General features: G+C 66.0%; 85 protein-coding genes and 2 pseudogenes. 14 read left to right on the top strand and 73 right to left on the bottom strand.

Annotated elements, in window-relative coordinates:
• Together BM436_RS28785 and BM436_RS37270 are read left to right on the top strand one after the other, a co-directional pair.
• Positions 1–120: NAD(P)(+) transhydrogenase (Re/Si-specific) subunit beta (locus tag BM436_RS28785; protein ID WP_143133343.1), on the top strand; the 120-nt coding region annotated here is incomplete at its 5' end.
• A gap of 23 nt (positions 121–143) precedes the next feature.
• Positions 144–320, top strand: coding sequence for a hypothetical protein (locus BM436_RS37270; protein ID WP_177307580.1), 177 nt, complete (start codon positions 144–146; stop codon positions 318–320).
• Positions 321–532: 212 nt separating this feature from the next.
• Here BM436_RS37270 and BM436_RS28780 read toward each other — a convergent pair whose 3' ends face one another.
• From BM436_RS28780 to BM436_RS28725, 12 genes are all read right to left on the bottom strand, one after another.
• Entirely contained in the window at positions 533–2,464 is a 1,932-nt protein-coding gene (locus BM436_RS28780; RefSeq protein WP_093559258.1) for a flavin-containing monooxygenase, read from the bottom strand.
• 122 nt (positions 2,465–2,586) lie between these two features.
• On the bottom strand, positions 2,587–3,054 hold the full coding sequence (locus tag BM436_RS28775) for a nuclear transport factor 2 family protein (protein WP_093559256.1): 468 nt from the start codon (positions 3,052–3,054) through the stop codon (positions 2,587–2,589).
• Complete coding sequence (locus BM436_RS28770; RefSeq protein ID WP_093559254.1) at positions 3,048–4,085, bottom strand: alpha/beta hydrolase; 1,038 nt, start codon at positions 4,083–4,085, stop codon at positions 3,048–3,050. The genes BM436_RS28775 and BM436_RS28770 overlap by 7 nt, the downstream gene beginning before the upstream one ends.
• Positions 4,086–4,095: 10 nt before the next feature.
• Positions 4,096–4,302 carry a hypothetical protein gene (locus tag BM436_RS28765; protein WP_143133342.1) on the bottom strand — a complete coding sequence of 69 codons (207 nt, stop codon included), beginning with the start codon at positions 4,300–4,302 and terminating at the stop codon, positions 4,096–4,098.
• Between the two features lie 30 nt (positions 4,303–4,332).
• Complete coding sequence (locus BM436_RS28760) at positions 4,333–5,517, bottom strand: acetyl-CoA C-acyltransferase family protein (RefSeq protein WP_093559250.1); 1,185 nt, start codon at positions 5,515–5,517, stop codon at positions 4,333–4,335.
• A gap of 128 nt (positions 5,518–5,645) precedes the next feature.
• Positions 5,646–6,440, bottom strand: a complete 795-nt coding sequence (locus tag BM436_RS28755) for an enoyl-CoA hydratase/isomerase family protein (protein ID WP_218164948.1) — start codon at positions 6,438–6,440, stop codon at positions 5,646–5,648.
• A 16-nt stretch (positions 6,441–6,456) separates the two neighbouring features.
• Entirely contained in the window at positions 6,457–7,716 is a 1,260-nt protein-coding gene (locus tag BM436_RS28750; RefSeq protein WP_093559248.1) for an acyl-CoA dehydrogenase family protein, read from the bottom strand.
• On the bottom strand, positions 7,713–8,777 hold the full coding sequence (locus BM436_RS28745; RefSeq protein ID WP_093559246.1) for a phosphotransferase family protein: 1,065 nt from the start codon (positions 8,775–8,777) through the stop codon (positions 7,713–7,715). The genes BM436_RS28750 and BM436_RS28745 overlap by 4 nt, the downstream gene beginning before the upstream one ends.
• A gap of 20 nt (positions 8,778–8,797) precedes the next feature.
• A complete protein-coding gene (gene lpdA / locus BM436_RS28740) occupies positions 8,798–10,189 on the bottom strand; it encodes a dihydrolipoyl dehydrogenase (protein ID WP_093559244.1) in 1,392 nt (463 codons plus the stop codon).
• 29 nt (positions 10,190–10,218) lie between these two features.
• A complete protein-coding gene (locus tag BM436_RS28735; protein ID WP_177307578.1) occupies positions 10,219–11,526 on the bottom strand; it encodes a dihydrolipoamide acetyltransferase family protein in 1,308 nt (435 codons plus the stop codon).
• 26 nt (positions 11,527–11,552) lie between these two features.
• Positions 11,553–12,557: an alpha-ketoacid dehydrogenase subunit beta gene (locus BM436_RS28730; RefSeq protein WP_093559240.1), complete on the bottom strand. Its 1,005-nt coding sequence runs from the start codon at positions 12,555–12,557 to the stop codon at positions 11,553–11,555.
• On the bottom strand, positions 12,554–13,564 hold the full coding sequence (locus tag BM436_RS28725; protein WP_093559238.1) for a thiamine pyrophosphate-dependent dehydrogenase E1 component subunit alpha: 1,011 nt from the start codon (positions 13,562–13,564) through the stop codon (positions 12,554–12,556). Before BM436_RS28725 ends, BM436_RS28730 begins: the two co-directional genes overlap by 4 nt.
• Positions 13,565–13,752: 188 nt before the next feature.
• Between BM436_RS28725 and BM436_RS28720 the strand changes: the two genes are divergently transcribed.
• On the top strand, positions 13,753–14,394 hold the full coding sequence (locus BM436_RS28720; protein ID WP_093559236.1) for a TetR/AcrR family transcriptional regulator: 642 nt from the start codon (positions 13,753–13,755) through the stop codon (positions 14,392–14,394).
• Between the two features lie 2 nt (positions 14,395–14,396).
• Here the strand turns inward: BM436_RS28720 and BM436_RS28715 are convergent, their stop codons facing one another.
• The 19 genes from BM436_RS28715 to BM436_RS28625 form a co-directional block, all read right to left on the bottom strand.
• Entirely contained in the window at positions 14,397–15,635 is a 1,239-nt protein-coding gene (locus tag BM436_RS28715; protein WP_177307576.1) for an MFS transporter, read from the bottom strand.
• A 19-nt stretch (positions 15,636–15,654) separates the two neighbouring features.
• The gene (locus tag BM436_RS28710) at positions 15,655–16,677 is read right to left on the bottom strand and encodes a zinc-dependent alcohol dehydrogenase (protein ID WP_093559232.1); all 1,023 of its coding nucleotides are present in this window, start codon (positions 16,675–16,677) and stop codon (positions 15,655–15,657) included.
• 92 nt (positions 16,678–16,769) lie between these two features.
• Positions 16,770–19,121 (bottom strand): TonB-dependent receptor, encoded by a 2,352-nt coding sequence (locus BM436_RS28705; protein WP_143133341.1) that lies wholly within the window; start codon positions 19,119–19,121, stop codon positions 16,770–16,772.
• Positions 19,122–19,274: 153 nt separating this feature from the next.
• The gene (locus BM436_RS28700) at positions 19,275–19,733 is read right to left on the bottom strand and encodes a MaoC family dehydratase (RefSeq protein ID WP_093559228.1); all 459 of its coding nucleotides are present in this window, start codon (positions 19,731–19,733) and stop codon (positions 19,275–19,277) included.
• 24 nt (positions 19,734–19,757) lie between these two features.
• The gene (locus tag BM436_RS28695) at positions 19,758–20,546 is read right to left on the bottom strand and encodes an SDR family oxidoreductase (RefSeq protein ID WP_093559226.1); all 789 of its coding nucleotides are present in this window, start codon (positions 20,544–20,546) and stop codon (positions 19,758–19,760) included.
• Positions 20,543–21,763 (bottom strand): acyl-CoA dehydrogenase family protein, encoded by a 1,221-nt coding sequence (locus tag BM436_RS28690; RefSeq protein ID WP_093559224.1) that lies wholly within the window; start codon positions 21,761–21,763, stop codon positions 20,543–20,545. The genes BM436_RS28695 and BM436_RS28690 overlap by 4 nt, the downstream gene beginning before the upstream one ends.
• Positions 21,756–22,943 carry an acyl-CoA dehydrogenase family protein gene (locus BM436_RS28685; RefSeq protein WP_093559222.1) on the bottom strand — a complete coding sequence of 396 codons (1,188 nt, stop codon included), beginning with the start codon at positions 22,941–22,943 and terminating at the stop codon, positions 21,756–21,758. Before BM436_RS28685 ends, BM436_RS28690 begins: the two co-directional genes overlap by 8 nt.
• Positions 22,940–23,818 carry an SDR family oxidoreductase gene (locus BM436_RS28680; RefSeq protein WP_093559220.1) on the bottom strand — a complete coding sequence of 293 codons (879 nt, stop codon included), beginning with the start codon at positions 23,816–23,818 and terminating at the stop codon, positions 22,940–22,942. The genes BM436_RS28685 and BM436_RS28680 overlap by 4 nt, the downstream gene beginning before the upstream one ends.
• 21 nt (positions 23,819–23,839) lie before the next feature.
• Positions 23,840–24,991 carry an acetyl-CoA C-acetyltransferase gene (locus BM436_RS28675; protein ID WP_093559218.1) on the bottom strand — a complete coding sequence of 384 codons (1,152 nt, stop codon included), beginning with the start codon at positions 24,989–24,991 and terminating at the stop codon, positions 23,840–23,842.
• A 17-nt stretch (positions 24,992–25,008) separates the two neighbouring features.
• Positions 25,009–26,082, bottom strand: coding sequence for an acyl-CoA dehydrogenase family protein (locus tag BM436_RS28670; protein WP_093559217.1), 1,074 nt, complete (start codon positions 26,080–26,082; stop codon positions 25,009–25,011).
• 8 nt (positions 26,083–26,090) lie between these two features.
• Positions 26,091–27,257, bottom strand: a complete 1,167-nt coding sequence (locus tag BM436_RS28665) for an acyl-CoA dehydrogenase (RefSeq protein ID WP_093559215.1) — start codon at positions 27,255–27,257, stop codon at positions 26,091–26,093.
• 11 nt (positions 27,258–27,268) lie between these two features.
• Positions 27,269–28,054: an enoyl-CoA hydratase family protein gene (locus BM436_RS28660; RefSeq protein ID WP_093559269.1), complete on the bottom strand. Its 786-nt coding sequence runs from the start codon at positions 28,052–28,054 to the stop codon at positions 27,269–27,271.
• Positions 28,055–28,099: 45 nt separating this feature from the next.
• Positions 28,100–28,954, bottom strand: a complete 855-nt coding sequence (locus tag BM436_RS28655) for an enoyl-CoA hydratase (protein ID WP_093559213.1) — start codon at positions 28,952–28,954, stop codon at positions 28,100–28,102.
• 147 nt (positions 28,955–29,101) lie between these two features.
• The gene (locus BM436_RS28650) at positions 29,102–29,992 is read right to left on the bottom strand and encodes an SDR family NAD(P)-dependent oxidoreductase (RefSeq protein WP_177307574.1); all 891 of its coding nucleotides are present in this window, start codon (positions 29,990–29,992) and stop codon (positions 29,102–29,104) included.
• Positions 29,993–30,045: 53 nt separating this feature from the next.
• A complete protein-coding gene (locus BM436_RS28645) occupies positions 30,046–30,507 on the bottom strand; it encodes a MaoC family dehydratase (RefSeq protein WP_093559209.1) in 462 nt (153 codons plus the stop codon).
• A gap of 11 nt (positions 30,508–30,518) precedes the next feature.
• Positions 30,519–31,607 carry an FAS1-like dehydratase domain-containing protein gene (locus tag BM436_RS28640; protein WP_093559207.1) on the bottom strand — a complete coding sequence of 363 codons (1,089 nt, stop codon included), beginning with the start codon at positions 31,605–31,607 and terminating at the stop codon, positions 30,519–30,521.
• The gene (locus BM436_RS28635) at positions 31,604–32,806 is read right to left on the bottom strand and encodes an acetyl-CoA C-acyltransferase (RefSeq protein WP_093559205.1); all 1,203 of its coding nucleotides are present in this window, start codon (positions 32,804–32,806) and stop codon (positions 31,604–31,606) included. The genes BM436_RS28640 and BM436_RS28635 overlap by 4 nt, the downstream gene beginning before the upstream one ends.
• 38 nt (positions 32,807–32,844) lie before the next feature.
• The gene (locus BM436_RS28630; RefSeq protein WP_229490821.1) at positions 32,845–34,047 is read right to left on the bottom strand and encodes a helix-turn-helix transcriptional regulator; all 1,203 of its coding nucleotides are present in this window, start codon (positions 34,045–34,047) and stop codon (positions 32,845–32,847) included.
• Between the two features lie 4 nt (positions 34,048–34,051).
• Complete coding sequence (locus BM436_RS28625) at positions 34,052–35,122, bottom strand: 3-ketosteroid-9-alpha-monooxygenase, oxygenase component (protein WP_093559203.1); 1,071 nt, start codon at positions 35,120–35,122, stop codon at positions 34,052–34,054.
• A 216-nt stretch (positions 35,123–35,338) separates the two neighbouring features.
• Between BM436_RS28625 and BM436_RS28620 the strand changes: the two genes are divergently transcribed.
• Complete coding sequence (locus BM436_RS28620; protein ID WP_093559201.1) at positions 35,339–36,334, top strand: flavin reductase; 996 nt, start codon at positions 35,339–35,341, stop codon at positions 36,332–36,334.
• Between the two features lie 137 nt (positions 36,335–36,471).
• Here the strand turns inward: BM436_RS28620 and BM436_RS28615 are convergent, their stop codons facing one another.
• The 21 genes from BM436_RS28615 to BM436_RS28515 all read right to left on the bottom strand — a co-directional run bounded on the left by BM436_RS28615 (position 36,472) and on the right by BM436_RS28515 (position 58,292).
• Complete coding sequence (locus BM436_RS28615; protein WP_093559199.1) at positions 36,472–36,924, bottom strand: nuclear transport factor 2 family protein; 453 nt, start codon at positions 36,922–36,924, stop codon at positions 36,472–36,474.
• Complete coding sequence (locus BM436_RS28610) at positions 36,911–37,384, bottom strand: nuclear transport factor 2 family protein (RefSeq protein ID WP_093559198.1); 474 nt, start codon at positions 37,382–37,384, stop codon at positions 36,911–36,913. The genes BM436_RS28615 and BM436_RS28610 overlap by 14 nt, the downstream gene beginning before the upstream one ends.
• A gap of 32 nt (positions 37,385–37,416) precedes the next feature.
• A complete protein-coding gene (locus BM436_RS28605) occupies positions 37,417–39,558 on the bottom strand; it encodes an oxidoreductase (RefSeq protein ID WP_093559196.1) in 2,142 nt (713 codons plus the stop codon).
• 30 nt (positions 39,559–39,588) lie between these two features.
• Positions 39,589–40,341, bottom strand: coding sequence for an SDR family NAD(P)-dependent oxidoreductase (locus BM436_RS28600; protein WP_093559194.1), 753 nt, complete (start codon positions 40,339–40,341; stop codon positions 39,589–39,591).
• Positions 40,342–40,351: 10 nt separating this feature from the next.
• Complete coding sequence (locus BM436_RS28595; RefSeq protein ID WP_093559192.1) at positions 40,352–41,176, bottom strand: CoA-transferase subunit beta; 825 nt, start codon at positions 41,174–41,176, stop codon at positions 40,352–40,354.
• A gap of 12 nt (positions 41,177–41,188) precedes the next feature.
• Positions 41,189–42,067 carry a CoA transferase subunit A gene (locus BM436_RS28590; protein ID WP_093559190.1) on the bottom strand — a complete coding sequence of 293 codons (879 nt, stop codon included), beginning with the start codon at positions 42,065–42,067 and terminating at the stop codon, positions 41,189–41,191.
• 10 nt (positions 42,068–42,077) lie between these two features.
• Entirely contained in the window at positions 42,078–42,983 is a 906-nt protein-coding gene (locus BM436_RS28585; RefSeq protein ID WP_093559188.1) for a VOC family protein, read from the bottom strand.
• A gap of 101 nt (positions 42,984–43,084) precedes the next feature.
• Positions 43,085–43,477, bottom strand: coding sequence for a nuclear transport factor 2 family protein (locus BM436_RS28580; protein ID WP_177307572.1), 393 nt, complete (start codon positions 43,475–43,477; stop codon positions 43,085–43,087).
• Positions 43,478–43,511: 34 nt separating this feature from the next.
• The gene (locus tag BM436_RS28575; RefSeq protein ID WP_093559184.1) at positions 43,512–44,264 is read right to left on the bottom strand and encodes an SDR family NAD(P)-dependent oxidoreductase; all 753 of its coding nucleotides are present in this window, start codon (positions 44,262–44,264) and stop codon (positions 43,512–43,514) included.
• Positions 44,261–45,499, bottom strand: a complete 1,239-nt coding sequence (locus BM436_RS28570) for an MFS transporter (RefSeq protein WP_093559182.1) — start codon at positions 45,497–45,499, stop codon at positions 44,261–44,263. Before BM436_RS28570 ends, BM436_RS28575 begins: the two co-directional genes overlap by 4 nt.
• Positions 45,496–46,401, bottom strand: coding sequence for a VOC family protein (locus BM436_RS28565; RefSeq protein WP_093559180.1), 906 nt, complete (start codon positions 46,399–46,401; stop codon positions 45,496–45,498). The genes BM436_RS28570 and BM436_RS28565 overlap by 4 nt, the downstream gene beginning before the upstream one ends.
• 28 nt (positions 46,402–46,429) lie before the next feature.
• Positions 46,430–48,004 (bottom strand): FadD3 family acyl-CoA ligase, encoded by a 1,575-nt coding sequence (locus BM436_RS28560; RefSeq protein WP_307666350.1) that lies wholly within the window; start codon positions 48,002–48,004, stop codon positions 46,430–46,432.
• A 31-nt stretch (positions 48,005–48,035) separates the two neighbouring features.
• Entirely contained in the window at positions 48,036–49,064 is a 1,029-nt protein-coding gene (locus BM436_RS28555) for a ferredoxin--NADP reductase (RefSeq protein WP_093559176.1), read from the bottom strand.
• Between the two features lie 10 nt (positions 49,065–49,074).
• A complete protein-coding gene (locus BM436_RS28550; RefSeq protein ID WP_093559174.1) occupies positions 49,075–49,830 on the bottom strand; it encodes an SDR family oxidoreductase in 756 nt (251 codons plus the stop codon).
• 40 nt (positions 49,831–49,870) lie between these two features.
• Positions 49,871–50,728, bottom strand: coding sequence for an SDR family NAD(P)-dependent oxidoreductase (locus BM436_RS28545; RefSeq protein WP_093559172.1), 858 nt, complete (start codon positions 50,726–50,728; stop codon positions 49,871–49,873).
• A complete protein-coding gene (locus BM436_RS28540) occupies positions 50,715–52,430 on the bottom strand; it encodes an FAD-dependent oxidoreductase (RefSeq protein WP_093559265.1) in 1,716 nt (571 codons plus the stop codon). The genes BM436_RS28545 and BM436_RS28540 overlap by 14 nt, the downstream gene beginning before the upstream one ends.
• Positions 52,431–52,470: 40 nt before the next feature.
• Positions 52,471–53,667: a flavin-dependent monooxygenase gene (locus BM436_RS28535; protein WP_093559264.1), complete on the bottom strand. Its 1,197-nt coding sequence runs from the start codon at positions 53,665–53,667 to the stop codon at positions 52,471–52,473.
• Between the two features lie 295 nt (positions 53,668–53,962).
• The gene (locus tag BM436_RS28530) at positions 53,963–55,216 is read right to left on the bottom strand and encodes a lipase family protein (RefSeq protein ID WP_093559170.1); all 1,254 of its coding nucleotides are present in this window, start codon (positions 55,214–55,216) and stop codon (positions 53,963–53,965) included.
• Positions 55,213–55,674, bottom strand: a complete 462-nt coding sequence (locus tag BM436_RS28525) for a cache domain-containing protein (RefSeq protein ID WP_229490819.1) — start codon at positions 55,672–55,674, stop codon at positions 55,213–55,215. Before BM436_RS28525 ends, BM436_RS28530 begins: the two co-directional genes overlap by 4 nt.
• 13 nt (positions 55,675–55,687) lie before the next feature.
• Positions 55,688–57,265, bottom strand: a complete 1,578-nt coding sequence (locus tag BM436_RS28520; RefSeq protein ID WP_229490817.1) for a class I adenylate-forming enzyme family protein — start codon at positions 57,263–57,265, stop codon at positions 55,688–55,690.
• 88 nt (positions 57,266–57,353) lie between these two features.
• Complete coding sequence (locus tag BM436_RS28515; RefSeq protein WP_177307570.1) at positions 57,354–58,292, bottom strand: helix-turn-helix domain-containing protein; 939 nt, start codon at positions 58,290–58,292, stop codon at positions 57,354–57,356.
• Between the two features lie 268 nt (positions 58,293–58,560).
• Between BM436_RS28515 and BM436_RS28510 the strand changes: the two genes are divergently transcribed.
• From BM436_RS28510 to BM436_RS28495, 4 genes are read left to right on the top strand one after another with little or no spacing between them, the layout of a single operon-like run.
• Entirely contained in the window at positions 58,561–60,414 is a 1,854-nt protein-coding gene (locus BM436_RS28510; RefSeq protein ID WP_093559164.1) for a DUF1302 domain-containing protein, read from the top strand.
• A gap of 21 nt (positions 60,415–60,435) precedes the next feature.
• Complete coding sequence (locus BM436_RS28505) at positions 60,436–61,797, top strand: DUF1329 domain-containing protein (protein ID WP_093559162.1); 1,362 nt, start codon at positions 60,436–60,438, stop codon at positions 61,795–61,797.
• A gap of 24 nt (positions 61,798–61,821) precedes the next feature.
• Complete coding sequence (locus BM436_RS28500; RefSeq protein ID WP_143133340.1) at positions 61,822–62,976, top strand: WD40/YVTN/BNR-like repeat-containing protein; 1,155 nt, start codon at positions 61,822–61,824, stop codon at positions 62,974–62,976.
• Entirely contained in the window at positions 62,973–65,360 is a 2,388-nt protein-coding gene (locus BM436_RS28495; RefSeq protein ID WP_093559158.1) for an efflux RND transporter permease subunit, read from the top strand. The genes BM436_RS28500 and BM436_RS28495 overlap by 4 nt, the downstream gene beginning before the upstream one ends.
• 84 nt (positions 65,361–65,444) lie before the next feature.
• Here BM436_RS28495 and BM436_RS28490 read toward each other — a convergent pair whose 3' ends face one another.
• From BM436_RS28490 to BM436_RS38085, 20 genes and pseudogenes are all read right to left on the bottom strand, one after another.
• The gene (locus tag BM436_RS28490) at positions 65,445–66,872 is read right to left on the bottom strand and encodes an aldehyde dehydrogenase family protein (RefSeq protein ID WP_093559156.1); all 1,428 of its coding nucleotides are present in this window, start codon (positions 66,870–66,872) and stop codon (positions 65,445–65,447) included.
• A gap of 43 nt (positions 66,873–66,915) precedes the next feature.
• Complete coding sequence (locus tag BM436_RS28485) at positions 66,916–68,553, bottom strand: GMC family oxidoreductase (protein WP_093559154.1); 1,638 nt, start codon at positions 68,551–68,553, stop codon at positions 66,916–66,918.
• A 266-nt stretch (positions 68,554–68,819) separates the two neighbouring features.
• A pseudogene (locus tag BM436_RS28480) lies at positions 68,820–68,966 on the bottom strand (biotin carboxylase N-terminal domain-containing protein); the annotation flags it as partial.
• Positions 68,967–69,013: 47 nt separating this feature from the next.
• The gene (gene bioB / locus BM436_RS28475) at positions 69,014–70,036 is read right to left on the bottom strand and encodes a biotin synthase BioB (protein ID WP_093559152.1); all 1,023 of its coding nucleotides are present in this window, start codon (positions 70,034–70,036) and stop codon (positions 69,014–69,016) included.
• Positions 70,037–70,105: 69 nt separating this feature from the next.
• Positions 70,106–70,753 carry a carbonate dehydratase gene (can, locus tag BM436_RS28470; protein WP_093559150.1) on the bottom strand — a complete coding sequence of 216 codons (648 nt, stop codon included), beginning with the start codon at positions 70,751–70,753 and terminating at the stop codon, positions 70,106–70,108.
• 340 nt (positions 70,754–71,093) lie between these two features.
• Positions 71,094–72,302 carry a porin gene (locus BM436_RS28465; RefSeq protein WP_229490815.1) on the bottom strand — a complete coding sequence of 403 codons (1,209 nt, stop codon included), beginning with the start codon at positions 72,300–72,302 and terminating at the stop codon, positions 71,094–71,096.
• Between the two features lie 371 nt (positions 72,303–72,673).
• Positions 72,674–72,841, bottom strand: a complete 168-nt coding sequence (locus BM436_RS37265; protein WP_177307568.1) for a hypothetical protein — start codon at positions 72,839–72,841, stop codon at positions 72,674–72,676.
• 115 nt (positions 72,842–72,956) lie between these two features.
• Entirely contained in the window at positions 72,957–73,781 is an 825-nt protein-coding gene (locus BM436_RS28460) for an SDR family oxidoreductase (RefSeq protein ID WP_093559148.1), read from the bottom strand.
• Positions 73,782–73,817: 36 nt separating this feature from the next.
• Positions 73,818–75,614, bottom strand: a complete 1,797-nt coding sequence (locus tag BM436_RS28455; RefSeq protein WP_093559146.1) for an acyclic terpene utilization AtuA family protein — start codon at positions 75,612–75,614, stop codon at positions 73,818–73,820.
• 10 nt (positions 75,615–75,624) lie between these two features.
• On the bottom strand, positions 75,625–76,401 hold the full coding sequence (locus BM436_RS28450) for an enoyl-CoA hydratase/isomerase family protein (RefSeq protein WP_093559144.1): 777 nt from the start codon (positions 76,399–76,401) through the stop codon (positions 75,625–75,627).
• Between the two features lie 33 nt (positions 76,402–76,434).
• Positions 76,435–78,432 carry an acetyl/propionyl/methylcrotonyl-CoA carboxylase subunit alpha gene (locus BM436_RS28445; protein WP_093559142.1) on the bottom strand — a complete coding sequence of 666 codons (1,998 nt, stop codon included), beginning with the start codon at positions 78,430–78,432 and terminating at the stop codon, positions 76,435–76,437.
• Positions 78,433–78,473: 41 nt separating this feature from the next.
• A complete protein-coding gene (locus BM436_RS28440; protein WP_093559140.1) occupies positions 78,474–80,096 on the bottom strand; it encodes an acyl-CoA carboxylase subunit beta in 1,623 nt (540 codons plus the stop codon).
• 147 nt (positions 80,097–80,243) lie between these two features.
• Positions 80,244–81,116 carry a phosphatidylglycerol lysyltransferase domain-containing protein gene (locus BM436_RS28435; RefSeq protein ID WP_177307566.1) on the bottom strand — a complete coding sequence of 291 codons (873 nt, stop codon included), beginning with the start codon at positions 81,114–81,116 and terminating at the stop codon, positions 80,244–80,246.
• 11 nt (positions 81,117–81,127) lie between these two features.
• On the bottom strand, positions 81,128–81,952 hold the full coding sequence (locus tag BM436_RS28430) for a TIGR03084 family metal-binding protein (RefSeq protein ID WP_093559136.1): 825 nt from the start codon (positions 81,950–81,952) through the stop codon (positions 81,128–81,130).
• 83 nt (positions 81,953–82,035) lie between these two features.
• Positions 82,036–83,607 carry a long-chain-fatty-acid--CoA ligase gene (locus BM436_RS28425; protein WP_177307564.1) on the bottom strand — a complete coding sequence of 524 codons (1,572 nt, stop codon included), beginning with the start codon at positions 83,605–83,607 and terminating at the stop codon, positions 82,036–82,038.
• Positions 83,608–83,627: 20 nt separating this feature from the next.
• Complete coding sequence (locus tag BM436_RS28420) at positions 83,628–84,812, bottom strand: acetyl-CoA C-acyltransferase (RefSeq protein ID WP_093559132.1); 1,185 nt, start codon at positions 84,810–84,812, stop codon at positions 83,628–83,630.
• Positions 84,813–84,936: 124 nt separating this feature from the next.
• Positions 84,937–85,584, bottom strand: coding sequence for a TetR/AcrR family transcriptional regulator (locus tag BM436_RS28415; protein ID WP_093559130.1), 648 nt, complete (start codon positions 85,582–85,584; stop codon positions 84,937–84,939).
• 2 nt (positions 85,585–85,586) lie between these two features.
• Positions 85,587–86,426, bottom strand: coding sequence for a helix-turn-helix transcriptional regulator (locus BM436_RS28410; protein WP_093559128.1), 840 nt, complete (start codon positions 86,424–86,426; stop codon positions 85,587–85,589).
• 175 nt (positions 86,427–86,601) lie between these two features.
• Complete coding sequence (locus tag BM436_RS28405; RefSeq protein WP_229490813.1) at positions 86,602–88,218, bottom strand: class I adenylate-forming enzyme family protein; 1,617 nt, start codon at positions 88,216–88,218, stop codon at positions 86,602–86,604.
• Positions 88,219–88,282: 64 nt separating this feature from the next.
• Positions 88,283–88,468, bottom strand: a pseudogene (locus BM436_RS38085) (hydroxymethylglutaryl-CoA lyase); the annotation flags it as partial.
• 390 nt (positions 88,469–88,858) lie between these two features.
• On the opposite strand from BM436_RS38085, the gene BM436_RS28395 reads away from it, so the two are divergent.
• Complete coding sequence (locus BM436_RS28395) at positions 88,859–90,889, top strand: NADPH-dependent 2,4-dienoyl-CoA reductase (protein WP_093559124.1); 2,031 nt, start codon at positions 88,859–88,861, stop codon at positions 90,887–90,889.
• 181 nt (positions 90,890–91,070) lie between these two features.
• Here BM436_RS28395 and BM436_RS28390 read toward each other — a convergent pair whose 3' ends face one another.
• Entirely contained in the window at positions 91,071–91,631 is a 561-nt protein-coding gene (locus BM436_RS28390) for a DUF2889 domain-containing protein (protein ID WP_177307562.1), read from the bottom strand.
• 388 nt (positions 91,632–92,019) lie between these two features.
• Between BM436_RS28390 and BM436_RS38075 the strand changes: the two genes are divergently transcribed.
• The 5 genes from BM436_RS38075 to BM436_RS28365 form a co-directional block, all read left to right on the top strand.
• Entirely contained in the window at positions 92,020–92,274 is a 255-nt protein-coding gene (locus BM436_RS38075; RefSeq protein ID WP_229490811.1) for a beta-L-arabinofuranosidase domain-containing protein, read from the top strand.
• A 221-nt stretch (positions 92,275–92,495) separates the two neighbouring features.
• Entirely contained in the window at positions 92,496–93,053 is a 558-nt protein-coding gene (locus BM436_RS28380; protein WP_093559118.1) for a TonB-dependent receptor, read from the top strand.
• Positions 93,054–93,163: 110 nt separating this feature from the next.
• Positions 93,164–95,647, top strand: coding sequence for a cellulose binding domain-containing protein (locus BM436_RS28375; RefSeq protein ID WP_177307560.1), 2,484 nt, complete (start codon positions 93,164–93,166; stop codon positions 95,645–95,647).
• A 22-nt stretch (positions 95,648–95,669) separates the two neighbouring features.
• Complete coding sequence (locus BM436_RS28370) at positions 95,670–96,263, top strand: hypothetical protein (RefSeq protein WP_093559114.1); 594 nt, start codon at positions 95,670–95,672, stop codon at positions 96,261–96,263.
• Between the two features lie 120 nt (positions 96,264–96,383).
• A partial coding sequence (locus BM436_RS28365) for a family 43 glycosylhydrolase (protein ID WP_143133339.1) occupies positions 96,384–96,772 on the top strand: 389 nt, incomplete at its 3' end.

The following is a 96,772-nucleotide window of genomic DNA, read 5'->3' as shown; positions in this document are numbered from 1 at the left end:
CGCTCCATGGCCTCGGGTTACGCCGGCCTGGACAACGACCTGTTCTACCAGTCCAACACCATGATGGTGTTCGGCGACGCGAAGAAGGTCATTGAGGACATGGTCAAGGCAGTCGACTAAACAGGCAAGCGGGAGAAGTCATCATGCAAACGTCTAAACACCCGAGCAAGGAACAAGTAAGAGCCTGGCTGCGCGAGCGCAGGATACATCCCGCGCCGCTCCCCGACCTTGCACTGATACGGCTCCAGCTCGGCTGGTCGAACTCACCCGCGGACATCACCACGCCCGCCTCCGCGCACACCAATCGCGGCGTTTCGTAACCCCACTGCCGCCGGCCATAAAAGGACCGGCGGTAGCTGCCCACATCCCGTCGCCCCCGCTCACCTCCTATGCCGCGTGGCTGCCCCACACCTCGCCGCCTCCCGAAAAACACCTTGCGCTTGGCAGCGCATTCCCCGGACACGCAAAAAAACCTCCAACGGTGATCGCCACCATTGGAGGTTGTCGCACGCCGACGCGCGGCGGGCTTCTTTCAACTCATGGAGTAGTCGGCCAGGTCCGGATTGCGGGTCCAGGTCCAGTAGTCGACCAGCCGCCATGGCGAGGTGTTGACCACGCGTCCCGCGCTATTCTTGTACCAGCTGTCGACGCCCTCGTACGACCACACCATGCCCGCCAGTTCGTCCGCCAGCCTGGTGTTGTACGCGTGATAGACCTCCGGCTTGCAGTCCAATGCCTTTTTCCCCTGCTCCAGCAGCGCCTTGATGCAGCCCACAGTGTAGCGCACCTGGCATTCGGAATTGAAGATGATGCTGCCGCCGTGGGCCAGGTTGGTCCCCGGTCCATACATGCAGAACAGGTTGGGGAATCCCGGGACGGTGATGCCCAGATAAGCGCGCGGTTCGTCCTGCCAAACATCGTTCAGCGTGACACCGCCTCGTCCTGTAATAGTCATCGGCCACAGAAACTTGTTCGCATGGAAACCGGTGGCGAAGACGATCGCGTCCACGTCGTATTGCGTGCCGCCGCAGACCACGCCCGAGGCATTGATTTCGGAGATGCCATCGGTCACCAGTTCGACATTGTCGCGCTGCAGCGTCTTGAGCCAGCTGCCATTGTCCTGCAGCATGCGCTTGACCATCACCGGATAAGTGGGAACGACCTTCTCCAGCAACGCGGCATCGTCGCCCACCTGCCGCTTGATGTAATCGGTCAGCGTCTCGCGCATGACGTCGTTGTGGGCGTTGACGGCGCGCCGCGGATGGGGCCAGGAAGGGTCCATCTTCAGCTTGGGCAGGATGCCGTCCGTGCCGGGCCAGAACAACAGGAAGCGATACCAGCGGGCGTAGAACGGCACGTGTTTGAGCAGCCACTTCTTGCTCTCGCTGACCAGCGCGTGGTAATTCGGATTGGGCAGCATCCAGACCGGCGAGCGCTGCAGCACGAACAACCGCGACGCCTCCTTGGCCACCTCCGGCACCAACTGGAAGGCGCTGGCGCCGGTGCCGATCACCGCGACGCGCTTGCCCTTCAGCGAGCGCTCCGGCTTCCACTCGGCCGAATGCATGATGGCGCCCTTGAACAGCTCCAAGCCCTTGATCTCGGGTATGCGCGGCCGGTTCAACTGGCCGACGGCGCTGATCACGGCGTTGGCGCCGCGGCGCTCCTCGCCGCCCTGGCGCCGCAATGTGACCTGCCATTGCGCGCTGTCCTCGTCGTAGGCGGCGGAGGTGACTTCGGTGTTGAACTGAATACATCCCCGGATGCCGTGCTTGTCGGCGAAGCGGTTGAAGTAGGCGAACAATTCGTCGCGTCCCGAGTAGAACTGGGTCCAGTCGTGACTGGGCTCGAACGAATAAGAGTAGAAGTGGCTGGCGATATCGACGCGGCAGCCGGGATAGCGGTTCTCGTGCCAGGTACCGCCGACGCAGGCGCCTTTCTCGATGATCGTGAACGGCACGCCAAGTTCCTTCAGCCGCACGCCGGCCAGCAGGCCGGACATGCCGGCGCCGATGATGAGCACCTTGAAATCCTCGCGCGCCGATTCGGACACCGGGCGCTCGAAGCGGCTGGCGCGGCTGTCCCCTCCGTCCAGGCCCATCTCCTCCATCATCATCGGCACGTACTCGGCCGCGACGTGCTCGCCCACCATGAAGCTCATCATCCTGTGCACCGTCTCTGCCGACGGGGGTGGCGGAAGCTGGTGGCCGCCGTCGCGGTAGCGCTTCAGGGCTTGCAGCGCCAGGGCGCGCACTTCCGCCTTTTCCGCGTCGCCGAGATAGCCCTGCACTTCGCCGATCAGCGGCGTGCGGGGCTTGATCGCGCCCTCCAGGATCGTGGTGTCGCCTGTCAGGTGAACCAGTGTCATCATCAGCGTTGGCACGCTGGCGGCCTCCAGCATGTTGGCGATGAAGGTATCGTCCTCCACTATTTTCTGCTCGGCGATCGTAGTGCTCGCGCTCATGGGTTTCCTCTTGGTCTGGGTTGAGGCCCTTGCTGCTAAAGGGGCCGTTCACCGACCATAGTGAACCCGTGGCGCGTTTTACACATCATCCAATTGGATGTAAAACGGCGATTCACCGCGCCTCAATTGGCGCGGGATGGCCTTACCACGCCTGGGTCCCTGCCGTGGCAACGCAGGTCGCCGATCAAGTCGTTGCCCATGTGGCGCTCGACGATCTTCCACCGCCCGTCCACCTTCGCCAGGCGGTCCAGGTAGTCGCCACCGATGATGGCTTGCAAAGGCTGGGTGGCGGCTTGCTGGAAGACCATCACATAGGATTGCGCGATCGCGCGCTCCGGCCCGTCTGGCCGGATGATCAGGTTCGCCAGCATATGCCGCGTGCGCGGCGTGCCGTCCTCGTAGACCAGTACCCAGTCGCGGAACGCGCTGGCCACCGCCACCGCGTCCTTGCTGGCCATCAGCGAACCGCCGCTATAGACATCGGCTTCGCCCAGCAATTGTCCGACCGCGTCGAAACGGCCGCCGTCCAACGCGTAAGGATAGCTGTGCAGCAGGTTTTGTATGGCGAAGTAGTCGTCCGCATTCAACATTTGTTCTCCAATGGGATGTCGGCACATGGGCGCGCACGGACTGGTTCGGCGCGCAACATACGGCGCAGATAGCTGTCGCGGTCTTCGATGAAGCGCCGGGCGGCCGCGGTTCCACCCGCGATCGAGTCGAAGCCGTGGTAGGCGCCCGCGTAGACACGCAGTTCGGTGGCCACGCCCGCATGCAGCAGACGCCGGGCGTAGGCGATGTCCTCGTCGAGGAACAAGTCGCATGCGCCGACGGCGATATACGCCGGCGGCAAGCCGGCCAGCCGCTCCGCCCTCGCCGCCGCCGCGTAGCCGGAGGTTTCGGCGGCGCCGGCGCGGCCGGACAGTAGCGCGTTCCAGCCGGTATGGTTGTTCTCGCGCGTCCATACCACCGTGTCGGGACAATCGGGACCCGCCGGGGCGGTGTTGCGGTCGTCCAGCATCGGATAGAGCAGCAGCTGGCACGCCAGCCGCACCTCGGCGCGGTCCCGCGCCAGCAGGGCCAGGCAGGCGGCCAGCCCGCCACCGGCGCTGGCGCCGCCCACGGCGATGCGTTCCGGATCCAGGCCCAGTCCCGCCGCCTGCCCCGCCAGCCAGCGCAACGCGGCGTAACAATCCTCCAACGGCGCCGGATGCGGATGCTCCGGCGCCAGCCGGTAGTCGACGGCGGCCACCGCGCAGGGCACCTGTTCCGCCAGCGCCCGCAACAGGCCGTCGTCCTGGGCCGCGTCGCCCAGCACAAAGCCGCCGCCGTGCACCCACAGCAGCACCGGCAACGGCGCACTGGTCGCCGTCGGCCGGTACAGCCGCACGGGCACGCCGGGCGCGCCGTCCGCACCGGGCGCGACCCACTCCGTCACGGTCAACGCCGCCGGGCCCGGCCTGGCGGCGGCGCCCCTCGAGGCTTCAGTGGCCGCGGCCACCATTTGCAGCATGCCCGCCCGCAGCGCCGGCAGGTCCGACAGGTCGAGCGCCCCGCCGACCTGCAGCTGGAAGGCGCGCAGCGCAGGCGCCAGCTCGGGATCGATGTTCGCGTAATCGTCCATTGCCCTCCCCTCAGCCGCCGGCGGTGGGCATGAACGCCCACACCCGCTCGCTCACGCAGGCCAGGCAGCGCCTGGACAGTCCATCCGCGCAAGCCTTCGCGGGGGCGAAGAACTCCGGGTCGGCGGGCCAGCATTCGCCGCACGACATGCAACGTTTCAGTTCGCCGATTTCAGACGGCACCCGCGCGCGCGGGTTTTCGGTCATGGTATTCGCCATGGTTTCGCTCCAATTCAACGCCACGGGCGTTCACAGACGTTCAAAGATGGCGGCGATGCCTTGCCCGCCGCCGATACACATCGTCACCAGCGCATAGCGCCCGCCGGTGCGATGCAGTTCCGCGATCGCCTTGACCGCGATGATGGCGCCAGTGGCGCCCACGGGGTGCCCCAGCGAGATGCCCGAGCCGTTCGGATTCACCTTGGCGGGATCGAGTTCCAGCTCGCGGGCGACGGCGCAGGCCTGCGCCGCGAAAGCCTCGTTCGATTCGATCACATCCAGGTCGCCCACCGACAGGCCGGTACGCCGCAGCGCCAGGCGCGTGGCCGGCACCGGTCCCATACCCATCAACATCGGGTCGACGCCGGCATGGGCGTAGCCAACCAGTCTCGCCAGTGGCTTCAGGTCGAGCGCGCGGGCATGCTCCGCCTCCATCATGAGCAAGGCGGCGGCGCCGTCGTTGATGCCGGAGGCATTGCCCGCCGTGACCGATCCATCCTTCATGAAGGCCGGCCGCATTGCCGCCAGCGACTCCGGGCTGGTATCGGGGCGCACATGTTCGTCCCGCTCGAAGACACGCGTCGCCTTGCGGTCGGGCACCTCGATCGGCACGATCTGATCCTTGAAATAGCCGGCCGCCACCGCGCGCGCAGCGCGGCGCTGGCTTTCCAGCGCCAGTTCGTCCTGCATCAGGCGCGTGATGCCGTAACGCTGCGCGATATTTTCCGCCGTGATACCCATGTGCACGCGCTTCCACGGATCGTGCAGGATGCCGCTCATGTAGTCGGTCACGGCGCCGTCGCCCATGCGCGCGCCCCAGCGCGCCGACGGCAGCAGGTATGGCGCCCGGCTCATGGACTCCGCGCCCGCGCCGATCGCGACGTCGGTGTCGCCCAGCAGGATGGCCTGCGCGGCCGATATCACGCCCTGCAGCCCCGAGCCGCACAGGCGGCTGACGTTGAACGCCGGGGTGCCCTGCGGGATGCCGGCGTCGATCGCCGCCACCCGGCTCAGGTAGGCGTCCGCCGGTTCGGTGGGAATCACATTGCCCATCACCACATGGCCGACCGCGTCGGCCGAAACGCCCGAGCGGGCCAGCACGCCGGTCACGACGGCAGTCGCCAACCGGGACAAGGCCACGTCCTTCAACGCGCCGCCGAACGAGCCGATCGCCGTCCTGGCGCTGCCCACGACCACCACTTCACGGTGCTTCATTGCCTGCTCCTGTTCTGTCTAGCGTCGCCGGACCGGTTGATCCGCGATCACAGGCTCCAGCATCGCACCCCCGGCGGCGGCCGGCATCGTCTTTTTGGATGAAATACCGCCTCCGACAGCAACCTCCGTCAGCGGCCGGTGAATTCGGCGCCGCGGCGGGCATAGAAGGCCGCCACGCCCTCGGCGAAATCGCCGGTGCGGGTGCAGGCGCAAAACGCGGCGCGCTCCGCCTCGAGCTGTTCCGCCAGACCGCGCGTATGCGACTCGTGCAGCAGACGCTTGGTGGCGCCCAGCGCGGCGGTGGCCCCCGAGGCCAAGCGCCGCGCCAGGCAATCCGTTTCCTCGTCCAGCCTGCCCGCCGCCACCACGCGGTTGACCAGGCCCAGCGCGCCCGCCTCCGCCGCCTCCACGGTGCCCGTCAACAACGCGATCTCCATCGCCTTGCGCAGGCCGACGATACGCGGCAGGTACCACGATCCCGACACGTCGGGACTGGCGCCGATGCGGGCGTACGCCAGATTGAAGGACACGTTGTCGGCCGCCACGGCCAGGTCGCAGGCCAGCGCCAGGCTCACGCCGGCGCCCGCCACCGGACCGCGCAGGCTGGCGATGACGGGAACCGGCAATTGCGTCAGCGCCAGCACCGCCTCGTTCAACGGCCGGATCAGGCGCTCCGCGCTCCGCTCCGCTTGTGCGGGGTCGGCCTGGAAACACGCGAGGTTGCCGCCGGCCATGAAGGCCTTGCCCGCGCCCTTGAGCACGACCACCCGCACGGCGGGATCGCCGGCCACGGCCTTGATCGCGGCCAGCAAAGCCTCGGCCATCTCGACGTCGACGGCGTTCAGCACGGCGGGGCGGTTGAGCACGATGCGGGCGATCGCGCCTTCCCGCTCCAGTAACACAGCTTGGTCTTGCATGGTCATGGCTATCCTCTCCGATTCAAGCATCGATTGCCGGCGGCGTGAAATACGGCGCCAGGCTGGCGGCGGCCTCCCTGGCGCGCCGCAACTCGTGTTTCGCGACCACCCGCAGGTGAACCTCGTCCGGGCCGTCGATGAAGCGCAGCGCGCGGCCCCAGCTCCACAGGAATGCCAGCGGCGTGTCGTCGGTCAGGCCCATCGCGCCGAAAACCTGCATGGCGCGGTCCAGCACCCGGGTCTGCAGGCGCGCGGCCACCACCTTGATCGCCGAGACATCGACCCGCGCCGCCTGGTTGCCGGCGCCGTCGATCAGCGCCGCCGCGCGCAGCACGAACAGGCGCGCCTGGTCGATCTCCAGCCGCGACTCGGCGATCCAGTCCTGCACGTTGGCGTAGTCCGCCAAGTGCTTGCCGAACGCGCGCCGCTCCAGCGCGCGGGCGCACATCAGGTCCAGCGCGAGTTCGCACTGGCCGATGGTGCGCATGCAATGGTGGATGCGGCCCGGTCCCAGGCGGGCCTGCGCCAGTGCGAAGCCCGCGCCCTCCTCCCCCAGCAGGTTGGCGGCGGGCACACGCACGCCCCGGAACTCCACTTCGCAGTGCCCGTCGGTCGCGTAGTGGTGCATGATCGGCACATTGCGCACGATGCGCACGCCCGGCGTGTCGAGCGGTACGATCACCATCGAGTGGCGGCGGTGCGCCGGCGCCTCGGCGCCCTGGTCGGACACGCCCATCACGATGGCGAAGCGGCAGCGCGGATGCAGCGCGCCGGTGGTGAACCATTTGCGTCCATCGATCACATAGTCCCCGCCGTCGCGGCGTATGCTGGTCCGGATGTTGGTCGCGTCGGACGACGCCACGTCCGGTTCGGTCATCGCGAAGCAGGAGCGGATCTCCCCCTCCAGCAGCGGCTTCAGCCATTGATCGTACTGCTCCGGGGTGGCGAACAAATGCAGCATCTCCATGTTGCCGGTGTCGGGCGCGTTGCAATTGAAAACCTCGGACGACCAGGGCAGGCGGCCCATGATCTCGGCCAATGGCGCATACGCCAGGTTGGCGAGGCGCGTGCCCGGCTCGTGTGGACGCAGGGCCGGCAGAAACAGGTTCCACAGGCCTTCCGCGCGGGCCAGCGACTTGAGACTGTCCAGTAGTTCGATCGGGTGGCGCCCGGCGGCGCTTTCCCTGTGCCAGGCCTGGTTGGCGGGCAGCAGATGGCGCTCGCTGAAATCACGCATGCGCGCGCGCCATTGCTCCACTTCGGGTGTGTAGTCGAAATTCATGGATTCCTTCCGGCGGACGAAGCCGCGTTGTCTTGATCACTGGCGTTGTCTATCACTTCGATCGCGCGTCGCGCGAACGCAACGCCCAGCTTGCCCACTTCCGCGCCATCCTCGGAGGCGGCCAGCCCCGCCCTCGCGCGTGCCGCGATGCCCTCGAAGATCACCGCCAGCCGGAACAAGGCGAAGGCGGTATGGAAGGCAGTGGCGCGCTCGCCATGGCCGGCTTGGCTGTAATACCGGGACAGGTATTCCTCTTCGGCCGGTATCCCCAGCGCCGTCAAGTCCGCGCCGCGCATGCCCATGTACTCCCCGGGCAGCAAGCGCCAAGCCAGGGCGCTGTAAGCGACGTCGGCCAGCGGATGGCCCAGCGTCGACAACTCCCAGTCCAGCACGCCGACCACCCGCGGTTCGGTCGGATGGAACATCAGGTTGCCGATCCGAAAATCCCCATGGCTGATCGCGCTCAGTTCGGACCCGGGCACGTGCGCGGGCAGCCATTCGAGCAGACGCGCCAGTTCCGGCACGTCGCGCGTTTTCGCGCTCTCCCATTGGCGCGACCAGCGCGCCAGTTGGCGCGTGAAATAATCACCACGCTTGCCATAGTCCGCCAGCCCCACGGCGGCCGGATCGACACGGTGCAGGGCCGCCAGCGTGTCGGCCATCGCCAGGTACATCGCGCGGCGCTCCGCCGGCGCGACGCCGGGCAGCGCGCAGTCGGCGAAGACCCGCCCCTCGATGCGCTCCATCAGATAAAACGGCGTGCCGATCACGGCCGCGTCGGCGCAGTAAAGGATGGTGTCCGGGACTGGCACCGCGCCGCCGCGCAGCGCCGACATGACGCGGTATTCGCGGTCGATCGCGTGCGCCGACGGCAGCACATTGAGCGGCTGCTTGCGCAGCACCATGCGGCGATTGTCGTAAGTGATGAAGAAGGTGGGATTGGACTGCCCGCCCGCGATGCGTTCGGCCGCCATCTGCCCGGCCAGGCCGGGCAAGGCGATGCGTAAGTGGCGGTCCAACGCCGCCACGTTCAGGCCGGGGGCCTGCTCTGTCGCTTGCATGAAGTTCTCCGGTCCAGGGATTACAGGTGTATCGCTTCGCCCATGGCGGCGGCCGCCGCTTCCATTAGCGCTTCGCTCATGGTGGGATGCGGATGCACCGCCTTCATGAGTTCGTCGGCGGTGCTTTCCAGCTTGCGTGCCATCACCGCCTCGGCGATCAGTTCGGTGACGTTGGCGCCCACCATGTGCGCCCCCAGCAATAGTCCGTGCCGCGCTTCGAACACCAGCTTGACGAAACCCTCGGGATGGCCCGCCGCCTGCGCCTTGCCCGACGCGCTGAACGGGAAGGTACCGGTTTTGACCTCGTAGCCGTCCGCGCGCGCCGCCTGTTCGGTGTAGCCCACCGAAGCGAGCTCGGGCTGGGTGTAGGTGCAACTGGGAATGTTCAGGTAGTCGAGCGGCTCGGCGTCCAGGCCGGCGATACGCTCTACGCAGATCACGCCCTCGGCGCTGGCGACATGGGCCAGCGCGGCGCCCGGTATGCAGTCGCCGATCGCGTAATAGCCGGGCACACTGGTTTGATACCACCGGTCAACCGTGATGCGGCCACCGGCCGTGGCGATGCCGACCTCCTCCAGCCCCAGTCGCTCCAGGTTGGCGGTGACGCCAGCCGCCGACAGCACGATGTCGCATTCCAGCTCGCGCGCGCCGCCGGGCGTGGCGACCCGCACGGTGCAGCCGTCGGGCCGCTTGTCGACCTGTTCAACCGTCGCCCCGGTCAACACCTCGACGCCACGCCTGGCGAAGGCGCGCTGCAGTTGAGCGGACACTTCGGGCTCCTCCAGCGGCACGATGCGCGCCTGGGTTTCGACCAGGGTCACCCGGGTACCCAGGCTGGCGTAGATGCTGGCGAACTCGGCGCCGATGGCGCCGGCGCCGACGATCACCATGCTGGCCGGCTGGCTGGTCAGCGACATCGCCTCCCGGCAGCCTATCACCCGCTGGCCGTCCCGCGGCAGCGCGGCCAGCTCGCGCGGGCGGGCTCCGACCGCGATGATTACATGGCGCGACCGCAGCGTGTCGAGCGCACCCTCGGCGGAGCGCACGTCCACCCGCCCTCCGGTGCGCAGCGTGGCGTGGCCTTGGATGACGTCGATGCCATTCTTCTTCATCAGGTAGCGCACGCCCTTGCTCATGCCGGCCGCCACGTCGCGGCTGCGCTTGACCATGGCCGCCAGGTCGGGTCGGGCCCGGCCCTCCAGCACGATGCCGTAATCGGCCGCGTGCTGCAGGTACTCGAACACCTGCGCGCTCTTGAGCAGCGCCTTGGTCGGGATGCAGCCCCAGTTCAGGCACACCCCGCCCAGTTCGGCGCGCTCGACCAAGGCCGTCCTCAGTCCCAGTTGGGACGCGCGGATGGCGGCGACATAGCCGCCCGGCCCGCTGCCGATGATGATCAGATCGTAAGTCATGGCGTTTCCATTCAGTGGGTCCATGCCGCTCACCAGTCGAACACCATGGTTTCCAGGCGGTTCTTGAAGTCGCCTAGATAGCGCACCACGGCCCCGCCGTCGAGCGGACGATGGTCGAAGGTCAACGATGGCCGCAGCACTGGACGCGCCTCGATCCGGTGACCGCCGGCGCCGTCGGGCACGGCCAGCGGCGCATGCAGCACGGCTGGGAACCCCAGCAACGCGACCTGGGGCGCGTTCAGGATTGCCTCGGCGCGCAGCACCGGGCCGATCGAGCCCGGGTTGGAAATCGTGAAGGTGCCACCCTCCAGATCCGCCGGCGTCAGCTTGCCGTCGCGCGCCAGCGCGGCGACCCGCTTGATCGCGGCGTCGAATTCGGACACGCTCAGGCGGTCGGCGTGGCGTATCACCGGCACCACCAGGCCATCCTCGGTGTCGACGGCGATGCCGAGGTGGATCTCCTGCCACACCATCAGCCCGGCCTCGGTGTAGGTCGCGTTCAGCTCGGGATGGCTCTTCAGCGCGGCGCAGGCGGCGCGCGCCAGGAAGGCCAGCACCGACACCGCCGGTGCGCCGCTGGCGGTGCGCAGCCCGTTGTAGGCCTTGCGGGCCTCCAGCACACGCGTCATGTCGACCTGCACGTCGGCCGTCAGGTGCGGCACTGTGCGCGCGGTCTCCGCCAGCCGGCGGGCGATGACCTTGCGCCGGGGCGAATGGGGCTTGAGGCGATACGGCACCTGCTCGTAGCCGCTTGCCATCCCGGTGGGCGCGGCGCCGTCGGTCGCGGCGGCCGGTGCGGCAATCGGCGTCACGGCGGCCACCCGCGCCTGGGCCGCGCGCAGCACGTCGTCCCCGGTGACCCGGCCGCTGGCCGAGGCCAGCGAGGCCGGTTCGATGCCGTGCTCCTTGCCGAGACGGCGCGCGTACGGCGAAATGCGGACGCGGGACGCTTTATCCGCGTCCGCCGGGTTCAAGGGCGCCAGCACGGAAGGATGGCCCGGCGCGCCCCCTGTGCCGGGGCTGGCCACCGGTTCGCCGCCAGCCAGCCCGAGGGCGGCGTCGACCTGCGCGGCGCTCATCGGCGCGGCCGCGAGGTAGGCGATCAGGTCTCCAACCTTCAAATCGCTGTCCGCCTCGGCTAGCTGGCGCACCAGCACCCCGCTGGCGGGCGCGTTGATTTCCATCACGGTCTTGTCGGTTTCGATCTGGCATAGCACATGCTCCGGCGAGACCGGCGCGCCCACCTCGGTGTTCCATTCCAGTATGCGTACGTTCTCAACCGATCCCATGTAGGGAATGCGGACTTCGGTGAGCAGGTTTGCTGTGTTGTCGTTCACGGTATTCTCCTTGGCGGCGAGGGGCATCAGATGGCCGCCAGTTGGCGCGCCGCCAGTTCGATGTCGGCGCAGGAAGGAATGCACATCGCCTCCAGCCGCGCCGTCTGCGGCCTTATCGTGTCCTTGCCGGCGACGCGGAACACCGGCGCCTCCAGGTCGAAGAAGGCTTCCTCCTGGATGCGCGCCGCGATCTCGGCGCCCGCGCCGGCGGTGCGCACCGCCTCGTGCACCACCATCGCCCGGTGCGTCTTGCGCACGGAGCGCATCACGGTGTCCCAGTCGAGCGGCACCAGCGTGCGCAGGTCGATCACCTCCAGGTCGATGCCTGAGGCGGCCAGCGTCTCGGCCGCGTCCAGGCAGGGCTGGACCATGGAACCGTAAGTGATGACGCTGACGCCGCGGCCGGCGCGCCGCACGGCCGCCTGGCCGAACGGGATCACCAGCTCGGGGTCGGTCGGCACCGCGCCGCGCGCGAAGGAAAGCGTGTTAATGCTGTGGAACAGCACGGGATTGGGATCGCGGATGGCGGTCTTCAGCAAGCCCTTGGCGTCGGCCGGGGTGGACGGGATCACCACTTTCAGGCCCGGGAAATGCATGCCGAGCACCTCCAGGCTGCTGGAGTGTTCCGGCCCCGCGCCGCCCATCGAGCCGAACGGCATGATGACCACCGCCGACAGCGCGAATTTGCCGCCGTGCATATAGCGCCATTTCGCCAGTTTCTGGTAGATCTCGTCGCCCGCGATCAGCGCGAAATCGCCGAAGCCCATGTTGACGATGGGCTTCATGCCGGCGATCGCCGCGCCGGCGGTGCAGCCGGCCATGAACGCCTCGTTGATCGTGGTGTTGCGCACCCGCTCGGTGCCGAATTCGTCGGACAGGCCGCGCTCGGCGGCGAACTGGCCGCCGCCGGCCGCCATTTGCCCCATCATGAACACGGAATCGTCGCGCCGCATTTCTTCCGCGATCGCGTGCCCGATGGCCGAGCTGTAGGTCATGATCCTGGTGTCGGCGGGGTTGGTGACGGTGCTCATGCGTAGATATCCTTCCAGATGATCGATGGGTCGGCCTCGGGGGCGGCCAGGGCCGCCTGGTAGGCAAGGTGGATGGTCCGCTCGGCCTCGGCCGCCAGCCGCCCGGCGACATCGGCCGGCAGGCGCGCGCGCAGCAGTTCAAGGGGATCGCGGTAGCCGGCGATGTCGGCGTCGTCCGGAGCGCGGTACTGCTGGGGGTCGCCCTCCCAGTGCCCGCGGCGGCGCACCACCTTGGCCTCGATCAGGGTCGGCCCCAAGCCCGCGCGCGCCCGTTCGACCGCCCGCTCCGTGACGCGGTAGACCGCGTCGGCGTCCTGGCCGTCGACAATCACCCCCGGGATGCCGTAGCCGGCCGCGTAGTCGGCGATGTTTTCGGTCGGGCTGATCTCGGACAGGCGCATCGACACGACCAGACCGTTGTTTTCGCAGAAGTAGATCAGCGGCAGTTTCCAGGCCGCCGCCTGCACCATGGTTTCATGGAAGGTGCCGCGCGCGGCGGTGCCGTCGCCGAAGTTGGCGATGGCGACCTGGCCCGTGCCGCGCAGCCTGGCCGCCAGCGCGGCGCCCGCGGCCACATGGAACACGCTGCCCAGTGTGGCGCCCTCGCCCATCACGCCGATGGCGGGATCGGACCAGTGCGGCACGCCGGCGCCCTTGCCGCCGGTGGAACCGCTGACCTTGCCCAGCAGGTCGCCCAGGATGCCGTCCGCCGCCATGCCCTTGCCCAGCGCCCAGGCCGAGCCCCGGCCCTGGTAGAAGACGTAGTCGTCGGTGCGCAGGGCGGCGGTGGCGCCGATCGGCGCGGCCTCCTGGCCCTCGCCCGGATGCCACCAGCCATCGAAGCGGTGTTCCTTGGTGTGGGTGGCCATCACAATGTCGATATTGCGCGCCAGCGCCATGCGGAAATACATCGATTCCAGCAACGGCGTCGGCAAAGGCTTCGGCGCTTGCGCCTGCACATGCGGCGCGCCCTTGCGGGTCCGCGCCGACAGCGTGGTTGTATTCATCGTCTCGCTCCAATTTTCTGTTTTTATCGCGCCGTGCGCCACGGCAGGCATTGCCGCGGAGTCGCGCAACGTGAATTCATCTTAGTTTGATCAAGTGATCAAGTCAAATGATTTAATCCAATGATTCAAACTATCGCGCGCCAGCCGTGTAAAATGCGGACTGCAATCAATGAGAAAAAAGGGCGGGCATGGCGCGGGAAATCAATTCGGTCGAGGGCGAAGCCACACGGGCGCTGCTGATGGACACGGCGGAGCGGCTGTTCGCCGTCAACGGCGTCAACAGCACTTCCATCCGCTCGATCAACGACGCGGCGGGCCAGGGGGCGGCCTCGGTGCACTATCACTTCGGGTCGAAAGGGGCATTGCTGGAGGCGATACTGATGCGGCGTGGCGGCGCCATGATGGCGGCCATCACCGAGCGGGCCGACCTGCTGCTTGCCCGCACCGCACCGCCCAGCGTGCGCGAACTGGTCACCACGCTGTTCGAGCCGCACGCGAACCTGATCCGCGACGATCCGGTCGGCGGCGGCTATTGGGAGCAGATCATCAGTCAGCTCAGCCTGAGCGAGGATCCCTTGCTGAACCAGCTGTCGGCGCAGGTGACGCACAAGCTCGACGCACTGCTGGAGCGGACCTGCCCGGGCGTCGAACCGGGCTTGCGCAAGCAGCGCTGGCAGATCGCGGTGCTGACGCTGATCAACCTGCTGGGCATACACGGCAGCCGCAGCAGCGCGGCGACGCCGGACGCGTCGCCGTCCGGCTTCATGGCCGATGTGGAGGAATTCGTGATCGCCGGCCTGGAAGGCGCCATGCGCGCCGCCCGGGCCTGACGTCAAGGCCGCGGCGCGGCCGCTTGGCGGACGCCGCGCGCCAGCACCCAGGCCGCGCCCAGCGCCAGCGCCGCCGCGATCACCAGGAAGGCCTGGTGGATACCCAGGCCGGTGCGCAGCGGAGTCACCACCAGCGGGTTGACGAAATCGCCCAGGAACACGGCCGAATACATGAAACCGGCCGCGCGGCCCCGCACCGCCGGCGCCGCGCGTTCCAGCAGCAGATTGGCCAGGTAGGGGCCGATGCAACCGCCGCCGGCGCCCGCGAGCACGCCGCCGGCCATGGTCCAGCCTATCGAGTGGGTGGCGCCGATCACGCCATAGCCGGCCGCCATCAGCGCCAGGCAGCCGAAGAAGGTCCAGCGCCCGCCCAGCCGCGCGTGCAGCGCGCCGAACGAGGCCGAACCGGCGATGGTCGCCACCGAGCCGGACGCCATCACCCATGACATCACTTGCGGACTGGTGACGCCGTCGACCGCGAGCAGGAAGGAGAGCTGGACGGCGCTCATGAACACGGCCAGGTAGACCACCACGATCAGCAGGTACACCGGCCACAGCGACAGGATGGAACCGCCGGCCGCCTCCATCGCCGCGGCCGGCGCCTTGCGCGCCGTCCCCGAGGGCAGCGCGCAAGCGGCGGCCAGCAGGATCAGCACGCCAAAGGCGTACATCCCGAACGGGGCGCGCCAGCCGTGGGATTCGCCGATGGCGCCCGCCATCAGCAGGGACAACAGGCCGAAGGCGGCGCCGCCGGCGTTCTGGTAGCCCAGGATGCGGCCCCGCGTCTCGCTGTCGAAATAATCGCCGATCAGCGCCAGTGTCGAGGTTGCCACGCCGGCGGCGCACAGTCCCAGCACCAGGCGCGAGGCCAGCAACACTGTCGCATCGGTGAGCAGATAGCCTGCACAGCCGGCCGCGCTGTAGAGCGCGAGCGCGGCGAACAGCGTGCGCCTGCGGCCCCAGCGCTCCACCAGCCAGCCGGTGACGGGACCGCCGATGATGATGCCGACGCTGGGCATGGTCATCACCAGTTGCGCCACCAGTGCGCCGTCGCGGCCCTGGCTGAAATAGCCGGCCAGGCCGGGCAGCACCGGGCCGAGGGCGGTAAACAGCAGCGCCATGCAGGGTGCGCTGGACACCAGCACCGCCATCAGCAGCCAGCGGCGCCAGCCGGAGCCGGCCGATGGCCGGGCGCTGACCTCCGCCGCCGGCACGGCCAGTTTCACGGTCGATTTATTCATGGGATGTTTTCCTCGCTGTTCAGGCGGCATTGGGGTGCAGCAGAACCTTGATGGCCTGGCCCCCGCCCTGGGTTTCAAAGGCCTGGCCCACCTGCTCCAGCGGGTAGCGATGGGAAATCAGCGCGCGGCGGTCCACCTTGCCCGACGCCATCAGTTCCAGCGCCTGCGCCAGCTCGCCCGCCGCGTAGCCGTTCGATCCCAGTATGGCGATCTGTTTCTGTATGACCGGCATGAAATCGATGTCGAGCTTGTCCTCGTAGGCGCCGAAGCAGATCACCCTGCCCCCGGAAGGCCGCAGCATGTACAGCGCCAGTTGCAGCGGCGCGGGGCCTTTCATGTGCTTCAGGTAGCCGGCGCAGTCGATCACCACGGCGACGTCGGGGGAGTCCGGTGAGCCGTAGCCCGAGCGCGTGCCGCAAATGGCGGCAACCGCGGCCAAGGCGTCGCCGTCGGCGGGGTTCACCGCGTGGCTGGCCCCGGCCGCCAGCGCCATGGCGAGGCGGGACGCCGAGACATCGATCGCGATCACGTGGCCGGCCCCGATCCCGAGCGCCCTGAGCGCCTGCAACACGCCCAGGCCGATGATGCCCACCCCGAACACCACAACGTTCTCGCCCGGCTGGATGGCCGCCAGCCGCAGCATCTGCAACCCGTCGGCCAGCGGCTCGGTGGTGGCTGCCTCGTCGAACGACACGCCGTCCGGCATGCGCACCAGCTGGAACGGGTTGACCGGCACGGGCACGTACTGCGCCATGCCACCCATGCCCACGCCGACGACGCGCTCGCCCACCCGGTAGTCGCCGGCCTCCGAGCCGACGGCGGTGACAACGCCGGCGAACTCATGTCCGGGAATCTCCTCGCCGGCGCCGGTGCGGCGCACCAATAGCTCGCGGTGCGCGCCGGTGCGGTACATATGCATGTCGCTGCCGCAAATACCGCAGGCCTCGACCCGTACCACCACCTCGCCCGGCCCCGCCCGCGGCTGCTCGACGCTATCGCTCGGCGCGATGCGCCCCGGCGCATGGAACACTGCTGCCTTCATATTCCTCTTCTCCACTCTAAATATGGCCCAGCACGGCATTAGCATACCGAGAAACGGCGGCGCCGCCCAGCACCGCCGTGGGGGCAAGCGGGTCAGAAGCTGACCGCGAAGTCCACGCCGAAGGTGCGCGGCGCCTGGAAGATGCCGGACACGGTGTCACCCCCCAGCGAGTACATATAGGAGGACTTGTTCTGGTCCAGCAGATTGCGGCCCCAGAACGACAGCTTGCCGGTGCCGCTGGCCACGCTGATGTTGGAGAACGACAGGCGCGCGTTGAGCTGCTTGGCCGCCGGTATCACCGCGCGCGCGTCGAGCGCCGCGTTCAGGTTGCCGGTGCAGATGTTCCTCGCCGCGTCCATGCCCGCCGGGCAGGACAGGCGGTTGCTTTCGGCCATATAGGTGCCGTCCACGCGCAAGGTCGGCAGCACTTCGTTGAAAATGCGCGCGAACTTGTACTCGGCGCCGAAGGAGGCGGTCTGCTTCGGCTGGAAGGTGCGGTACTGGCCGCTGTTGCTGACGCTGCTGATACCGAGCGAGCCGTTCAGCGTGAGCGCGTCGGACGGCTTGTACATCAGTTCCAGCTCCAGGCCGGTGGTCTTGGCGGTGCCGTCGTTGGTCATGCTGTAGCCGGCCCCGCTGAAACCCTCGAACTGCAGATTCTTGCGGCGCATCTCGAACACCGCCAGGTTGCTGCGCAGGCGGTTGTCCAGCATGGTCGACTTGATACCGGCCTCGAGCGAGGTGACGGTTTCGGGCAGGAAGCTGATGCCCATCAGGATGCCGCCGGACACGTAGCCGGTCGAGTACTTGGCGTAGGCGCTGGTGTCCTTGCCGAACTTGAAGGTGGCCGAGACGTCGTAGTCGGTGTGGCTGCCCTCGTAGACGAAATCCTGATTGAGGAAGCCCGGCAGGATCACCGTGCTGCCGAACGCCAGGCGGCCCGCGTTGTCCACATGTTCACTGCGCTTGTCGCGCGTGTGGCGCAAGCCGCCGCTGAGCACCCAGGCGCCACCGAACTCCCACGACGCGTGGGCATAGGCCGCCGACGACTTGTTGACGGCGCTGTCCTTCTGCCCCACCAGGTAATCGGTGTCGGGGTTGATGGTGTACGCCACGCCGGGCTTGATGCCGGGGAAGCCCAGCGCGGCCAGCATGACCGGATTGTCGTTGCTGGCCGATTCATCGAAGTAGAACAGGCCGGCGATCCAGTCCAGCGGACCGCTCTTGCCCAGCAGTTGCAGCTCGTGCGAACTCTGGTGCTGGCGCTCCTTGCGCAGCGCCAGCATGGGCGCGCCGAACGTGGTGCCGTCGGTCCACAGACCGGCCCCGAACACGGCGTTCATGCCGTAATCGATGTGGTACTCGCGGTAGGCGCCGATGTACTTGGCCGAGATCTGGTCGTTGATGGCGTAGTTGGCTTTGAACGCGTGGCCCTGCACCTCCATGCCGGCCGGGCTTTCGAAGGTGGCGGGCAGGCTGCGCATGTAGCCGAAGCCGACCGGCACCGACACAGCCGCGAAGCCGGTGCTGACGCCAGCGTCCAGGTTCAGGATCTGGCGGTAGTCGATGGTCTGGGTGCTGCGGCTGTAGTCGAACTTGTAGTCCAGCACCAGCTTGTCGACGCCCTTGTATTGCAGCGACAACAGGGCCGCGTCGGCGTCGTTGGCCGGCGCGTTGCGGCTGGTGGTGAAGTCGCCCCAGCCGGCGACCTTGAAGGTCTGGATGGGCGCCGTGTTGGTCACATAGCCGTCGCTCTCGCGGTGGGACACGGTCAGCCTGGCGGCCAGGCCAGCCACGGACGGGAAGTCGATGCCCACCTTCTGGTGACGGCCCTTGTATTTGCTGAAGCCGACTTCGGCGTTGATGCCGGTGACGCCGGTCGGATCGGCGGTGATCAGGTTGATCGCCCCGCCGGTCGAATTGCGGCCGAACAGCGTGCCCTGCGGTCCGCGCATCACCTCGATCTGCGCCAGGTCGGCGATCTCGAAGGCCGACGCGGCCACGCGGCCGAGGTAGACGCCGTCGACATAGGCGCCGATGCCGGAGTCGACCTGCACGTTCAGCGAGCCGTTGGCGATGCCGCGCACATGGAACTCCGGCGCCAGCGCGCCGCCCTGCTGCGAGACCTGCACGTTGGGCACGTTCTGGCCGACGTCGGTGATGGTCTCGATCTTCATGTTCTCGATTTCCTTGGCCGAGATCGCGGTGATCGCGGTCGGCACATCCTGCATGCGCTCCTTCTTGCGGCGCGCCGTCACCACCACGGTCTCGATACCGCCGGCCTTGGCCGCCGGCTGTTCCGCCGCCGGCGCGGCCAGCGCTGGCGCCTCGGCGGCGACCACCTCCTGCGCCTGGGCCTGGGCGGATGCGCAGGCCAGCAGGCCCGGGGCGCTGAACGCCAGCAGGATGCTGCGGCTTAAAATACGTCGTTGAAATGCGTGCATGGTTGTCTCCATTTGGTTTTAGTGTAATACGCGGTAAGACATCGACTCGGTCTCTGCTACTTTTTGTTCTGAAGCCAGTGTCTTCCTCAACCACGTTTTTCGGCATCGTCCAAATGGATTAACGGCACATCGCATCGCGCCTTCCGCCACACTTCAATGAAAATAATAGCGGCTGATGGTATCGACCACGCAGCCCGGCCGGGTGTTACCCTCGATTTCGATGGTCATGCGGATGGTCGCCTGCACACCGCCGTCGACCGGTTCCGCCTTCGTCAACTCGCCGCGTCCCCGGATGCGCGAGCCGACCGGCACCGGCGCCGGGAAGCGAACGCGCTCGCAGCCATAGTTCACCCCCATGCGCAGGTTCTCGATGTGGACGATCCGGGGCATGAAATAGCTGGCCAACGCCAGGGTCAGATAGCCGTGCGCGATGCAGGCGCCGAATGGCCCTTCGCGCGCGCGTTCGGGATCGACGTGTATCCATTGCTGGTCGCCGACCGCGTCGGCGAACAGTTGGATGCGCTCCTGGGTCACGGTCAGCCAGTCGCTCTCCCCCAGCTGCTGGCCGACGGCGGCGGCGATCTGTTCGACCGATTCAAACGTGATGGGCATAAGTGCTCCTGATATGGTTGAACGTCATGCGCGCTGGCTGCTGGCGGAGATCACCTCGCCCACCATGTAGGAGGCATAATCGCTGGCCAGGAACACCATGATGTTGGCCATTTCCCACACCTCGGCCGGACGGCCGAACGCCTCTTGCGCGGCCAGCCTGGCCAGCAAGTCCTCCGACGCGGTCTTCTTCAGGTAGGCGTGCATCGCGATGCTGGGCGCCAGCGCGTTGATGCGCACGCCGTACTCGGCCGCCTCCAGCGCGCTGCAACGCGTCAGCGCCATCACCCCGGCCTTGGCCGCGGCGTAGTGGGCCTGTTCCTTCTGCGCGCGCCAACCCAGCACAGAGGCGTTGTTGATGATGGCGCCGCGCCCGCGCGCCTGCATCGCCGGCAGCATCGCGCGCGTCATGCGGAAGGTGCCGGTCAGCGAGACGTCGATCACGCGCAGCCACTCGTCGTCGCTCATTTCGGTCACGCGCTTCTGGCCGCCAAGGCCGGCATTGTTGAACAACACGTCGGTGCCACCCAGGCGCTCCTCGGCCGCGTTCACCAACGCCCGCACCTGGTCCTCCTGGGTGACGTCGCACAGCTGGCCATACACTTCCCGCAGGCCGGTGTCCTGGCGCAGGCGCGCGACGGCCTCCTCCAGCCGGCGCGGATGCACGTCGGAGATCATCAGCGCGCGGCAGCCCTCCTCCGCGCAACGCTGGGCGGCCGAATAGCCGATGCCGCCACCGGCGGCGGCCGTGACCAGCACCGATTTGCCCTTCAACAGGGCGTGGCCGGGAACGTATTCCGGGATCGAGATACTCATGGTGCCGCCTTTTCTTGTGTTTGCGGGCGCGCTTCCCTGGGCATGCCCAGCGCGCGCTCGGCGATGATGTTGAGCTGGATTTCATTGGTGCCGGCGACGATGGTGTCGGAGCGGCTGAACAGGAACACCTGCTGCAAGCGGGTGCGGGAGAAATCGTCGATCAGGATGTCGCCATCGGCGCCCATCGCGTCCATCGCCAGTTTGCCCAGGTCCCGGTGCCAGTTGGACCAGTAGTACTTGATGATGTAGGCCTCGCGCGACAGGCTGCCGTCGTCGCCGCCCGACAGCGTGCGCAGGGTGTTGTAGTGCATCACCTTCAAGCCCATCCAGGCCTGGCCGATGCGCGCCCGGATGGCCGGATCGCGGTCGCTGCCGCTTTCACGCGCGGCCTTGCAGATCAACGCCAGTTGGTGTTCGAAGTGGGTCTGCATGCCGATCCAGGACAGGCCGCGCTCGAAACCCAGCAGCGCCATGGCCACCTTCCAGCCCTGCCCCGGCGCGCCGACCACGTTCTGCGCGCCAGTGCGTGCGCCGTCGAAGAACACCTCGTTGAATTCACAGCTGCCGGTGATCTGGCGGATCGGCCGCACCTCCACGCCCGGCTGCGCCAGCGGCACCAGCAGGAAGATCAAGCCGGCGTGGCCGCGCGATCCCGGCTCGCAGCGGGCCACCACGAAGATCCATTGCGACTCGTGCGCCAGCGAGGTCCAGACCTTCTGGCCATCGATGATCCATTCGCCGCTGGCCGGATCCCGCCGCGCGCGGGTCTGCACGTTGGCGAGGTCGGACCCCGCGCCGGGCTCCGAGTAGCCCTGGCACCAGTACTCGGTGCCGGCCACGATGCCGGGCAGGAAACGCCGCTTCTGCTCCTCGCTGCCGTATGCGATCAAGGTCGGACCGAGCAGGGTTTCGCCCAGGTGCCCCATGTGGCCAGGACCGCCCGCGCGCGCATACTCCTCGTGGAAGATGATCTGGCGCGCCACCGACAGGCCGCGTCCACCGTATTGTTCCGGCCAGCCGACGCAGTTCCAGCCGTCGCGCGCCAGCAGTTGCGCCCACTCCTTGCGCAATTCCGGGTAGGCGTCCTCGTCGCCCGCGCCGCCCCGGTGGCGCAGGCAGGCGAACTTGCCGGTCAGGTGGGTCGCCATCCACTGCGCCACCTCGGCGCGGAACGCTTGATCCGGGGACGAAACGTCAATATGGGGTTCGTTATGCATGCTGCTCCTCCATGTTGCGGGCGCCATGATCGGCGCCGTGGTCAAGCAAGGCGGCGGCCGCGCGTTCGCGCATGCCGTCGATGCTGCCCAGCCATTGGCTGCCGGCCTGGGCCCGTTTGAAGTACAACTGCGGGTCGTACTCCCAGGTGAAACCGACGCCGCCATGCAGCTGGATCGCCTCCTGCGCGCAGAAATAGAACGCCTCGGAGGCGAACGCCTTGACGCAGGCCGCCTCCAGCAGCAAGGCGCCGGTGTCGGCCCCCGCGCTGGCCACCCGGGCCGCGCCATACACGGCGGAACGGGCGGCCTCGATGCGCACCATCATTTCGGCGCAGCGGTGCTTGACCGCCTGGAATGAATTGACCGTGCGGCCGAACTGGACCCGCTCGGCCGTGTACGTCAGCGTCAGGTCGAGGCATTGCTGGGCCCCGCCCAGCTGTTCGGCGGCCAGCGCGATGGCCGCCAGCGCGGCCGCGCGCGCCAGCCCGACCGCCACGGCCGGGCCGCGCGCCAGCAGGGCGTCGGCGGGCACCGCGGCCCCTTCCACGCGTATTTCAGCCACCCGGCGGGTGCGATCGATATTGGCGTGCTCGCGCCGCCGCACGCCGGCCGTGTCCCCGTCCAGCGCGAACAGCGCCAGTTCGCCATCTAGCCAAGCCGGAACCAGCAACAATTGCGCGTGAGCGCCGTCCGGCACGTGACGGAACGCGCCGTCCAGCACAAAGCCGCCATCGCGCGCCGTGGCGCGGCAGCTGAGCGCCTCCGGCTTCCACTCCACGCCGCGATCGGCCAGCGCCAGCGTGGCGGTCAAGCCGCCGTCCGCGATGGCCGGCAGGTAGCGCGCCTGTCCCGCCTCGCCACCGGCCTCCAGCAGGGCGCTGGCGGCCAGGCAGACGGTGGCCAGATAGGGCGAGCACAACAACCGCTGCCCCATGCGCTCCATCAGCAGGGTCAGCTCGATCCAGGACAGTCCCAGGCCACCGTGGCGCTCGGGGATGGCTGTTGCGCACCAGCCCAGTTCGGCGCCGATGCGCCGCCACAGCGCCGGGTCGTAGCCGAGCTCCGATTCCATCGCCCGCCGCACCGCCTCCGAGCTGCAGTTCTCGGCCAGGAAGGCCTCGGCCGATTCGCGGATCATCTGCTGGTCCGCGTCCAATGCGAAGTCCGCCAGCGTCTTCATGTGCCGTATACCTTCTGCGGCGCCACGCCCTGCTCGATCAGGCCATCGACGACTTGGCCCAGTTCGGCGGGCTGCCAGCGCCCGCCCTTGTCCACGCCCGGCATGGTGCGCCAGCCGTCGGCCAGCGACAGCTTGCCGCCCGATGCCTCGAACACGCGGCCGCTGACGTGGCCCGATTGCGCGCTGCCCAGCCAGACCACCAGCGGCGCCACATTGGCCGGGTCCCAGAAATCGAAGCTGCCGTCCTCCGGCTTTTTCACCATGTCCGGCATGGCGCTCTCCGTCATCGCGGTGCGGGCGGCCGGCGCGATGGCGTTGGCCGTGACGCCGTAGCGCGCCAATTCGGCGGCCTGCACCAGCGTCAGCGCGCAGATGCCCGCCTTCGCCGTGGCGTAATTGGCCTGGCCCACCGAGCCTTGCAGCCCGGCGCCGGAGCTGGTGTTGATGATGCGCGCCCGCGGCGCGGCGCCCGCCTTGGACTGTTCGCGCCAGCGCCTGGCCAGCAGGTTGGCCAGGACGAAGTGGCCGCGCAGGTGCACCGCCATCACCTCGTCCCATTCCTGTTCGCTCATGTTGACGAACAGGCGGTCGCGCAGGTTGCCGGCGTTGTTGACCAGCACATGCACGTCGCCGAAGCGCGCCACGGCCGCGTCGACAATGCGCTGCGCGGTGACCGCGCGGGTGATGTCGTCGGCATTGGCCAGCGCCTGGCCGCCCTGGCCGGCGATCTCGGCCACCACCGCCTCGGCGGCCTCGGCCCGGATGTCGTTCACCACCACGTTGGCGCCCTCGGCGGCGAAGGCCAGCGCGTAGGCGCGCCCCAGGCCGCCGCCGGCGCCGGTGATGATGACGGTGCGTTGTTCACAGATTCCCATATTGCTATCCTCTCGTCGGTGTTACAGTCGTTCGATGATGGTGACGTTGGCCTGGCCGCCGCCCTCGCACATGGTCTGCAGGCCGTAGCGGCCACCGGTGCGTTCCAGCTCGTGCAGCAGGGTCGTCATCAGGCGCGCGCCGGAGGCGCCCAGCGGGTGGCCCAGTGCGATCGCGCCGCCGTTGACGTTGGTGCGCGCGTGCGGGTAGTCCAGCTCCTTGAGCCAGGCCATGGCCACCGAGGCGAACGCCTCGTTGATCTCCACCAGGTCGATGTCGTTCAGGCTCATGCCGGCCTTTTTCAGCGCGGCGCGGGTGGCCGGGATCGGCGCCGTCAGGTGCCAGATCGGATCGTCGGCCAGCACGCTCATATGGTGGATGCGGGCGCGCGGCGTCAGACCGTAGCGCTTGAGCGCCGCCTCGGACACGATCAGCAGCGCGGCCGCGCTGTCGCTGGTCTGGCTCGACACGGCCGCCGTAATGGCCGGATAGGCAGGCATCACCGGCTCCAGCGTGGCCATCTTTTCAAGCGAGCTCTGGCGTGGCGTCTCGTCCCGCGCGAACCCGCCGATCGGCACGATCTCGCGCTCGAAGCGGCCCTCGGCGACCGCGCGCAGCGCGCGCTCGTGGCTCTCAAGGGAAAAACGCTCCATCGCCTCGCGCGACAGTCCCCATTTGTCGGCGATGATCTGGGCCGCGTAGAACTGGTTCACCGGCTGGTCGCCGAAGCGCGCCCTCCATCCGGCGCTGCCGGAAAACGGGTCGGTATAGCCCAGCGGCTCGGCCGCCGTCATCGCGTAGGCGATCGGCACGCAGCTCATGTTCTGCACGCCGCCGGCGATCACCACGTCCTGGGTGCCGCTCATGACGGCCTGCGCGGCGAAATGCAGCGCCTGCTGCGACGAGCCGCAGGCGCGGTCGATCACCGTGCCGGGCACGTGCATCGGCAGGCCGGCCGCCAGCCACGAGGTGCGGCTGATCACGCCCGCATTGGGGCCGACCGCGTCGACGCAGCCGAAGATGACGTCGTCGTACTCCCCCGCCGGCACACCGTTGCGTTCGACCAGCGCCTTGAGCACGTGCGCGCCCAGGTCCGCCGGGTGGGTCGCCGCCAGCGCGCCGCGGCGGCGCCCGGTCGGGGTGCGCAGCGCGTCTACAATATAAGCTTCAGCCATGTTTGTTCCTTGGTTGTTCAGTCATTCGTTGGAGAGGGGTCGAAGGTGGCGCCGGGCCCCAGCGGGGTCTTCCCGCCCAGCACCAGTTCCGCCACGCGCTGCTTGTGGAAGCCGCGGTCGCCCCAGCTGGGATCGAGCACCCAGGCGCGCTTCATAAACATCTGCAAATCCATTTCCCAGGTGTAGCCCATCGCCCCGTGCACCTGGATCGCCTTGCGCGCGGCCAGCCAGGCCGCCTCGCCGGCGGCCAGCTTGGCGTGCGAAACGAAGGCGTCGCTCAGCGGATGCGCGTGGGCCAAGGCGTGCGCGGCCCGGAAGGCGACCGGGCGGGCGAATTCGGCCTTCACGGCGACGTCGGCCAGATGGTGCTTGACCGCCTGGAAGGAGCCGATCGGCTTGCCGAACTGCTTGCGCTGCGCGCTGTAGTCGATCGCCAGGTCCAGCATGCGCTGGGTCAGTCCCAGCATCTGGGCGGCGGCCGCCAACGCGCCGCGGTTCAGGGCCTGCGCCCACAGCGCCGTCCCGCTGGCGGCGTCCGCGACGCGGGTCGCGGCCGACGGCTCCCACTCGACGCGGTAAAGGCGCCGGGCGGGATCGATGCTGGGGTTGAGCGTCAGCCGCACCGCCGCCGCCGGCACCGCGTGCACCTCGCCGGCGTGCGGCAGCAGCAGCATGTCGGCCACGTGCGCGTCGGCCACCAGCGGCTCGACCGGGTGGCCGACCGCGATGCGCACGCTGCCGTCGACCACGCCGGGCAGCCAAGCCGCGCGCGCCGGCGCGTCTTCCGGCAAGGCGTTCAGCAGGCCGACGGCGACATAGGCGGTGGCCAGCAGCGAGTCCGGCACGGCGTAATAGCCGAGGTCCTGCGCCAGCAGCACCCAGTCGACGTCGCCGCAGCCCAAGCCGCCGTACTGCTCCGGCACCGACAGGCCGGTCAGCCCCTGCTCGGCGAACTTGGACCACATGGCCGGGCAGCGGCCGCTGTCGGTTTCCCACAATTCGCGCGCCAGTTCCGGCGTGGTCTCGTTCATCAGGTAATTGCACATCGCCTGCCGGAATTCGCGCTGGTCTGGTGTGAAAGTGAAGTCCATGGCTGTCCTCAGGAGCGTGGCATGCCGAGCATGCGCTCGGCGATGATGTTGCGCTGCACCTCGTTGGTGCCAGCGTAGATGGGGCCCGCCTGGGCGAACAGGAACCCGTCCAGCCAGGCGCCGACGCCGGCCGCCTCCGGCGCGTGCGGCAGCAATTCGGCGCGCGCGCCCAGGATGTGCATCGCGGTCTCGTGCATGTTCTGGTCCAGTTCGGACCAGAAGATCTTGTTGGTGCTCGACTCCGGGCCGATCTTCCTGCCCTTCTTCAGCAGGCCGGCGGTGCGGTAGGTGGCCAGCGTGTAGGCCTCGGCGTCCATCCAGGCGCGCAGCACCGCGTCGCGCAGCGCCGGGTCGCGGTCGGCCGTGGCGCGGTTGCGCTGGTAGAGTTCGACCAGCGCCTGGGCCGTGGCCTGGAAGCGCGCCGGCGAGCGCAGCATCAGGCCGCGCTCGAAGCCGGCGGTCGCCATCGCCACGTTCCAGCCATCGCCCTCCTCGCTGATGCGGTGATCGACCGGCACCCGCACGTCGTCGAAAAAGATCTCGGCGAAGCCGGGCAGGCCGTTGAGCTGGCGGATCGGCTTGACGGTCACGCCGGCCGCATCCAGCGGCACCAGCAGGAAGGTCAAGCCGTGGTGGCGCTGCGACGCGGCGTCGCTGCGGAACAGGCCGAAGGTCCAGTCGGCCCAGGCGGCGCGCGTCGACCATGTCTTCTGGCCGTTGATGACGTAGTGCTCGCCCTCGCGCCGGGCGGTGCAGCGGATCGCCGCCATGTCCGATCCCGCGTTCGGCTCGGACCAGCCCTGCGCCCAGATGTCGTCGCCGCTGGCGATGCGCGGCAGGAAGCGCCGCTTCTGCTCGGGCGTTCCGTATTCCATCAGGGTCGGCCCCAGCAGGAAGACACCGTTCTGGTTCACGCGCAGCGGCGCGCCGGCGCGCCAGTACTCCTCCTCGAAGATCAGCCACTCGATCAGGTCGCATCCGCGCCCGCCCAGCTCGACCGGCCAGGTCACCATGCTCCAGCGGCCCGAATACAGCGCGCGCTCCCATGCGCGGTGCTGCTTGAAGCCCTCCGGCGTGTCGAAACTGGCCAGCGGCCGGGAAGGCGCATTGGCGGCCAGCCAGGTGCGGATTTCCGCGCGGAAGGCTTGCTGCCGCGCCGTGTATTGCAGATCCATGGGCTCCTCGCTTAGGACGTGAATTGGGGGGCGCGCTTTTGCGCGAACGCGTGCCGGGATTCGCCCGAGTCGGCGCTCAGGTAGGCTTCCAGCGTGAAGCCCTGCTCCCAGCGGTATTTATCCTCGAGGTCGCCGTCCTCGACGCCGTTCAGCGATTCCTTGGCCAGCGCCACCATGCGTGCGCTCTTGGCGGCGATGGTGCGCGCGATCGCCAGGGCGGTGTCGCGCAGCGCCTCGCGCGGCACGACACGCTCGACCGAGCCCAGACGGTAGGCCTCGTGCGCGGTGATCGGCTCGCCGGTGAAGTACATGTGGCGCACCTTTTGCACCGGGAACAATCGCTGCAAGTGGGCGCCGCCGCCCATCGCGCCGCGGTCGATCTCGGGCACGCCGAAGGTCGCGCACTCGGCCGCGATGACGATGTCGGCCGCGCCGCAGATGCCGATGCCGCCGCCCAGCACAAAACCGTGCACGGCCGCAATGACCGGCACCCGGTTGCGGTGGATGGCGCGGAAGGTCTCGTAATTGCCGCGGTTCACGGCCGCGATCATTTCCGGCCGCGCGGCCAGTTCCTTGATGTCGACGCCGGCGCAAAAGCCGCGGCCCTCGGCGCGCAGGACCACGACCTTGACGGCGTCGTCGCGCCCGAGCGCATCGAGTTCGGCCGCCAGCGCGAACCAGCCTGCGCTGTCGAGCGCGTTGACCGGGGGATGGCGGATCACCAGCTCGGCGACGCCGTCGTTGATGGTGGTGTGAAATGGCGTGGCTGCCGCGGGTGTAGCCAGGGATGTGGACATTGCGTTGCTCCGGTTGCCGGTCATTGGTTGATGGGGCGCGATGGCTTAGCCATCCTGGCGCTGCGACTTCGCCATCGACTTGGCGTCATAGCCGCCCAGCTTGTTGCCGGACACCAGTTCGTTGTGGGTGTGCGCGAAGTGGTGCCAGGCGAAGGCGGCGTCCATCGCCGACCGCTTGCCACCCAGATCCTCGGCGTGATTGATCGCCTGCTTGCTGAGCATCAGTCCCACCCGCGGCATGCGGGCGACGCGCGTCGCCAGTTCGCGGCTCTCGGCGTCGAGCCGGTCGCGCGCCACCACCCGGTTGACCATGCCCACGTCGTAGGCGCGCGCCGCCGGCATGCGCTCGCCGAGGAACAGGAATTCCTTGGCGATGCGCGGCGCCATTTCAAACGGATGCGCGAAGTATTCGACGCCCGGTATGCCCATGCGCACCACGGGATCGGAAAAGAAGGCGTCTTCCGAGGCGACGATCAGATCGCACACCCAAGCCAGCATCAGCCCGCCGGCGACGCACGCGCCCTGCACCACGGCGATGGTCGGTTTGGGCAGGTCGCGCCAGCGCCGGCACATGCCCAGGTAGACTTCCTGTTCGCGGGCATACAGCATTTCGCCGCCGGGCTTGCCGACGTGGTCGTACCACAGCGAGGCGCGCTCGAAAGTGCGGTCGATATCGCGGCCGGGGGTGCCGATGTCGTGGCCGGCGGAGAAATGCTTGCCGCCGCCGCGCAGCAGGATCACCTTGACCTCGTCGTCGTTGACGGCGCGCTGGAAGCAACGGTCCAGCGCATAGGTCATGCGCGAATTCTGCGCGTTGTGGTACTCGGGCCGGTTCATGGTGATCGTGGCGATACCTTCGCTCGCCTCGTACAGCACGACCTCGTCTTCTTGCTCCTGCATGGTCACCGCCTTGTTGTGGGTTGGGTCCCGGCTGGCGCCAGGGACTATTCAGCATGGAACCATTGTCACGCCGAGCGTCGATTCATTGCATCGTCCAATAGGATTAAAAACCGCACGGTCACGCGACGTGGTACCGGGCGGCGTACCTCAGGGTGCGGGGACACCCAGCGTGGGATCGGTCAAGTCGGCGCCCAGTTGGCGCGCGCGGTACGCCACCTCCTCCATCGCACCGCCTGCCACCACCAGGCCATCGGTGGCGCAAATGGCGTCGAAATTGTCGAGATAGTCGGCGATGCCGGCCGCACCTTCCGGCACGTAGCCGGGGGTGAAGCCGAGCACCACGCGCGCCGCGATCCCGCCGCCGGCCGAGAACAACTCGCCGCTGCACGGCGCATCGCGCGAGGCCAGGGCCCCCACGAATGGCGCCACCAGGGCTGGATCGAAACGCTCGACCAGGAAGCGCCTGAAGGCCGGATCGGGGATGCCCTCGGTCATCGCCGTCCACGCCACCGGACAGACCGCGTTGACCTTGATACCATGCGGCGCGCCGTCGAACGCCAAGGCCCGCGTCAACCCGACCACGGCGGCCTTGCTGGCTTGGTAGGCGTAGCATCCCGGCAGGCCTAGAATCGAACCCGATGCCGTGTTGACCACGCGGCCGTAGCGCTGCCGCTTGAAAACCGGCCAGGCCGCGCGCAGCACGGCGGCCGAGGCCAGGAAATTGACGTCAACCAGCCGTTGCAGGCGCCCGGGCGGCATCTCGTCGACGCCGCCGCCATCGGTGGCGCCGGCATTGTTGATAACGATATCCACCCGTCCCCAGGCGTCCATGGCGGACATCACGATCTCGGTCGCATCGCGCGTGGCGTCGTGCAGGTCCGGCACCGCCATGCCACCGAGCGCGTGGATTTCCGCCGCCACCGCGGGCGCGCCCGATGGCGCGCCATCGAGCGCGGGACCATTGACGACCACCCGCGCCCCTTCGGCCGCCAGCAGCAGCGCGTACGCTCTGCCCAGCCCCGTGCCCGCTCCGGTCACGATCGCGACCTGCCCCTCAAACCGCCCTGTTTTGTGGCCCATTTCCTCTCCTTTCAGTCCGCATGCGCGCCGCGGCACGCCACCATGCCGTAGCCCTCCATCGTCATCACCAATTCGTCGCGTTGGTTGTGCATTTCCCAGCGCGTCAGCAGCAGCCCGACGCCTGGGCGGCTCTTGAGCAAACGCGCCTGCATCACGGTCGAGCGCAGCCGCAGGTGGTCGCCCGGGCGTGCGGGGGCGCGCCAGCGTATGGTTTCGACGCCGGGCGATCCCATGCCCGCCGTGGCCAGCAGATCGCCGTCGCACAACATCCGCATGGCGAACGCGCACACATGCCAGCCGCTGGCGATCAGACCGCCGAATTGCGACGCCCGCGCCGCGCCGTCGTCGATATGGAAAGGCTGCGGATCGTAGCGCCGCGCGAAGTCCAAGACATCTTCCCGTTCCAGCGTGCGCGGCGCGAAGTCGCGCACGCTGCCGACCGGGAAGTCTTCCCAGTAGTGGAGGTAAGCCATGCGTGGCTCCGTCAGACCAGGCGCAGACGCGCCACCGCGTCCACGTGGGTGCCGCGCGCGTTGATACCGCGCAGGCCGAGCTCGACGCGGCCGGCGGCGTCCACCGCGCGCACCGAGCCGGACATCGTCATCAGGTCGCCGGCGAAATTGGGCGTGCCCAGCTTGAACGAGACCGATTCGAGGATCGCGCCATCGCCCGCCCATTCGTACACATGGCGCTCGATGCACGCGTTGGTGGTCAGGATGTTCATGAAGATGGTCGGCATGCCCAGCAGTTGCGCGGCCGCCACGTCGTGATGCACCGGATGGAAGTCGCGCGTGGCGATGGCGCCGGCGATGATGCCGGTCAGCGTGACCGGTATCGGCAGTTCCGGCAACGCGTCGCCAACGCGCGGTGGCGCGGAGCGCGACATGGCGGGCGGCGGCGCGGAGCGCGACGTGGCGGGCGGCGCCGCCCGCGCCGCCACGCGCGCGGCCAGCGGTGCGACAGCGGGCGCCCGCCGTCCCGTCCCTTCCGGCGCGGCGCCCCTGGCCTGCCGCTCGTCCCCCGTCGCCGCTTGCCCGGCCGCCGCCGGCTGATAAACCAGTTGACGGAAACGCATCGTCCCCACGGTCTCGCCGTCCTGGTCGCGCATGTCCAGCGCCAGCGTGACGAAATAGCCCGGACCGAGCGCCGTGACCTTGAGGGCGCTGATCGCGGCGAGCGTCGTGACGCAGTGCAGGCGGTCGCCCGGCCGCAGATAGCGCCGGTACTCCTGCTCCGAATTCACGCCCACGGACGAGGTGTAGCCAGCGCGCGCCAGCAACGCCATCAGTTCTTCCGGCCCCTGCTCGGCGGAATCCGGCGCGGGATGCCCCTCCAGACCCGGCATCAGCCAAACCTGCAGCATGGTCGGCGGCGCCACCAGGCCGCCATGGCGCCGCGCCGCCGGTGAATCCGGATCGAGATAGGCGGGATGGCGGTTGCCGGTGGCGGCGCACCAGTGCCGTATCATCGGCCGGTTGACCTCGTCCCACGCGTACACGGGGCCATACTCGCGGCCCACCATGCCCAGCAGGCGACGCTCGAACTCCGCCGCCGGCGCCGTGCCCGTGCTCACAGGACCTCGAACAAGGCGGCGGCGCCCATGCCGCCGCCGACGCACATCGACACCACGACATAGCGCACGCCCTGGCGCCGCCCTTCGATCAACGCGTGCCCGGCCAGCCGCGCGCCCGACATGCCGAAGGGATGGCCGATCGCGATCGCGCCGCCGTTGACGTTCAAGCGCTGGTCCGGAATGCCCAGCTGGTCGCGGCAGTACAGCACTTGGCAGGCGAACGCCTCGTTGATCTCCCACAGGCCGATGTCGGCCACGGTCAGGCCGTGCCGCCGCAGCAACTTGGGAATCGCGAACACCGGGCCAATGCCCATCTCGTCGGCGTCGCAGCCGGCCACCGCCATGCCGCGATAGACGCCCAGCGGCGCGAGACCGCGCCGGCTGGCCTGCTCTCCGCTCATCAGCAGCATGGCCGAGGCGCCATCGGACAGCTGAGAGGCGTTGCCGGCCGTGATGAACTCGCCGCTTGGAATCGTCTGGCCGTCCTTCCACACCGGCTTGAGCTTGGCCAGGCTGTCGGCCGTGGTGTCGGGCCGGTTGCCCTCGTCCTGGCGCAGCGTGACCTGCTCGCTGCCGGCAGGCGCGCCCTCCTTGTCGAACAACAGCTTACTGGTGGCGAGCGGCACGATTTCCGCGTCGAAACGCCCGGCTTGCTGGGCCGCCGCGAGACGCCGCTGGCTTTGCAGCGCGTAGGCGTCCTGCGCCTGGCGTGAAATGCCGTAGCGGCGCGAGACCACTTCAGCCGTCTCGATCATCGGCATGTAGGCGGCGGGGACGCGCTCAAGCACGGCACGCGACTGGGCGCGGTGCGCGTTCTTGTATTTGTTCTGGGTCAGCGAGACCGACTCGACGCCGCCCGCGATGGCCAGCTCATACTCGCCGCACATGATGGACTTGGCGGCCGACGCGATCGTCATCAGGCCCGAGGCGCACATACGGTCCACGGTCATGCCCGCGACCGACTGGGGCAAGCCGCCGGCCAGCGCGCACAGGCGTCCGAGGTTGTAGCCCTGGGTGCCCTGCTGCGCGGCGGCGCCGATCAGCACGTCGTCGATCTCGTCCGGCGCGACGCCGGTGCGCTCGATCAGGCTGCGCACCACATGGCCGCCCAGCAGCGGGGCCTCGGTGTCGTTGAAGGCGCCGCGGTAGGCTTTGCCTATGGGCGTGCGCGCGGTGGCGACGATGACAGCTTCTTTCATGAATAACTCCGTTCGGTTGGGGGGTGTCCGGTCACGGCTCAGTGGAGCGAAATGACACTGTTGAGCAACACGTGCACCAGCGCGGTCTGGCGCGTGACGCCGGTCTTGGAAAATATGGAGCGCAGTTGCGCGCGCGCCGTGTTCTTGCGGATATCGAGTTCGTCGGCCGCCTCGTCCAGCGCCAGCCCGTTGGCCAGCAGCAGCGCCAGCGCCGCCTCCGCCGGCGTCAGGTCGAACAGCCGGCGCATCAACTCGGCCGACGCTTGCGACTTGCGCTCCGGGTCGCGCACGAAGACCACGGCGACCGGCCCCTGGTTGCCCTCGGACCATTCCCCCGGAGGCAGCCTTCGCACCAGCACGCCAAGCCGCGCGCGTCCGGACGGGCGGGTCAGCGAGATCGCGTCCGGCACCTGTTTGGTCTTCGCGGGCGGTTCGAGCGCCTGCTTGAGCAGCCTCTGCAGTTCGCGGTTCTGGGTGCCGTAGTTGGCGTACATCGCGCCGCGCGCCAGTTCGATGCCGTCGCGCTCGGCGAAAATCTCGTCCGCGACACGGTTGGTCTTGATGATCGCGCCGGCCTTGTCGAGCAACACGGTCCCCACCAGCAGGCTGTTGACGGTGGTGGCGTACAGCTCGCGCTCCGACGTGATCAGGTCGAGCCGCGCGTGCATCCGCACCGAACGGCGCAGATGCGGCAGCAGCAACCGGCACAGCGCCTTGTCGGCCGGGGAGAACTGGCTGCCCGACGGTGGCCGGCACACGCGGAAACGGCATTCCACGCCCTCGGCGGTGCGGATGTCGGCGCCGGCCATGTAGCGGATGTCGTGCGGCCGCACGAATTGATGGTAGAACTCGCTGGTCATCCAGGGCTCCTCGCCGATCGCGTCGTCCACCGTCAGCACCACGCCGTCGGGCAGATTGGCGAAAGGGTCCATCGCGAAGGCGTAGTAGCTCAGAAACGGGTCGGGCGCCAGCACCGCGCCATTGTGCCCGGACAGCACAATCAGGCCCAACTGGCTGGGCGAGGCCGGGCGCAGCGTGAGCGTCACCCAGTTGGCGTCGAGCATGGCGCGCACCATGTTCAATGCGCTGGTCCACGGCACCGTCTCCAGCGCCCCCTCGTAGATCAAGCCCACCAGGGTGTCCAGGCGATCAAAGGCCTCGGCCCCGCCCGCGTGCGCGGCGGCCAGCCCCATCACGTCCGCGGCGGGCGGTGTTTGTTCCGGCGAGCCTGGCGCCTGCATGGACTCAGTCCTCGAAGACGTGATGGGCGGGCGGCGCGTCGCAGCGCTTGACCGTCTCGAACAGGCGGCGCTCGCGCTGCTCGGGCGCCACCTCCGCCACGTCCTGGTAGAACTGGGCGTACCACTGGCGCAACTGGTAGATGGGGCCGTCGTTCTCGCACAGGATGGGATTGTCGATGCGGACCTTGCTGTCCCATATGACCTGGTCCTGCGCGAAGGCGTCGAACACCGCTTTCGAATAGGCTTGCGCAATGTTGTCGTTCTGCTCCTCGTCCAGTCCCGGCAGCTTCTTGACCATCACGCCGAAGCACTGGTGGAAGCTGTGCAGGTCCTTCGGCACGTGGGTGTTGAGCAGGATCGATTCGATGGTCTGCCCATCCTGCTGCGCCACCATGTGCGTGATGTGATACGCCGGGCCGAAGTAGGTGTTGTAGGTGCTCAGCCCGCCTTCGGTCAAGGTGGCGCTGCCGCCCTTGGTGATCTGGCTCGCCTTGTGGCCTTCGAACAGGTTGGCGAAATAGTCGTTGGGCGCGCTGTGCACGGGTCCGAAATGCGCCTCGTCGGCCAGGTTGTCCACCAGCTCGCGGCAGTTGGTGTTGAACAGCCAGCGGTTCGTCACCCACGGCGTCCAGTCGCCACTGAAGCAGGCGTCAATGCGGGGGATCGCGACCTCCGGCGGCGGCGGGTTGCCTTCCGGGTCGTTGTAGATGAACAGCAGATTGTTTTCCTCGCAGGTGGTCCAGGCGCGGGTGCGGGCGCGCGGCGGGATGCGCTTGCAGTAGGGGATGTCCACGCACTTGCCTTCGCCGTTCCAGCTCCAGTGGTGGAAGGGGCACTGGATGGCGTCGCCCTTGACCTGGCCGATGCTCAGGTCCGCGCCCATGTGCGGGCAGTGGGCGTCCAGGATGTGGATCGCGCCGTCGTCCTGTCCCTGAAAGGCGACCAGCTTGCCGCCGAAGATCTCCAGCGTATGCGGTTTGCCGTCCTTGAAGTCGGCGGCCAGTCCCAGGCAATGCCAGCCGCGCGCGTAGCGGTCCGCGATGGGTTTCGCCTCAATGATGGGAATTTGTTTCATCGTCTCGCTCCTGGTTGGAATGGAACGATTGTTGTCCCTGCGCCCCTCGCGGCGCATCGTCCAATTGGATGAAGCCGACGCGGGAAAGGACGACGACCGGCGGTGTTTAGTCCAACAAGACGATGCTTGCGCGTGCGCGCCGTACTACGCTGGTGGCACCACGATTTGCCCGATAAATCGCCACAGCAACGCAGTCCATCGCCCGCAGGAGCACAGATGACCATACCCCAGCCTTTCGACCAGCGCGAATTCCGCCGCACGCTGGGCACCTTCACCACCGGTGTCACCATCATCACCGCGCGCGCCGCCGATGGCGCGCCGGTCGGCATCACCGCCAACAGCTTCAATTCCGTCTCGCTTGATCCGCCCATGGTGTTGTGGAGCCTGGCCAAGACCTCGCGCAGCCTGGCGGCCTTCAACGACAGCGACCATTGGGCGGTGCACATCCTGTCGGTCGACCAGGACGCGCTGTCGAACCGCTTCGCCAAGAGCGGCGAGGACAAGTTCCACGGCGTGGCGACCGAGGCGGGCGCCGGCGGCGTGCCGCTGCTGACCGGCTGCACCGCCCGCCTGCAGTGCAAGAGCGCCTTCCGCTACGATGGCGGCGACCACATCATTTTTGTGGGCGAGGTGTGCGCCTTCGACCGCAGCGACAGCCCGCCGCTGGTGTTTCACGGCGGGAAGTACGCCATCGCCGCGTCGAAAAGCGACAAGGACGCTTTTTCCCGCGACGCGCCGCCCTCGGACGCGAGTTTCAGCGAAAACTTCATCGGCTACCTGCTGGCGCGCGCGCACTTCCAGTTCTACAGCCAGGTGCGCGGGCACGCGCGCGCGCATGGCCTGAGCGACGCCGAATACTTCGTTTTGACCGTGCTGAGCGCGAGGGATGGCCGGCCGGCCAGCGACCTGATCGAATCGTTCGCCTACACCGGGCACGCGGTCAGCGCGGCGCTGCTGGAGGGGCTGGGCGCGCGCGGGCTGCTCACCGTGAGCGACTGCCCATCACGCCTGTGCCGCCTGAGCGACCAGGGGCGCGCGGCGACGTTGCAGGTGCTGGCGGCGGCCAAGGCGCTGGAAGCGGACATGGTGGCGAAGTGTGGCGAATGGGAAATGACGGCGCTGAAAAACCTGCTGAAGCAGTGCATCGCGCACACCGACCCCGGTCTGGCGCATCCGTGGGACGTCTGCGCCCCGGGTCCACTGGCAAGCTAGCCGTCCAAGCCCGGGTGCGCAGCGCGTCGGCGGCGGATGGCCAGGCGTAGCGGCGCAACCCGGCGCCAGCGACGCCGCCGACACCGCCACCGGCGATGACGATGGTTTTCATGCCGGCGCCGATGATGGCGGGTGGCTTACACCGGCGAAAAGTCCACCAGCAAGCGGCTCAGTGCACTGGACTGTATCACCCAGCGCCCCTCGATGCGCGTGTACGTGTCGCGGTAATGGCCGTATCCGCGCAGGGTGCGCGCGATGCCCGCTTCGCCGGGCCAGCGCAGCAGGTCCTCCATGGCCCAGGTGGCGCGGGCGCGGGTCGGCGCCAGCAGCTCGATTTCAGGCATGTGGCCGTGGTGCACGGTGACCAGTCCGTCCACGGCCCCGCGCACGAAGGCGGCGATCGCGGACGCGCCCACCACGAGCGCGCGCTCATCGCTGCCGCCGCCGGCCGCCTCGCGCATGTCGAACACCGCGTCGGCGGCGAACAGGGTCTCCAGTTCGCCCCATTGCCTGGTGTCGAGCAGGCGGAAGTAGCGTGCCTTGAGCCTGCCGATCTCCTCGATGGCGAGCAGGCGCTCAAGCGGCTCCATGGCCCCGCCCCACACGCTCGTCGATGGTCTTGCCGAAGTCATCGAGCAAGGCTTCCTTGATGATGAGCGGGTTCACATACTCGCGCCAGTACACGATTTTCCCCTCGGCGAAGCGCAGAATGCTCAGGTACTGGTTGGCGTAGGGCACCGCGCGCGGCAGATAGACCGTCCTGGAACTGTATTCGACGATCAGGCTGTCCGGATCGGCCATCTCGTGGAAGCGGCTGATCGTGTAATTGTAGGGATCGAAATCGGCGGTGGCTTGCTCGATGAAGCCGCGCAGCGCGCCGCGGCCCACCAGGCTGTCGGCCATCGAAGGGATGGGCCGGTACGGCCAGTCCTGGAAGACGTTGTCGTCCAGGTAGGCTTCGAACTGGTCGAACTCCTTGCGTCCCAGGTGGCCCAGCATGGCGGCGAATGCCGCGCGGTTGCGCGCCCGTAGCGCTGTATCGTCGTTCATTTGGTCTCCATTCGTCTGTGTGGTCCGGCACCTTACAGCGCCAGCGCCAGGCGGTTGCCGCTCTTGATGGCGCCGTCTATATAACCCAGTTCCTTCGCATCGCCGATGCAGTGCACGTCCGCGCAGACCGCCCTCAGGCTCTCGGTCAGCGCGGCGCCGCTCGGCTCGGCGCCGATCGCCATGATGACGGTGTCGGCCTTGCGGGCCTGCTCCTGGCCGTTCTTGGTGCGGTACACCACACCGCCCGGCGTAATCGCGAGCAACTCGCAGCCGGCCAACAGGGTCACTTTTTCCTTGCGCAGCGTGTCCATCAGCCGCCAGCGGCGCACCATCATCAATTCCTTGCCGAAGCTCGGACCCGGCTCGATCAGCGTGACCTTGCGGTGCCGCTCGGCCAGGAACTCCGCCAGTTCCACGCCCACCAGGCCGCCGCCATAGATCACCACCTCCTTGCCGATCGGCAGATAGTAGTTGCTCAGGCGGCGGATCCGCGCGGCGCTTTCCAGCATCCCGGAGGCCTTGCCTGCGCGGATCATGGCGCGCACGCCCAGCGGCAGCTTGCGCTTCAGCGTGGCGCCATAGCGGCCGGTGACCATCTCGCGCATCTCGTCGCCGCTGAACACATGCGGCAAATCCGCGCCGGGGAGCTCGATCAGGCTGCGGCGTGCCCCGGTGGCCACCACGATGGCGTCCGGCTTCAGCGCCCGGGCCAGCTCCACGGTCACGGTAGAGCGCAGGTGGACCCGCACGCCCAATTCCTCCATTTGGCGTGCCAGGTAGGTGATCAGGGCGCCGTTCTCCGGGTAGACGATGGACGAGAAGAACACGGTCCCGCCCAGCCGCCCGCCGGACTCGTGCAGATGCACGTCGTGCCCGCGCAGCGCGGCGACGCGCGCCGCCTCCATGCCGCCGGGGCCGCCGCCGACCACCAGCACCCGCTTGCGCCGCTGTTGCGAGGCCAGCGGAATGATGGGGGCGATCGATTCATAACCGGTCTGCGCGTTGACGGCGCAGCGCACATGGGTGCCCAGGAAAATCTGGCTGATGCAGGTGTAGCAATAAATGCACGGGCGCACCAGGTCCTGCCGTCCCGCCCCCAGCTTGTTGGGCAATTCGGGGTCGGCCAGCAGCTTGCGCGCCATGGCGATGAAATCGAGCTTGCCTTCGGCGATCAGCCGTTCTCCCAGCGCCGGTTCGATGCGGCCCGGACAGATCACCGGTATCGTCAGCGCGGCCTTGATGGCCGCCGCGTTGGCGGTGAAGTGGCCCGGAAAATGCGTCGCGTGCCCCTCGGAGAAGCTGATGCCCTTGCTCTTGTCGGCGTTGGCCGAGACGTGCACCGCGTCGGCGCCGGCGTCCTGCGCCAGCTTCGCCGTCTCGATCGCGTCCTGCAAGGTGATGCCGTCGTTGAGCAGGTATTCCTGGGAATCGAAGCGGAACCAGACCGGAAAATCGGGGCCGACCGCGGCGCGCACCCGCTTGATGACTTCGACCAGCAGGCGCGCGCGGTTTTCCAGCGAACCGCCCCAGCGATCCGTGCGGCGGTTCGACGCGGGCGACAGGAAGGCCGAGATCAGGTAACCGTGGCCGGCATGGATCTCCACGCCATCCATGCCGGCCGTGCGCGCCCGAATGGCCGCGCTGGCGAAGCAGGCGATCACCCATTCCAGGTCGTCCTCGGTGGCCTCCTGGTGCGAGATGACCACGCCAGGCGCGAAGAAGGCCTCGAACATGTCCTTGTTTTCCTGGGGCGTCAAATCCACCGGCCAGTCGAACGGCTTGTCCTCGGGCACGGACGGCACCAGCAGGGGCAGGCCCTGCAAGGGCTCGTTGACGGCGATCGGACCGGCGTGCTGCAACTGCATGGCGATCTTGCCGCCGTGCGCGTGCACCGCGTCGGCCACCAGCTTCAGGCCGGGGATGAAGCGGTCGTCGGACACCGCGACCTGCTGCTGGTTGCCCGAACCGCGCGGCCAGGCCACGCCGGTCGAGCCCATGATCACCATCGCGGCCCCGCCCTTGGCCCGCTCGGCGTAATAGCTGGCGATGCGCTGCCCGCAATACCCCTCCGGCTCGGCCAGGTTCGAGCCCATGGGCGACATGAAAATGCGGTTCCTCAGCACCATCGAGCCGATGCGGCCGGGTGACATCAGATGTGGGAAGGCTGTACTCATATTGTCGTCGATTCCTAGGCGGGTGCCGCGTCAGGACATGGTCTGGCCGCCATCGATCGAGAAATCGATGCCGGTCACATAGCGCGCCTCGTCCGAGGCCAGGTAGGCCACCGCCGCCGCGATCTCCTCCGGCTCGGCCATGGGGAACAGCGGATACAGCTTGTCCATCATCTTGGCGTCGATATCGGTGGGGAAATTGAGCGTCTGGTTGATGGGCGTGTTCACCCCGCCCGGACAGATCGCGTTGGCGCGCACCCCATCCTTGGCATACTCCACCGCCAGGCAGCGCGTCAGCGCCACCACGCCGGCCTTGGTCGCGCAATAGGCCGTGGTGTAGGGCTGGCCCTGCTTGGCCGAGGCCGACGCCATATTGACGATGTTGCCCCTGGACCTGACCAGGTGCGGGATCGCCTCCTGGGAAATGGCGAACACGCTGGTCAGATTGATGGCGACCATGCGGTCCCATGCCGCCTGGGGCATCTCGTGGAAATGCCAGCCGCCGGCGATGCCGGCGATGTTGCACAGCACGTCGATGGCGCCGAAATGGGCGGCTGCGGCCGACACCATGCCGCGGCAGCTGTCGGTGTTGGTGGCGTCGAACACGAAACAGGCCACGGTCGTGTCATGCGCGCGCCGCAGTTCCGCGGCCACTTCCTCGATCGCCGCCGTGTTGATGTCGGCCAGCGCCAGCGTGGCGCCCTCGCGCGCCAGCCGCACCGCGCTGGCGCGGCCTATGCCGGACGCGGCGCCTGTCACCAGGGCGATTTTTCCTTTGAAGCGCATGTGATACTCCTTAAGCTGAGTGAGTCCGGGATGCGGCCCGCGCTTGGCGCAGACCCGGTGGGTTGTTCTTCAGGACGCCGCCGCGCAGATCGTGCGGATCGAGCCTGCGGATGATGTCGAGCTGCTCGCCGGTGGGCGATGGCGTGAGCGCGCAATCCGGCGCGGCCTCGAGCGGAAAACCCGTCGCCTCGCGCACCTCGTCCAGCGTCACGCCGGGATGCAGCGAGATCACGCGGATCGCGTGCGCCGCGCCGCCGAAGTCCATCACGCACAGGTCGGTGACGATGCGGCGCAGGTCGAGGAAGCGCGGCGCCACGCCGTCCGGCCAGCGGGCCGGGTTGTAGCCGACGCTGGCCACCATGTCCACCTCGCCGGACACGAACACGCGCTTGCTGTGGGCCGGCACGAACATGGAATTGATGTGGTTGATGCTATTGCCGGGAAAGCCGCGCGCCCCCAGCATCTGCACCTTGGGCTGGCTGAACTGGCCCAGGCAAGAGATGTTGGCCTGGCCGTAACGGTCGATCTGGGTCGGCCCCACCATCGCGTGGCGCTGGCCGCGCCACACGCCGTCGAACACGCGGCTGTACGGCATCCAGCCGGAGAACCGGGGCGACCAATCGCCGCGCGGCCCGAGCGGCACCGGGTCTTCGACGAAATAGGCTTCGCTGTCGGTCATCAGCAATTCCGGCGTATGGGTCAACTTGGCGAGGCCGGCGGCGATGCGCGGCAAGACGCCGATGCCGGAGGCGAGAATCTCGCCGTTGCCGCGCCAGGCCTCGGATGCGGCGGCGATCATCAGTTCCGCCAGGGTAAAGTCGTCAGTCTTGGTCATGGGAGGCTCGCTTCAAAATATGGGAAGGGGAAGTTGCGCCACGCGCTCCATGCCGCCGACGCGGCGCAGGTAGTGCTCCTCCGTCCCGGCCACGAATTCGCCCACGTATCGGGCCCAGCCGCCGTCCTCGGCCGCGCTGGCGACGTATTTCTTGAGGTGATCCAGGTCCCAGCCGTAGTGTGGCGCGCAGGAGGTCGGGTGGGCGCCGCCGGGCGCGTGCACCACCCCGCTGACCAGATAGCGCTCGAAGAAATTGGCCTTGGGCTGGAAGGCGTCGTCGTCCTCGACGCGCTCGACCAGGCGGTCGCAGCTGACGTAGCAGCGCTGCGCGGCGCGCGCGAACAGGTCGTCGAAGAACGGGTCCGGCCCGCCGATCTGGGTGTTGCCCAGGCGGTCGCCCAGGTCCACGTGCAGCAGGGCCGCGTCCAGCGCGATGGCCGGCATGGCCGCCAGCAATTCGCCGTCCGCATAGGGAGAGCGGATGGTCTTGATATCCGGATTGTGGGTCATGATGTCGGTCGCCAGCCCCACCCGCGTCGGCAGGAACGGCAGCCGCATGGCGGCCGCGCGCAAGCCCCACTGCAGCATGCCCTCGTCCAGCTCGGAGACGGCGATCTGGCCCGCCTCGCGCGCCTTGCGGAAATACGGCTCGAGCGGAATCGCGTCCAGCGAGACGAAGGCGTACACCAGCTTGCGCACCTTGCCCGCCGCGCACAGCATGCCCACGTCCGGACCGCCGTAGGCGACGATGGTCAAGTCCTTCAGGTCCGAGCGCAGGATTTCGCGCACGATGGCCATGGGCTTGCGGCGCGGCCCCCAGCCACCGATGCCGATGGTCATGCCATCGCGCAGTTGGGCGACCACTTCGGCCGCTGTCATTTGCTTGTTCATGCTTGATCCTCTAGTTGGTGTCGCCGGTCGCCAGACCCAGGCTGAAGTCGTGTCCCCACAGGCTGATCTCGGTCGCCTCGAAGGCCGCGTGCCGGCTCCAGTCGACCACCAGCCCGCCGGCGCCGTATTCCAGCGCGAAGCCGGACGGCGTGGCCATGTAGAAGGAGAACATCTGGTCGTTGGCGTGCTGCCCCATGCTGGCCATCAGCTTGACGCCGTGCCGCTGCCGGCGGTCAAGGGCCCGGCCGACATCGGTGATGCTGGGCACCTCGACGTTGACGTGCGCGCAGCCGGACGGGATCTCGGCCTCGAACAGCGCGACGCTGTGCTGGCGCCCGTTGTTGCAGTGGCAAAAGTGAATCCGCTGCACCGGCGCGTCCGGGGCGGCGCGGTGCTTGTAGATGTCGGACAGGCCGAAGCCCAGCACGTCGCGGAAGAAGGCCCAGGTGGCGTCGAAATTGGGCGCTGGCAGCACCGTGTGCCCCATGCCGAGGTCCCCTGTGACGAAACGCTCGACACCTTGCGGCGAGACGAAGCGCTGGAAATCGCGTTGGCAACCCCAGACGATTTCATGCCGGTTGCCGGACGGATCGCGGAACCGGACCACCTGCTGCGCCTTGCGCAGCGCGCAGTCCGCGGCGCTGCCCAGCACGGGCTCGGCGCCGGCCTGTTCCAGCTCCCGCAGTGCCAGTTCGAACGCCTCGGCGTTCAGCACTTCCCAGCCGGAGGCGGCGTAGCCTTCCGTTCCGGCCGCCTGAACCAGGAAGCGGAACGGCCGCTCGTCCATTTTAAGGTAGACGCCGCCCTCCGGCGCCGGCTGCGCCATCATGCCCAGCACGTCCTCGCCGTAGCGTTCCCATCGTGACACGTCGGTCGCGTTCACGACCACGTAAGCCAGCCCTCTGATGTCTATCATGCATAGTCTCCGTCGAATTGGGCACTGTTGATCCAGGCTCCATTCTCGGCAGATCGCGTCCAGGCCACATCGTCCAATAGGATTAAAACCGGGACTAATACTTACACCGTGCGCGCGTTGCTCTCGCCCCAGATCGCGACCAGCGATTTGATGCGGCCGTTCCGGTCGAACTTGAAGATGTCGGTGGTCTCGGTGACCAGCACGGGAGTGAGGCGGTCGCAGGTGGCGATGAAGGCGCATACGGCGTGCGGCCCCCGGATGCGCACCGCGCCTTCCTGCTCGAACAGGATGCGGCCACCGGTCTGGCTCAACGCGGCCTGGAAGAAGCCGCGCACGCCCTCTGATCCGACATGGGGAACGGTGCCGATCGGATCCTCGAACACCGCGTCGGGCGCGAACAGGGCGACGATGCCGTCCAGGTCGCCATTCGTCAGGCATTGCGCGTAGCGCCGCACGGCGGCCTGTATTTCGGCCGGGCTGGGGGTGGTGTGCATGGATACTCCGATGGCGGGATGGGAACGATGCGGGTCAGCCAAAGACCGAATAGCCGCCATCGACCACCCAGCACTGGCCGGTGACGTAGGCGGCGGCGCCGCTGGTGAGGAACAGGGCCGTGCCGGCGATATCGTCCGGCACGCCGACGCGGCCGAGCGGGGTGCGCGCCAGCCATGGCGCCAGCGCGTCCGCGTCGCCCACGTGGGCGGCGGTGAGGCGAGTCTCGATCAGCCCGGCGGCCACCGCGTTGACCCTGATGCCGTCGCGCGCCCAGCCCATGGCCAGGCTCTTGGTCAGTTGCACCAGGCCGGCTTTCGCCGCGCCATAGCCCGGCACCAGCGGATTGCCGAACAGCGAAGTGAGGGAGGCGATGCCGAGCACGCCGGCGCCGCCCGGCATACGGCTGCGGGCCAGCAACGGCCGGCAGGCCCGCGCCAGCCGGTAGGCGCTGACCAGATTGATGTCCAGCGCCCGTAGGAAGACATCGGGGTCGCTCTCGTCCAGGCCGCCGGGAAACGCCGTGCCGGCGTTGTTGACCAGCATGTCCAGCGCCGGCAGCGCGGCGGTCACCTCCGCCACCTGGGCCGGCCGCTCAAGGTCCAGTTGCAAATAGCGATAGCCCGCCAGGTCCGCGTCGTACCCGGCCGCGCTGGCGCGGGTGCCGGTGATGGCGACGCTGGCGCCGGCGGCGCGGTAGGCGGCCGCGATGCCGGCGCCGATGCCACTGGTGCCGCCGGTGACCAGCACCTGGCAACCGCCATAGTCGAACCGCACCGCGCCACTCACTGTCCTCCCCCGTGCGCACCTCGGCGCAGCGCCTGGTACACCGCCGCCGCGGCCAGGCAGGCGCCCACGGTCAGGAAGGCGCCGTGGATGCCGGTCACCGCCGTCAGTGGCGCCATCAGGAAGGGATTCATGAAGTCGCCCAGGAACAGCGCGCTGTAGGCCAGGCCCAGCGCCCTGCTGCGCACGGCGGGTTCCGCGCGATCCAGCACCATGTTGAGGAAATGCGGCACCGCCAGGCCCCCGCCGAAGCCGGTCAAGGCGCAGCCCAGCGTGGCCATGAGCGGGTCGTGCGACAGTCCCAGCGTGGTGATCCCGGCCGCAAGCAGGCCCAGCATGGCGACGAAGCTCCAGCGCAAGCCCAGCCGGGCGCGCAGCCAGCCGTAACTGGCCCCGCCCAGGCCGTTGGTCAGCGACGACCAGCCGATGATGCGCGATTGGGCCGCCGGCCCGCTCACCCCGTCGGCCAGCAGCAGGAACGACACCTGGGCATTGGTCATGAAGACGGCGACAAACACCAGCGCGATCACCGCGTACAAGGGGGCCAGCCCGAGCAGCGCGCTGGCGGCGCCGCCTTGCCGGGCCTCGGTCCGCGACGTGCCCCCGCCGCCCGCCGGCAGCACGATCGCCGCCAGCGGCAGCATCCCCAGCGCCAGCCCGTACAGTGCGAACGGGGCGTGCCAGCTGCCGGCTTCGGCGATCACCCCGGACAGCAGGATGGACGCCAGCCCGGCGCCCGCGCCGCAAAACGTGCCATAGCCGAGCAAGCGCGCGCGCGTGGCGGCGTCGTAGCGTTCCCCGATCAGCGTGTTGGTGGCGGTGACCATGGCGCAGGCCGCGAATCCCTGCAGCAGCCGCGCCGCCAGCAAGCTCCATTGCCCGTCCAGCAGCGTGCCTGCCAGGCCCAACAGGCCATAGGATGCCAGCGCCGCGAGCAGCAGCCGGCGCGCGCGATAGCGGTCGATCAGCCAGCCGCTGAGCGGCCCGCCCGCCATCATGCCGATGCTCGGCAGCGTCATCACCAGTTGCGCCACCAGTTGGCCTGCGGCGCCTCCGCCGAAGTGGGCCGCGATGCCCGGCAACGCCGGGGGGATCACGGTGAACACCATCGCCAGGAAGGCCGGACCGGACAGCAGCACCAGCAGGATGGCGCCGCGCCGCCACAGCGGCTCAACGCGCAGGCGCGGCACGCCGCGCGGGCCCGGCACGGCGACGGGACGGACTTGTTCCAGCTTCATGATTGTTGCCTTTCAAAGTGGGCGGGCGCGGCGCGCCGCAGCAGCACCAGCCGAACGCCATCCGGGTCGGAACAGAACAGGCGCCGCGCGTCGTTGCGGCACACGGGGTCGGTGTGGAGGATGGTTCCCCCATTGGCCACCACGCGGCTGGCCGCCGCCTCCAGGTCGTCGGTCAGGAAAGCCAAATGGGTCAGGCCGTAGCGGTTGAACGGCTGCACGGTGGTGGGACCAAACGCCGCCGGCGAGGTGAAATGCAGCAACTCAAGCGTGTCGCCCGCCGCGGCGCGCACCATCTGCGCGCGCAATTTCACGTGATCGAGCTCGTTGATGACATCCAGCCAGGCGGAGTGGTGCTGGAGGTCATAGTTCTCCGCCTCCGCGAAACCCAGCGCGTCGTAGAAGCGCTGGGCGCGCGCCACCTCGCGCACGCAGACGCCCGAATGGGAGAAGCGTGGAATGGCGCCCGCCATCTGCATCAACTCGATGCGGGTGCCGTCCGGGTCGGTGCAGTACATCATCTCCGCGCCCCCCTCCGGATAGCGGGCGCGCGTGTGTTCGAAGACCTGCCCGCCGCAGCGGCGCACGCGCTCGGCCACTGCGGATATGCTCTCCACATAGAAGGCCAGATGCGTCAAGCCGAACTGGTTGTTGGGACGCCGCACGCGCGGGCCGCTGGCGGCGGGCCGCTGGAAGCGCAGCAATTCCAGCGCCACGCGCTGAGGGTTGCGCAGCAGCCTGGCCTGCGAGGCGCTGCCGGGGTGGCCGGCGCCCGGATCGAAAAGGGTGCCGGCCGGCGTGGCCGCATCGGCCGCGGGCGCGAAGTCCAGTGCGCCCTCGTAAAAGATGGCGGAGCGCGCGATATCGCTGACGCAAACCCCGCGATGGGACAAGGTGATTTCCATACTTGCCTTCGTTAAAGTCGCGGAGCGGTCACGGCGCCAGCGCGCGCAGTTCGCGCTTGAGCACCTTGCCCGAGGCGTTCACCGGCAGGCTGTCGACGAAATGCACCTGGCGTGGCACTTTGTAGTTGGCCATGTTGGCGCGGCACCACGACAACAACTCGTGTCCCCCGAGGCGGGCGCCCGCGCGCAGCACCACGTAGGCGCAGCCCGTTTCGCCGAGGCGCTCGTCGGGCATGCCGACCACCGCCACCTGGGCGACGGATTCATGCCGCAGCATCAGCTTTTCCACCTCGGCCGGATAGCAGTTGAAGCCGCCGACGATGTACATGTCCTTCATGCGGTCGGTGATGCGCAGGTAGCCGCGCTCGTCGAGCACGCCGACATCGCCCGTGTGCAGCCAGCCGTCGCCGTCGATCGCCGCGCGGGTGGCGTCCTCGTCGTTGAAGTAGCCGCGCATGACGTTATAGCCGCGCAGCACGATCTCCCCCGGCTCGCCGGCCGCGAGCGCCTTGCCCTCCCCGTCCACCACCGCCAGCTCGATGCCGGGCATCGCCCGCCCCGAGGTGGCGGCGACCGTGGCGGCGTCGTCGTCCGCCCGGCATAGCGTGGCGAAGCCGCAGGATTCGGTCAGGCCATAACCGGTCAGTACGATGGCGAAGCCCAGTTCGCGGCGCATCCGCTCGATCAGCGCGGGCGGGATGGTGGTGGAGCCGGTGATGGTGGCCCGCAGGCTGGACAGGTCGGTGGCCGCGAGGCCGGGGTGCGCGAGCAGGCTGTGGAAAATGGTCGGCGGTCCCGGCAGCACACTGACGCGCTCGCGTGCGACGCGTTCGAGCACGGCGCCGGCGTCGAACACCTGGTCGACCAGGATGGTGCAACCGTGCATCAACGCCGCCAGCCAGCCGGCCTTGTAGCCGAACGCGTGGAAGAAGGGATTGATGATCAGGTAGCGGTCCGCCGGCGTCAGCGCCATCGCGTGCGACCAGGCGGCGACGGCGCGCAGGTTCTGCCCGTGCGCGCTCAGCACGCCCTTGGGGTTGCCGGTGGTGCCGGAAGTGAACATCATGTCGGACAGCGAGTCGGCCGTCACGGCGGCCGCGCGCGCGTCCAGATCGCCGTCCGTCACCGCGGCCCCGCTGGCCAGGAAATCCCGCCAATGGCACGCGCCGTCGCGCGCGCCGCGCAGCACCACCACCCGCGCCACGGCTGGCGGCAACAAGCCTTCCAGCATGTCCGGATAGTAGGCGCCGAGGAAATCGCCCACGCAGAGCAGCAGGCGCGCGCCGCTGGTCTCCAGCACGAAGGCGACTTCGCGCCCTTTCATCCGCGTATTGACCGGCACCAGCACCGCGCCCGCCGTCTGGATGGCGAGCGCGGCGATGATCCATTCGGGGAGATTGGGCGCCCACACGGCGACGCGGTCGCCGGGGACGACGCCGTCGGCGATCAGCGCCTTGGCGGCCCGCCGGACCGCCGTGCGCAATTCGGTGTAGCTGATGCGTGTGCCGTCGTCCTCGATCGCGGCATGGCTGTCGAACAGCTCGGCCGACTGGTCCAGCATCTGGGGTATCGTGGCCGGAACGGCCGCGGGAATAGTAGGCATGGTGGGCTTCATAGTAAAAAGGGGACGGGCGTCAATCCGGGAAGCGCAAACGGACGTGGGCGGCGTCGGGCACCGCCTGGCAGGCCAGGCACCAGCCCTGGTCCAGGTCGTTCTTGTCCAGCACGTCGTTGCGCCGATGGGTGACCTTGCCCGCCACGAGCGTGCACATGCAGGTGGCGCATGCGCCGGCGCGGCAGGAATATGGCGTGTCGATGCCCGCGCGCAGCAGGGCGTCCAGCACGGTTTCCCGGTCGGAGCAGCTCAGCTCGTGGAGTTCGCCATTGAGCTCCACGTCGAGCCTGACCTGGGCGCCGCCTCCCTCGGCGGCCGGCGCACCAGGCCCGCCCTCCTCCGGCAGCGACACGAAACGCTCGACGTGGATGCGGGCCGGGGGGATTTCGAGCGCGTGCAGCGCCTCCACGGCGGCGTCCATGAACGGCGCGGGGCCGCAGATGAAGCTTTCGGCCCCGCGCCAGGGACGGGCCAGCTCGGCCAGTTGCGCCACCGACGGCACGCCCTGCACCGCGTCCAGCCAGTGCAGCACCTGCAGCCGGTGCGGATGGGCGCTGGCCAGCGCGCGCAGTGCATCGCGGAAGATGATGGACTGCTGGTCGCGGTTGGCATAGATCAGGCACAGCCGGCCGGCGCCGCCCGTGAGCGCCGAGCGCAGGATGGAAAACACCGGCGTGATGCCGCTGCCGCCGGCGAACAGCAGGAAATCGCCGTCCAGTGACTTGGGCGTGAAGACGCCGGCCGGCGGCATGACGTCCAGTTCGTCGCCGGCCTGCACCTGTTCGCACAGCCAGTTGGACGCCCTGCCCGCTTCCACGCGCTTGATGGTCACGCGGGGCGCGTCGTCGCTGGCTGGCGCGCTGGCCAGCGAGTAGCAGCGCGGCAGGTGCCCGTCGCCGTGCGGAACGCGCAGCGTCAGGAACTGGCCCGGCCGGTAGGTGAACGAGGATCGCAGGTGCGCGGGCACGTCGAACACCAGCGACTTCGCGTCCGCGGTTTCCTCGATCACATTGCGCACGCGCAGACGGTGGTAGGTGGGTGTATGCATGGCGGGAGTCTCAGATGCAGGCGCTGAGCAGCGCGTTGTCCACGCGCAGTTCGACGCCGTTGATGAAGCGCGATTCGTCCGAAGCCAGGAACAGCACCAGGTCCGCGACGTCCTCCGGGTCGCAGAAGCCGGACCGGGGGTCGGTGTTGAAGCTGGCCGCCGCCCCCTCGATGGTGGCGCGGATGTCCTCGGTCATGGCGGTGGCGATGCCGCCGGGGTGCACCGAATTGCAGCGGATGCGGTAGCCGCTGAACTTGCAGTGCGCGGCGACGCTGCGGGTCAAGGCCGTCACCGAGCCTTTCGAGCCGCTGTAGGCGGCCAGGCTGGACATGCCACCCAGCGCAGCCGTGGAGGACATGTTGACTATGGACCCGGCGCCGGCCCGCTTCATGGCCTCCAGGCCGTATTTACAGCCCAGGAACACGCCGTCGGCGTTGATGCGGTGCAGCCTGCGCCATAGTTCCAGCGAGGTGTCCTCGATCGAGGCGGAAACGCAGACCCCGGCATTGTTGACCAGCACATTGATCGCGCCGAAGCGCTCATCGGCGGCCGACATCACGGTCCGCCAGTCCTCCTCCTCGGCGATGTCGTGGCGCACGAACAAAGCCTGCTCGCCGATCTCGCCCGCCAGCGCGCGCCCCGCATCCTCGTTGAGGTCGGTGAGCACAACGCGCGCGCCCTCCCGGGCCAGCAGCAGGGCCGTGCTGCGCCCGACGCCGGCGGCGGCGCCGGTGACCACCGCGATCTTGCCCGTTACGCGTTGCATGCGTGCTCCTTCCCGGGGATGATGTTGTTCAGGCGCCGCATCACTCGACCACGGCGGCGGAAAACTCGGTGGGGGCGCCGAGAAACGCACGGTGCGACGGCGGCCGCTTGCCATCGACGTCCGTCACGCCATACTCCTGCGCCAACTCGGCCGCGTAGAACACTTTTCCCGAGCGGCTCGCGCGGTCCCGGTCGAGGTAGATGGCGGCGATGACGCGGCCGCCGAATTCGGGCGACTCGGCCATGTTCAGCCAGTCGGCGTATTTTTCCGGCTCGGCCGCGCAGACGGCCAGCGTGCGCTCCGTCTTGACCAATCCCATCCACAGGGCCACCGCCGCCACGTTGTCGTTGCGGAAGTCGTGGGCCATGTCGTGCGTCATCTTGTCGACCGCCGCTTTCGCCGCGCCATAGGCCGGGCCATGCATATAACAGCGCGCCCCCGCCGATGAAATGTTGGCGACCAGCCCGCCCCCCGCCTTCAGCAACAGTGGCGCGGCGTAATAGCAGGCGACGTAGGCCGAGCGCATGCCCACGCCGAACAGGTCGGTCATGCGCAGCGGCTTGCGCCAGAACGGCGCGACGTCCGTGAGACCGTCCGGCAGCGCGATCGCGCAATTGACCAGGATGTCCAGATGGCCGTGTTCATTGGCGATGCGGTCGCACACGGCCTTGGTGCTGGCATCGTCGGCGTGGTCGCACACCACGGGGATGCCCAGCCCGCCGGCGGCGGTGACCTCGGCGGCCGTGGCGTAGACGGTGCCGGGCAGCGGCGCGTCGCCCTCCTCGCGGCTGCGGCCGGTGACATACACGGTGGCGCCGGCGGCCCCCAGGGCCAGCGCGACGCCGCGGCCCACGCCACGGCTGGCGCCGGTGACGAGACAGATCTTACCGTTCAGCATGAGAATCTCCAGAAATATGGTTGGCGGCGATGAAGCCGAATGTCATGGCCGGCCCCAGCGTGGCGCCGGCGCCCGGATAGGAGCGTCCAGTGATCGAGGCCGAGGTGTTGCCGATCGCATATAGGCCGGGTATCGGCGCGCCGGCCAGGTCCAGCACCATGGCGTGTTCGTTGGTCAACAGGCCGCCCTTGGTGCCGATCTCCCCCGCGTCCAGCGGCACGGCGTAGAACGGGCCGCGCGAGATCGGCCCGATGCAGCAGTTCGGCCGCACCGACGGATCGCCATAGAAGCGGTCGTAGGCATTGCCGCCCTTGCCGAACTGGAGATCCTCGCCGGTCGCGGCGTAGCTATTGTTCAGTTCAACGCTGCGCGCCAGGCCTTCCGCGTCGACACCGATCTGGCGCGCCAGTCCGGCCAGTGTGTCGGCCCGGTGGTAGACCGTGCCCAGCCATTCGGGCGGCAATTTCCCATCCGGGCGCACCGAGCCCGGCAGCATGGGGCCGCAAGGGTATTTGCGCCGGAACTCGGCGTCGAAGATCAGCCACGCGGGCAGCGTGGCGCCGGTTTTAGCGTGGTCGGCATACATGGCGTCGACAAAATCCAGGTAGGGACCGGCCTCGTTGGCGAAACGCTGCCCCCTGCCGTTGACGACAATCGAGTGCGGCAGATGGCGCTCGAAGAACAGACCGCGCTGCTTCTCCTCGCCCGGTACCGCCACCGTCGGCGTCCACCACGCCTGGTCCATCAGGGCGACCGCCGCGCCCACCGCCATGCCGGCGCGGATGCCGGCGCCGCTGTTGACGGGCGGCGTGGCGCTCCAGCGGCTGCTGGTCGGCGTGGGCAGGTAGCGCTCGCGCATTTCCTGGTTGCGCTCGAAACCGCCGGCGGCCAGGATGACGGCGCGCGCCGCGTCGACGCGCAACGGCCTGCCGTCGCGCCGCAGCGCCACGCCCGTGATCCGGCCGCCATCCATGTGCAGCGATTCGAAGGCCGTGTCGAGCCACAGCGGGATGTTCCGGTCCATCATGGAGCGGCGCAAGGCCCCGACCAGCGCGTTGCCCATGGCCAGCCGGCGGTCGCGCCGGCTGCGCAATCGCCACGGCAGGTCCAGCCAGTAGCGCAGGCCCATGCCGAGCGCGACCTTTTTCCAGCCGTGCATGCGGCTCATCAGCGTATGGGCCTCGAAGGTGGTCATCGTCATGCGGCCGAACACCAGCATGCCGGGCGACTGCTCGCGCAAGCGGAGGAACTCCGGTCCCAGTTCGGCCGCGTGGAAGGGCATCGGGTCCATCGAGCGGAAACCGGGTTTGGCCCCGGCCAGATCCTGGTAATAGTCGGCGTAGGCGGGCACCGCGCGGTACCGCAGCCTGGTCTTTTCCTCCAGATAGCGCACCATGCGCGGCGCGCCGTCCACGTAGGCACGCAGACGCTCCTCGGCGACCTCGCCGCGCGTGGCCGCCTTCAGGTAGGCCAACGCCTCGTCGGCGCTGTCGGAGCCGCCCAGCGCCGCGATCTGGTGGTTGTTCGGGATCCAGACGGCGCCGCCCGAAACGGCCGAGGTGCCGCCGTACTGGTCGCTCTGTTCGATCACGACCACGGACAGCCCCTGGTCGGCGGCGCGGATCGCCGCCGTCATGGCGCCCGCGCCGGAACCGATGACAACGACATCGAAGGTGGCGTCCTGCTTCGCGTTTGCATTCATGGGGTGTGGGCCCGCGTTGGTGTGGTTGCGCATCCGGCGTTCAAACCGTGGTGTCCTTGTTGTCCAGCCCCAGCAGCACGCCGCCGTAGTTGCGGCCAACCATGTCCAGGTTGTTGGCCACGTGGGCGCGGGCGCAGTGGATATCGAGGAAGTAACGCTGCACCGGGTGGGTGAGGTAGATGCCCGAGCCACCGCAGGACTTGAGCAGCTTGCTCACCTGCTGGGCGCACACGTCCGGCACCTGCGCCGATTGATAGCGGTACAGCACGCGATCGTCGATGGGCGCGGCCCGCTGTTGCTCGGCATACGCCATCATGGTGTCCATGTTGCGCGCCAGCGCCAGCCGCAGCTGGTCCACCGCCGCCGTGGCCTCGGCCACGGCAAGCTGCGCCGTCGGATCGTCGGCCGTGCGGCCCAGCATATTGCGGCTGACCTGGGACGACGCGATCTGGCGGAAGGCGTTGATGGCGCCCTGCAAGCCGCCGATGCAGGCGGTGGACACGGCGCGCGCGAACACCTGCATGAACGGCAGGCGGTACGTGGGCGCGTTGTTCAACTCGATGCCCGGGCGGGACGCCATGGTATCGTCGCGCGTGCGGTGGGTGCGGTATTCCGGAACGAAGGCGTCTTCGACGACGATATCGTTGCTGCCGGTCGCCTTCAGGCCGATCGTGTGCCAGGTGTCCAGTATCTGGAAGTCGGCCTTGGGCAGCAGGAAGGTCCGGTACTCAGGCGCGCCGCCCGCTTCCCGCGATGGCACCATGGCGCCCAGGAAGATCCAGTCCACATGGGCGCAACCGCTGGAGAAGGCCCAGCGGCCGGACAGGCGGAAGCCGCCGTCCACACGCGTCACTTTACCGACCGGCATATAGGTCGAGCCGATCAAGGTATCGTCATCCTCGCCCCAGACTTCTTCCTGGGCGCGCGGATCGAACATGGCGAGCTGCCAGGGATGGACACCCAGCACGCCGAACACCCAGGCGGTCGACATGCAGCCCTCGGCCAGCGCCATCTGCACCTCGTAAAACACGCGGGGATTCATCTCGTGGCCGCCGTAGCGCCTGGGCTGCAGGATTTTGAGGAGTCCAAGCGATTGCAGTTCACGTATCGTGTCCGGGGCCAGGTTGCGGTCTTGCTCGGCCTGCGCGGCACGCTCCTTCAGCGCGGGAATCAGGGCACGGGCGCGCTGGATGAATTCCGCCTCGTCCAAAGTGTCGGGATGCTGCGTATTCGGCATAAAAGTCTCCAGGTTCATGTAGTGGAACGGACTGCACATCGTGTCCGTATACTCCATTCAGCGTGGAGGAAAGTCATCATCCAATCAGACTAAGCCTGGGAGATTGGTGCCGACGGCATCGCCGCGGGCGGCCGCTCCAGACGGGTCGCGGCGGGCCGCGGAAGGCGCCCGGCTATACCCGGCGCTTGTACTCGACCTGTTGTGGCGATTGCCACGGCAACGCTGTCGCGGAAAGTCTCTTCCAGCTTCTGAAGCATTGCAAAACGAGCTGGCGGCTTGCCGCCGGCCGGACAGTTCAAGGGCAGCCTGATGTGGCGGGTATCCCGGCGAATCGCTGTGCCATCCAATCGAGCGCGATCGGCACACCCAAGACCGCCCCCGAGATGTGGTCGACCGTGCCGTGGACGGTGCGGAATTCCACATTGGCCCCGCGCGCGCACCAGGCGGCAAACCATTTTTTGTTCTGCTCGTAGGGAACCACGTTGTCGAGCACGCCACCATAGAGAAGCGCCGGCACCGCGGGAACACCCTGCCCGCCATTATTCTCGTCCATACGCGCCACCCAGTTCGGCCGGTTCAGTATGGTCGGTCCCTGAACCATGACAGCGTCGGACAGGAAGGGATAGCCAAGGACCAAATCGACCGTGCATTTTTTGTCCAAGGCATCCGCTACGACGGATTTCCCGTAGGGTGTCAGGATCGACTGCAAATCCAGTTCAGGATAGGTGGCGTCCATGCCGATCAAGAAACCCGGCCCGAACCCAGCGTTCAAGCTGCCGTTCACGGTCGCATACACGTCGGCGATACGATAAGGGGCGGCGCCACTGGCAACGCCCTTGACGTTCAGGGTAGGGGCGTAGCGCGGTTGAAGCTCGGCGGCCGCCGCGGAGGCGTACCCGCCCTCGGAGTAGCCCATGATCCCGACGGGCGAGTTCGCCGCCACGCCCGCGCCGTTCAACTGCTGTGCAGCCAGAACGGCGTCGAGCACGGCACTTCCGGTGGGCTTGCCCGCGAAGTATGTAGGCGCACCGGGCGTTCCCATGCCCTGATAGTCAGTCATGGCAATGGCCCAACCCTTGGCGATCGTCCTTGCGATGCCGATCGGGGTCTCGTATTCAGTGCCTCGGGCAATTTGGTGCGACGGTGCGCAATTGTCCGCCGAACCCTGAGTGCCCGGCGCCCACGCAATGACCGGCCGGTTGCCCTGCCACCACGGCGTCAGCGGCACCAGCACGGTACCGGTGACCGCCATGGCTTTGCCGGCATTGTCGGTGGACGTGTACATGATCTGCCAGCCGCTGGCGAACAGCCCGACCGGAATGAACGGCCGCGACCGGATCAGCGTGCCGTGCGGGACGGCGGGCAGCGGCTGGGGCGGCGTATAGAAGGCGTCGGTACGCGGGTCGTCGATCGGGCCAGCCGATGCCGGCGATGCGGACAGCCCCGCCATTGCAAGGCAGAGCAGTGCGCGGGCGAACGACCGCGCCAGACCAGTGGGACCTTTGGCAATGGCGGTACCGCCGCAATGGTCGCGTGGCTTGATTTTCATTTGTACACCCCGCAACCGACCGCCACATCGCCCATGACTTCAAGATAGGTGGTTTTAGCCTCGATCACATTGCTGCTGGGATTGGGCCACATGTAATCGGTCCAGCTCTTGCCGCTGGCTTTGGCTGTATCCAGCGCGACTTTGACAAAGGTCTTTCCGTTCGCATCCTTGATCTGGGAAACATCCTTGCCGACCATGCGCGCATTGCCCGCGCTTGCCAGCATGCGGCCATTCAGATCGATGACAATAACGTACAAATCGCGGTCTTTGAACGCGCCGTCAGGCTGGTTGATATCGGCGAACGCCTTGTCCTTGCCGTGGGCCTTGATATGGGCGATGCCTTTTTTCACCAGCGTCACGGCTTGTTCCGCTGTTCCAAGGCCAGCGGCGCTGGCCGGTGCCTGGCACGCCAGCACAGCGACTGTCAGCGCACTGAAAACCATCGGGTTGAGTTGCATGTTAGCCTCCGCTTTACTTTGTCCCGCCGGCGAGCTGCTCGCCGCGCAAGGCTGATTTTTGAATTTTTCCCGCCGGGGTCATGGGCAACTCCGTACGGAACAGCACTTCCTTGGGGACCTTGTAGTTCGCAACGCGCGACCGGCAATACTCGATCAGTTCCTGCTCCGTCACGCCGGCCCCCTCTTTCGGGACGACGTAATATCGGCCAACCTGCCCCAGCACGGGATCGGCCACGCCGACACCGGCGACCAGCATGACCGCCGGATGTGACGCGATCACGTTCTCGACCTCCACCGGATAGACGTTGAAGCCGCCCTGGATATACATGTCTTTGTCGCGCCCCTTCAGGAACACGTAGCCACGCTGGTCCACATAGGCCAAGTCGCCACTGTGCACCCAACCAGCCGCGTCGAAGGCCTCCGCGCCGTGTTGCGCGCCGGCATAGCCGGGGATCACCCCCAGCCCTTTGAACCAGAGTTCGCCTACCTCACCCGGCGGCACGGGCCTTTCGGCACTGTCCACGACGCGCATTTGGGCGCCCTCCAGCGGCAGGCCGATGGACAGCAACAGATCATCCTTGCCGCAGTCCCACGGTGTCATCACGATGGCGCCGGCGGTCTCGGTCATGCCATACAAGTTCATCAGGCGCGCGCCTGGCATGACCTGCTGCAGCCGCTCCAGGATCGCCCCATCGACATTCGCACCGCCCATAAAGACCAGGCGCACGCTGGAGAAGTCGACCTCCGTCACCTTGGGATGGCGCAGCAGCAGCGTCAGCATGGTCGGCACGCCGCTGATGACGGTGGGCGGGCGCCGCATGGCCAGATCCAGCACGATTTCCGCCTTGAACACCGGAACCAGCTCGCAGGTCGCACCGGCGAGCAGGAAGGTCAGGATGCCGCAGGTGATGCCGCCGACGTGATTGAGCGGATTGGCCAGCTGAATCAGGTCGTCCGGTGCGGCACGGATATGGCGCGCCTGCGCCCCCGCCGAGGCCAGCATGGTACGGTGCGTCAGTCCGGCCGCCTTGGGTTTGCCGGTAGTGCCGGACGTGTAAATGATCATCATCAGGTCGTCCGGCCCGACAACCGCCTCGGCCACGGGGGCCGCGGCGGCTTCACCGAGTGCGGCGAACGGCGCCAGCACATGGACGTCCCGCGGCGCAAGGTAGACCACGTGCCTCAGATCCGGCAGGCGGCCTTCAGCCTTGGCCGCCGAGAAGTAGCGGCGGTAGTCATACTCCGCATATTCAGCCAACGAAATCACCATGGTGGCCTTGCTGTCGCTCAGCATGTAATCGAGCTCGGTATCGCGGTAGCGCACGCTAAGTCCGACGATCACGGCGCCCAGTTTCGCGGCGGCGAAAAAAACATGCACCCATTCGATCTGATTCGGCGCGATGACGGCAATGCGGTCGCCCCGCTCGATGCCTGCCGCGGCGAGCCGCCCGGCCAGCGCAGCGGCGCAATTGTCGGTGTCGCGGAATGAATGGACTTGGCCGTCGTCGATATAGGCGCGACGATGTTCGTGTTCAGCCGCCGCGGCGGCCAGCGCCGCCGCAATGGTCGGGGCAGTAAATGTGAGATTCAAGAGTGACTCCATGTTAGTTTGAGCGTTAGAAGCGGTGGCCCCCGCTGTATCGGGGGCCCGGCAAGCAGGGCAGCACGCCCTCGGGGATTTACAGCAGGTGCCGACGGCGCCATTCACCGGGACTCATGCCGAAGCGCTGGCGAAAAACGCGGCTGAAATGCGACATATTGGCAAACCCGCATTCAAAAGCGATGTCGGTGACGCTGCGGTTGCGGCAGGAATGGTTCTCGAACATGCTTACCGCGGCGACCAGCCGGGTGGATAGCAGGAAGGCCGCGGGCGTATTGCCGGCGTCGAGAAACATGGTGTACAGGCTGCGCCGCGACATGCCGTAAATATTGGAGATCTTCTCAGGCGACAGCTCCGGATCGGCGAGGTTCTCGCGAATGAATTGCTGGATCGCCCGCAACCGGTCCGGCCTGGTTGGCGATGGCGCCGGCACGGCGCTGTCCTGCCTGAGCGCGCAGTCCAGCAGCGCGATAATGGTGTCCTGAATAAATTCCTCGCTACGCCGGTCCAGTGAGGCGCCCTCTTTCAACAGGCTATCCAGCGTTGCCAGCGCCACGGAAGCGGCGCCAGTCACGGCCAGCGGACGGCCGCGCAGGCGCCGCAGTGCCGGCAACAGGCCGGCGCCTTCCGTGTCGAGCAACATGAGCGCGAGAAACGTGGCGGTCTCGTCCACTTCGATGGCGTATTCGGAGCCGGTTTCATAGACCGTCCATTGCCGGGGTTGCAGCACGTGCTCTTTGCCGCCGTAATGCAGGCGGCAGCGTCCCTGAATCGGCCACAGGACTTTGAGGTGGCTGACTGTCGCCTGCCTGACCGCGCTTTTTTCGCGCCGCAGCCGATGTGGCGTCACGGTCATTTGCGACACCACGCTGTGGTGGAAACGCGCGATGCCTCCCTTCGCGTAGAAGCGCCCGATACCGCCGGGCACCTGCATCTCGAGCGGCACAAACTGGTCCGCGATGGCACTTTGCCAGGATGCAATGTCGGAGAACTGATACTTTTGGACCGAGGTATTCATGCGCGGGCATCCGGCCCGGCCAGGCAAATTCGAGAGGGGCGCATCGGGTTGGTCTCCTGGTTTTTTTAACCATTGTTGCGTTCTTTCCCAGCCCATTCTTGCGTCAACTGGCTATCGCGTTGTCCAGCCGGGACGCTGCACGATTCGTCAAGCCGCTGCACGTTTGGCCATGCGGCCATTTGCCCTCCTCCCTACACTCGTACGCAGCCTTTCATGATCAGGCATGGGGCATCGACAACAAGCAATGAATAACATGGAGGAGTACTAGATGAGCCAGGTTTCAAAGCGCCCAAGTTCCACCGCGACAGACCAGCCCGCATTGCTGAGAAAGCAGCTTTTCAGCACCATCGCCGCGATGCTCGGTGGCGGCTGCATCGCCATGCCGGCGGCCGCGGGCGAATTCCAGCTGGAGAACGGGGCCGAAGGTAAATGGACTTTGAACGCCTCGGTCGGCGTCGGCCGCCGGATGCGCGGTCCGGACGACGCCCTGATTTCCACCGTGCATGGAGGACGCGGCGGCAGTTCCAATGACGATGGCGAGCTGAATTACGACAAAGGAGCGATTTTCACCAGCATCGCGCGCCTCAGTGGCGAAGTGCTGATCAAACAGGACAAGGTGGGCGTCCTGATCGGCGCCAAGGGTTGGTACGACTATACCGGCAAGCGCAGCGACGTCGCCCACGGAAATTTCGGCAATGGCTATATGGCGGGACGCCCCCTGGACGATGCGGGCTTCGACCGCTTGACGAAATTTTCCGGTGCCGAACTGGGCAACGCCTATGTGTTCGCCGACCTCGACCTGGCGGCCAATATGCCCGTCAACGTCAAGCTGGGCAATCACGTGGTGAACTGGGGCGAGAGTTTGTTCATTCCCGGTATCAATCAATTCGGCGCCTTCGACGTCACCGCCGCCAACCGGCCGGGCGCGCAAGTGAAGGACATCCTGCTGCCCATCCCGCAACTCTCGGCCAACCTTGGACTGGCCGAGGGCCTGAGCCTCGACGTGTTCTATCAGTTCCGCTGGCGCAAAACCGTGCTGGACGGCTGCGGCACGTACTGGTCGCTGTCCGACCTGCTCAATTGCCCCGCGGGAGCCCTGGTGGGCGGCGATGCCCTGGGCCTGAGCGACCGCAGCCAATTTGCCGGCGTGCCTGTCGCGCCGGGCGTTCCCGACATTAATTTCCGCATGCGCCGCGCGCCGGACAAGGAGCCGCGCAATGGCGGCCAGTTCGGCCTGGCACTGCACTATTTCTCCGCCGCGCTGGACACCGACCTGGGCGCCTATGTCGTCAACTACCACCAGCGCACGCCCATCGTCACGGCCTTGAAAACGGCCTCGCCGAACAACTCCGCCTGGGGCACGATCCTGCCGCCCATGCAGTACCAGTTCGACTATTCAGCGGAGAACATCAAGGTCGTCGGCGCCAGCGCCTCGACCGTACTGAAGGGCTGGACGGTCTCGGGAGAAATCAGTCACAGCCGGGACATACCGGTCCAGATCAATGCTGTCGATCTGGTGCTCGGGACAGGCTTTGGCATCGGCCCGCAAGGGGCGGCGGGCAGCGCCGCGCCGGGCAGTTACATCCGTGGCTACGACCTGAAAAACCGCACGCAAGTGCAGCTCTCGACCATCAGAATCGTGCCGCAACTGATGGCGGCCGAATCGCTCACTTTGATCGGCGAGGCCGCCTACCAGCGCTGGTCGGGCATCGGCGAGCCCGGCACCGGCCCCCGCTACGGGCGCAACTTCGTCTACGGCATGGGCCAGAGCGCGACCGTGGCGTGCGCCGCCACCGCCAATCCCAATCCTGACTACTGCGAAAACAAGGGCTATTTCACGAGCAACGCCTGGGGCTACCGTGTTCTGGCCGAACTCAGCTATCCCAATGCCTACGCTGGCGTCAATCTCAAGCCGCGCCTGTTCTGGTCGCATGACGTCAAAGGCTACGCCGCCGACGCGGCCTTCAGCGCGCACCGCCAAATTCTCGCCCTGGGCCTGCGCGCCGAATATAACAGCCGCTACTACGGCGACATCAGCTACACCCGCTTCAATCGCAACGCCAAATACGATGTTCTGCACGATCGCGACTTCGTGTCCGTGGTGGCCGGCATCAATTTCTAAGAACCGACAAGGAGACCGACTATGCAGATCCGCAACTCACTCAATCACAAGCTTGCCGCCAGCCTGATCAGCGCGTGCATGCTCACCGCCAACGGCGCGCTGGCGGCCTTGACGGCGCCGGAAATCGAGCGCCTGGGCAAAGACCTGACGCCCACCGGCGCTGAACGCGCCGCCAGCAAAGATGGCGCGATTCCGGCATGGGACGGCGGCTTGGCCAAGCCGCCCGCGAACGTTGATCCGGCAACGGTGTATGCCGACCCGTACGCGGCCGAGAAACCGCTGTATAGCATCAGCGCCGCCAACCTCGCCCAGTACCAGGACAAGCTCGCCCCCGGCCAGGTGGAACTGCTGAAGCGCTTCCCAAGCTACAAGATCCATGTTTATCCCAGCCATCGCACCGCGGCAATGCCACAGCAGCAGTACGATTACATCAAGGCGGAAGCCGGCAAGGCCGCCTTGCTGGAGGGCGGCAACGGCTTGGCCAACGTCAACAAGTCCAGTGTTCCCTTCCCGATTCCCAAGAGCGGCCTGGAAGTGATCATGAACCATCTGACGCGCTATCGGGGTGGCAGCCTGAACCGCATCAGCAGCACCTTCCCCGTCCAGGTGAACGGCGCGTTCACCCCGGTTGAACGAAGCGAATTAATCAGTTGGGCCTCGTCGATGGATAAACCCGAGCCCAATCGCCTGTTTTACTACCGGGCCCAGCTGACAGCGCCGTCCAGCGTGGCCGGCGAAGCGCTGCTGGCGCACGAATCGCTCGACCAGCTCAAGGAACCGCGCCTGGTCTGGACCTACAACCCCGGTGCGCGGCGCGTGCTGCGCGCCCCAGAAGTCGCTTACGACTCGCCGCAGATAGGCGCCGACGGCTTGGCCACCATCGACGACTACGACGCCTATAACGGCGCGCCCGACCGCTACGACTGGAAACTGCTGGGCAAGAAGGAAATGATCATCTCCTACAACAACTACCGGATGTTGGGCAAGGATGTGCGCGCCTCGGACCTGGTCAAACCGGGCCATATCAACCAGGACCTGGTCCGCTATGAACCGCATCGCGTCTGGGTGGTCGAGGCGACGCTGAAGTCTGGCAAGCGCCACATCTACAGCAAGCGCGTGTTTTATATCGACGAGGATTCCTGGCAAGTCGCCCATGCGGACGAGTACGACGGCCGCGGCGAACTCTGGCGCATCAAGGAAGTGGCGGCGGTCCAGTTCTACGACGCCCCGGCCCCGTGGTTTGCCTGCGAGCTCATGTATGACCTGCAAGCCCGCCGCTATCTGGTGCAAGCCCTGGTCAACGCGCGCCGGCCGATCAAGTTCAACGTCAAGACCGATGTGAACCAGTTCTCGGTCGATACCCTGCGTCGCGTCAGCAACTAAGCGGCTCGCCACGGAAAACCCATGATGCGATCCTCTTCACACCCGCGGCGCCACATGCTGGCGCCGCTGTGCGGTCCACTGCTGGCCCTGCTGGCCCTGCTGGGCCCTGCCCAGGCGCTGGCGGCGGTGGACCTGCTGGCCCTTCCCGCCATCCTGTCAGCCAACGCGGACAAGCGCATGCTGCTGAACCTGGCCTGGGCGGGCAAGCGCCTGTTGGCCGTGGGCGAGCGCGGCACCATCGTCTACTCCGACAACAGTGGCAAGGACTGGACACAGGCCGAGGTGCCGGCGTCAGTGACGCTCACAGCCGTCCATTTTCCCAGCCCGCTCAGCGGCTGGGCCGTCGGCCACGACGGCCTCATCCTGACGAGCCAAAACGGCGGCAAGACCTGGACCAGGCAATTTGATGGCAACCAGGCCAACGCACTCATGCTGGAGGCGGCGCAAGGCCACCTGCGCCGCGCCCAAGCGGCGCGGCAGGACCCCGCTAGCCTCCAGCGCCTGAAGGACGCGCTGGAAGACGCCATGGCGGGCGCCAAATTCGGACCGTCCCGGCCGCTGTTCGACGTGTGGTTCGCCTCCGCCACCGTCGGCTACGCGGTCGGCTCCTTCGGCCAGGTGTTTCGTACCGGCGACGCGGGCGCGCACTGGGCACTGGCGGGCATCGAAGCGGGCAATCCGGACGGCCTGCATATCAACGCCGTCAGCGGCCAGGCGGACGGCGCGGTACTGCTGGCCGCCGAAGCCGGCAAGCTCTTCCGCCTGGGCGCGGGCGCCACCGCATGGCAACGGCTGGACACCGGCTACGCCGGCCAGTTGTTCGGCGCGCGCGAGTTCCAGGAGGGGGGCGGCGCCAGTGTCATCCTCGCGTATGGCTTCGGCGGCACGGTCTTTCGCTCCAGCGATCAGGGCAGGCATTGGCGAGCCATCCCGACCGGAACGAAAAAATCACTGACGGCCAGCGTCATGCTGGACGACGGCACGCTCTATCTGTCCGCCGCCGATGGGCGTTTGCTCAAAAGTAGCGACGGCGGACGGAGCTTCGTCGCCGGACCCGCTACCTCCAGCCCGGTCAGTGCCATGACTTGGGCGGAGAGCCAGCACACCCTCATCCTGGCCGGCGCCGCTGGCGCCGTCCGGTTTCCCTTGCATACAGCAGAACAACCCAGATCGCCATGAAACGAGAATCCTGGAACGTCCCCGATATCCCGCCTCGGCAGGCGCAGCATGCCAAGCCGGGCCTGCTTGAAAAAATGATCGAGCCGCACCTGTTCAAGCACCGTATCATTATTCTTCTGGCCTTCATACTGGCCTCGCTGTTCTTCGCCTACCACGCGGCCAGTTTGCGTATCGACGCCAGTTTGCAAAAAATGGTGCCCGCCAACCATCCCTTCATCACCAATTCCATTTTTTACGAAAACGAACTGCGCCCGCTGGGCAATGTGGTGCGTATCGCAGTGGAGGCGCGCAATGGCGACATCTACAGCAAAGCCTATCTTGAAACCCTCAAGAACATAACCGACGAGGTGTTCTACATTCCCGGCGTCGACCGCGGCAACATGAAGTCGCTGTGGACACCCAATGTGGTCTGGCTGGAAATGACCGAAGAAGGCATGACGGCCGGACGCATCATTCCCGAAGGCCTGGACAATTCCCCCGCCAAACTGGACATCGTCCGCACCAACGTCGAGCGCTCCGGCACCGTCGGCAGTCTGGTCGCCAATGACCACAAGTCGGCCGTGATACTGGTGCCGCTGCTCGAAGTCGATCCCCAGACCGGAAACAAGCTTGACTACGGTGCGTTTTCCGACAGGCTGGAAGAACGCATCCGATCCCGCTACTCGTCGCGAGACATCCAGATCCACATCACGGGATTCGCCAAGGTCGTGGGCGACCTGATTCAAGGCGGCCGCGCAATCGGCCTGTATTTCCTGCTGACCTATGCGCTGACGGCGGTGTTGCTGTACGCCTACTCGCGCTGCCTGCGCAGCACGCTGGCCACGCTGTTTTGCTGCAGCCTTGCGGTTATCTGGCAACTGGGGATCATACGGCTGTTGGGTTTTGGGCTGGACCCGTACTCGATGCTGGTGCCTTTTTTGACCTTTGCGATCGGCGTCAGCCATGCGGTGCAAAACATCAATACCATGGCGATGGAACGCGCCCGGGGCAAATCCAACATCGATGCCGCGCGACAGACATTCCGCATGCTGTTCGTCCCCGGCAGCGTCGCGCTGATCTGCGACGCGGTCGGGTTTTCGACCTTGCTGGTCATCGATATTGGCGTGATTCGCGAGCTGGCGATAGGCGCATCGGTCGGCGTGCTGACAATTATCCTGACCAAAATGTTCCTGCTGCCGCTGTTGATGTCCTGGGTCGGCGTCTCGCCGGCCTGTATCCGCCACCAGCACAGGAAACTCGATAGCCCGCACCGCTTCGCCCGCGCGCTGTCGACGCTGGCCGAGCCGCGCCGGGCCAAAGTGGTGGCGCTGCTCTCGCTGCTGCTGTTCGCGGGCGCATGGTACTGCGCCCGCGACGTGAAAATCGGCGACCTGGAGCCGGGCGCGCCGGAATTGCGGACCGATTCGCGCTACAACCGCGACAGTGGTTTCATCGTCAGCCACTACTCCACCAGCCCGGACGTGTTCGTCGTCATGGTGAAAACCCCGCCCGATACTTGCGGTTCCTATCCAGTCGCCGCCGCGGTGGAGCGCTTCCAGGCCACGATGGAGAACGTGGCAGGGGTCGAGTCGACGGCTTCGCTCTTCAACGCGATGAAGAAGATGATCACCGGCAGCAATGGCGGCAACCTCAAGTGGTCAGCCATTACCCGCAACCGTTTCGTCTCGAACGCGGCGCACCGCGCCTTGCCTTCGGAGTTTTTCAATACCGACTGTTCCATGACGCCGGTGCTGGTGTTCTTGTCCGACCACAAAGCGGAAACCCTGACGCGGGTGGTCACGGCGGTCGAACGATTCGCCGCGGAACACAATGACGGGCAGGCGCAATTCATCATGGCCGCGGGAAATGCCGGGATCGAAGCCGCCACCAACATCGTCATCAAACGGGCGGAAACGCAGATGTTGTTGCTGGTGTATGGCATCGTCGCCATCCTCGTGCTGTGGGAATTCCGCTCCTGGCGGGTCACGGTGGCCCTCATTGTCCCGCTCTTCCTCACCTCGATGCTGTGCGAAGCCGTGATGGCCAGGCTCGGCCTGGGCGTCAAGGTCGCCACCTTGCCGGTGATCGCCCTGGGCGTCGGCATCGGGGTCGACTACGGAATTTACCTGTACAACCGGCTGGAGCATTTCCTGGACCAGGGCATGGGTTTGGTCCCCGCCTATTTTGAAACGCTCAAAACCACCGGCAGCGCGGTCATGCTGACCGGCATCACGCTGGCCCTGGGCGTGGCCGTCTGGACCTTCTCCGACATCAAGTTTCAAGCCGATATGGGCTTGCTGCTCGGTTTCATGTTCCTGTGGAATATGGTGGGGGCCATCGTGATGATCCCGGCGCTGATCGCGCTGCTGGCGCCCAGGCCGGCAAACGCACCGAAAACAGCCTAGAAAAAGGGCGCGCTGCAAAGCGCGCCCAACGCCGCCGGGGCCATCTTCAACACCGGCCGCGGCGGTTCCGCCGCGGCCCCGGCATCAGGCCGTTTTCAAGGTGATCGTTTGCGTGTTGGTGTACTCGCGCAAACCGTCCAGCCCGTTCTCGGTACCGATACCCGATTGCTTGTGCCCGCCGAAAGCCGCTTCGGGGAATACGCCGAACGCCTGGTTGATCCACACCGTGCCGGTTTGCAGCCGAAGCGCGACCGCTTGCGCATGGTCCGTGTCCTTCGCCCAAATCGTGCCGCCCAATCCATACTCGGAGTTGTTGGCGCGCGCAACCACCTCGTCTATCGTCTTGAATTTCAGCAGCGGCAAGATGGGACCGAACGCCTCCTCCGTGACGACCTTGGCATCATCCGGTGGATTGTCGACGATGGTCACCGGGAAGAAATAGCCTTTTCCAGCCTCCGGCATCTGGCCCCCGGCCAGGAAGCGCAGACCGCTTTCGCGCGCTTCCGCCAGCATGCCCTTGAGGCGGGCGAACTGCTGACGGTTCTGAACCGGCCCCAGCGTGATGCCCTCCTGCGCGCCATCACCTGTGCGCACGGACTTGGCGTAGTCGGCCAGCGCCTGGCTCAGCTCGTCATAGATTTCCTCGTGGATGTACATGCGCTTGGCGGCCACGCAAATCTGGCCGCAATTGAAGAAGGCCGACCAGAACAAGGGTTCGACAACCGTGGGGATGTCCACGTCCGGCATGACGATGGCCGCGTCATTGCCGCCCAGTTCCAATGTGAGCCGCTTCAGATTGCCGGCGCCGCTTTCCATGACCTTGCGGCCGGTGGCGGTGGACCCGGTGAAGGATATCTTGTCGATGCCCGGGTGGGATGTCATCCACGGGCCGACATCGTCGCCGCCGCAGATGACATTGAACACGCCGGCGGGAAACAGGCCGCGCGCCAGTTCGCCCAGTTTTAGCAGGGTCAGCGGTGTAAAGGGCGAAGGCTTGATCACCAGGGTATTGCCGGCAACCAGCGCCGGCGCGATTTTCCACAGCGCCAGCAAGACCGGGAAATTCCACGGCACGATGCCGCCGACCACGCCCAGCGGCACGCTACGCACACTGATCCGCTGGCCGGGTATGGTGTCGATCAATGCCACCGGCAAGGTCATGGTGGAGAAATGGCGCGCCCAGTGGATGCCGCCGGCAACCTCTTCCTTGGCGGCGGCCAACGGTTTGCCCTGTTCACGCGTCAACAGTGCCGCCAGCTCGTCCGCGTGCAAGGCCATGCGCTCCGCGAAGGCGGCCATGATTTCCTTGCGCGCATCCATCGGCTGCGCCGCCCAGGCGGGAAACGCGGCGCGGGCTGCGGCGACCGCCGCATCGAGATGCTCCTTGCCGGCGCGCGGGATGACGGCGATCGTTTCTTCCGTGGCCGGATTGAGCACGTCAAGGCGCTGCGCCGTATCGACGGCCTCGCCGTCCGATGTCATCGTGTATTGCGAGAAAAAATCAATGCTCATGTGCTTGTCCTAAAAGTGATTAAAAATGGCAGCGAAACTGCCCCTATACGCATGCGACACCGACCGTCGGGCTGTTGGCCCTGGCATCTTCACGTATCATGTCGGCCGCCTTTTCAGCGATCATGATCGTCGGGGCATTGGTATTGCCACCTATAAGCGCCGGCATAATCGACGCGTCGACCACCCGCAGTCCCCGCACGCCTCGGACACGCAGGCGGGGATCGACCACGGCCAGCTTGTCGATGCCCATCTTGCAAGTGCCCACCGGGTGATATTGCGAATCGGCGCGGTTGCGGATGTCGTTCTCGAGCTCTTCCAGGTTGCCTGCCCGCACGGGGTGGAGCATGGGTCCCCGGATCGGGTCAAAATGACTGGATTCGATTATTTTTTGTTGAATTTGCGCGCCTCGCAGCAGCCCGGTGAAATCCGCCTCGTCGCCGAAAAAGTTCGGATCAATCAGCGGGGCATCACGCGGATCGCGGCTGGCCAGCGTGACACGGCCACGGCTTCGCGGGCGCAGCAGACCGACGTGGCAGGAAAATCCATGGCCCATATGAATGCGGCGTCCGTGGTCGTCCACGATGGCCATCAGGAAGATCAGTTGCAGGTCGGGGACGCTGACGTCGGGGGATGAACAGAGAAAAGCGCCCGATTCCGCGAACGGACTGGTGACCATGCCGGAGCGCTGCCGCCGCCATTGCAGCAGGGCTTTGCTCATGCGGATGGCCCCCCTGCCGGAGATGCCGAAGGTCGATGTGTCGCTGCGGGCACGCCAGCTTTGGACGTAATCGACATGGTCCTGGAGATTGCCTCCCACGCCCGGCGAATCGGCAATCACAGGAATGCCCAGTTCGCGCAGGTGGCGCGCCGGCCCGATCCCCGACAGCATCAGCAACTGCGGCGAGCCAAAAGCGCCGGCCGCAAGGATCACTTCGCGGCGCGCCCGCACTGTGCGCAACGCATTGCCCCGATAATACGCGACACCAGCGGCACGCCCCCCCTCGAACACGACGTGCGCCGCGGTGGCGGCGGTAATGATCTTCAGATTGGGACGGGCTTTGTTCGGCGAGAGGAAGGCTTTCGCCGCGCTACAGCGCTCGCCATCCTTTTGCGTCACCTGATACAGGAACGCGCCCTGCTGGCGTGCGCCGTTGTAATCGGGGGTTTCCTGGATGCCCTGGCTCGCGGCGGCTTCGATGAATATCCGGTTGATCGGATTGTCGTAACGGGGATAGGTGACGTTCAACGGACCGCCAACGCCGTGATAGGCATCCGCGCCGAGCACTTCGTTATGCTCGGACCGTTTGAAGTAAGGCAACACGTCCTGGTACGACCATCCCTTGTTGCCCAACGCGGCCCAGTGCTCATAATCGTGCCGGTGTCCACGGACATACAGCATGGCATTGATGGAGCCGCTTCCACCCAGGGTTTTGCCGCGCGGCTGGTAACCCCGTCTGCCGTTCAGGCCGTGCTGCGGCACGGTTTCGAAGGCATAATTATTGATTTTGGTGGGCAGCATGGCCACCACGCCGATCGGTGCCTGAATCAGGATGCTGTTGTCCGCTCCCCCGGCCTCAAGCAGGCAAACGGCGTGGCGGCCATCTTCCGATAATCGGGCCGCCAATACGCATCCGGCCGAACCGCCGCCAACGACAACATAGTCAAACTCTTGTGTATCCACACAACGCTCCCTGGCGAATTGATTGATCTGGAACCGCGCCGGATAACCGGGGCGTCATACCTGCAATTCGAATGTAAGGGGAGGCTGTGCATGCCGCTGTGCAGCCTATGCAAACGGTTGACTATCCGTGCACCGGACATACGCTGGGAACCGGCGTGGCGCACGCTTCCAGCGGTGGCTTCACGCTTTCCAGCGCCCCGCCGCCATCGCACGGGATCAGCGCGCCCGAGATATCGCCCGCAGCCCGCTTGCTGCGCACAAATAGCTCTGGCTGGCGCGCGCCCATTCGGCATAGCTTCGTCACCCACGGCGACATGGCGGGCGCCGGCATCCGCATCCGAATCGACGGCAACCGTTTTGACGCCGAGGCGGCGTGCAGTGGCCGCAACCCGGCATGCGACGTCGCCCCGGTTTTGCCATCAGTATCGTGGGAACAAATTCGCTCCTTGTTTCATTGATCTTAGTGCCCGGCTTCGCACTGCGGTTCATGCAACATGTGCCTGGTACGCAGGCCCAACTTTTGCAGCAAGGCCCGGTCCGCATCAACTTCCGGGTTAGAGGTGGTGAGCAGCTTGTCGCCGTAGAAAATTGAATTGGCGCCCGCCGCGAAGCACATGGCCTGTACCACATCGCCCATCTCACGGCGGCCTGCCGACAGGCGCACGCGTGCCTTCGGCATGGTGATGCGTGCCACCGCGATGGTGCGCACGAATTCCAGTGGATCGATCGGGTCGGTACCATACAAGGGTGTGCCTTCGACCTGCACCAGATTGTTCACCGGCACCGACTCCGGGTACGGATCCATATTGGCGAGCTGCGCGATCAGGCCGGCACGCTGGCGGCGCGATTCACCCATGCCGACGATGCCGCCGCTGCACACCTTGATACCGGCGTGACGCACGCGTTCCAATGTGTCTAGACGGTGCTGGTAGTCGCGGGTAGTGATGATGTGCTTATAAATCTCCGGCGCGGTGTCGAGATTGTGGTTGTAATAATCAAGGCCCGCGTTCTTCAGGCGCTCAGCCTGCCCTTCGGCCAGCATCCCGAGCGTCACGCACGTTTCGAGGCCAAGCGCTTTGACTTCGCGCACCATCGCTTCGACATGATCGAGATCGCGGTCTTTCGGCGCGCGCCACGCCGCCCCCATGCAAAAGCGGGTCGCGCCACTGGCCTTGGCGGCCTTGGCCGCCGCCAGCACGGTATCGAGCGGCAAGATCTTCTGGGCCTCGACGCCGGTGTCGTAGCGCGCGGCCTGCGGGCAGTAGCCGCAGTCCTCCGGACATCCGCCTGTCTTGATGGACATCAGCGTGGCCAACTCGACTTCGCGCGGATCGAAGTGCTCGCGGTGCGCCTGCTGAGCGCGGAACAGCAGATCGGTAAACGGCAGGTCAAACAGCGCGGCGACGTCGTCCAGCGGCCATGGATCGGACCGGGCCTGCGCGGTGCGCGAAATCGTGTGGAAAGTGACAGTGTGCGGCGCCATGGAAATTATCCTCTTGTGAAATTTGGTCTGCCGGGATTGACGAAGCGGTCCGGCCCAGGAAAAGGGGACTTACAAACCTGTGGGTGCATGCAATGCCGCGTGATACTGGCCCTTCAAATTCGCGGCGGATGCAACCGAGATACCAAGCTCCCGCAACAAGCCGTCATGCAAACCATATATCCAGCCGTGCACCGACAAGCACTTGCCGGCCTTCCAAGCGGTCTGAACAATGGAGGTGCGGCAGACGTTAGCCACCTGCTCGATCACATTCAGTTCGCACAGCCGGTCATGCGCGTGGGCGGGGCCGAGTTCGTCCAGGTGCTCCGCGTGGCGATCGCGGACATCATCGACATGGCGCAACCAGTTGTCGGCCAGGCCGGGGCGGGTCCCGCCCAGCGCCAAGCCCACGCCGCCGCACCCGTAATGGCCCACCACCATGATGTCTGTCACGCCAAGGACATCGACAGCGAATTCGATCACGGACAGGCAGTTCAGATCGGTGTGCACAACAAGATTGGCGACGTTTCTGTGCACGAATACTTCACCTGGGTCCAGTCCAATGATTTCATTGGCGGGAACCCGGCTGTCCGCGCAGCCTATCCACAAATACTTGGGCGATTGCTGTTTCGACAGGCGGGCGAAGAATCCGGGATCGTCGGCAATCCGCCGCTCGGACCACTGCCGGTTATTCAAGAACAGATTATCGATGCTTCCCATCGCAGCTCCAGTGTGTGATTCCCTGCTCTCAATCCAGGGACGGGTTCACGATGGAGACACGTTATCCCGGATCATACTGACGGTCTTGCGAAAACATGCTGCTGTGGAATGGGTGGGCAGCGCAGCCGCAGCACAATACCTTGGAAGTGCGCGGCCGTTGCCCACATCCAGGCTAGCCAGCTCGTGGGATGCATGCAAAATTGCTTGAACCCGCAAGGAACATGCTGGAAGTACAGTTCAGAGCAAGAGGTCCAAACACTATATTGATTTTTGCTGATGACCCGGATGCCATTTCATTGAACCAGCGTCGTGCAAAGTAAATTCAGCCCGAGGTCACGCGCTAGAAGCGATGGCGTATGCCCAGTTGCAATGAATTCCCATCCTGGCCACGCTGTGAAGTGGAACCGCCGAAATAGCCACTGCCGCCGAGCGCGAATTGCGCCGCTCCCTGATTGACGACATGGGCCACCACTGCGTACACATCAGTCCGCTTGGACAGGAAGTGGTCGTAGCCAAGCCCGAACAAGGTTGCATCGCCATTGCTTGCCAGTTTGTCGTTGACATGGCTGATGCCGGCCATGACGCGGCCCGCGCCCAGCATGTATTGCACGCCAGCGGAGTACAGATCGCCATTCAGGCGCAGGTTCGAAAACAGCGTAGCGGCGTCCCCAGGCACGCTCAGTCCCGGCGCCAAGGCCCTGGCGAATGCGTTGTAGTCGTTCTTCATACGATGGAAGCCCGCGAATATTTTGGCGTCTCCCACTGTGTAATAGCCGCCCGCAGTGAGCGTCGTCAACGCCTGGTTGCCAACCTGGTCTTGCTCCCGGTTGTATCCAACACCAACTTCCAGGCCATGGCCTTTGTAACGCAAACTGCCGCCGGCAAAGCGCCTGGCAAGGTTGAGCGATCCGGTATTGTTGAAGCCATACATGGCGGTCGCACCCACGCCATTTGGCAACTGCAAACGATATTGCAGGGCCTGATTGGCTCGCAGCGCGATCCCCGGCGTGAACACGCCTGGCGTGCCCGGCACGAGGTTGAGCCAGGTGCCGGACGTCCCCAGTTCAAACACGTCGCTGAGCGCAAATATTTCCACGCCTGGCGTGTATTGCCGGCCCAACAACACCATGCCATAGGGAGTCCCGAGTCCGACAAACGCCTGCCTGTCGAACAGGGCGCCGGCCGAATTGATCACGTTGACCGGCAACCGTGCTTTGACAAACGCATTTCCCGCGGCGCTGAGGCCCTCGGTGATGTTCTGGTTGGCGTTGCTCGACAGCAGGCCGTTCTGCTGCGTGCCATTGTCCAATTCGATGCGCGCCTCCAGCGTGAACAGGGCCCGGTATCCGCCACCCAGGTCTTCATTCCCCCTGAAGCCGAGACGGGAACCCTCGGCAAGGCCGCTGGTCAAGTTGATTTTGTGGCCGTTGCCGAAGTTCGACACCTGAACTCCCGCATCGGCCAGGCCATACATCACCACATTCGATTGCGCCAGGGCGGGCGCCACGCTGATGGCGGCGAGCAGACTTGCCAATAATGGCTTTTTCATTTCAGTCTCCGTATTTTTATATATCGTGGATCCGCCATCGCGCTCTGGAAAGGCGATACCGATTGGCATTCTTACGCGGCACGATTGTCCGGTCTTGCGTTAACCTGCTGGCTTCCAGGGCGCAGTCGCAAAGGCAGGCGACATTGTCATCCTGTGCGGCATTTACAAGTAGGCTGCTTGTCCTGGCCCGCCATCGCGGGCCAGAACGTGCGCCCGCCGACGGGCGACGCAGCTTAGAGTTCGTCCCCAAGCAAGTGTGGCGGCAGCACCGTTTGCGGCACGGGCGGTGGCCATTTTTGGGTTTCCCAGCAAAACTTGAAGTAATCCACGATCGACATCTTTATTTTCCTGATAATTAACTAATCGACTAATCAAGCAATCGCCCCAGCCATTGCGGCCGGCGTGTCGTCTTGCGGCGGACCTTCTTCGGCCCAGCCGACGGCGTGGCGGATCTGTTCCAGAGACGGCAACGGTTCGGGATGAACCCTGCGCCGCGCCATCCACGCCCGCATCAGCTGGCGGATTCGATCGTTATCCATGACGGACTCCATGGCCGAACACCGGATTTCCCGTTCGGCCGCACTGTTTGATTAAATGACCCTGGCCTCGTTGCGGAGCTTGTCGAGCAAGGAGGCGACGTCGGGGCTCGTCCTCTCACTCGCTGGCGCTCTGCCTGGCCAGCGCCGCGCCGGCCGCTTCCAGCGGCGGCTTCACACTTTCGAGCGCACCGCCGCCGTCGCACGGAATCAAGGCGCCGGAAATATAGCCGGCATAGGGCGAGCCGAGGAACAACACCAGGTTAGCGATATCGTCCAGCGTGCCGATGCGTTTCAGCGGGACCGCGGCAAGAGCCCTGGCGCGCTGTTGCTCATCGCTGGCCATCAGCTTGCGGAACCCCTCGGTACCGTCGATCGGGCCCGGGGAAACCGAATTGATGCGGATGCCTTCGGCCCCCCATTCCAGCGCCAGCGTGCGCGTCAACTGATCGACCCCCGCCTTGGCCGCGCCCGCGTGCGCTTGGTAGCGCATCGGGATAAACGATTGGGGCGCGGTGATGTTGATCACCGCGGCCCCCGGCTTGCGCAGGTGGCGGTATGCCTGGCGCAAGACGTGGAACGAACCCACCAGGTCGATGTCGATCACCACCCGGAATCCGTTGGCCGACATGTCTTTCGCTTCGCACAGGAAGTTCCCGGCCGCGCCGGACACCAGCACGTCGATCGCGCCCAGCCGTTCCACCGCCTGGTCCAGGGCCTTGCCGACCGCGTCGAAATCGCGCACGTCGGCGCAGGCGCCAAACACGGGCGCACCGTATTTCCGCAATTCCCCGCAAGCGTTATCCACGTTTTCCCGCTTGCGGCTGGCCACCGTCACGGCGGCGCCCTGCCGGGCAAACGCCTGGGCAATGCCGAAATTGATGCCTGTGGTTCCGCCAAACACGACGACATGTTTGCCGCTAAAGTCAAAATCAAGTTGCACAGCCCTCTCCCCATCTCATATTGATCGTCCGTATTTTCAGAGCGTCGCGGCCAGCGCGCGCGGGACCGGCACCGGCAAGTCCAGCAGCATTTGCGCCATGCCCTTGCCCAGCGGATCCATGCGCATCGATGCCGTACCGCCGCCGTCCAGCGCGTCGTGCAGCAGGAAATTGCAGGCGTTCAGGCCGGGCACCAGGAAGCGCTGCACCCGTCCCGACATCAGGTGGGCAAAATATTCCCTGACCACGGCCGGCGTGACCTGTTCCAGGATGAGCGGCAGGTATTCCGGCTTGCGGGCAATCACGCCGATATTGGAGATATTGCCCTTGTCGCCGCTGCGCGCAAACGCCAGCTTGACCAGCGGCACGTGCACGGCATCCGCCAATGCGGGAGCTTGCGTCGATTCGGGCTCGTTCGTGACGGCCTGCGCCTGGTGGCCGCCGTCCAGGGCGATCGCCACCGGGCTTGCCTCTCCATCCATCACGATGCGGACCGGAACCTGCGCTTTCGACAGCGTAAACGCGAATTGCTTGATCAGCGGCGAGGCGGATGGACGGGCCAGCGCCGGTCCGGTGGTGCCCGGCGCCCACGACGTGCCGGCCGGCGCGATTTCCCTCGCGAAGATGTCCAGCGCTGGTTTCAGCGGGTGATTGACCGCGACGCGCATCATCACTTCACGCGCCTGGGAGGTGCGCGCATGCGGCCCGTACAGGCTTTCCGCCCCGATCACCTCGACATGCGTCGCCGTGTAGTCCGACAACCCGGCTTTCTCGAACATGGCGCGGGTACGCTCGATGATTGCATACCCGGTGCGCTTTGCCTTGGCCACCGCATCAATGCCCACAATGACCATCGTGCCGCTGCAGCGGTAGCCATCCATGTAGGTGGCGGACACCTTGTATGAGCCGGTCGGCGCCAATCCGCGCGCGCCGGCAACCGCGACGCGGTTTTCACCTTCCTGGGTCACGCGCACCTGGCGGAAATCGCACACCACGTCCGGCAGGATATAGGCGCCGGGATCGCCGATTTCATACAGGATCTGTTCCGCGACGGCGGCCACGATCACGCTGCCGCCGGTGTCCTTCGGCTTGGTGACCACGATGCCGCCGTCGGCGCGGCATTCGATCACGGGATAGCCGATATTGGCCCAGTCGGGTACGTCTTCCCAGTCGGTATGCAATCCGCCGGTAGCCTGGCATCCGCATTCGATGATATGGCCGGCCAGGCTGCCGGCCGCCAGCAAGTCGTAATCGGTTTCGCGCCAGCCGAATTCATGGATCAGGGGTCCCAGCGTGACCGCGCTGTCGACGCAGCGCCCCGTGATCACCACGTCGGCCCCGGCGCGCAGGGCTTGCGCCACCGGGAACGCGCCGAGGTAGGCGTTCGCGCTCAGGATGCGCTCCGGCAGCTCGGCGCCTGTGAACATATCCGTCTGGCCGGCCTCGCGCAACGCCGGCAGCAGCGCACTCACGTCATCGCCTTCGACCACGGCGATTTTCAGGTCCACGCCCATGTCCCGGGCAAGGCGCGCCAGCGCATCGGCGCAGCCTCGCGGGTTGATGCCGCCCGCGTTGGTGACCACCTTGATACCGCGCCGCGCCACCTCCGCCAGCACACTCCTCATGGCGACATCGACGAAATCGGTCGCGTAGCCGAGTTCCGGCTTCTTGCCGCGCGCGGACGCGAGGATGGCCATGGTCAATTCAGCCAGGTAGTCGAACACCAGGTAATCGATTTCCCCGCCTTGCACCAATTGCGGCGCGCCCACCGAACTGTCGCCCCAAAATCCGGACGCCCCGCCGATCCGCACCACCTTGTCGATTGCAGCAGTCATAGCATTCCCATCAACGGCCGGTCCATACCGGCTTGCGTTTTTCATTAAAGGCGGCCAGCCCTTCCCTGCCATCCTCGGTCTGCGGCAGCAGCGCGATCTGGCTTTCCGTAAAGGCGATGCCTTCGTCGAACGACATGGATGCCAGCGCGCGCATGGCGTACTTGCCTCGCCGGATGGCGGTCGGCGATTTATCCGTGACGCGGTCCAGCAGCCAGCCGGTGCGGACGTCGAGTTCACCATTCGGCACAACGTAATTGACCAGCCCGTGCGCCAGCGCGGTGGCGGCATCGAATGGTTCGCCGGTAAAGCACCACTCCCGGACGATGCGCTGCGGCGCCAGGCCTTGCAGCAGGCTCAGCACCTGCATGGGGAACACCCCGACCTTGACTTCCGGCAGCCCGAACAGCGCCGTGTCGGCGGCGACCGCCATGTCCGCCATGCACAGCAAGCCCATGCCGCCGGCCAGACAAGCCCCATTGACGCGCGCCACGATGGGCAGCGTGGCATTCCTGGCTTGCCGCAGCATGTCCGCGTAGGGTGTGCTGGGCCGGGCATAGTCGAACGCAAAGCCCTTACCCGGCTGCAGGTCGGCGCCCGCGCAGAAAGCCTTGTCGCCGCTGCCGGTCAGCACGATCGCCCGCACTTCCGGATCGCGATGGGCACAGGCGAGCCCCTCGCCTATGCCATCGATCACGTCCTGGTTGATCGCATTGCGTTTATCCGGCCGGTTCAGGGTGATCCAGTACGCCGATCCCCGTTTTTCCAGCAGCACTGCCGCATTGTCCATTTGTCTCTCCCTCACCGATTCAATATTCGTTGCTCAGCCGTTCGCCGCCGCGAGTTGCGCCGCTTCGGCGCCAGCTTCGATTTCCGCCACCACGCGGTGCGCCGTCACCTGGTCACCCAGCGCGACATGCAGCGCCGTGACGCGTCCCCCAAGCGGCGCCGCGTGGACGTGCTCCATCTTCATCGCGTCCAGCGTGACCACCGGCTGGCCGGCCTTGACCATGTCGCCCGCCGCCACATGCACCGCCACCACGCGGCCGTTCATCGCGGCGCGGATCCTGCCATCGCCTTCGCCGCCGCCCTGGCGCGCCTGCGCCACATGGGTCGTGTCCTGGATGCGGTACGCGCTGCCCCGGTACTGCAGCAACAGGCCGTTGCCGCTGCGCGCGAACACCATGCTTTCCACCAGGCCATTGCAGGAAATGCGCGCACGTCCGGCGTCCAGTTCCAGCAACTGCAAGTCGAAGACATATTCGCCGGCTTCCACCGCATAGCGGCCGTCACCCAGGTTGCGCAGGCCGGCGACGCACTCGCCGCCGCCAGCGTCGAAGCGGAATCCAATAGGCAGGCGGTGCGTGATGGCGCTTGCATGCGCTCCCGCCGGCGCGCTGGCGGTGGCGTACAGCAAGGCCACCGCCAATGCATGCGCCCGCGCGTCGCCGGCCTTATCGGCCTGCAACAGGGCGGCGCCGTGATCACCGATAAAGGCGGTGGTCGCGCCTCCGGCCGCGAACACCGGGTGCTTCAGGCAACTGGCGAGGAATTGCTGGTTGGTTTTCACGCCCAGCGCCACGGTGTCTTCCAGCGCCGCCAGCAGCTTGCGGCGCGCCTCGTCGCGCGTGGCGCCATAGCCGATCAACTTGGCGATCATGGAATCGTAGTAGGGGGAAATTTCAGCGCCTGATTCCAGCCCATGTTCCGCCCGGATGGTGCCCGGCATACGCCACAGGTTCATGGTGCCGCTTTGCGGCATAAAGCCCGCGCCCGGGTCTTCCGCGCACAGGCGCACTTCGATGGCGTGGCCCTGCAGGCGGATGTCTTCCTGGGAAACCGGCAGTGCCTCGCCAGCGGCAACGCGCAACTGCAACTCGACCAGGTCCAGGCCGGTGATGGCTTCCGTCACAGGGTGCTCGACCTGCAGGCGGGTATTCATTTCCATGAAATAGAAATTCCCGTCGGTGTCGAGCAGGAATTCCAGCGTACCCGCGCCCTCATAGCGGATTGCCTTCACCGCCGTGACCGCGGTCGCGCCCATGCGCGCGCGCAACGCGGCGTCGACCGCTGGCGATGGCGCCTCTTCCACGACTTTCTGGTGGCGGCGCTGCACCGAGCAATCCCGTTCGCCAAGGTGGATGGCGTTGCCATGGCGGTCGGCAAACACCTGGATCTCGATGTGGCGCGGATTGACGATGGCGCGTTCGAGGATCACTTCCGGATTGCCAAACGCGCTTTGCGCTTCGGATTTCGCACTACGCAGCGCGGCCAGGAAATCGTCCGGGCGGGCCACCAGGCGCATGCCGCGCCCGCCGCCACCAGCGGTCGCCTTGATCATGACCGGATAGCCGGTCCTATCCGCTTCCGCGCGCAGGCGTTCTTCGCTCTGGTCGTCGCCCTGGTAGCCGGGAATGCAGGGTACGCCGGCCTCAATCATCAGTTTTTTGGCGCCGGCCTTGTTACCCATCGCGACAATGGCTTCCGGCGACGGGCCGATGAACACCAGTCCCGCGTCGCGGCACGCCTGGGCGAAATCTGCGTTTTCAGCGAGGAAGCCGTAACCGGGATGGACCGCGTCCGCGCCGCTGACGCGCGCCGCCTCGATGATGGACGGGATGTTCAGGTAAGACTGGGCCGGCAGCGCCGCGCCGATGTACACCGCCTGATCCGCTTCGCGCGCATGGCGGCTCGCACGGTCCGCCGCGGAAAAAACGGCGACGGTGCGGTATCCCATGGCTTTGGCGGTACGCATGACGCGCAGCGCGATTTCGCCCCGGTTGGCGATCAAAATCTTGTGGTATGGGGAAGAGGTAGTCATGGTAGGTTGGATTCGTTTTCCTGGTGATGCATCAGTTAATCTCAGGGACGGGCCACGGAAAACTGCATCGCATGCGGTTCGCGCTGCTGCGCCTCGCGGCAAATCGACAGCACGTACGACAGGATCGAGCGCGTGTCGCGCGGATCGATGACGCCGTCATCCAGTACATGGGCGCTGGTGGTAAATACGTCCATCTGGCGGTCGAAATTATCGACAATCTTGCGGCGCAGCGATTCGAGCTTGCCATGATCGACCTCGCCCTTGCGCTTCATGGCCGCTTCCGTCACGATCACCATGGTTTGCGCCGCCTGCTCGCCGCCCATGACCGCGGTCTTGGCGTTTGGCCAGGAGAAGCAAAAGCGCGGATGGAAGCCGCGTCCACACATGCCGTAATTGCCGGCGCCGAACGACGCCCCGCAATAGATCGTAATCTGCGGCACGGTGGCATTGGTGACCGCCTGGATCATCTTGGAACCGTGCTTGATGCTGCCGGCTTCCTCGTACGCGCGGCCAACCATGAAGCCGGTGGTGTTGTTGAGGTACAGGATAGGCACCTGCGCCTGGCAGCACGCCTGGATGAAATGGGTCGCCTTGGTCGCGCCGGCCGGATCGATCGGCCCATTGTTGGTGATGATGCCGATCGGGTGCCCGTCCAGCATGGCGTGGCCGCACACGGTGGCCGAACCGTAGCGGGCGCCGAATTCCAGGAAATCGGAATCGTCAACGATACGCGCGATGATTTCCTTCATGTCCACCGGACGCTTGTGGTCCATGGCCATGATGCCGAGCAATTCTTCAGCATCGTAGCGCGGCAGCTTGGCGCCATGCGGCGCTGCTATCGCCGACAAGCCACGGTTCCACTCGATCTTTGCCATGATCTCGCGCGCGATGCGCAAGGCGTCGCGGTCATCTTCAGCGAGGTAGTCCCCCAGGCCGGATATGCCGGTGTGCATTTCCGCGCCGCCCAGCTCTTCTTCGGTGGCGACTTCCCCGGTCGCGGCCCTGAGCAGCGGCGGCCCGGCCAGGAAGGCGCGCGAGCGTCCCCGCACCATGATGATGTAGTCGGACAAGCCGGTCTGGTAGGCGCCGCCCGCGGTGGACGAACCATGCGTCACGGTCACCACCGGCAAGCCGGCCGCCGACAAACGGGCCAGGTTGCGGAACAGGTTACCGCCCCGTACGAATTCCTCAACGCGGTAAGCCATCAGGTTGGCGCCCGCGCTTTCGACCAGCTGGATATAGGGCAGTTTGTTTTCCAGCGCCAGTTCCTGCGCGCGCAACTGTTTGTCGAGCCCTTTGGGCTGCAAGGCGCCGGCGTCGATGCCGGAGTCCGAAGCGCACACCATGCAGCGCACGCCGGACACATAGCCGATCCCGGCGATGACTCCGCCGCCCGCCACGCTACTGTCGGGATCAGCGTTGTCCATGCAATACCCGGCCAAGGTCGACAGTTCCAGGAACGGCGCACCATGGTCGAGCAGCAGCGACAGCCGTTCGCGCGGGAGCAGCTGCGCGCGCTTTTCAAAGCGCGCTTTCGACGCGGCGGAAGCGCGGCGGGTGCGCTCTTCGAGGTCGCGCACTTTTCCCAGCAGGGACAGCATACCGGTCCGGTTGGACTGGAAGGTCTCGCTACCGGTGGAAATATTGGTTTCTATGATAGCCATGTTTTATCTGATGTAAGTGGGCCGGAGAGCAAGCGTGATACGCGCAATGCGCATCGCGCGGCGTATCTGTAAGGTACCCCCAGAGGGGGGATGCGTCTTGCGTAAAGTGGCTGGTGGCCAGGCCGCAAGACGCCAGGGAGCCGGCAGTCAGGCGCGCAGCCGGACGCGGAATTTGCGCAGCATGGCGGCTGGCTGGTAGGAGCGCTTGGTTTGCCGGAAGTTCGGCAGGCCGAGGTCTTGTTCGAAGTTGAGCCAGCGCAGGTCGCTGTTGGCCGCGCAATAGTGATGGAACATGTACTGGTAAATACCCTTATACCGGTCGTCGCCCTTGGCGAAACGCATGACGGCAACCGAAGGCGTGAACGGCTGGGCGAGCAGGAAACCGGCCGGGAGTCCGTCCGCATAGTAGACCAGGCCATCCAAGCCGAAGTGGCGGCGTAGCGCGAGGGCTTCGCGGCAGGCGCTGTCGTCGGCTTCGCCAGGCTGCTTTTGTTTGCCGCGCAGCCAGGCGTCCAGGATAGCCAGCGCGTCGGCCGCGGTGTCGTCCGTCAATGGCCGCGCGGTGACTTGGTGCGCCGCCAGTAGCTGTTGCATCAGGTTGCGTTTCTTGCGCAACAATTCACCGCGATAGCCGCGGAAGTTCTCCGCCGGATAAAAATAGTCGGCGTCGGCGGGCGAGTCATCCCAGCAAAACTTGTTTGCGTCCACTCCGTCAAGCGCCTGCGCCGGAATGGGGAACAGGCAATCATGCGATCCGAGGACGCCGGCAAGTTCCCGCCACGCCAGCAGGCGCGGGTCGAACAGCGGCAGGACATGGCGGGCGCCGTCATAAGTCACGCCGGCGACGCAAGGCAACGGCCCCGGAAAATAACGGTAATCGTGCGCGTGGCGAAACAAATACAGGTTGGAAAAGGCGTATTCCGACGGTGTTTGTTCGCCCCACGCGGCGCGCTGCGCGCGCATGCGGTCTTCGATTTCGCCGCGCAGCGCCAGCGTCAGAGGCAAGCCTTCCGTGTTCATCGCCCCTCGCCTTATGCCACGCCGGCAGCGACGCTGCCGAACCGCACGGTGCGCGTGCCGGGGGCGGGAGGCGCGGCTGGCGGTCCCGCGAAACATTGTGCGATGGCCATCCATTGCACGGCCGGCTCGCCACTGAGCTGCAATCCGGTATCCAGGACATTGCGGCGCTGCGTTACGACCAGACAAAAGTCTTCCGCGCTGCCGCGCACCGCGTTCCCGGCCGACACTTCGTTCCAGGTCCAGGTCTCGTTGCCGGGCGCACTCAGTTCGACATAGGGCGCCGGCCCCGGCATCGCCAGCTTGCGGTTGGAAAAAGTCCAGCCATAGGTGGTCGCGCCGATATGGGCGATGTGTTTGAGGCGATGGGTCGGGCGGCGCCGAACGCCCACGGCGTCAAACACATCCTGTCCATGCGCCCAGGTTTCCATCATGCGCGCCGTGGCGAATGAACGGGCGCTCATGGTGGGGCCATACCACGGCAAGCGCGCCCGGGAATCCAGCGCGGCCAGCGCCGCAACCAGCGCGGTGTACCGGGTACGCCAGTGCGCCAGCAGCGCGGCGCCGTCCATCACGCCATATTTTTCCCGCGCGATCGCGCTGAACTCGCGGCCCTTCCCCAGCTCCGCCATCAGCACGCGTGCATCGGCGGCGAACGCGTCGCCATCGGTGGCGGCCAGCAATCCGGTTTCATCGAAAAGGCACAGGTGCGCTATCTCATCCCAGGGCGTCCAGCCGAAGAACGCCGTGTCGATGCGCCATTGCGCAGGCGTCAGTTGCTCCGCCAGCGCGGCCAAGTCATTATATTCATCCAGCAAGTCGGTGCACACGTCTTCCATGTCATTCCTCGAATCGGTAAAAAAAAAGGGAGCGCTCCCGCCCCCTCAAAAAGGCCAACGCCTGGAGATTGGTGCCGCGCGCCTCAACTGACCAGCCGGTCTCGCCCCGCCCAATAGGGCTGCCGCAACACGCGTTTGAGCAGTTTTCCGGTCGGATTGCGCGGCAGCGCCTCGGCAAAGTCCACGGATTTCGGACACTTGTAATGGGCCAGCCGTTCGCGCGCAAAGCCGATCAATTCCGACTCCGTCAGCGCCCCGCCAGCGCGCACCACCACCGCCACTTTGACGGCTTCGCCCCAGGTCTCGTCGGGCACGGCAAACACCGCGCAGTCCGCAACGGCGGGATGCTGCATGACGACGTTCTCGACTTCGGCCGGATAGACATTTTCCCCGCCCGAGATGATCATGTCCTTGACCCGGTCATGGATGAACAGATAGCCATCCTTCAGATAGCCCGCATCGCCGGACCGGAACCATCCTCCCGCCGCCGTGCGCCCGGCCGGGAACGCTTCGGAGGTGGCTTCGGGATTGCGCCAGTACTCGCTGAAGTTCCTGATGGTTTCGATCCAGATTTCCCCCACCTCGCCGTCGGGCGCATCCCGCAGCGTGCCAGGGTCGACAATGCGCAGCCGCGCCCCGCCGACCGGCTGTCCGGCCGAACGCAGCAGATAGGACCGATCCCCGCCTGGCTGGTGGTCTTCCGGCCGCAGGAACGCGGCCGGTCCCGCCACTTCGGTGAGTCCATAGACCTGCAGGAAGCCGCACTGGAACATCCGCATCGCTTCCTGCAGCACACGCTCGCTGATGGGGGAGCCACCGTACGCGATCTGGCGCAGGCCCTGGTAGTCGCCATGCTCCACATTGGGCACATTCAGCATGAACTGCAACATGGCCGGCACGATAAAGGTATGGGTAATGCCGTCACGCCCGATGCTGTCGATGAACGCGGAAGCATCGAACTCTGGAAACGCGACCAGGCGTCCGCCCGCAAATAGCGGCAGCAGCATCATGGCCATGCCGGCCACATGGAAGGTCGGCAAGGGGTTGCCCAGAATGCAGGCGCCATCGAAGCGCCACTCGGCGGCACAGGTAATGCATGTCGATAACAATGCCCGATGGGACAGCACCACGCCTTTTGGCAAACCGGTCGTACCCGACGAATAGAGCTGCAGCGCCGCGTCGCCAGGACCGGCGGGCGCCGCCTCCAGGCGGTCGTCCGCCGCACCATACCAGGCATCGAAACCCGGTATCGCGCCATTCCCCCTTTCCGTACAGACAGTTTGCAGCACGCCAGGCAATTTTGCCTGCTGGACCAACGGCAGGAACGACGCATCCGCCATGAGGAAGCGTGCCTCGCCGTTGTTCACGATATATTCGAATTCCTGCGCTGAAAGACGCCAGTTCACGGGCATACACACCGCACCGATTTTGCATGCCGCCAGCGACAGCATCAGGCATTCGACATGATGTTTGGTCAGGCATGCAACGCGGTCGCCCGGGCGGATACCCAGGCCGAGCAGCGCATTGCCAACGCGGTTGACGCGCCGCTCCAACGCGCCAAAACTGTAGCCGCGGTCGCTGGCGCCGCACGCCACCGTGTCCGGCTGCCTGGCCGCATGATGGGGCAGGATATCGTTCAAAGTCTGGAAGTTCACCGCTATCTCGCTTGTTCCGCTTAAACGATCTCGAACAGGCCGGCGGCGCCCATGCCGCCCCCCACGCACATGCCGATGACGGCATATTTCACGTTCCTGCGCTTGCCTTCAAGCAGGGCATGGCCGACCAGGCGCGCTCCGGTCATGCCATAGGGATGGCCGATGGAAATTCCGCCACCGTTGACGTTGTATTTATCCGGATCGATGCCCAGCTGATCGCGGCAGTACAACACCTGGCATGCGAATGCCTCGTTCAATTCCCACAAGCCGATGTCGTCCACTGTCAGGCCATGTCGCCGGAGCAGCTTAGGGATGGCATAGACTGGGCCTATGCCCATTTCCTCCGGCGCACAGCCAGCCACCGCCATGCCCCGGTAAATCCCCAGCGGGTTCAGGCCCTTGCGCTCAGCCATGCGGCGCTCCATCACGACACAAGCCGACGCGCCATCCGACAACTGGCTGGCGTTCCCGCCCGTAATGCAGCCCCCTTCCATCACCGGTTTGATTCCCCGCAGGCTTTCGAGCGTAGTCTCGGGGCGGTTCCCTTCATCCCGTGCCACTGTCACGGACTTGTAGGACACTTCACCGGTTTCCTTGTCCTGGATGGCCATATTGGCGCCGATCGGAACGATTTCGTTGTCAAACCTTCCTTGCTGCTGCGCCAGCGCAGTGCGTTGTTGCGATACCAGCGCGTAGGCGTCCTGCGCGTCGCGGGATATACCGTATTTCCTGGCCACGAATTCCGCCGTCATCAGCATCGGCATGTAGGCTTGCGCGGCTTTTTGCACGACCATCGGGTCGGCTTCGGCGGCCGCCCACTCCATATAACGGGTCTGCACCGCGGAGATATTTTCATGGCCGCCCGCCACCACAACCTGCATGCCATCGACGATGATTTGTTTCGCCGCGGTCGCGATCGCCATCAGGCCGGACGAACACTGGCGGTCCATGGTCTGTCCCGGCACGCTGACCGGCAAGCCGGCCGCGATGCCCGCGTGACGGGCCAGGTTCATGCCGGCGGTGCCAGCCGACAGGACCGTCCCGATCACCAGGTCGTCGACTTCGGCGCCGTCGATGCCGGCCCGCTGGACCGCGTGATGGATCGCATGCCCCAGCAAGGTGGGGGACTTGATATTGTTCAGCGCCCCTCGGTAGGCGCGGCCAATCGGCGTGCGCGCCGTGGCGACGATGACGGCTTCATTCATGTTGTTGGCTCCTCACTTGGGCTTCGTTGTTTTGACAAGCGCGCGACCCGCACTCTCAAGACATCAGGCTAGCAGTTGAGGTGGCTACAATCTTGTGCAAATTGGCTGCAAGGCGGCCGGCTGCTTACGCCTCGACCAGCTTGAGCAGCATGTCGCGAAATTCCGGCGCGCTATAGCGGCCCGATGAACGGAACCACGTCATCGCCCCCATCAGCGCACCATGCAGGATGCGAGCGGCCGCGTCGACGGGAACACGCAAAGGAACCAGTTGGGCGTGGGACTCCAGCGCATCGATCCAGATGCCGTTGTAGCGCGCCCGCAAGCGGGTAAATTCCGCCTTGAGCGGCGCCGGCACCTCCCGCCACTCGAACACCAGCACTGCCAGATAATCCTTCTTGATATCGCTGACCATCCACTCAAGTTCGATATCGATGATCTGCCGCAGGCGCCCGGCCGGGTCATCCGTCCCGCGCGCCACATCCTCGGCGCGCAGGCACAGGCCGAGCGCGGCCTCACGCATGATCTCGAGCAGCATGTCCTCCTTCGAGCGGAAGTGATAGAACAGGCTCCCCGACAGGATGCCGACCGCATCGGCGATATGCCGCACCGTCGTGCCCTGATAGCCGCGCTCGTGGAACAGGCTGGCCGCGGCGTGCAGGATGCGCTCACGCGGAATGATGGTGTCCGCCGCCTGCTTGCCGCGCTTGCGGGGCGTTGCGGCCTTGGCCACAGGCTTCGGTTCGACCGCCGGCACCGTGAGGTCGCTTTGCATGGTCAAGCCGCAGCCACGGGTGCGGCGTCGTGGCAGATCACGGCCAGGCGGCGCGAACCCGCCAGGATATCCTTGGGCGTCAGGCCCCAGTACCTGCGGACTGTATGGCTGAAGTGCGAAGAATCCGGATATCCGATGTCCAGGGCGACATCGGTCAGGCTGGAAGCCGTGTTGACATACCACAGGAAACTGCGGGCACGCTTCCATGCGCGGAAGCTGCGGAACGTGGTGCCGACCTCCTCCCGGAACAGGTGCAGGAAGCGGGAAAACGACAAATCCACCATTTTTGCGCATTCTTCCGCGCCGATCAGGCCACACGGATCCTGCCCGATACGGTCCACCACCGCCGCCATACGCGCATCGAGCTTGCGGGACGCGAGTTCCCGCCCGAGGAAGTAGCCGTCAAAATTCCCCTGCGCCGTGGCGATGCTCACCTGCTTGCCGCACAGCGCACGGAACGCGCCGCGAACCCGCTCCAGGCCAGGCACACATTGATTCGCATCCAGGCTGGGTTGCAGCCAGCGCGGCAGCGCGGCCAGCGCGACGGTTTCCGTCTCCAGCAGGAGCACGCCGATCATGCGGTCGCTGGTGGTGATGCGATGTTGCGTGTCGGGAGCGACCACGTACATTTCCGCGCTTTCCCATGGGCGATCACCAATCTGTATCTGGAATGGCGCGCTCAGCGAAACATAGACCGTCAGCGAACCAAATTCCCGCGTTTGCGGACGCCCCAGCAAACCGATATACGCTACCCGCCCGCGCGTCATCAACATTATCCGGTCTCCCCGCTCGCCGGTTATCCCCATTGTTTGCGAACCATCCAGCCGTTCTTCCCTCGCCATGTCGTTCTCCTCGCATCGGACCGTGGCGCAAGCGCCACGGGCGCGATTTTATTCGTCCGCCGCTACGTGGGCGAATCCCTGTTCTTATCAGACAGATTGGCACAGGCCGGCCAACAAAGCAAGCGCTTGGTTGATTGAATTATGCAATGGCGGCCGCCGCCCGCATCAATCCTAGTCACTCCCCGCGCAAAACCGACTTCTGGATCTTCCCTGCGGGCGTGGTCGGCAGCGCGTCGCGGAACACCACTTGCCGGGGCACTTTATAGTCGGCCAGGCGCTGCTTGCAGTAGTCGACAATCTCCTGCTCGACCAGGCTGGAACCCGGCTTCCTCACAACGTAATACCGGCCCACTTCACCCAGTACCGGGTCTGGCACGCCGATGCCCGCCACCAGCAGCACGCCGGGATGGGTGCAAATCACGCTTTCCGTTTCCGCCGGATAGACATTGAATCCGCCTTGGATATACATATCCTTGGAGCGCCCCAGCAGGTACACATAGCCGCGCGCATCGACATACCCGAGATCGCCCGTATGCAGCCATCCTTCACCATCGAATGTGCCGCCGTCGCGGCGCGTATCGACATAGCCCCCGACGACACCCAGTCCGCGCACCCACAGCTCGCCCGGCTCGCCGGGTTGTGCCGTATTGCCGTCCGTCAAAACGATTCTGATTTCGGCGCCTGCCAGCGGCTTGCCGATCGAACGCAGCAGTTCATCGCGCTGCGCGTCCCATGGCGTCATAACGACCGCGCCGGACGTTTCCGTTAAGCCATACAGGTTCATCAGGCGCGCATTGGGCGCTTTTTCCCCAAGCTTGCCCAGCAAGGTCTGGTCCGCGTTGGCGCCGCCGCTGAAAATCAGCCGAACCCGTTGCAGGTCGACCTCGTCAATACGGGGATGCATCATCAGCAGGGTCAACATGGTGGGAACGCCGCTGATCACGGTGGGGGGATTGCGGGACATCATCTCAAGCACCGTCTCGGCTTTGAATACGGGTACCATTTCGCAGCACCCGCCGCCAATCAGGAACGTCAGTATGCCGCACGTGATGCCGCCGACGTGGTTGAGAGGGTTGGCAAGCTGGATCAGGTCATCCGGCGCCGCCATGATGTGGCGCGCCTGCGCCTGGGCCGCCAACAATGCCGAGCGATGCGACAAGCCCACTCCCTTGGGTTGGCCGGTGGTGCCTGAGGTGTAGATGATCATCAGCATATCGTCCGGATCGACCGGGGCCATGGCTGCTGGCACGGATGCCGGCGCCGACCTTGTCCATGCCGCCGCCCCGTCCAGGCCGGCCTGGAACGCCAGTGCCTCCGCCCCCCCGGGCGCGCCGGCGAACAGGTGGTGGCGAAGGCGCGGCAGCTTGTCGCGGCGGCCGGCAAAATACGCCTTGTAATCGAAACCGCCATATTCGGCCAGCGCAATCACCGCGCTTGCCCCGCTGTCTTCCAGCATGTAATCCAGTTCGGTTTCCCGGTAACGCACATTCATTCCAACGATGACGGCGCCCATGCGCGCGGCGGCGAAAAACGCGACCACCCATTCGATCTGGTTCAGCGCAATCACGGCGATGCGCTCGCCTTTTCCTATCCCCATGCCGGCAAGCCGGTTTGCCAGTGCGGTAGCGGCCGCATCGACATCGCTGAATGAATAGTTGTTCCCGCTGTCGATATACGCGGTCGTGTCCCCGTAATGGGCGAATGCCATCGCTACCAGTTCCCCTACCGTGGCAGCCGCGACGGCATTGCTATTGGCGCCCGACGGCACAGGTGCGTTGGCGTTGTTGTTCATGATTCAAGTCTCCTGTTGGATTTTTAGGTGTTTCCGAAAATAAAATGGCGGCAAGGACAGCGAACTACTCCCCCCGTTTCGCGGCTATCGCACTGCCTGCGCGGCTGCCCACCTGGCGGCCAAGATGTCGTGAAATGTAGCGGCCGGCATCGACCACCTGGTCCAGGTCTATTCCCGTATGCACGCCCAGCCCATGCATCATGTACAGCACGTCCTCGGTTGCGACGTTGCCCGTGGCCCCCTTCGCATAATTCGGGCGCCACGAATTTCATGACTTTCCGCACGTGGCGCGGCGTCCCGGCGTCCGGCTCGCACAGCCGGTCATGCGCCAGCGCATATTCACTGATTTCATCCAGTTGTCCCGAATGACGGTCCCCGGACGTCGTCGATATGGCGCAGCCAGTTGTCGGCCAGGCCGGGGCGGCGACCGGCCAGCGCGAGTCCCACGCCTGTCGCCAGTCCAGGGATGGGTTCACGATGCGGCGACGATAACCCGGCCTGCGCGGCACGTCTTGCGCAAACTTGCTGCGCATGAAAACGACGGGCACCACCCGGGGCCCTGCCAGCCACTTTCCGCAAGATCGCGCCTGTACGCGGCGCTACCATCGCTCGACAAACTACCAAAGTGGACTATGCCAACATGAACCAGCCAACACCCTATCCTTTCCTGTTCTCCCCTCTTGACCTCGGATTTACCCGTTTGAAAAATCGCGCCATCATGGGCTCGATGCACACGGGTCTGGAAGAAGCCGAGGACGGTTTCACGCGCATGGCGGCCTACTACGCGGAGCGTGCGCGCGGCGGCGTCGGCATGATCATTACCGGCGGCATTTCGCCCAACGCCGAAGGCGGCATGCAAGTCCACCAGGACGTGACCGCGTCGCAGCACCGCATCGTGACCGACGCCGTGCACGCCGCCGCACCCGATGTGAAAATCTGCCTGCAAATCCTGCATATGGGTTCGCTCGCCCATACGCCCGCCAGTGTGGCGCCGTCTGCGATCAAGTCACGCATTGGCGCCTACAGGCCGCGCGAACTGGACCAGGCTGGAATCGACAAGCAATTGAACGATTTCGCCAACTGCGCCTTGGCGGCCCAACAAGCCGGCTACGACGGCGTGGAAATCATCGGCTCGGCTGGCTACCTGCTGTCCGCCTTCCTGCTTGAACGAACCAACCGGCGCACCGATCAATGGGGCGGCAATTTTGACAACCGTATGCGCTTTCCCGTCGAAGTGGTGCGACGCGTGCGCGCCGCGGTCGGTTCGAACTTTATCGTGATATTCCGCGTTCCCGCGATGGATATGCTGGAAGACGGCATGTCACGGGAGGAAGTGGTGCAGCTTGCCCAGGCAGTCGAAGCAGCCGGCGTGAATATCGTCAGCACGCATTTCTGCTGGCATGAAGCGCCGGTGCCAACCATCGCAACCATGGTGCCGCGCGCGGCCTTTACCCAGGTCACCGGCAAGCTGCGGCAATCGCTGTCGGTGCCGGTGATTGCCAGCAACCGCATTAACATGCCGGACGTGGCGGAAGCCGTGCTGGCGCGCGGCGATGCCGACCTGGTCTCGATGGCCCGCCCCATGTTGGCCGACCCGGAAATTATCCTCAAAGCCCAACAGGGGCGCGAAGACGAAATCAACACTTGTATCGGATGCAACCAGGCCTGCCTGGACCATGCCTTTAACGGCTCGCAGCAGGTAAGCTGCCTGGTCAACCCCCGCGCCTGTCATGAAACAGAGTTGAACTACACACCGGTCACCCAGCCTAAAAAACTCGCGGTCATCGGCGCCGGTCCGTCGGGCCTGGCTTTTGCAACAATCGCGGCGCAGCGCGGCCACCAGGTCACATTATTTGAAGCGGCCGGCGAGATCGGGGGCCAGTTCAACCTGGCCAAGCGCATTCCCGGCAAAGAGGAATTCCATGAAACCCTGCGCTATTTCCGCAAGATGGTCGAGCTCCATGGGGTCGATTTGCGCCTGAACACCATGGTCAGCGCGGAGTCCATCAAGGCCATGGGGTTCGACGAAGTGGTCGTGGCCACCGGCATCGAGCCGCGCGTGCCGGCACTGGATGGCATCGGCCATTCCTCGGTGGTGAGCTATATCGATGCGATCCTTGGGAAGCGGCCGATCGGCAAGCGCGTGGCGGTCATGGGCGCCGGTGGAATCGGGTTCGACGTGGCGGAATTGATTTCCCATAGCGGTCCATCCGCCTCGCTGGACGTCCAACTCTTTGCCCGGGAATGGGGTATCGACTTTAACGGCCATCCGCGCGGCGGCGTGGCCGGCGTCAAACAGCGGGTGGCCGCCACGGACCGCACCATCTACCTGATGCAGCGCAAGGCGGAGAAAGTCGGCAATAACCTGGGGCGCACGACGGGATGGACGCACCGGCTCACATTGGCTCGCCGTGGTGTGCACATGGTCAACGGCGTCGAATATGTGAAGATCGACGATACCGGCCTGCACACCAGGATCCATGGTGAACCTAAGGTATTCGAAGTCGATACGGTCATCGTGTGCGCAGGCCAATTGCCACGCCGTGGCATTTACGACCAGCTTCGCGGCCAGGACGTACCCGTGACGGTGATCGGCGGCGCCTTCGAGGCGGGTGAACTGGATGCAAAGCGGGCCATTGACCAGGCGTCGCGGCTCGCGGCGGTTGTATAGCGTGCCTGCACCTGCACCTGTCCGCCAGTCGGAGAACGTCTTGAAAGACCTCGCGGTAAAACACACAGGTCTTTGAACGTTTGATCCCGGGCGGCCCGGTGGCCGGGCCGCCCGGATTAACCTCGTCGATGCGCGTGGCGTGGCGTCTTCGAGATCGGCGCAGGAAAAACAGATCTCACCGTCAGCAGGATTCCCGGCCAGGAATAGCGCGCGGGCGATACCAGAGCGGGTAATGTTTTTTCACGACATCACCTGTGGTATCGAGGGTGTGACAGCCGTCCAGGCTGAATGGTTTTTGGTCTTGCGGGACAGGCACTTCGCCAGCCAGCGTCTGCATCACCGCCGTGCCAATGCCGATCAGGAGCTCGGTCATGTGGGTACAGCCATTCAGGCTGCCGACAATTTGAAGCACACGCCGCCGAAATCCAGGACCCACCCGTATCCCAGCCAATTCCGCATAACGCCGGGTGATACTGCCGCACACGCCGTCATACGGCGAGGCGTCGGTCGAAGCCGCGGCCTCTTTGATTAAACCAGTGCCGTCGACGGTAATTCGCAACAGCATGCTGTGTATGGGTTCATTGGCCGCACGATGACCGCCCGGCCACGCTGCATTGTGCGGGCACACATCCACCAGATGCCCCTCGACGTCCCAATGGCCATCGCCACGCCGATAGCCCGTGAATGAAATGACGCGGGAATGAACGGGCACTCTGTCAGAAAATGAAACAGGTAATGGCAAGATAAGCACCTCCTACTGTTGTTGGCGTTGGTCCGGCTTTGCACCGGCACGGGTGGCGGCACGGCGCGCGTGCCGGTACTCCGGGTGGTGTAAAGGTTAGCAGCGTGCCTCGAGCGACGCTTGCGTGAAGTGGCTATCCCGCCGGCTCCGGAAATCAACGGCGAAGCTGAGGTTCAGAATATTTCCACCCGAAATACGACAGATACCGATAGCAAGCAGCGGGCAACCGGAACGAGCGCAGAACTCCAACCAAGTCGGCAAGCGCATCCAGGGCGAACGGCAAAATCGCACCGCCAACGATCGCCATGCACAGCAGCCCCGAGCCACGCCCGGAGCTCGCGCGGCACGGTCGCGAGCGCTTGCCGAAGGGCGCGGCACCCTCGACGGCATGCACGCCAACACGCAAATTCCCAAGGTGATCGGCTTCGCCCGGCTGCACGGACTCGCCGGACAGGCGCACTACCGGCAGGCTGCGCTCACCTTCTGGCGCACCGTGGCCGAGCAGCGCTCGTTTGCGACGGGCGGGCATGGCGACAACGAGCATTTCTTCCCGCCCACCGAGTTCGAGAAGCACCTGGCCTCGGTTTGGAGGTGGCACTGTGATCAGAACGAGGTAGCAATGAGCCGAATTGGGGCGTTTTGAGGCGAAATCAACGACTCGACAATGCTAAGCAGATCGTTAAGTCGTTGATTTCACTGGAGAATTCTGGAGGCGAGGATCGGAATCGAACCGACCTAGACGGCTTTGCAGGCCGTTTATGGCGTATATGAATCAATCACTTACGGGACCACCGCTCGCATCACCGCACAAGCAGTCTTTGATCTGACGGAACAAGGTCTACCTCATCTACTGGGGAACCTCAAATGATTCGTCTCGCCACCGTCATTGACACCTTCAAGGCCGACTTCCTGATGCAGTACCGGCACAAACTGAACGCGGACCACATGCGGGCCCTATCGGCCATGACGCGCTGCCGAACCCAGGCCAGCCTGAAAATGCGGGTCCAGTGCACGGGCTGCGAGCATCAGATTCTGTCCCTAAAAAGGTTCCTCAAGCTGACGGTGCCCGATTCCGACACCGCGAAGGCGCCGTATCACAGCAATCGCGTCAGTCCGACCGTCGTTGTCGACCTCGATACGGGATACCAGATCACAAGCAGTCTGACGCTGAGCGCCGGCGTGAAGAACCTGTTCGGAAGCGGATCAACGACCGCAAGCGCCAGTGGGCCGGCGTCAACTACGTCACCTGAGACATGCGCATTTCTGGCCGGGTCTATCTGGGCGCCCTGCGTGGCGGCATACAACAAGTCGGCAACCCTCAGTCGCACTCGCCTGGGAGATTTTCCTAAATTTGACGTGACAATTGGTGACTTTGGCAATTTCCAAGAACCTTGCATGGATGCACAATCAAATGGCAGGTGAAAACGATTTCAGCTTGGGGCGTGGTTTTTAAGGGCGAACTGGAATGTCGTTGTTGTAAAGAGGAAATTTCAAAACTTGGAGAGACGGTTATGCATGTAACGAAAACAATAATGGCACTGGCGGCAGGTCTGCTGATGATCCAGGGGGCCGCGGCCGAGAACTATCGCTGGAGCAATGTTGCAATGGGCAGCGGCGGGTTCGTCACGGGCGTCGTGGCCAGCAAGAGCGAGCGCGGCGTGGTGTACGCGCGCACCGACGTCGGCGGCGCCTACCGCTATGATGTCCAGAACGAGCGCTGGGTGGCGTTGAATGACTGGGTTTCCGAAAGCGACACTGGCCTGATGGGCGTGGAGTCGCTGGCGATCGACCCGCGCAACGCCGCCAATGTGTACATGCTGGCCGGTACCGAATACTCCAGCAATGGCAAGACCGCGATCCTGCGCTCGACCGACTACGGCAAGACCTTCACGGTCACCGACGTCACGGCCCAGTTCAAGGCGCACGGCAACGGCATGGGCCGCTCGAACGGTGAGCGCCTGCAGGTCGACCCGGGTTCGAGCAATGTGCTGTTCGTCGGCACCCGCCACAACGGCCTGTTCAAGAGCGTCGATTCCGGCGCGACCTGGAGCCGCGTGAACAGCCTGAACGTCAATGACACCCCGAACGGCAATGGCATCAGCTTCGTGCTGCTCGATCCGACCAGCGTCACCCAGGGCACGGCCAAGCGCATCTACGTCGGCGTGTCGCGCTACGGCTCGGTGGGACCGAACCTGTATTTCAGCAAGGACGGCGGCGTCACCTTCAACCCCGTCGCCGGCGCGCCGGCCGGCCTGATGCCGCAGCGCGCGGCGATCACCAACAAGGGCCGCCTGTACCTGACCTACGCCAACGGCGCCGGGCCGCACCCGCAGTCCGAAAGCGAGCCGATGAACACCGGCGCGCTGTGGGAATACAACACCGTCGGCGGCGCCTGGACCAACGTCACGCCGGCCGGCCGGACCCACCCCTTCGGCGGCATCAGCGTCGACCCGACCAACCCGAAGCGCCTGGTCGCCTCGACCGCCAACACCTTCTGGACCCAGAGCACACAGCCGAAAACCACTTACGGCGACCGCATCTTCACCTCGATCGATGCCGGCCGCACCTGGACCGACTTGATGGAACGCGGCATGAGCGTCGACGCCAACGGCATCGACTGGATCCATGACTCGATGATCCACTGGGCCGGCTCGATCGAGTTCGATCCCTTCGATCCGAAGAGCGCATGGGTCGTGTCGGGCAATGGCATGTTCAAGACAAGCGACATCGACGCAGCCAAGAGCGTGTGGAAGTTCGACGTGAAGGGCATGGAAGAGACCGGCGCCTACCAGGCCGAGAGCCTCCCGGACGGAAAGCTGATGTCGATCATCGGCGACTACGACGGCTTCATCCACACCGATCCGGCCCAGTACGTGCCACGCCACACCCCGGCGATGGGCTCGACCACCGGCATGGCGGTGGCGCCGCAAGCCACGCACGTGATGGCGCGGGTCGGCGAAGAGCTCTACACCTCGACCAACCAGGGGGCGAGCTGGGAAAAATCACCGACCAAAATGGCCAAGAGGGGCAACCTGGCCCTGTCGGCCGATGGCTTCGTGCTGCTGCATAGCCCGGAAAATTCGACCACCACCTACCGCTCGACCGATTTCGGCGCCAACTGGACTGCGGTCACCGGCCTGGCCGTGAACAATGCGCGCCCGGTGGCCGACGCGGTCAACCCGGCCAAGTTCTATGTCTACGACCGCAGCAGCGGGAAGCTTCTGGTGAGCCTCGACGGCGGCGTGTCGTTCAACGTCGCAGCCCAGCTGAACAGCGGCGGCTCGGACTTCGTGCGCGCCACGCCTGGCCTCGAGGGCGACCTGTGGATGTGCCTGGCCTCGAACGGGCTCTTCCACTCGACCGATTCGGGCGCCAGCTTCACCAAGGTGCCCAAGATCGCTTCTTGCGGCGCCGTGGGCCTGGGCAAGGCGGCGCCGGAAGCCAGCTATCCGTCTCTCTACATGTGGGGCTCGGTGGGCACCGCACGCGGCCTGTTGCGCTCGATCGACCAGGGTGTCAGCTGGGATCGCGTCAACGACGATGCCCATCAGTATGGCGGCAACATAGGCCGCTTTGTGACCGGAGACATGAACACCTACGGAACCGTCTACATGAGCACCAACGGCCGCGGTATCGCCTACGGCAAGATCGACCCGGCTGGCGACGTCCAGGTCGTGCCGCAAGTGTATGTGGCGCCTCCCAAACAGGCCGAATGCAAGTACGTCGTTACCGCTATGTGGGGTTACGGCGGCAACGCCGATGTACTCATCACCAACCAAAGCACCTCTGTCATCAGCGGCTGGACGGTGAACTGGACCTATGCCGACGACTCGAAAATCTATAACTACTGGGGTGGGAAAGTGACGGGCACCGCGCCGACCTTCACCGGGACCAACAGCGAAGTCTGGAACCACGACATCGCTCCGGGCCAGACGGTCGGGTTCGGCATTACGTTCGGCCAAGGTACGCCGAATCCTGGTCCGGTACCTGCTGTGACCGGCGACATCTGCAAATAAAAGCAATCGGAAAGATATTGTCATGAAAAAAATTCTCTGTGCATTCATCGCCAGCGCCAGCCTGATGCTGGCCGGCGCGGCCCATGCTGGTCCGGTCGGTTTCGAAGACGTGGCCACCGGCGGCGACTTCACCAGCTTGAGCGACCTGAACCCCTACGCAGGCCTGAACTGGAGTTCGGACTGGTATGCGGGCGACAACAGCATCGGCGGCTACGCGAACGCTGCCCATTCCGGCAACAATTTCGCTGTCAACGGCTTCGGCAGCGATGCCATGAGCGTGAGCAGCGCGACCGGCTTCAACTTCGCCGGCGCCTGGTTCGCCACTCCGGCAGGCGGCGGCGACAAGGCCGCCTGGATCAACATCAGCGGCTACGATGCCTTGAACCAGCTCATCGGCAGCACCGGCAATATCGCCATCGGCGACACCTACCAGTGGGTGGCGGCAGGCTTCAGCAATGTGGCGATGCTGACCATCACGCGCGACACCGGCTGGTATGCGATGGACGACTTCACCGTCACCGACGCCGTGTCGGTGCCGGTGCCGGCGACGCCGCTGCTGCTGGGGATCGGCCTGATCGCGATGAGGCTGGGCCGGCGCCTGAACCGCCGCGGCTAGCACGTCGCCACCATCGTCCCGGCGCAGGCCTTCCCCCCGCGCCGGGACGACGCCATTTTCAATGGAGAAAACGATGCCCCGAGCAATCAGGCCAGTTCCATTATCAATTTTCTTTATTCCATGAAAAACAGACTCAAGCTCATTTTCGCCCTCCTTGCTTTCCCAATTTCGGCCGCCGCTTTCGCGCAAGCTCAAAATCCATTGATTTTTGCCGATGTGCCGGACATGGCGATGATCAGGGTCGGTGGCAATTATTATATGAGCAGCACGACCATGCACATGAATCCGGGTGTGCCCATCATGAAGTCGACGGATCTCGTCAACTGGAAACTGATCAATTATGCGTATGACACTCTGGCCGATATGCCGGAGCTGAATTTGACGGATGGTCAAAACACCTACAGCAAGGGTACTTGGGCCAGCAGTCTGCGCTTCCATAAGGGTATGTATTACCTCACCACGTTTGCGCAGACCACCGGTGAAACCTATATTTTCAAAACGAAAGACAT

It is taken from the genome of Pseudoduganella namucuonensis, assembly GCF_900116645.1.
Taxonomy (GTDB): Bacteria; Pseudomonadota; Gammaproteobacteria; order Burkholderiales; family Burkholderiaceae_D; genus Rugamonas; species Rugamonas namucuonensis.
Note: the sequence above shows the minus strand (reverse complement) of the source record. Positions and strands in the feature narration are given on the sequence as shown.

Coding starts and splice junctions, on each gene's coding strand:
- BM436_RS37270 (WP_177307580.1), top strand. CDS start 144: ATGCAAACGTCTAAACACCCGAGCAAGGAACAAGTAAGAGCCTGGCTG.
- BM436_RS28780 (WP_093559258.1), bottom strand. CDS start 2,464: ATGAGCGCGAGCACTACGATCGCCGAGCAGAAAATAGTGGAGGACGAT.
- BM436_RS28775 (WP_093559256.1), bottom strand. CDS start 3,054: ATGTTGAATGCGGACGACTACTTCGCCATACAAAACCTGCTGCACAGC.
- BM436_RS28770 (WP_093559254.1), bottom strand. CDS start 4,085: ATGGACGATTACGCGAACATCGATCCCGAGCTGGCGCCTGCGCTGCGC.
- BM436_RS28765 (WP_143133342.1), bottom strand. CDS start 4,302: ATGGCGAATACCATGACCGAAAACCCGCGCGCGCGGGTGCCGTCTGAA.
- BM436_RS28760 (WP_093559250.1), bottom strand. CDS start 5,517: ATGAAGCACCGTGAAGTGGTGGTCGTGGGCAGCGCCAGGACGGCGATC.
- BM436_RS28755 (WP_218164948.1), bottom strand. CDS start 6,440: ATGACCATGCAAGACCAAGCTGTGTTACTGGAGCGGGAAGGCGCGATC.
- BM436_RS28750 (WP_093559248.1), bottom strand. CDS start 7,716: ATGAATTTCGACTACACACCCGAAGTGGAGCAATGGCGCGCGCGCATG.
- BM436_RS28745 (WP_093559246.1), bottom strand. CDS start 8,777: ATGCAAGCGACAGAGCAGGCCCCCGGCCTGAACGTGGCGGCGTTGGAC.
- lpdA (WP_093559244.1), bottom strand. CDS start 10,189: ATGACTTACGATCTGATCATCATCGGCAGCGGGCCGGGCGGCTATGTC.
- BM436_RS28730 (WP_093559240.1), bottom strand. CDS start 12,557: ATGAGCACCGTCACCAACCCCGCCGACACCAGGATCATGACCTACAGC.
- BM436_RS28725 (WP_093559238.1), bottom strand. CDS start 13,564: ATGAATACAACCACGCTGTCGGCGCGGACCCGCAAGGGCGCGCCGCAT.
- BM436_RS28720 (WP_093559236.1), top strand. CDS start 13,753: ATGGCGCGGGAAATCAATTCGGTCGAGGGCGAAGCCACACGGGCGCTG.
- BM436_RS28715 (WP_177307576.1), bottom strand. CDS start 15,635: ATGAATAAATCGACCGTGAAACTGGCCGTGCCGGCGGCGGAGGTCAGC.
- BM436_RS28710 (WP_093559232.1), bottom strand. CDS start 16,677: ATGAAGGCAGCAGTGTTCCATGCGCCGGGGCGCATCGCGCCGAGCGAT.
- BM436_RS28705 (WP_143133341.1), bottom strand. CDS start 19,121: ATGCACGCATTTCAACGACGTATTTTAAGCCGCAGCATCCTGCTGGCG.
- BM436_RS28700 (WP_093559228.1), bottom strand. CDS start 19,733: ATGCCCATCACGTTTGAATCGGTCGAACAGATCGCCGCCGCCGTCGGC.
- BM436_RS28695 (WP_093559226.1), bottom strand. CDS start 20,546: ATGAGTATCTCGATCCCGGAATACGTTCCCGGCCACGCCCTGTTGAAG.
- BM436_RS28690 (WP_093559224.1), bottom strand. CDS start 21,763: ATGCATAACGAACCCCATATTGACGTTTCGTCCCCGGATCAAGCGTTC.
- BM436_RS28685 (WP_093559222.1), bottom strand. CDS start 22,943: ATGAAGACGCTGGCGGACTTCGCATTGGACGCGGACCAGCAGATGATC.
- BM436_RS28680 (WP_093559220.1), bottom strand. CDS start 23,818: ATGGGAATCTGTGAACAACGCACCGTCATCATCACCGGCGCCGGCGGC.
- BM436_RS28675 (WP_093559218.1), bottom strand. CDS start 24,991: ATGGCTGAAGCTTATATTGTAGACGCGCTGCGCACCCCGACCGGGCGC.
- BM436_RS28670 (WP_093559217.1), bottom strand. CDS start 26,082: ATGGACTTCACTTTCACACCAGACCAGCGCGAATTCCGGCAGGCGATG.
- BM436_RS28665 (WP_093559215.1), bottom strand. CDS start 27,257: ATGGATCTGCAATACACGGCGCGGCAGCAAGCCTTCCGCGCGGAAATC.
- BM436_RS28660 (WP_093559269.1), bottom strand. CDS start 28,054: ATGTCCACATCCCTGGCTACACCCGCGGCAGCCACGCCATTTCACACC.
- BM436_RS28655 (WP_093559213.1), bottom strand. CDS start 28,954: ATGCAGGAGCAAGAAGACGAGGTCGTGCTGTACGAGGCGAGCGAAGGT.
- BM436_RS28645 (WP_093559209.1), bottom strand. CDS start 30,507: ATGGCTTACCTCCACTACTGGGAAGACTTCCCGGTCGGCAGCGTGCGC.
- BM436_RS28635 (WP_093559205.1), bottom strand. CDS start 32,806: ATGAAAGAAGCTGTCATCGTCGCCACCGCGCGCACGCCCATAGGCAAA.
- BM436_RS28630 (WP_229490821.1), bottom strand. CDS start 34,047: ATGCAGGCGCCAGGCTCGCCGGAACAAACACCGCCCGCCGCGGACGTG.
- BM436_RS28625 (WP_093559203.1), bottom strand. CDS start 35,122: ATGAAACAAATTCCCATCATTGAGGCGAAACCCATCGCGGACCGCTAC.
- BM436_RS28620 (WP_093559201.1), top strand. CDS start 35,339: ATGACCATACCCCAGCCTTTCGACCAGCGCGAATTCCGCCGCACGCTG.
- BM436_RS28615 (WP_093559199.1), bottom strand. CDS start 36,924: ATGGAGCCGCTTGAGCGCCTGCTCGCCATCGAGGAGATCGGCAGGCTC.
- BM436_RS28610 (WP_093559198.1), bottom strand. CDS start 37,384: ATGAACGACGATACAGCGCTACGGGCGCGCAACCGCGCGGCATTCGCC.
- BM436_RS28605 (WP_093559196.1), bottom strand. CDS start 39,558: ATGAGTACAGCCTTCCCACATCTGATGTCACCCGGCCGCATCGGCTCG.
- BM436_RS28600 (WP_093559194.1), bottom strand. CDS start 40,341: ATGCGCTTCAAAGGAAAAATCGCCCTGGTGACAGGCGCCGCGTCCGGC.
- BM436_RS28595 (WP_093559192.1), bottom strand. CDS start 41,176: ATGACCAAGACTGACGACTTTACCCTGGCGGAACTGATGATCGCCGCC.
- BM436_RS28590 (WP_093559190.1), bottom strand. CDS start 42,067: ATGAACAAGCAAATGACAGCGGCCGAAGTGGTCGCCCAACTGCGCGAT.
- BM436_RS28585 (WP_093559188.1), bottom strand. CDS start 42,983: ATGATAGACATCAGAGGGCTGGCTTACGTGGTCGTGAACGCGACCGAC.
- BM436_RS28580 (WP_177307572.1), bottom strand. CDS start 43,477: ATGCACACCACCCCCAGCCCGGCCGAAATACAGGCCGCCGTGCGGCGC.
- BM436_RS28570 (WP_093559182.1), bottom strand. CDS start 45,499: ATGAAGCTGGAACAAGTCCGTCCCGTCGCCGTGCCGGGCCCGCGCGGC.
- BM436_RS28565 (WP_093559180.1), bottom strand. CDS start 46,401: ATGGAAATCACCTTGTCCCATCGCGGGGTTTGCGTCAGCGATATCGCG.
- BM436_RS28560 (WP_307666350.1), bottom strand. CDS start 48,004: ATGCCTACTATTCCCGCGGCCGTTCCGGCCACGATACCCCAGATGCTG.
- BM436_RS28555 (WP_093559176.1), bottom strand. CDS start 49,064: ATGCATACACCCACCTACCACCGTCTGCGCGTGCGCAATGTGATCGAG.
- BM436_RS28550 (WP_093559174.1), bottom strand. CDS start 49,830: ATGCAACGCGTAACGGGCAAGATCGCGGTGGTCACCGGCGCCGCCGCC.
- BM436_RS28545 (WP_093559172.1), bottom strand. CDS start 50,728: ATGCTGAACGGTAAGATCTGTCTCGTCACCGGCGCCAGCCGTGGCGTG.
- BM436_RS28540 (WP_093559265.1), bottom strand. CDS start 52,430: ATGAATGCAAACGCGAAGCAGGACGCCACCTTCGATGTCGTTGTCATC.
- BM436_RS28535 (WP_093559264.1), bottom strand. CDS start 53,667: ATGCCGAATACGCAGCATCCCGACACTTTGGACGAGGCGGAATTCATC.
- BM436_RS28530 (WP_093559170.1), bottom strand. CDS start 55,216: ATGAAAATCAAGCCACGCGACCATTGCGGCGGTACCGCCATTGCCAAA.
- BM436_RS28525 (WP_229490819.1), bottom strand. CDS start 55,674: ATGCAACTCAACCCGATGGTTTTCAGTGCGCTGACAGTCGCTGTGCTG.
- BM436_RS28515 (WP_177307570.1), bottom strand. CDS start 58,292: ATGAATACCTCGGTCCAAAAGTATCAGTTCTCCGACATTGCATCCTGG.
- BM436_RS28510 (WP_093559164.1), top strand. CDS start 58,561: ATGAGCCAGGTTTCAAAGCGCCCAAGTTCCACCGCGACAGACCAGCCC.
- BM436_RS28505 (WP_093559162.1), top strand. CDS start 60,436: ATGCAGATCCGCAACTCACTCAATCACAAGCTTGCCGCCAGCCTGATC.
- BM436_RS28500 (WP_143133340.1), top strand. CDS start 61,822: ATGCGATCCTCTTCACACCCGCGGCGCCACATGCTGGCGCCGCTGTGC.
- BM436_RS28495 (WP_093559158.1), top strand. CDS start 62,973: ATGAAACGAGAATCCTGGAACGTCCCCGATATCCCGCCTCGGCAGGCG.
- BM436_RS28490 (WP_093559156.1), bottom strand. CDS start 66,872: ATGAGCATTGATTTTTTCTCGCAATACACGATGACATCGGACGGCGAG.
- bioB (WP_093559152.1), bottom strand. CDS start 70,036: ATGGCGCCGCACACTGTCACTTTCCACACGATTTCGCGCACCGCGCAG.
- can (WP_093559150.1), bottom strand. CDS start 70,753: ATGGGAAGCATCGATAATCTGTTCTTGAATAACCGGCAGTGGTCCGAG.
- BM436_RS28465 (WP_229490815.1), bottom strand. CDS start 72,302: ATGAAAAAGCCATTATTGGCAAGTCTGCTCGCCGCCATCAGCGTGGCG.
- BM436_RS37265 (WP_177307568.1), bottom strand. CDS start 72,841: ATGGATAACGATCGAATCCGCCAGCTGATGCGGGCGTGGATGGCGCGG.
- BM436_RS28455 (WP_093559146.1), bottom strand. CDS start 75,614: ATGACTGCTGCAATCGACAAGGTGGTGCGGATCGGCGGGGCGTCCGGA.
- BM436_RS28450 (WP_093559144.1), bottom strand. CDS start 76,401: ATGGACAATGCGGCAGTGCTGCTGGAAAAACGGGGATCGGCGTACTGG.
- BM436_RS28445 (WP_093559142.1), bottom strand. CDS start 78,432: ATGACTACCTCTTCCCCATACCACAAGATTTTGATCGCCAACCGGGGC.
- BM436_RS28440 (WP_093559140.1), bottom strand. CDS start 80,096: ATGGCTATCATAGAAACCAATATTTCCACCGGTAGCGAGACCTTCCAG.
- BM436_RS28435 (WP_177307566.1), bottom strand. CDS start 81,116: ATGAACACGGAAGGCTTGCCTCTGACGCTGGCGCTGCGCGGCGAAATC.
- BM436_RS28430 (WP_093559136.1), bottom strand. CDS start 81,952: ATGGAAGACGTGTGCACCGACTTGCTGGATGAATATAATGACTTGGCC.
- BM436_RS28420 (WP_093559132.1), bottom strand. CDS start 84,812: ATGAATGAAGCCGTCATCGTCGCCACGGCGCGCACGCCGATTGGCCGC.
- BM436_RS28415 (WP_093559130.1), bottom strand. CDS start 85,584: ATGCAAAGCGACCTCACGGTGCCGGCGGTCGAACCGAAGCCTGTGGCC.
- BM436_RS28410 (WP_093559128.1), bottom strand. CDS start 86,426: ATGGCGAGGGAAGAACGGCTGGATGGTTCGCAAACAATGGGGATAACC.
- BM436_RS28405 (WP_229490813.1), bottom strand. CDS start 88,218: ATGAACAACAACGCCAACGCACCTGTGCCGTCGGGCGCCAATAGCAAT.
- BM436_RS28395 (WP_093559124.1), top strand. CDS start 88,859: ATGAACCAGCCAACACCCTATCCTTTCCTGTTCTCCCCTCTTGACCTC.
- BM436_RS38075 (WP_229490811.1), top strand. CDS start 92,020: ATGCACGCCAACACGCAAATTCCCAAGGTGATCGGCTTCGCCCGGCTG.
- BM436_RS28380 (WP_093559118.1), top strand. CDS start 92,496: ATGATTCGTCTCGCCACCGTCATTGACACCTTCAAGGCCGACTTCCTG.
- BM436_RS28375 (WP_177307560.1), top strand. CDS start 93,164: ATGGCACTGGCGGCAGGTCTGCTGATGATCCAGGGGGCCGCGGCCGAG.
- BM436_RS28370 (WP_093559114.1), top strand. CDS start 95,670: ATGAAAAAAATTCTCTGTGCATTCATCGCCAGCGCCAGCCTGATGCTG.